At 43.3% G+C, this 115,343-nt stretch carries 98 protein-coding genes and 1 riboswitch (1 of these 99 cut by a window edge); of the genes, 17 read left to right on the forward strand and 81 right to left on the reverse strand.

The window, feature by feature from the left end; all coding sequences use genetic code 11:
* Window positions 1–214 precede the first annotated feature (214 nt).
* Entirely contained in the window at window positions 215–1,165 is a 951-nt protein-coding gene (locus tag P855_RS20860) for a nuclease-related domain-containing protein (protein WP_037986035.1), read from the forward strand.
* Between the two features lie 158 nt (window positions 1,166–1,323).
* On the opposite strand, the gene P855_RS20865 is transcribed toward P855_RS20860, so the two are convergent.
* From P855_RS20865 to P855_RS20885, 34 genes are all read right to left on the reverse strand, one after another.
* On the reverse strand, window positions 1,324–6,012 hold the full coding sequence (locus P855_RS20865; protein WP_051353193.1) for a 5'-nucleotidase C-terminal domain-containing protein: 4,689 nt from the start codon (window positions 6,010–6,012) through the stop codon (window positions 1,324–1,326).
* A 234-nt stretch (window positions 6,013–6,246) separates the two neighbouring features.
* Window positions 6,247–7,218, reverse strand: coding sequence for an ABC transporter ATP-binding protein (locus P855_RS0112105; RefSeq protein ID WP_028783823.1), 972 nt, complete (start codon window positions 7,216–7,218; stop codon window positions 6,247–6,249).
* On the reverse strand, window positions 7,211–8,194 hold the full coding sequence (locus P855_RS0112110) for an ABC transporter ATP-binding protein (protein WP_028783824.1): 984 nt from the start codon (window positions 8,192–8,194) through the stop codon (window positions 7,211–7,213). Before P855_RS0112110 ends, P855_RS0112105 begins: the two co-directional genes overlap by 8 nt.
* A gap of 16 nt (window positions 8,195–8,210) precedes the next feature.
* Entirely contained in the window at window positions 8,211–9,038 is an 828-nt protein-coding gene (locus P855_RS0112115) for an ABC transporter permease (protein WP_028783825.1), read from the reverse strand.
* A 20-nt stretch (window positions 9,039–9,058) separates the two neighbouring features.
* Complete coding sequence (locus P855_RS0112120; RefSeq protein ID WP_028783826.1) at window positions 9,059–10,003, reverse strand: ABC transporter permease; 945 nt, start codon at window positions 10,001–10,003, stop codon at window positions 9,059–9,061.
* Between the two features lie 64 nt (window positions 10,004–10,067).
* Window positions 10,068–11,627: an ABC transporter substrate-binding protein gene (locus tag P855_RS20870; protein ID WP_051353194.1), complete on the reverse strand. Its 1,560-nt coding sequence runs from the start codon at window positions 11,625–11,627 to the stop codon at window positions 10,068–10,070.
* Window positions 11,624–12,706 (reverse strand): serine hydrolase domain-containing protein, encoded by a 1,083-nt coding sequence (locus P855_RS0112130; RefSeq protein WP_028783827.1) that lies wholly within the window; start codon window positions 12,704–12,706, stop codon window positions 11,624–11,626. Before P855_RS0112130 ends, P855_RS20870 begins: the two co-directional genes overlap by 4 nt.
* 19 nt (window positions 12,707–12,725) lie before the next feature.
* A complete protein-coding gene (locus P855_RS0112135; protein ID WP_235062643.1) occupies window positions 12,726–13,877 on the reverse strand; it encodes an anhydro-N-acetylmuramic acid kinase in 1,152 nt (383 codons plus the stop codon).
* A 248-nt stretch (window positions 13,878–14,125) separates the two neighbouring features.
* Window positions 14,126–15,061 carry a malate dehydrogenase gene (gene mdh, locus P855_RS0112140; protein ID WP_028783829.1) on the reverse strand — a complete coding sequence of 312 codons (936 nt, stop codon included), beginning with the start codon at window positions 15,059–15,061 and terminating at the stop codon, window positions 14,126–14,128.
* Between the two features lie 32 nt (window positions 15,062–15,093).
* A complete protein-coding gene (locus P855_RS22710; RefSeq protein ID WP_028783830.1) occupies window positions 15,094–15,495 on the reverse strand; it encodes a BMC domain-containing protein in 402 nt (133 codons plus the stop codon).
* Complete coding sequence (locus P855_RS0112150) at window positions 15,488–15,772, reverse strand: EutN/CcmL family microcompartment protein (protein ID WP_028783831.1); 285 nt, start codon at window positions 15,770–15,772, stop codon at window positions 15,488–15,490. Before P855_RS0112150 ends, P855_RS22710 begins: the two co-directional genes overlap by 8 nt.
* The gene (locus P855_RS0112155; RefSeq protein ID WP_028783832.1) at window positions 15,769–16,422 is read right to left on the reverse strand and encodes a hypothetical protein; all 654 of its coding nucleotides are present in this window, start codon (window positions 16,420–16,422) and stop codon (window positions 15,769–15,771) included. Before P855_RS0112155 ends, P855_RS0112150 begins: the two co-directional genes overlap by 4 nt.
* Window positions 16,415–17,074: a phosphate propanoyltransferase gene (gene pduL, locus P855_RS0112160; protein ID WP_028783833.1), complete on the reverse strand. Its 660-nt coding sequence runs from the start codon at window positions 17,072–17,074 to the stop codon at window positions 16,415–16,417. The genes P855_RS0112155 and pduL overlap by 8 nt, the downstream gene beginning before the upstream one ends.
* A gap of 41 nt (window positions 17,075–17,115) precedes the next feature.
* Window positions 17,116–17,406: a BMC domain-containing protein gene (locus tag P855_RS0112165; protein ID WP_028783834.1), complete on the reverse strand. Its 291-nt coding sequence runs from the start codon at window positions 17,404–17,406 to the stop codon at window positions 17,116–17,118.
* A 19-nt stretch (window positions 17,407–17,425) separates the two neighbouring features.
* Window positions 17,426–18,946 (reverse strand): acetaldehyde dehydrogenase (acetylating), encoded by a 1,521-nt coding sequence (locus P855_RS0112170; RefSeq protein ID WP_028783835.1) that lies wholly within the window; start codon window positions 18,944–18,946, stop codon window positions 17,426–17,428.
* A 27-nt stretch (window positions 18,947–18,973) separates the two neighbouring features.
* Window positions 18,974–19,627, reverse strand: a complete 654-nt coding sequence (gene eutL, locus P855_RS0112175) for an ethanolamine utilization microcompartment protein EutL (protein ID WP_028783836.1) — start codon at window positions 19,625–19,627, stop codon at window positions 18,974–18,976.
* Window positions 19,628–19,638: 11 nt separating this feature from the next.
* A complete protein-coding gene (gene eutC / locus P855_RS0112180; protein WP_028783837.1) occupies window positions 19,639–20,607 on the reverse strand; it encodes an ethanolamine ammonia-lyase subunit EutC in 969 nt (322 codons plus the stop codon).
* A 12-nt stretch (window positions 20,608–20,619) separates the two neighbouring features.
* Complete coding sequence (locus tag P855_RS0112185) at window positions 20,620–21,984, reverse strand: ethanolamine ammonia-lyase subunit EutB (protein ID WP_028783838.1); 1,365 nt, start codon at window positions 21,982–21,984, stop codon at window positions 20,620–20,622.
* Between the two features lie 18 nt (window positions 21,985–22,002).
* Window positions 22,003–23,430, reverse strand: a complete 1,428-nt coding sequence (locus tag P855_RS0112190) for an ethanolamine ammonia-lyase reactivating factor EutA (protein ID WP_028783839.1) — start codon at window positions 23,428–23,430, stop codon at window positions 22,003–22,005.
* Between the two features lie 136 nt (window positions 23,431–23,566).
* A complete protein-coding gene (locus P855_RS0112195; RefSeq protein WP_028783840.1) occupies window positions 23,567–24,082 on the reverse strand; it encodes a EutP/PduV family microcompartment system protein in 516 nt (171 codons plus the stop codon).
* A gap of 20 nt (window positions 24,083–24,102) precedes the next feature.
* On the reverse strand, window positions 24,103–24,444 hold the full coding sequence (gene eutS, locus P855_RS0112200; RefSeq protein ID WP_028783841.1) for an ethanolamine utilization microcompartment protein EutS: 342 nt from the start codon (window positions 24,442–24,444) through the stop codon (window positions 24,103–24,105).
* A complete protein-coding gene (gene eutH, locus P855_RS0112205; RefSeq protein WP_028783842.1) occupies window positions 24,444–25,721 on the reverse strand; it encodes an ethanolamine utilization protein EutH in 1,278 nt (425 codons plus the stop codon). The genes eutS and eutH overlap by 1 nt, the downstream gene beginning before the upstream one ends.
* A gap of 155 nt (window positions 25,722–25,876) precedes the next feature.
* On the reverse strand, window positions 25,877–26,473 hold the full coding sequence (locus tag P855_RS0112210) for an ANTAR domain-containing response regulator (RefSeq protein WP_028783843.1): 597 nt from the start codon (window positions 26,471–26,473) through the stop codon (window positions 25,877–25,879).
* A 3-nt stretch (window positions 26,474–26,476) separates the two neighbouring features.
* Window positions 26,477–27,901 (reverse strand): sensor histidine kinase, encoded by a 1,425-nt coding sequence (locus P855_RS0112215; protein WP_028783844.1) that lies wholly within the window; start codon window positions 27,899–27,901, stop codon window positions 26,477–26,479.
* Between the two features lie 111 nt (window positions 27,902–28,012).
* Window positions 28,013–28,858, reverse strand: a complete 846-nt coding sequence (eutC, locus tag P855_RS0112220) for an ethanolamine ammonia-lyase subunit EutC (RefSeq protein WP_028783845.1) — start codon at window positions 28,856–28,858, stop codon at window positions 28,013–28,015.
* Between the two features lie 30 nt (window positions 28,859–28,888).
* On the reverse strand, window positions 28,889–30,250 hold the full coding sequence (locus P855_RS0112225; RefSeq protein WP_028783846.1) for an ethanolamine ammonia-lyase subunit EutB: 1,362 nt from the start codon (window positions 30,248–30,250) through the stop codon (window positions 28,889–28,891).
* Window positions 30,251–30,642: 392 nt separating this feature from the next.
* The gene (locus tag P855_RS0112230; RefSeq protein WP_028783847.1) at window positions 30,643–31,428 is read right to left on the reverse strand and encodes an SDR family oxidoreductase; all 786 of its coding nucleotides are present in this window, start codon (window positions 31,426–31,428) and stop codon (window positions 30,643–30,645) included.
* 30 nt (window positions 31,429–31,458) lie between these two features.
* Window positions 31,459–32,460 (reverse strand): 2-hydroxyacid dehydrogenase, encoded by a 1,002-nt coding sequence (locus tag P855_RS20875; RefSeq protein ID WP_051353195.1) that lies wholly within the window; start codon window positions 32,458–32,460, stop codon window positions 31,459–31,461.
* A gap of 17 nt (window positions 32,461–32,477) precedes the next feature.
* Complete coding sequence (locus P855_RS0112240) at window positions 32,478–34,010, reverse strand: tripartite tricarboxylate transporter permease (protein WP_028783848.1); 1,533 nt, start codon at window positions 34,008–34,010, stop codon at window positions 32,478–32,480.
* A gap of 12 nt (window positions 34,011–34,022) precedes the next feature.
* Window positions 34,023–34,496 carry a tripartite tricarboxylate transporter TctB family protein gene (locus tag P855_RS0112245; RefSeq protein ID WP_028783849.1) on the reverse strand — a complete coding sequence of 158 codons (474 nt, stop codon included), beginning with the start codon at window positions 34,494–34,496 and terminating at the stop codon, window positions 34,023–34,025.
* Between the two features lie 56 nt (window positions 34,497–34,552).
* Window positions 34,553–35,572, reverse strand: coding sequence for a tripartite tricarboxylate transporter substrate binding protein (locus tag P855_RS20880; RefSeq protein ID WP_161628820.1), 1,020 nt, complete (start codon window positions 35,570–35,572; stop codon window positions 34,553–34,555).
* Between the two features lie 132 nt (window positions 35,573–35,704).
* Window positions 35,705–36,874: a UxaA family hydrolase gene (locus P855_RS0112255; protein ID WP_028783850.1), complete on the reverse strand. Its 1,170-nt coding sequence runs from the start codon at window positions 36,872–36,874 to the stop codon at window positions 35,705–35,707.
* Window position 36,875: 1 nt separating this feature from the next.
* Window positions 36,876–37,175, reverse strand: coding sequence for a UxaA family hydrolase (locus P855_RS0112260; protein WP_028783851.1), 300 nt, complete (start codon window positions 37,173–37,175; stop codon window positions 36,876–36,878).
* Window positions 37,176–37,190: 15 nt separating this feature from the next.
* A complete protein-coding gene (locus P855_RS20885) occupies window positions 37,191–38,456 on the reverse strand; it encodes a lactate racemase domain-containing protein (protein ID WP_037986039.1) in 1,266 nt (421 codons plus the stop codon).
* 327 nt (window positions 38,457–38,783) lie between these two features.
* On the opposite strand from P855_RS20885, the gene P855_RS0112270 reads away from it, so the two are divergent.
* Window positions 38,784–40,499 carry an IlvD/Edd family dehydratase gene (locus P855_RS0112270; RefSeq protein ID WP_028783852.1) on the forward strand — a complete coding sequence of 572 codons (1,716 nt, stop codon included), beginning with the start codon at window positions 38,784–38,786 and terminating at the stop codon, window positions 40,497–40,499.
* A gap of 270 nt (window positions 40,500–40,769) precedes the next feature.
* Here the strand turns inward: P855_RS0112270 and P855_RS0112275 are convergent, their stop codons facing one another.
* Genes P855_RS0112275 through P855_RS0112290 form a run of 4 tightly spaced genes read right to left on the reverse strand, consistent with a single transcriptional unit; the run spans window position 40,770 to window position 44,241 of the window.
* Entirely contained in the window at window positions 40,770–41,678 is a 909-nt protein-coding gene (locus P855_RS0112275) for a fumarylacetoacetate hydrolase family protein (RefSeq protein ID WP_028783853.1), read from the reverse strand.
* A 34-nt stretch (window positions 41,679–41,712) separates the two neighbouring features.
* Window positions 41,713–42,786: an Ldh family oxidoreductase gene (locus tag P855_RS0112280; protein WP_051353197.1), complete on the reverse strand. Its 1,074-nt coding sequence runs from the start codon at window positions 42,784–42,786 to the stop codon at window positions 41,713–41,715.
* The gene (locus tag P855_RS0112285) at window positions 42,779–43,462 is read right to left on the reverse strand and encodes an RraA family protein (protein WP_028783855.1); all 684 of its coding nucleotides are present in this window, start codon (window positions 43,460–43,462) and stop codon (window positions 42,779–42,781) included. Before P855_RS0112285 ends, P855_RS0112280 begins: the two co-directional genes overlap by 8 nt.
* Window positions 43,463–43,518: 56 nt before the next feature.
* Entirely contained in the window at window positions 43,519–44,241 is a 723-nt protein-coding gene (locus P855_RS0112290) for a FadR/GntR family transcriptional regulator (RefSeq protein WP_028783856.1), read from the reverse strand.
* Between the two features lie 191 nt (window positions 44,242–44,432).
* Here P855_RS0112290 and P855_RS21535 point away from each other — a divergent pair, with 191 nt between their 5' ends.
* Window positions 44,433–45,104 carry a FadR/GntR family transcriptional regulator gene (locus P855_RS21535; RefSeq protein WP_051353198.1) on the forward strand — a complete coding sequence of 224 codons (672 nt, stop codon included), beginning with the start codon at window positions 44,433–44,435 and terminating at the stop codon, window positions 45,102–45,104.
* Here the strand turns inward: P855_RS21535 and P855_RS0112300 are convergent.
* From P855_RS0112300 to P855_RS0112425, 26 genes are all read right to left on the reverse strand, one after another.
* The gene (locus P855_RS0112300) at window positions 45,057–46,463 is read right to left on the reverse strand and encodes a hypothetical protein (RefSeq protein ID WP_028783857.1); all 1,407 of its coding nucleotides are present in this window, start codon (window positions 46,461–46,463) and stop codon (window positions 45,057–45,059) included. The two genes, P855_RS21535 and P855_RS0112300, sit on opposite strands and share 48 nt — an antisense overlap.
* A gap of 61 nt (window positions 46,464–46,524) precedes the next feature.
* Window positions 46,525–47,487 (reverse strand): 2-hydroxyacid dehydrogenase, encoded by a 963-nt coding sequence (locus tag P855_RS0112305; protein ID WP_028783858.1) that lies wholly within the window; start codon window positions 47,485–47,487, stop codon window positions 46,525–46,527.
* 187 nt (window positions 47,488–47,674) lie between these two features.
* On the reverse strand, window positions 47,675–48,925 hold the full coding sequence (gene larC / locus P855_RS0112310) for a nickel pincer cofactor biosynthesis protein LarC (RefSeq protein ID WP_028783859.1): 1,251 nt from the start codon (window positions 48,923–48,925) through the stop codon (window positions 47,675–47,677).
* The gene (larB, locus tag P855_RS22090; RefSeq protein ID WP_037986041.1) at window positions 48,906–49,601 is read right to left on the reverse strand and encodes a nickel pincer cofactor biosynthesis protein LarB; all 696 of its coding nucleotides are present in this window, start codon (window positions 49,599–49,601) and stop codon (window positions 48,906–48,908) included. Before larB ends, larC begins: the two co-directional genes overlap by 20 nt.
* 24 nt (window positions 49,602–49,625) lie before the next feature.
* Window positions 49,626–50,261, reverse strand: coding sequence for a hypothetical protein (locus tag P855_RS22095; protein WP_028783860.1), 636 nt, complete (start codon window positions 50,259–50,261; stop codon window positions 49,626–49,628).
* A gap of 2 nt (window positions 50,262–50,263) precedes the next feature.
* The gene (larE, locus tag P855_RS0112325) at window positions 50,264–51,079 is read right to left on the reverse strand and encodes an ATP-dependent sacrificial sulfur transferase LarE (protein ID WP_028783861.1); all 816 of its coding nucleotides are present in this window, start codon (window positions 51,077–51,079) and stop codon (window positions 50,264–50,266) included.
* 92 nt (window positions 51,080–51,171) lie between these two features.
* A complete protein-coding gene (gene larA / locus P855_RS0112330) occupies window positions 51,172–52,434 on the reverse strand; it encodes a nickel-dependent lactate racemase (protein WP_028783862.1) in 1,263 nt (420 codons plus the stop codon).
* A 149-nt stretch (window positions 52,435–52,583) separates the two neighbouring features.
* Window positions 52,584–53,384, reverse strand: a complete 801-nt coding sequence (locus P855_RS0112335; protein WP_028783863.1) for an enoyl-CoA hydratase/isomerase family protein — start codon at window positions 53,382–53,384, stop codon at window positions 52,584–52,586.
* On the reverse strand, window positions 53,362–54,579 hold the full coding sequence (locus tag P855_RS0112340; protein ID WP_028783864.1) for a CaiB/BaiF CoA transferase family protein: 1,218 nt from the start codon (window positions 54,577–54,579) through the stop codon (window positions 53,362–53,364). The genes P855_RS0112335 and P855_RS0112340 overlap by 23 nt, the downstream gene beginning before the upstream one ends.
* Before the next feature lie 83 nt (window positions 54,580–54,662).
* A complete protein-coding gene (locus P855_RS20900; RefSeq protein ID WP_051353199.1) occupies window positions 54,663–55,637 on the reverse strand; it encodes a tripartite tricarboxylate transporter substrate binding protein in 975 nt (324 codons plus the stop codon).
* Window positions 55,638–55,747: 110 nt separating this feature from the next.
* Entirely contained in the window at window positions 55,748–56,425 is a 678-nt protein-coding gene (locus tag P855_RS0112350; RefSeq protein WP_028783865.1) for a Crp/Fnr family transcriptional regulator, read from the reverse strand.
* 450 nt (window positions 56,426–56,875) lie between these two features.
* A complete protein-coding gene (locus P855_RS22760) occupies window positions 56,876–57,097 on the reverse strand; it encodes a flagellin (protein ID WP_419177268.1) in 222 nt (73 codons plus the stop codon).
* A gap of 228 nt (window positions 57,098–57,325) precedes the next feature.
* Complete coding sequence (locus tag P855_RS22715) at window positions 57,326–58,474, reverse strand: flagellin (protein ID WP_028783867.1); 1,149 nt, start codon at window positions 58,472–58,474, stop codon at window positions 57,326–57,328.
* A gap of 84 nt (window positions 58,475–58,558) precedes the next feature.
* On the reverse strand, window positions 58,559–58,720 hold the full coding sequence (locus P855_RS21850) for a hypothetical protein (RefSeq protein WP_235062644.1): 162 nt from the start codon (window positions 58,718–58,720) through the stop codon (window positions 58,559–58,561).
* Window positions 58,721–58,870: 150 nt separating this feature from the next.
* Window positions 58,871–60,331, reverse strand: coding sequence for a CoA-acylating methylmalonate-semialdehyde dehydrogenase (locus P855_RS0112370; RefSeq protein ID WP_028783868.1), 1,461 nt, complete (start codon window positions 60,329–60,331; stop codon window positions 58,871–58,873).
* 24 nt (window positions 60,332–60,355) lie between these two features.
* Window positions 60,356–61,717 (reverse strand): GntP family permease, encoded by a 1,362-nt coding sequence (locus tag P855_RS0112375; protein ID WP_200865955.1) that lies wholly within the window; start codon window positions 61,715–61,717, stop codon window positions 60,356–60,358.
* A 28-nt stretch (window positions 61,718–61,745) separates the two neighbouring features.
* On the reverse strand, window positions 61,746–62,939 hold the full coding sequence (locus tag P855_RS0112380; protein WP_028783870.1) for an iron-containing alcohol dehydrogenase: 1,194 nt from the start codon (window positions 62,937–62,939) through the stop codon (window positions 61,746–61,748).
* 134 nt (window positions 62,940–63,073) lie between these two features.
* Entirely contained in the window at window positions 63,074–64,858 is a 1,785-nt protein-coding gene (locus P855_RS0112385) for a sigma-54-dependent Fis family transcriptional regulator (protein WP_051353200.1), read from the reverse strand.
* A gap of 145 nt (window positions 64,859–65,003) precedes the next feature.
* Window positions 65,004–66,773, reverse strand: a complete 1,770-nt coding sequence (locus tag P855_RS0112390; RefSeq protein ID WP_327084782.1) for a glycoside hydrolase family 3 protein — start codon at window positions 66,771–66,773, stop codon at window positions 65,004–65,006.
* A 2-nt stretch (window positions 66,774–66,775) separates the two neighbouring features.
* The gene (locus tag P855_RS20905) at window positions 66,776–67,678 is read right to left on the reverse strand and encodes an endonuclease/exonuclease/phosphatase family protein (protein ID WP_235062645.1); all 903 of its coding nucleotides are present in this window, start codon (window positions 67,676–67,678) and stop codon (window positions 66,776–66,778) included.
* Window positions 67,679–67,946: 268 nt separating this feature from the next.
* Window positions 67,947–68,801, reverse strand: a complete 855-nt coding sequence (locus P855_RS20910) for an esterase/lipase family protein (RefSeq protein ID WP_051353201.1) — start codon at window positions 68,799–68,801, stop codon at window positions 67,947–67,949.
* Between the two features lie 307 nt (window positions 68,802–69,108).
* Window positions 69,109–70,590 (reverse strand): argininosuccinate lyase, encoded by a 1,482-nt coding sequence (gene argH, locus P855_RS0112405; RefSeq protein WP_028783873.1) that lies wholly within the window; start codon window positions 70,588–70,590, stop codon window positions 69,109–69,111.
* Window positions 70,591–70,605: 15 nt separating this feature from the next.
* On the reverse strand, window positions 70,606–72,288 hold the full coding sequence (locus tag P855_RS0112410; protein WP_028783874.1) for an ABC transporter permease: 1,683 nt from the start codon (window positions 72,286–72,288) through the stop codon (window positions 70,606–70,608).
* Between the two features lie 7 nt (window positions 72,289–72,295).
* On the reverse strand, window positions 72,296–73,393 hold the full coding sequence (locus P855_RS0112415; RefSeq protein WP_028783875.1) for an ABC transporter ATP-binding protein: 1,098 nt from the start codon (window positions 73,391–73,393) through the stop codon (window positions 72,296–72,298).
* 19 nt (window positions 73,394–73,412) lie between these two features.
* Window positions 73,413–74,528 carry an extracellular solute-binding protein gene (locus tag P855_RS0112420; RefSeq protein ID WP_028783876.1) on the reverse strand — a complete coding sequence of 372 codons (1,116 nt, stop codon included), beginning with the start codon at window positions 74,526–74,528 and terminating at the stop codon, window positions 73,413–73,415.
* Between the two features lie 15 nt (window positions 74,529–74,543).
* The gene (locus P855_RS0112425; RefSeq protein ID WP_028783877.1) at window positions 74,544–75,707 is read right to left on the reverse strand and encodes an ROK family transcriptional regulator; all 1,164 of its coding nucleotides are present in this window, start codon (window positions 75,705–75,707) and stop codon (window positions 74,544–74,546) included.
* A 382-nt stretch (window positions 75,708–76,089) separates the two neighbouring features.
* Between P855_RS0112425 and P855_RS0112430 the strand changes: the two genes are divergently transcribed.
* A complete protein-coding gene (locus P855_RS0112430; RefSeq protein WP_028783878.1) occupies window positions 76,090–78,615 on the forward strand; it encodes a PIG-L family deacetylase in 2,526 nt (841 codons plus the stop codon).
* A gap of 343 nt (window positions 78,616–78,958) precedes the next feature.
* Here the strand turns inward: P855_RS0112430 and P855_RS0112435 are convergent, their stop codons facing one another.
* The 6 genes from P855_RS0112435 to P855_RS0112460 all read right to left on the reverse strand — a co-directional run bounded on the left by P855_RS0112435 (window position 78,959) and on the right by P855_RS0112460 (window position 88,710).
* Window positions 78,959–80,254, reverse strand: a complete 1,296-nt coding sequence (locus P855_RS0112435) for a M20 family metallo-hydrolase (protein ID WP_028783879.1) — start codon at window positions 80,252–80,254, stop codon at window positions 78,959–78,961.
* A gap of 4 nt (window positions 80,255–80,258) precedes the next feature.
* Window positions 80,259–81,503: a metal-dependent hydrolase family protein gene (locus tag P855_RS0112440; protein WP_028783880.1), complete on the reverse strand. Its 1,245-nt coding sequence runs from the start codon at window positions 81,501–81,503 to the stop codon at window positions 80,259–80,261.
* 17 nt (window positions 81,504–81,520) lie between these two features.
* Complete coding sequence (locus P855_RS0112445) at window positions 81,521–82,690, reverse strand: hypothetical protein (protein WP_028783881.1); 1,170 nt, start codon at window positions 82,688–82,690, stop codon at window positions 81,521–81,523.
* A gap of 118 nt (window positions 82,691–82,808) precedes the next feature.
* Window positions 82,809–84,584: a helix-turn-helix domain-containing protein gene (locus P855_RS0112450; RefSeq protein WP_028783882.1), complete on the reverse strand. Its 1,776-nt coding sequence runs from the start codon at window positions 84,582–84,584 to the stop codon at window positions 82,809–82,811.
* A 152-nt stretch (window positions 84,585–84,736) separates the two neighbouring features.
* A complete protein-coding gene (locus P855_RS0112455) occupies window positions 84,737–86,695 on the reverse strand; it encodes a PTS fructose transporter subunit IIABC (protein ID WP_028783883.1) in 1,959 nt (652 codons plus the stop codon).
* Window positions 86,696–86,793: 98 nt separating this feature from the next.
* Window positions 86,794–88,710 (reverse strand): BglG family transcription antiterminator, encoded by a 1,917-nt coding sequence (locus P855_RS0112460; protein WP_028783884.1) that lies wholly within the window; start codon window positions 88,708–88,710, stop codon window positions 86,794–86,796.
* Window positions 88,711–88,894: 184 nt separating this feature from the next.
* Here P855_RS0112460 and ppsA point away from each other — a divergent pair, with 184 nt between their 5' ends.
* Window positions 88,895–91,258 carry a phosphoenolpyruvate synthase gene (ppsA, locus tag P855_RS0112465; RefSeq protein WP_028783885.1) on the forward strand — a complete coding sequence of 788 codons (2,364 nt, stop codon included), beginning with the start codon at window positions 88,895–88,897 and terminating at the stop codon, window positions 91,256–91,258.
* Between the two features lie 304 nt (window positions 91,259–91,562).
* Here the strand turns inward: ppsA and P855_RS0112475 are convergent, their stop codons facing one another.
* The 5 genes from P855_RS0112475 to P855_RS0112500 form a co-directional block, all read right to left on the reverse strand.
* Complete coding sequence (locus P855_RS0112475) at window positions 91,563–92,861, reverse strand: (Fe-S)-binding protein (protein WP_028783886.1); 1,299 nt, start codon at window positions 92,859–92,861, stop codon at window positions 91,563–91,565.
* The gene (locus P855_RS0112480) at window positions 92,854–94,257 is read right to left on the reverse strand and encodes an FAD-binding oxidoreductase (RefSeq protein ID WP_028783887.1); all 1,404 of its coding nucleotides are present in this window, start codon (window positions 94,255–94,257) and stop codon (window positions 92,854–92,856) included. Before P855_RS0112480 ends, P855_RS0112475 begins: the two co-directional genes overlap by 8 nt.
* A complete protein-coding gene (locus tag P855_RS0112485) occupies window positions 94,250–94,453 on the reverse strand; it encodes a hypothetical protein (protein ID WP_028783888.1) in 204 nt (67 codons plus the stop codon). The genes P855_RS0112480 and P855_RS0112485 overlap by 8 nt, the downstream gene beginning before the upstream one ends.
* 192 nt (window positions 94,454–94,645) lie before the next feature.
* Complete coding sequence (gene purU / locus P855_RS0112490) at window positions 94,646–95,515, reverse strand: formyltetrahydrofolate deformylase (RefSeq protein ID WP_028783889.1); 870 nt, start codon at window positions 95,513–95,515, stop codon at window positions 94,646–94,648.
* Window positions 95,516–95,601: 86 nt separating this feature from the next.
* A riboswitch (glycine riboswitch) is annotated at window positions 95,602–95,707 on the reverse strand.
* 281 nt (window positions 95,708–95,988) lie between these two features.
* On the reverse strand, window positions 95,989–97,809 hold the full coding sequence (locus tag P855_RS0112500) for a helix-turn-helix domain-containing protein (protein WP_028783891.1): 1,821 nt from the start codon (window positions 97,807–97,809) through the stop codon (window positions 95,989–95,991).
* A 210-nt stretch (window positions 97,810–98,019) separates the two neighbouring features.
* Between P855_RS0112500 and P855_RS0112505 the strand changes: the two genes are divergently transcribed.
* The 11 genes from P855_RS0112505 (at window position 98,020) to P855_RS20920 (ending at window position 108,783) form a co-directional block, all read left to right on the forward strand.
* On the forward strand, window positions 98,020–98,727 hold the full coding sequence (locus P855_RS0112505) for a DUF5058 family protein (protein ID WP_028783892.1): 708 nt from the start codon (window positions 98,020–98,022) through the stop codon (window positions 98,725–98,727).
* Window positions 98,728–98,748: 21 nt separating this feature from the next.
* Window positions 98,749–99,480, forward strand: a complete 732-nt coding sequence (locus P855_RS0112510; RefSeq protein WP_028783893.1) for a hypothetical protein — start codon at window positions 98,749–98,751, stop codon at window positions 99,478–99,480.
* A 42-nt stretch (window positions 99,481–99,522) separates the two neighbouring features.
* Entirely contained in the window at window positions 99,523–100,908 is a 1,386-nt protein-coding gene (locus P855_RS0112515; RefSeq protein ID WP_028783894.1) for an amidohydrolase, read from the forward strand.
* A 379-nt stretch (window positions 100,909–101,287) separates the two neighbouring features.
* Window positions 101,288–102,952 carry a propanediol/glycerol family dehydratase large subunit gene (locus P855_RS0112520; protein WP_028783895.1) on the forward strand — a complete coding sequence of 555 codons (1,665 nt, stop codon included), beginning with the start codon at window positions 101,288–101,290 and terminating at the stop codon, window positions 102,950–102,952.
* 15 nt (window positions 102,953–102,967) lie between these two features.
* A complete protein-coding gene (locus P855_RS20915; RefSeq protein ID WP_037986044.1) occupies window positions 102,968–103,546 on the forward strand; it encodes a propanediol/glycerol family dehydratase medium subunit in 579 nt (192 codons plus the stop codon).
* 14 nt (window positions 103,547–103,560) lie between these two features.
* A complete protein-coding gene (locus P855_RS0112530; protein WP_028783896.1) occupies window positions 103,561–103,983 on the forward strand; it encodes a diol dehydratase small subunit in 423 nt (140 codons plus the stop codon).
* A gap of 5 nt (window positions 103,984–103,988) precedes the next feature.
* A complete protein-coding gene (locus P855_RS0112535) occupies window positions 103,989–105,824 on the forward strand; it encodes a diol dehydratase reactivase subunit alpha (RefSeq protein ID WP_028783897.1) in 1,836 nt (611 codons plus the stop codon).
* Entirely contained in the window at window positions 105,824–106,156 is a 333-nt protein-coding gene (locus P855_RS0112540) for a glycerol dehydratase reactivase beta/small subunit family protein (RefSeq protein ID WP_051353202.1), read from the forward strand. Before P855_RS0112535 ends, P855_RS0112540 begins: the two co-directional genes overlap by 1 nt.
* A gap of 16 nt (window positions 106,157–106,172) precedes the next feature.
* Window positions 106,173–106,601 carry a GlcG/HbpS family heme-binding protein gene (locus P855_RS0112545; RefSeq protein ID WP_028783899.1) on the forward strand — a complete coding sequence of 143 codons (429 nt, stop codon included), beginning with the start codon at window positions 106,173–106,175 and terminating at the stop codon, window positions 106,599–106,601.
* Between the two features lie 98 nt (window positions 106,602–106,699).
* Window positions 106,700–108,007 carry a PocR ligand-binding domain-containing protein gene (locus tag P855_RS0112550; RefSeq protein ID WP_084315694.1) on the forward strand — a complete coding sequence of 436 codons (1,308 nt, stop codon included), beginning with the start codon at window positions 106,700–106,702 and terminating at the stop codon, window positions 108,005–108,007.
* 14 nt (window positions 108,008–108,021) lie between these two features.
* On the forward strand, window positions 108,022–108,783 hold the full coding sequence (locus P855_RS20920; RefSeq protein WP_051353203.1) for a response regulator transcription factor: 762 nt from the start codon (window positions 108,022–108,024) through the stop codon (window positions 108,781–108,783).
* A 96-nt stretch (window positions 108,784–108,879) separates the two neighbouring features.
* Here P855_RS20920 and dhaM read toward each other — a convergent pair whose 3' ends face one another.
* From dhaM to P855_RS0112580, 5 genes are all read right to left on the reverse strand, one after another.
* Window positions 108,880–109,251 (reverse strand): dihydroxyacetone kinase phosphoryl donor subunit DhaM, encoded by a 372-nt coding sequence (gene dhaM, locus P855_RS0112560; RefSeq protein WP_028783901.1) that lies wholly within the window; start codon window positions 109,249–109,251, stop codon window positions 108,880–108,882.
* Window positions 109,252–109,254: 3 nt separating this feature from the next.
* A complete protein-coding gene (dhaL, locus tag P855_RS0112565) occupies window positions 109,255–109,875 on the reverse strand; it encodes a dihydroxyacetone kinase subunit DhaL (protein ID WP_028783902.1) in 621 nt (206 codons plus the stop codon).
* 24 nt (window positions 109,876–109,899) lie between these two features.
* Window positions 109,900–110,880, reverse strand: a complete 981-nt coding sequence (gene dhaK, locus P855_RS0112570; RefSeq protein ID WP_028783903.1) for a dihydroxyacetone kinase subunit DhaK — start codon at window positions 110,878–110,880, stop codon at window positions 109,900–109,902.
* 63 nt (window positions 110,881–110,943) lie between these two features.
* The gene (gene glpK, locus P855_RS0112575; protein ID WP_028783904.1) at window positions 110,944–112,437 is read right to left on the reverse strand and encodes a glycerol kinase GlpK; all 1,494 of its coding nucleotides are present in this window, start codon (window positions 112,435–112,437) and stop codon (window positions 110,944–110,946) included.
* A gap of 20 nt (window positions 112,438–112,457) precedes the next feature.
* Window positions 112,458–113,297 carry an MIP/aquaporin family protein gene (locus P855_RS0112580; protein WP_028783905.1) on the reverse strand — a complete coding sequence of 280 codons (840 nt, stop codon included), beginning with the start codon at window positions 113,295–113,297 and terminating at the stop codon, window positions 112,458–112,460.
* A gap of 422 nt (window positions 113,298–113,719) precedes the next feature.
* On the opposite strand from P855_RS0112580, the gene P855_RS0112585 reads away from it, so the two are divergent.
* Entirely contained in the window at window positions 113,720–114,583 is an 864-nt protein-coding gene (locus P855_RS0112585; RefSeq protein WP_028783906.1) for an SDR family oxidoreductase, read from the forward strand.
* A 56-nt stretch (window positions 114,584–114,639) separates the two neighbouring features.
* Here the strand turns inward: P855_RS0112585 and P855_RS0112590 are convergent, their stop codons facing one another.
* Window positions 114,640–115,343, reverse strand: partial view of an NADH:flavin oxidoreductase gene (locus P855_RS0112590; protein ID WP_028783907.1) — the 3' portion only. Its footprint extends 400 nt past the window's final position; 704 of the gene's 1,104 nt are visible here — the last part of the coding sequence; its start codon lies off the right edge, out of view; it ends in the stop codon at window positions 114,640–114,642.

The following is a 115,343-nucleotide window of genomic DNA, read 5'->3' on the forward strand; positions in this document are numbered from 1 at the left end:
GCTTCTGCGGTGGTTTTTATGTGTATTGATCGAGGTTGCACAATTATGCGTTGCAGTCGCACGTTTATAGGTTGCTGGCGCACGATTAGTAGCACAGCTCGCACGTTTATCTCTCCAACTTGCACGATTACATTAAAAAGTAGCACACATAAATCTACCCTGCGATCTTTAAAACAGGTATAATAAAACAAAACAGCATTTAGGAAGTGATATATTGATCATTAAACCCCGAAAGCTCCCTGAAGAAATCAAGAAGCTCCGCGCGCTTACTCGAAGACTTCCGTTTCATCATCCAAAAATGACTTTAATTACGGAGCAGCTTAAACGCTATGAAGCAGGCTACAATGGTGAAAAATCCCTCGACTTCCCCTTATCATTTCTTCAATCTGATATGATGGTCTTCCACAATCTGCGCCTACACGATGGTAAACACTATTTCCAAATTGACATCCTCCTGCTAACCCCCAATCTTGCTATCATTTTAGAAGTTAAAAATTATACTGGTACTGTAACGTTTGATGGTTTATTCCATCAGGTAATTAGAAAAAAAGAAAATATGGAAGAAGCATTTTCCGATCCGCTATTGCAAGTAAGACGACAACAATATCAATTAAGTAACTGGCTTTATCATCACCTCCATATCTCCATCGATATAGAATCCTTAGTAGTAATGGCGAATGATCGCTCTGTAATTAAATCCACCAGCGATCACCCCTCCAATATCAACAAAATTGTTAAACGTGACTATCTTCCTTACCGAATACATGAGTTATTAGAAAAGCATAAGGATAAGCCTCCGCTGCCTTTAGAAGTTATCTCACAAACTTTAATGACTGGGCATCAGGATCCTGTTCAAAACATCTTGCACCGCTATGATATAGCCCATTCGGAATTATTGAGCGGTGTCGCCTGCCCGAAATGTAATATCCTCGCAATGAAACGCCAATATGGCAAATGGTACTGCCCCCAATGCACCTTCACATCAGATACAGCACACAACCAGGCACTTTCTGAATATGCCTTATTAATCGCTTCTACGATATCTAATAGAGAAGCTTGCACCTTTTTAGAAGTCCCATCACGATTTGTCGTTCTTCGGATGCTGCAGAACTATGAATCTACCGGCCAAGGAAGAAATGTAAAGTATGTTTTAAAGGAGGAATAAAATAGGATGCACGTTTAGCAGCATAAGTTGCACACTTATTTAAGTAAGTTGCACACTTATACTTTCCACTCGCACAATTTCAGGTAAAGACCGCACGTTTAGTTGCATTGAAAAAAGCCGAGCGCCTATTTTGAGAGCGCTCAGCTTATTTTCATTAATTATTGGTTAACATCTACAATGCGTCCTTCTACTTCAGGGGCAACGGTCTCCAAAGAAGTAACATGATCAATGAACATTTCATAGTCGATAAATCCAGGTTCGCTGACACGGTTTTCTTCAAAAGCCTGGGCAAATACATCATACCCATCGCCGCCTTTAGCAGTAAAAGCGTTAGTAGCAACGTAGTAGTATTCTTCTTCGTTCAACGGTACATACGAACCGTCTTCCTGTTCGATTTCTACACTTACTACGCGTTCGCCTGCCGGCTTGCTGCTATCGTATTCAAATTTCATACCGGCAACCTGCAGGAATCCTCCGCTTGTGTTTGGCGCCTGGCTGACACTGTGCTCCAGTGCTTCAAGAATTTCAGAACCAGTCAGGTTCATAATCGACAGGGAGTTACCAAACGGCATAACGGTCAACACTTCACCTACAGTGATGTCACCTGTATCGATGGAGGTACGGATACCGCCACCGTTGGTTACAGCGATTGCAGTTTCCGGATTAACGGATTTAGCTTTAGCAAGCATGCCATCTGCAATCAAGTTGCCAAGGTTTGTTTCTTGTGTACGGACAAATTCACGTTCCCCGTTTAAGTAAACCTCAGCTGTAGCGCCAATAGATTCATTCTTCACAGCTTCCACTTGCTCAGCGTATGGCGCAAGCATTTCTTTTACTTCCGGGTCTTCTTTTAAATCACCAATGGCGACTAATTCACCTTCGTATTGGGTTACTTTACCTTTTTTATTAAAGGTCACATCTAAGGTACCAAGGTTATCATTATATTCCCCAGACTGGACAATCACTGTCGGCTCTTCGCCGGCTTCAACAAAGCGAGGTTCGAGCAGCTCACTATGTGTATGTCCACCGACAATGATATCAATTCCATCTACTGATTCAGCCAGCGTAAGGTCATTATCATAAGCTGCATTATCATCGAGACCCAGGTGTGTCAGTGCAATAATTTTGTTAACACCCTTATCTTCAAAAGCATCGACCATTTCTTCTGCTTCTTCGATGTAGTCTTTAAACGTTACATCTTCTGGGCTGGAGATGTCAGTAGTTTCTTCTGTTGTCATACCGAAGATACCAACCTTTTCTCCATCAATGTTCTTAATAATGCCACTATAAATATTTCCATCTTCCGGAGTTGAAGTTACAACACTTTCCTGGAACTTGCCATCGAACAACTCATCATTTGAGAAGTCTACGTTTGCAGCAACAAACGGGAATTCAGCATTTTCCACAAAGTCAGCCAACGCCTGGTGACCTTCTTCGTTGGAGCCGAGGTCGAATTCATGGTTACCGAAAGTCATGGCATCATACTCAAAGTAGTTCATAAATTCCAGGTCTGCCTGTCCAAGGAACTCATTAAAATATAGGGTACCGGAGAATACATCTCCTGCACTCAACAATAAGGATTCTGGATTTTCACTACGATAATTTTCGATAGCTGTTGCTGTTTTTGCTATTTCATCCAGATTTCCATGTGTATCATTGGTGTGCATCAAAGATAATTCATACTTATTATCTTTGCCTGGCTTTTTGTCTTTCCCTTTTCCAGGGGGATTGTTATTACCTTTACCTTTTTTCTCACCTACCGTTTTCTTCGGATGGATCTGTACCACAACTGGATCGTGGTCACTTGCGCGTCCATCTTCAACGGAGAAATCAGCGTTGATATTTACGATATCGACTTTTGTGCGGTGTGCCAGGTTGTTGCTGACTAGAATGTGATCAAGCACCTGAGAATTTCCTTGATAGATATACGTGTAACGTTCTTCGCGCGGAAGCTCTTGAATCATGTTGGTAAGGTCATCGCCTTTCAACGTTTGAACTGGTGCTGAGAATTCAAAGTCATTCAAGTCTCCTAGGACGACCACGTTAGCATTAGGATCTTCTACTTTAATTTCCTCTACAAAGTCATTTACGACTTTCGCCTGCTGCAGACGCTGCTCTTCACTTCCAAGTACAACTGGGTGCTCAGAACCGAATAGTGCTCCGTCACCGCCTTTGGAATTGAAGTGATTGGCGATAACTGTCACTTTTTCGCCATTGAACATAAATTCTCCGGCAAGAACTTTACGAGAATCATAGAATGCATCATTTGTCGGATCGATGCGCCCTGGATTCAAAGTCAAACCGTTATCATCTACATCAACTGCAGTTGTTGCATCGCCAGCCGGCTTGTCTGTCATCGATACACGGTCAGGGTTATAAAGGAAACCGACACGGATATTCCCTCCTGGCTGACCACCATCCTCTTTGTCTTCTGGAGCAATATCAGAAAACTCGTAGCTTGGTCCGCCAGCCGCTTCAATTGCTTCAATTAACGTTTGATAGCTTTCCGAAGCATCTACGGTACCGTCGTCTTCCGGCCCATTGTTGTCCTGTACTTCGACAAGTCCGATAATATCTGGGGAGTTCAAGTTTTCAACCATGGTTTCAGCAATACGTTCCACTTTTTCCTGGTCTGTACCAGCGTGGAAATTCTCTACGTTATAGCTTGCTACAGTCAACTTCGGCTTCAAACCTTTCAACTCAGTGCTATCAGGCTCGGTACCGCCGTCCTGGATTTCAGGGAAATCACCTGTCGGACGGATTTTGAAGTTACTGTAGTCATAACTTACAACACCTGTAATTGGTTCAACAAAATAGTCGCCAGTCTTAGCTGTCAAATCAATTCCATCCACATCAACCAGCACACGCTCCGGATTATAGTCATCTGGAGAAATCAATAATCCGCCAGCATCTGTACGAAGTTGATCTTCACTAGTTTCGACGAATACTGGAAGTTCATCATACTTAATCGGACCAGTAACAGAAGCATCATTTAGCTGGACTTGCATACCTTCCAGGCTTTCGTAGAAATCAAGGCCATCTGTTGCTGGTTCAAAGGAAGTCATTGCATCATCTTCGATTACTTCAGTTGGCTGGGTACGATCTTCACCAATTACAACCGGTTCAGGAAGTTCTACACCAGAGTCTACTACTGTCACCCCGGAGCCTGTGATTTGAGTAGTCAATAAGTCATTCGCATCGGAATAACCATCTTCACGCCATTCTTTCACAGTTCCATCAACCGCAACCAAGTCGCCTACTTCAACGTCATGACTGCGCTCATATACATAAATACCTTCGGATGTAGCAATGTCATCATCAGGATTCACACTTTGCATGTAAAAACCTTTATTACCCTCAAGCTTTGTCACTACACCTTCGACACCTGCTACAGCATTGCCTTCATATGGTGACGTGTGGCCGGCACCCTGGATGTCATGAATTTCGGCCTCATCGGCAGGCTTCAAAACACTGTATTCAAAAGTTGCCACTTCACTGGTTTCCCCGTTGTCACGGGCAGCTATTGCTTTGATTGTCGTATCTTCTGTAATTTCGATTGCTTCGTCATAAAGCATACTATCAGTAGTAGGCTCTGAACCGTCGATAGTATAATAGATTTCTGCGCCTTGTTCGTAAGTCTTCAATTCTACTTCTGTACCTTCAAAAACGGAGCCGGAAGCAGGGTTTGCTTTTACAGAGAAAACAACATCAATAACATCGTCCCCAGAACGAGAAAGAAGCTTATAGTTGCCATAGCTGTAATCAACGACACCTTGAACAACTTCGTAGGATTCTCCGACTTTTAAAAGGTCTTCATCTTGCGGCTGAATCAAGAAACTTCCATTCTCATCTGTCGCTGTAAATTCTCCGTGGTCATTTACGTCTGTGATTTCCACATTTTCAGCAGAAACAAATTCACCTTCGATCGCTTCTCCATTTTCCGCTGAAAAATCGGTAGACTGCACAGATTGTGCATCCGGTACACCTGCACCTTCAGTAACTACTTCAACTGTAGCTGAAGAAGCAAGAATCTGCTGCATGCCATAATAAGAAGAAAATTCACCTTGTGCTTCTACTTCATCTCCAGGCTGTATATTCAATCCTGGTGCGCGGACAATGATTCCTGCTGTATCATCTTGTATGTAAAGGTTCGTTTGTCCGCCTGCTTCAAAGGCTGCAGTTGCGATACCTTTCACTTTTACCTGTGCACCTTCTTCAGCCTGGCGAGCATCTTCGATGGTTTGTAGTTCGACAGGCTCAACCTCTGGCATTTCATAGGAACCAAGATAATTAAAAGTATCTTTGGCGTAACCAACCCATTCAGCACTAGCATCAAATGCATCGTTTGGATTAGTATCTCCGCTTGTCACATCGGTATTGCGGACAAGTGTGACGTCTTTCGCATAATCGGCATCGTTGCCAACCTGCCCAAATGAATCCACAATGTCTTCCTGTTTTTTCAAGACAAGCGCGTCATTGCCATTAAACCCAGTGACACTATGGGTCACATCTGCTTTAGCTTTTAGCTCTTCGCCAGCCTGGCTGTCAACAATAACTAATACTTCGCCACTGGCTAATGTTCCTTCAGGAGTAAGGGTGGATTGTGTATTTACATTTCCATTAGAATACAACTCCAATTTATACTCCGATAAATCTATGTCACTGCCTGTTCCATTGTAGAGTTCGAGTGCTTTATTATTACTGCTCCCCTCTACATATTCAGAAATAATCAAATCGTCCATGTGCTCATCCGCTTGGACCGGCTGAACCGGAGCCACAAACGTTCCGAGCAGCAATACAGCAATCAAACTCAAAGCTTGAATCCGATTACGCAAGACTTTTTGCATCTGCATACCCTCCATATAGATTAGTAGTCATACATCTAGCACTACCATTATAAAGAAATTCTGACAATAAGAGTATAATTGTGACATTTTTTATTGAAAACGATTACATTTCCCTATGACTTAAGACATAACTTTAATTAGGAGTTTTCACCTGCAGTACTTGGAATTTTATTGCAACATCGCTCATTTTCCCATTAAAAAAGTCCGTCACTAAGGACGGGCTTTTTTGTTATTTTATTCTTCTACTAAATGACAGGCCACCCAGTGTTCCGGTCTCACTTCAACAAATTCAGGCAGCACATTTCGGCATTGCTCCTCTGCTAGCGGGCACCGTTGATGGAATGGACATCCACTTGGCGGGTCAGTTGGACTTGGAACATCTCCCTTCAGTATGATCCGTTCTTTTTTTACAAGGGGATCGGATGTTGGCACGGCTGATAATAAAGCTTTCGTATAGGGGTGGAGCGGGTCCTGATATAAGGCCTCGGTATCAGCAAGTTCCATTATTTTTCCGAGATACATGACGCCGACTCGGTCGCTGATATGTTTGACTACGTTCAAATCATGGGAGATGAACAGATACGTTAAGTCAAATTCTTCCTGTAAATCGACTAGCAGCTTCAAAATCTGAGCCTGGATGGAAACATCCAAAGCTGAAACTGGTTCATCCGCGACAACGAGTTTCGGCTTCAATACAAGCGCCCTGGCAATACTGATTCGCTGCCGTTGTCCACCACTGAATTGATGGGGGTAGCGTTTTGAATGCTCTAAAGGCAGTCCTACTTTCTCCAAAATCTCATCCACCCGCTGATTAGCCTCCACCTTACTGATGGAAAAGTGGGTGTATAAAGGCTCGGACACTAACTCTCTTACTGTCATTCGAGGATTTAAAGAACTATATGGATCCTGGAAAACCAGTTGCATATCGCGCCGCATTTTTCTTAAATCCTGTTTGGAATAATCAAGGATATTTTTATCGTTGAATAACACTTTCCCACCTGTCGGTTCCAAAATACGTAAGATACTTCTGCCTAAGGTGGACTTCCCACAGCCACTTTCGCCAACTAAGGACAGGGTTTCTTTAGCTTTCACTTCGAAACTTACATCGTTGACTGCTTTTACATATCCTTTCGTCCGCTTAAAAACGCCAGCTTTGACGGGAAAAAATTTTTCTAACGATTCTACTTTGAGTAATGTCTCAGACATGGTTTGCCATCTCCTCCTGGTAAATCCAACATTTGCAGCGATGGTTTTCCGCTACTTCCAAGTCATCAGGCGACACTCTTGCACATATATCCATCGCTTCCGGGCAGCGTGTCACAAACCTGCATCCTGTCGGCATCTGTTCCACCGAGGGCACTTTTCCAGGAATGGAGTACAATGCATCTGAACGGTCCCCTACCATCGATTTCAACAAACCTTTTGTATAGGGGTGCTTCGGTCGGTGAAACAGGCTGACGACATCGGTCTCCTCTACGATTTCACCGGCGTACATAACGGCCACTCGCTGGCAGGTCTCGGCTATCACTCCTAAGTCATGTGTAATCATAAGGATGGACGTTTCGAAGTCATCCCGGAGCTCTTTCATCAATTCCAAAATTTGTGCTTGAATGGTTACATCGAGCGCCGTTGTCGGCTCATCAGCAATCAATAGTTTTGGATTGCATAACATGGCAATGGCAATCATAATGCGCTGCCGCATTCCCCCGGATAACTGATGCGGATACTCTTTCATGATCTGCTCAGGGCGTGGGATACCTACCCTTTCTATGATTTTCACACACGCCCGTTTCATTTCTTTTTTTGATAGCTTCGTATGGAACTTTAGTGATTCCATCAATTGATCTTCGATAGTAAACAGAGGATCGAGCGCGGACATTGGTTCCTGGAAAATCATCGAGATTTTATTGCCGCGGATTTTTCGTAACTCTTTCGGAGATAATTTCAATAAGTCCTTTTCCTCTTCAAATACAATCTCCCCTTTGGAGACTTGTAAGGGGGGACTTGCAAGCAACCCCATAATAGCTAACGAAGTTAGACTTTTCCCGCTGCCGGATTCCCCGACAATGCCATAAATCTCCCTTTTTCCTATTTCTAAGTTGATATTTTTAACGACATTCAGTACCTCTTCATCCATTTTCACATCGATTTGCAAGTCCTTGATTTGTAAAATAGGTTCCATCCTGACTGCCTCCTCTCTATTTCAATTTTGGATCCAATAAATCTCGTAAACTATCTCCAAGCAGATTGAAACAGAAAATCGTGACAATGATGAACAATGCCGGGAATATCGCGATCCACGGAGCAATCTCCATATACTGGCGGCTCTCATTCAACATCGCACCCCACGAAGGATTTGGAGGCTGGATGCCAAGACCCAGGAAACTTAAGGCGGCTTCTGTCAAAATCGCTCCAGACAGTGCTAATGTACTTTGAACGATAAATGGGGCCAGCACATTCGGTGACACGTGCCGGAATATGACCTTGTGCGTTTTGACCCCGATTGCTTTTGCGCTAATGATGAACTCCATTTCCTTGACTGCAATGACAGCTGCACGCACCGTACGCGTAAATACAGGCGTAAAAACAATCCCGATGGCAATCATGGTATTTTCTAAATTAGGTCCCAGTACTGCCACAATGGTCAGAGCAAGTAGAATATCCGGGAAAGCGAACAATATATCCATGATTCGCATGATCAGATTATCTACCCAGTTCTGAAAGAAGCCGGCAATCAATCCGAACACAAACCCTAACGAAGCACCAATTCCCACAGAAATCAGCCCTACATACAAAGAGACCCTCGCCCCTTCTACAACCCGGCTGAAAATATCCCTGCCGAATTCATCCGTACCGAACCAATAAGTTGCACTCGGACCTTCCAACATATGCTCTTTATACATTTCTGTCGAATCATGCGGGGAAAGCCACGGACCAAAAAGACCAAGCAATAGCACAAGCCCTACTCCAATGACCCCAACAATTCCAACCTTATCTTTCTTTAATCTAGCCATGATTTCTTTCATAGTTACCACTCCGAAATCAATTATTTATATGTAATTCTCGGATCCAAATACGAATAAAGAATATCAACCAAGAGATTGATAAGCACAAAAACGGTCGCTATGAACAGGACAGCTCCCTGAACAACGGGATAGTCACGCTGGTTGATCGCTGTCAAAACCATCTGACCTAATCCTGGTAAAGAAAAAATTTGTTCAATAATTACTGTACCACCAAGCAACGTACCGATTTGCATACCGATAATCGTCAAAATAGGAATCATCGCGTTTTTCAATGCATGATTAAAAATGACAATCCGCTCACTTGCACCCTTGGCACGAATCGTCCGGATGAAATCCTGACGCAGCACTTCTAAAATCGAAGACCGGGTCATCCGCATAACCGCTCCAGCCATCGCCGTACCTAACACAAATGCCGGCAAAATCATCATCTGCAGGTTCTTCATAGGGTCTTCGAATAACGAAACATAACCAGCTGGCGGATAATAGGAAAACGCCAGCGATAATACCAGTAACAGCAACGTAGCCAAAGCAAAGTTTGGTACTGAAACGCCAAGCAGAGAAATGATCCGGACCCCGAAGTCTGTGCTGGTATTCCTTTTCAAGGCGGCTACAATTCCGAGTGGAATAGCGATGATCCAGGAAATGAATGCAGATAACATCGTCAATTCTAAAGTCAATCCGAAGCGGCTGATGATATCACCCAATATCGGTTTCCCTGTTCGTAATGACACACCAAAATCCCCTGTAAGCACGCCTCCCATCCACTGCAGGTACTGCTGGTAGATTGGAAGGTTCAGACCGAATTGTTTTTCTAATTGCCTTCTGGCTTCATCCGTTGCTTCCGTTCCAAGGATCGTACTGACTACGTCACCAGGGATCATTTTCATAATCAAAAAGATGAATACAGAGATACCGAATAACACAGGTATCAACATGAGTAATCGTCGTAAGATATAAGCAAACATGAGGGCTTCACACCTTTATCAAAGTGATGAAAAAAGGGCAGAAATCGCTCTCTGCCCTGTGATTTTATTCCATGATGACGACATCGTTGAAATTCTCAGGCTCATTAGCCGTTGGTGAATAATTATCCACACTATCACGTACAATGAAAAACTTTTCCGGAGAGACTAAGAACAAGTTTGGCGACTGCTCAATGACACGCTTTTGCGCTTCATTATAAATCTCTACGCGTTTCTCAGGGTCGATCGTTGTGCGGCCTTCTTCGGCTAGCTGATCAATTTTTTCATCCGAGAATCCCCAGACGTTGGCTGATCCTTCTGTGGAGAAGAAGAAGCCGATTGAGCGATCCGGGTCCGATCCTGAACTGTTACGTCCGACCAGCATTTCGTGATCTCCGTTTGTCCAGGTATCAATGTATTGACCCCATTCCAGCTGTCTGATTTCTGCCTTGATGCCGATTGCTTCTAATTGCTGTTGCAACAGCTGAGCGGTGTCGACCATATCAGGGTAAGTAGAAGCCGTGGAAATGACGGTTTCAAAACCATCTTCATAGCCTGCCTCTGCTAACAATTCCTTCGCTTTTTCGATGTTTTGCTGGTAAAGTTCTTCCTGAGTGACGTCGATGGCCCATTGCCCCATGGATTCCGGGATAGGACCTGATAAAACGGCATCTCCCTTCCAGACGACATCAGCAACTTCCTTACGATCAACAGCAAGGCTGATTGCCTGTCGTACTTTCACATCATTGAACGGCTCTTTATTTACATTGAATCCGACATAGCTATATTCCGTAGATTGATAGCTTTTGATTTCCACCCCGTCACTTTTCTCCGCAAGTGGAATTGACTGAGAAGATAACGTAGTGACATGTACCTCTCCCGTACGGATAGCAGCAAGTCGTGCTGATTCATCCTTCATCGTCAAATAAGTGACACCATCCAATTTCGGCTGGCCTTCTTTATAGTAATCTTCGTTTTTCGATAGTTTGACATGGTTGTCAGGAAGCCATTCATCTAATTTAAATGGTCCTGTTCCGACAGCGACCTGATTCAAGTCACCATTTTCTTCTACCACTTCTTTCGCCACAATCGCTGCATTCGTACTTGCAACATAAGAAAGGAAAGGAGCGTATGGCTCAGAAAGCGTAAATTTGATTTCTGTAGGACTGACCACTTCAATAGATTCAACTTTGTCAAAATAGGATTTAGCGATAGAAGCTGTCTCTTCGTCCATGATCCGCTCAAAGCTGTATTTCACATCTTCGGCTGTCATTTCCCGGCCATTATGAAACTTGACGCCTTCTCGCAGTGTGAACACGTAGGTAGTTTCATCCGGCTGTTCCCACTTCTCTGCCAGTTCCGGCTGTACTTTCATGTCTTCATCAAACGTCAATAAGCTGTCATAAATTTTTTCATAAATACGAATCGACGAATGCGCAGGGACTTTATGCGGATCAAGCCCGGCAGGCTCCTGATCATTCCCTATTTTCAAAACCTGTTCAGCGGCAGCTTCACCACTTCCACCATCTGCATCTGCTTCATTGCTGGTACCTTCATTGGAACAGGCACTTAATAAAAGTGTCGCCAAGACAATCCCCATCAATAAAACCATCCAATTTTTCTTCATTTGTTTGCCTCCTTTTTATAAAACGCTTTCATAATTTTCTGATGCACATTTTGTCGTAACTCATTCAATGCTTTAGGATTTTCCATGTGCAAACGGTTCGTCAGCAGCACCGTAATCAACTGATGGCTATCAGAAACCCATAAGGATGTCCCGGTAAAACCTGTGTGTCCATAGCCTTCAGGGAACATTGGTGCAAATTGCCATCCTAATCCTCTGGCGCCTCCGTAATCCTGTTTGGCAGCCTGGATGACACTTTTATCTATCCACTGCTCGCCATGCCACACTCCTTCATTCAAATAAAGTTGTCCGAGTTTAGCGACATCTTCTGCATTGGCAAATAATCCCGCATGCCCAGCCACACCATCGAAATAGTAAAAACTGTTACCATCATTGACCTGGCGGTGAATGGGCTGGTAGAAAGGACGCCATTCATCAAAAGTCAGTTCTCGTTCCCGGCACATCCCCTGCTCGATTTGATTGCCGTACTCTGTCGCTGCTATTCTATCCTTCGGTGTATGTAGAGGGTTATAAAAAAGGGTACGTAATCCTAAAGGTTTGGATAGATAATGCTCGACAGCCTCATTCAGAGATAGAGAGGTTTCCGTTTCGATAATCTTACCAAGCAGCATGAAATTCAGATCACTGTAGACCGTGCTATTTTCCTTTGGATACTCGGTCAGGACATCGGCTAGAATCGTGAAAAAACCTTCTTCCCTACGCGTATAAAATGGGTACCAGGCCGGCAGTCCCGAACTATGGCTCAACAAGTCTTGAACAGACACACCAGACAGTCGTTCTCTTAACGTTTTCGATCCAGCCACTTCCGGCAGCAGCTCATCTACTTTGGCAGATAGTGTAAACGATTGTTCACTCACCAGTTTCAGGATAAGCGTGCTCGTGACGATTTTCGTCAGTGAAGCAATATCAAAAACAGTATCCTTCTCCATCGCAACTGGTACAGGCTCACGTACTGCCGAACCAAAAGCTTCATGAAAAACAACCTCACCCTGTCTCATGACCAGGCAAACCGACCCTGGCACTTCAGCCTGGAGCAGTTTTCTTGCTAGACCTTCATTCATTTATGCACCCCCTTCAGCGTCATGGCAGCACCAGTTTTCCCATCACAACTGGCTTTTCAGCCCCGGTAGCACTTGGTAGATTATTCGCTGAACCATGCAGAAACTCATTCCCAAGTATCGCAAATGTAATGGCTTCCTTCGCATCACTTGAGAACCCGACATCTTCCATGCGAATCACCTTCTGTGATAAAACCGCATCCAATCCTTCCAGAATTGCAGAATTATGGACACCTCCCCCAGCTACTATCACTTCCTCGGTTGCGTAAGCAGTATCAACAAACGTTTGAATATGGTAAGCGATGGCTTTGACAGTAAAAGCCGTAATCGTGGCAACCTTATCCTCAAAGGATAAATTCCGCTCACTGCCCGCTTCCCATAATCGTTTCGCTAATTCCCAGGTATACAGCTCTCGTCCAGTTGTTTTCGGGAGTCCCTGCTTCATATAACTGTCTGCTTTAAAAATCTCTTCCAGCCAATCTTCATCGACTTTGCCAGCTTGAGCCAGTTTCCCGGCATCATCATATTTCTGTTCGCCATTGGTACCAATCCGGACAAAAGCGTCAATCAATACATTTCCCGGGCCAGTATCCATCGCCATGACGTCCCAGGTGGCATCACCTGCAGCCAGTACGGTCAAGTTGCTGATACCCCCGATGTTCACGAGAATTCTGCCTGTTTTTTCATCCCGGAATAACAGGTCATCCACATAGGGAACCAGCGGGGCCCCCTGGCCGCCAGCTGCCATATCAGAAGGGCGATAATCACCGATGGTAATACAGCCGGTCTTCTCTGCAATCACAGCCAGCTCTCCAATTTGCAAAGTCGCAGATTGTTCTGGCATATGAAAGATGGTTTGTCCATGTGAGCTTACAAAATCAACCTCTTGCATGGTGAGGCCTGCGTTTTTCGTCACCACTTTTGCTGCCTCTGCAAATTTTTCACCAAGCGTTATATTGGCCTTACAGATTTTGTCCACGGTCGATGTGGAGGGGTGACACAGAGCCAAAATTTCTTCTGTTTCTTTTACAGAAAAAGCGATACTTTCAAAGGCCCGCAAACGAACGGAAGTCTTTTTTCCATGGTTATGTATCTCGACTAATGCAGCATCAATTCCGTCCAGTGATGTTCCTGACATCAGGCCTACAGCCAATTTTGGCGATTTACTTATCACTTCGATTACCTGTTTGATTCACCTACACCTCCCCATGAAATATCAAATTTTTCAGAATTTTACTTAGGTTGATTATACAAAATAAAGTTACATTAATCAATATAATTCATGTAGTATTATTACAAACCATCACGCTTAATCATTAGGGCAGTTTAACAGCTCATATATTTCCGCGAGAACGCGATCCTAGTCAGGGGAGTGATCCCCCATCAAAAAACGCACCCAGGACATCCCATAGGTGCGTTTCCTTATACAAGAGCTAACACTTCTTTTACTGCTCCGGCTGAACTGTCGAGAGCTTCTTTTTCCTTTTGCGTCAACGGAAGCTCGATGACGCTTTCGATGCCATGGCCCCCCAAAATAGTAGGTACACCAAGATAAATATTTTCATAGCCATATTCGCCTTCGAGGTAAGCGATGGAAGGGAGAATCCGCTTCTTATCCTTGACGATTGCTTCCGCCATTTGCACCAATGATGCCGCCGGGGCATAGTAGGCACTGCCCTGTCCGAGCAGGTTGACTATTTCACCGCCGCCTTTCCTGGTCCGCTCGACGATGGCTTCCAGCCTGTCTTCAGGAATGAGTTTTTCCAGCGGGATTCCGCCGGCGTAAGAGTAGCGGACTAACGGAACCATGCTGTCTCCGTGGCCGCCTAAGACAAAACCGGATACATCTTCGACGGAAACGCCTAGCTCCTGGGCTACAAAGGTATTGAAACGGGCTGTATCAAGGACGCCAGATTGTCCGATGACCCTGTTCTTTGGAAACCCTGTCGTCTTATAACAGACATATGTCATCGCATCGACGGGGTTACTTAACACCAGAATATAACTATCCGGGGCGTAACGGACGATGTTTTCCGAGACCTCTTTCATGATTTTCGCATTGGTCGCGACAAGGTCGTCCCTGCTCATTCCCGGTTTACGTGGGATGCCGGCAGTGATGATAACCATGTCGGCGTCCTCGATATCTTTATAATCAGCCGTTCCCGTAATAGTGGAATCAAATTTCTGTACAGGACTTGCCTCAAGCATATCCAATGCTTTTCCTTTTGTCGGGTATTTCATTGAGGGAATATCGACTAACACAACATCCCCAAGTTCTTTTTGAGCAATCATCAGAGCGGCTGTGGTACCAGTAAAACCCGCACCGATGACTGCGAATTTCCTTCGTTTAAACGCCATGATCCAACCTCCATCATAGGTGTTTTATACAATCAGGCTTCCTTATCTGTATCAGATTCCAGAGTTTCTTCAGCATTGTTTTTCTTGGTGGTTTTCCTGCGTCCTGCCGGTTTCTTTGCCGCTTGAGGCGGTACTACAGGCGGCTTTGCTTCTTTTTGTGGTTCCTTTTTCTTTAAAACTTCCCTGGTTGCATCATCAGGATGCGGGATGACATAGTAAGAAACAAGTTCACCGACACGCTGGGCTGCGTCTTTTCCCGCATCAACAGCAGCCTGGACAGCTCCCACATCGCCTTCTACAAATACCGTCACTAATGCTGCATCAATTTTTTCCTGGTTAACTAATGACACATTCGCTGACTTTACCATCACATCTGCAGCTTCAATGGACCCAATCAGCCCTCTTGTTTCAACCATTCCTAAAGCTTTAGCCATTTCCTTCACCTCTTTCTACCTCGACAGCATCAATGATGCCTATAATCAACGCATCAATCGGCAATGTTTTATTTTCATCCATATAGGAAGCGGCACTGCCTCTGGTTACCATGACTTTGTCACCGACCCCCGCTCCAATCCGATCGACGGCGATGAAATTGGATGGCCGGGAAGCCGACAGGGATGCCTCAGGCTGGACAACCAGGAACTTCAAGCCGGTGAGACCATCTTCTTTCCGTGTTGCCCAAATATTACCGACCACTTCTCCTACAATCATGTGCCGACCTCCTCTGCCTCATATTCAATAATTTTGATGTTACGTTCTCTTGCCGTGTCCCTTGCTAATGGGGTAACGATCGTATGTGTGGACACATGTATCACTCTATCTTGCCATTTTTCCAATATCGTCTGGGTCAGCAGTTTTTCTTTGAAAATCCAGTCGTCTCTATTCTCAATTTTACCTTGCCCCAGTTGGTCTACTTCTGTAAAAGAAACCCCATAATCCAGTAATTTTTCATAATAGCCAATAAGCATTTCTTTATAACGGGCGTTGATGTTCGGAGCTTTCTCGCTATTACTGGCTATCCACCTCAACTTATCGTGTAAAACAAAATGGATATCGGATCCTTGTAGCATCAATTCAGCAAACAAGCGGCTTTCATCTGTATCCGTTATCCCTGTGGCACTTTTCACCAGGAGATCCTGGTCAACCTGTAAAAAAACTGCCTGATCTGCATTCTCCTGAACATCGTTATCTGATGGATCCATGACAACCGGCTTCCAATGACGTTCTAAAACCTTGATTGTCTGTTCATCTACCGCTGCTGCGGATATTACTGAAAGCTTCGGCTTGCCGCCTTCTACTTCACCCATATGCCGTTTCAGCACTTCGACAACAATTTCTTCAACCATCTGTCTGTCAATCATAGGCATGACCAGCTTTTATCAATGTAGCCGTATCTCCTGTTCTTACCGAAGCTGCGTTGGCTTCGTCGGTATCGATATGCATTTCGAGTTTATATCTCGACGAGACACGGATCAGAATATTTTCAAACGTGAGCGGTCTTTTTTCACTATCCATTCGCATTTTTACATAGTCACCGTTATCTACTCCATATTTCTCCGCATCATCAGGAGCCATGTGGATATGAGCCTGGGCGATGATTAACCCTTCATTAATATAGATGCTTCCTCTTGGCCCGACGAGTGTAACAGGGGAGGAGCCTTGAATATTGCCAGATTCCCGGATTGGTGGTTTCAATCCAAGTTTGAAAGCGTCTGTCTGGCTCACTTCAACCTGTGTCAATTTACGTGCCGGTCCAAGGATCCTCACCTTTTCGATACTTCCTTTCGGCCCGACAATCGTGACCGTTTCATTGGCTGCAAACTGGCCCGGCTGGGATAGATCTGCTTTTTTTGTCAGTTCATATCCGGAACCGAACAACTGCTCCAGGTCTTCCTGTTTTAAATGACAATGTCTGGCGGAAACCCCAATTGGAATCTCCGCCTTGTTTTTGTTGTTTCCTTGAAGCTGTGTCATCACCTCATCAACGATTCGTTCTACATCATATCGCTCCATTCCTCAGACCTTCCTTTCCCTTCGAACCTGGTGATAAAGACTTATTTATCTAGTTCGACTTTTGGAAGAATGCTGTCCAATTCATTATGAGGGCGAGGGATGACATGGACGGACATCAATTCGCCAACACGCTGAGCAGCCGCACTTCCCGATTCCGTCGCTGCTTTTACTGCCCCGACATCACCGCTTACAAGAATAGTCACGATTCCGCCTCCAACATGGACTTTTCCTACCAGGTTGACATTCGCTGCCTTTACCATTGCGTCTGCTGCTTCCACCGATGCTACTAAACCTTTTGTCTCGATCATTCCTAATGCGCCATTAAGTGCCATTTTAAATTCCTCCTAATTTTTATTGGTATTGTTTGATGACTCTATCAACAATGGCAGATACGGTTTTCGTATCGACCTGCTTGCTATCTACTTTTTTCATAACCTTGGAGACAATCATTTCGATATCCGGCTTTTCCTCTGAGCTTTTCTCACGCCGGTCATAGGTCTTAGACGGCTTCGGAATCTCCACATCCTTGATGCCGTAAGCCAGACGCTTGATGTTCAGCAGATGTTTGGCAGTAATATTATCAGAAGTAATGTTTCCACCATAAGATCCGCAGCCTAACGTCATTGAGGCTTTCAGAGCGGTAGTTGCTCCCACAGCACCGATACTCGACATTGTATTGACGACCAACCGGGAAACCGGCATTTCCTGGCCGAACATCCTGGCGACCTGATCGTCATTCGTGTGAAGCGATAAGGTGTGCCCTCTTCCTCCCAAATCCAGCAGGTCGCGGCAGATTTCCTTCGCTTCACTGATGTCTTTGGAAGTATATAAGGCGAAAATCGCAGATAATTTTTCGATGGAAAAAGGAACCTTTTTTCCGATTTGATCTTCTTCTGCAATCAACAACCTCGTATCGCCCGGCACCTCTATCCCAGCCATCTCTGCAATTTTGACAGCAGGACGCCCGACGATTTTTGGATTCAGTTTCCCCCGGATCGGAGAAATGACATCCTCCATTTTCTTCTTTTCTTCCGGGTTTAGGAAATAAGCTCCGTTGTTTTTCAACTCCCGAATCGTCATTTCTTTGATATTCTGATCAACGACGATCGCCTGCTCGGTAGCACAGATTGTGCCGTTATCAAAGGTTTTACTATCGACAATCATTCTGGCTGCCTCTTTGACGTTACAGGATTTCTCCATATAAACCGGCACGTTTCCAGGCCCGACTCCATAAGCCGGTTTACCGGAACTATAGGCTGCTCTTACCAGCCCTCCGCCTCCTGTCGCTAAAATCAAATCAACGTCCCGGTGATGCATCAGCTCTGTCGTTGCCGGCATCGACGGCTGTGAGATCCATCCTATAATGCCTTCCGGAGCACCTGCAGCGATTGCCGCCTCCTTACAAACTTTCATAGCCTCCACGGTACACTTTTTCGCTGATGGATGGGGGCTGACGACGATGGCATTACGTGTCTTCAATGCGATCAGTGTTTTAAAAAATGCGGTTGAAGTCGGGTTGGTGGTAGGAATAATGGCAGCTACCACGCCGTAAGGATAGGCGAATTCCGTAAGCTGATTCTGTTTATCTTCATGAATGACTCCGACTGTTTTTTTATCTTTGATCGATTCATAGACATCCCGGGAACCGACCTGGTTCTTGATGAGTTTGTGTTCCACTACGCCCATCCCGGTCTCTTCAACTGCCATTTCCGCCAGCCGCTGTGATTCCCGGTAAGCGGCGTCAGCGACGCTTTTCACAATGCGGTCGACCTGTTCCTGGGTAAACGTTTCATATTTTTTCTGCGCTTCATCTGCCCGCCGGACAGCTTCGCGCATTTGCTGAATCGATTGTAAATCCTGATCAAACTCCATCACACTCAACTCCTTTCTTTTCAAAAATCAATACCCCTTCGGATTGGCTGCTACTTCCAGCACCGCATCCCGGAATGCATCGGCTGCTGCCTGGCAGGAAGACTGACTTCCCGTCAGCAGCCCGCCGCCAAAGTTCGTTTCCGTTGGCGGTCCATAAAAGGCTGCCAGTGTCACATCGGCCGCCTTCATGGCAGCATCAATCCCGTAGGATGCTTCTAAGGGCGGAGCAATCAGATAAGCAAGTGCTTCGCCAGGTTCAATTCCTGCTTCCTTGGATAAATAGGTTCCAGTCCTTGATATCACATGGGCATATAAAGCATGGGTTTTCGCTTCATCAATCGCTTCAAAGTACGCTTCACTTTCAGCCACCTGCTCGACAGCCTCGATGCCGCTTTTTACTTCATCCGGATTCGGCCCGGCCAAAATTCCGATAAACTCTCCCGATAACGGACCTGATGCATGGTCGGCTCCGGCATAAAAGGACTGGGCGTAAACGGCTTCGACGTCTGCCCGCTTGGTCGCTTCATCGAGAGCCGTGACTCCTACGTCATCCATCGATATCGTGAACATCGCAAGACTCCGGTGATTTTCGTTAAGATTCAACTGCCTGGCAAGCATAGGATCAACATTCGGGATGATGCGGATGGCAAGGATATCTGCATAAATCGGTTCCAATCTCAATGTCTTCCCTCCTATCCTTCCTTTTTGACAAGTTCTACGCCACTGGCTTCATAGTCTAAAATTTTCTCAATCACACTTCCGAGATAGGCTCCTGCTTCTACTGGCGGGATGCCGCCACGATGGATATTGGAGACGACCATCCGGTCCGATTCGATCGTATCGAGCCTCGGCTTATAGCAAAGGTAGGCACTCATCGATTCGGCACTGACCAGTCCCGGCCGTTCTCCTACCAGCAGCACGATCACTTCCGGCTTCAACATTTCGCCGACATCATCCATGATGGCCACTCGACCCTTTTCAATGAAAAACGGGGTGCCGACATCAAGTCCGAGGCTCTTCAACGATTGCTGCAAGGATAAGTAGACATCTTCCAGGTTTTCATCAATCGCTTTCGAGCTTAATCCATCAGAGACGATGATCTGTACCTGGGGCGCGTGCCGGCATCGTCCTTCGATTTCCTTTTTTGCTTCATCCGAAAGCCTTCGTCCATAATCAGGTCGCCGGATGTAGGACTCTTTATCGGTAACTTTTGTTTTGACGGTGAACAAATCAAGGTCCTCCAGCAGACTCTCATCAACTTTTCCGAAGACAGCATCCACTGCTGCCGCATGATCATAGCGGAATTGCAGCCATGTATTCGTTTTTGGACGGGGCCCTGCTCTCCCGACTCCGATTCTTGCCGGTGTCTTATTGGTCAGCTGCTTTAAATCATCCCAAACTTCCTTATCGGGTTGCTGCTTTGGCGCCTTGGTTTCCTTATTGTCTATCTGCTTTTCCGGAGTATGGAAGGTGGAGATTTTCGCCTTTCCTTCTGCTTCTTCTGCTTGGCGAGAACCATTAGAAACCTGGGTCACATTCGGTTTTTCCGAGTTATAGTCCCAGACCTTCACCCCTTCCTGTGAAGATGTTTTTTCTTCGGGTTGGTCGTTCAATTTCGAGACGACGATTTCAGTGATTTTTTCAATCATCGCTTGGTCCATCGTTCCCACCTCCTATCGGGTAAAAAGTGTCGGGTCGCCTGCGCGGCTGGTAAGCATACCGTTTTCTAGAATCCCCATCTGCTCGAGCCACTTATCAAATAGCGGCGAAGGCCGTTTATTGAATGTTTGTCGTAATGTTGCGACGTCATGGTAGCTCATCGACTGGTAATTCAGCATACAGTCATCCCCCATCGGGGTCGCGATGATGAAGTTGACACCAGCTGTCGTGAGAAGCACACCCAGATCTTCCATGTCGTTCTGGTCCGCTTTCGTATGGTTGGTATAGCAGATATCGACGCCCATCGGAATCAAGTGCATTTTTCCCATAAAATGATCTTCAAGACCTGCGCGCAGCACTTGTTTATTGTTATATAGGTACTCAGGTCCAATGAAGCCGACGACCGTGTTGACGATGAATGGATCATAGTAGCGGGCAAATCCATAGTTCCTGGATTCCAGTGTCATCTGATCGATGTCATGGTGAGCTTCCGCCGATAACTCCGAACCTTGCCCGGTTTCAAAATACAGCCGCTGCGGGCCTGTTCCAGTCCCTTGTGTTTTGGCCAGTTCATTCGCTTCCTCGAGAATTTTGGCATCGATGCCGAAGGAGCGGTTGGCTGTTTCTGTCCCGGCGATACTCTGGAAAATCATATCGGCAGGAGCTCCCTGTTCGATCGCCTTCATCTGAGCGGTCACGTGCGCCAGTACGCAGTTTTGGGTCGGTACTTTCCATTCCTCGATAAAATCGTGGGTGGCATGGAGCATCCGCTTCACACTTTCCACCGACTCCTCCACCGGATTGATGCCGATGACCGCATCGCCGATGCCATAGGAGAGGCCTTCTTTCAGGGAAGCGATCATCCCTTCCACGCTATCGGTGGGATGGTTAGGCTGTAGTCGTGATGACAACGTGCCTTTTTGGCCGATGGTGATGTTGCATTTCGTTAAAACTTCTATTTTATTTGCCGCAAAAATCAAATCGAGATCAGACATGATTTTTGCGACACCAGCAATCATCTCACTGTTCAGTCCCCGGCTGATCCGCTTCAGATCCTCTCCGGTTGTTTCGTTGGCGAGAATATATTCCCGTAACTCGGCCACGGACCAGTTTTTGATAGCATCATAGATTTTTTCATTCACTTGCGATTCGATGACCCAGGATACTTCGTCCTCTTCCGGTGGGAGAAGCGGATGATCACGGATATCTTTAAGCGTCAATTCAGAAAGGATCTCCTTAGCGGCGATCCGCTCCTGGACGCTTTCAGCTGCAATGCCTGCCAGCCTGTCCCCTGACTTTTCTTCATTCGCTTTCGCCAGAAGACTTTTGAGAGATTGGAATTGATAGGTATGTCCTAAATGGGTAGTAGATAACTTCACCAGACTGCCTCCTTTCTGTTAATGAAACGTCAGTGTTTTGATGACAACCGGTACAACGCCCGATTGCAGTACCTTTCCAATATCAAGATAGTCGCCGTGTTCGACATAGATTTGGTCGATACAGACCGCCTGCTGGTCAGGGTGTTGAATCCGGATGGCCTGTCCGAGCGACTTAGCTAAGTCCCGTTCCAACACGATGACGGCCGGCTGCTGTTTCGGTTTCTTCCGGACCGCTGTGACTAAAGTATCTGCGAGACTTTGCATTTGCTTGAATCCCAGCAGGGGAAGATCTGCTAAATAGAGCGCAAAGTTCTGCCCCTCTTTCGCAGGATCATAGATTTCAACCGCCTCTTCTATCAGCTGTGGCAGCCGCACCAGCTGTTCATCGAATCCCCCGTCAAAAGGAATCCGGTAGACTGGGAGGTTCCGGAGCGGAAGGGTATCCTCATCTACCTGAATCGTCGCTCCGCTTATTTCTGTCGTTTGCGTCCCTGCCCCTAACACAGTTGCCCGGACGGTTTCCGTAGGTTCGATCCATTCCCAGTTGGCTAAGTCAGGATGTTCGGTCAGGGATTTCGCTAACAAAACACCGATATCGTCATACATATCTGTCGCCTCGCAGTTGGCTTCGTGATAGATACATTCTGAAACACCACCGGAGAACATCATAACGTCGATCGGGTACTCCCAGCCCGGTTGGTGTCCTAACAGTAAAGGCTCCGACTCATTCAGCTGATTTTTCAACATGGCAGCTATCGTCCCTGCCATATAATCCGTCAGTGGTTTCACAGTCGCTTCTTCAAAACGGTCACCTTCCTGAACAGGTGCACCCAACTGTTTCGCCATCTTTTTAACGGAAGGAGCAATATAATCGATCATCCCTGCCTTCATTTCAATAAGCTTGCCGCCGATGTGAAGGGTACAGGTTCCAAGCAGCTCTCCGTATCGGTAAACAGCGATATTTGCAGTCCCGCCTCCAATGTCGATATTGGCGATCGTTTTGTTCGTCTTTTTGGAATAGTCATAAGCGCCTGATCCGCGGGCTGCGATGATACTTTCTAAATCAGGGCCTGCAGTCGCAACGAGAAAGTCACCGGCATGGGCGGATAAATGGTTGATCATTTCTTCCGCGTTCGATTTTGTCGCCGTTTCTCCGGTAATGATGACAGCCCCGGTTTTAATATCGGATGATTGCACGCCTGCTTCCTCATATTGAGAAAGCACGAGCTTTTCTACTTCAGGCATATCGATTTCATTACCTGATGCGAGCGGAGTACGGAATATCGGGCTTTTATGAATGACTTCTTTATCTATAATTTCAATGCGAGGCATATGGGTGCCGCCGGCAGTATTCATTAGCGAAAATTTACTGATTACCAGTTTTGTGGTACTTGTGCCGATATCGATGCCGGCACTCAATATTTCTTCTTTTTTATTGTGATCCATATGCACCCGCCTCCTTTCCAAAATAAAAAGGCACCTCATACGAACTATCCGGCTGGATAGCTGTATAAGGCGCCTTTGCCTGTTATTATTCTTTTTTTAAAAATTCTATCTATTCAAAATGGTAGCGGATAAATGATTATTTGTAAAGGCTTTCATTAAAAATGACATGATCATCCAGCTGCTTTTCGACATACATCCGCATCTCTTTCAGGCTGTTATATTGGACGAGTTGCCTTATGATCTCCAGGCCCCTTCCTTCTTCTGCAGAAGTAATCACAATCGGCCCTTTTGGGATTACCCGCTTCAGCTTCTCAATTGCTTTTGGGATGTCGGCTGATTCCACATCGGCTTTTGTCACAACCCCGATCGGCAATTTATTGATTCCTGTACTGAATCCGGGTGGGAAAATGGTCTTTTTCTTCGTCGCATCCTGGATAAATAGCACATGAGTTACTTCAAGCGACGTTGCCATGATATTTTTATAATACATAGGATTTTCGGTATATTCACCGGGGGTATCGACAATCCAGTCGTCATAAATCAGCGACTGAGTCTTTACTGCATCGTTCGTACGACCAAGCAATGCTTTCGTCAGCGTCGATTTACCAGCACCGATGGAACCTACCATCATCGCCCGGTTTTTCTTTGCCATAACCTGATCCTCCCTTCCTGTTATGATTTTGTAATTTCAGAAGGGGTGTATCCGAGCATTTCTGCTAAAAACCGGTTGACTTCCCGCATCGCCATATCCACTTCCGCTACACTCCCCATCAGTACAAGGCTCCCTGTGAAACGATCCAGGAAACCGATACTGACATGGGCAGCTTTCGTAGCATAGTCCCCTGCGATGATGACTGTTTCACTTGGGGTACAGGTGAGAATGCCGAGTGCCCCTGTTTCTTCAATACCGAGTTTTTCAAACATATCCACATCCGGGTTGGCAATCAGGTGGCTTAACGTAATCTGTTTACCTGGCACAAACTCCTGGATGAACCGTTTTTTTTCTTCACTCATTATTTAGCCTCCGATGCTGCCACAACGTCATCCTCGAATTTTTCCTCTTCTTTATATTCATCTTTCTCAATGACTCCAGTCTCTCGATCGATTCGTTCCAATTCACGCGCCTTCGGAACAGAAAGCCAATAAGCGAAACCGATCGCAGTCAAACCGGCGGTGAATTTTCCGACGATAATTGGAAGAATCAATGTCGGCTGGAAGTTCGCCGTAAAGGATAAGTGGTCGCCCAATAAGAATGCGGCACAGACACCGAAAGCGATATTGATAACTTTATCTTTCGGCGGCATCGAACGGACCAGCTTGAACATCGCAAGGATATTAGCGATCGTTGCAACCAGCCCGGCACTGCCGATCGCACTAAGTCCAAGTTTCCTCCCCATCGCTTCCAGTGGACGAGAGAAATATTTTTGCAGTAAATAGACCATCGGGAAAGCACCTGCCAGCATGATACCAATGTAACCCGCGGTTTCAAGCGCCCGGAACTGATCCTCACTGTCCGCCATAATCGGGTCGAATCCCCACCCGCCGAACACATTGGTGAAAAGTCCGGTGAAAATTTCGACGATGGAAAATACCAGAACGAGCTTAATGCCGGCGTCCATCACTCTTCCAAACCACATGAATCCTTTGATCATCATGTCTGGGAGGAAGTATAAACCTAAGGCCAGCAATACAACAAACACAATCAAAGGCGTCAGGTTAGAAAAAATCTTCAAGTAACTGATCGCAAATTCATACGTAGATTCTGTATTTGTAGAAATAATGTCCCTTACTTTCGTATTGGTGATCGTAATCAGTACACTGGCGATGAAAACACCAATTGGAATCGTTAAGATCCCGGACATGACACCAAGCGCCATATACTTGTGATCCCGCTTATCGAGCATCGCAAGCCCCATCGGAATCGAGAAAACGATGGTCGCCCCCGCCATGAACCCGACAATCAAAGCCATGATCCAACCTTCATAGGATTCCTGCAAAGCGCTGGCTAACTGGTATCCACCCATATCAGATGCGAGTATTGTCGTCGCAGCAATCGCCGGGTCGGCACCGATTTTTTCAAATAACGGGCCGAACACCTTGTCGATAAATGCTGATAAATACGGGATAGAAGCCATGACACCTGCAGCTGGAACAAAAATGTGACCGACGGTATGAATCCCTTCCATGAATTGACCGCCAAGTCCTTCTTCACTATTTTTAATGGATGCAATCGCACCGGCAACCGCACAGGCCATGATGATATAAATTACAATATTTCCAACCAAGACCATATAAGTTCCTCACTTTCATTTTTTGAATTTTATTATTTCCCTGACCAGTTAAATCTCCCAATTGGGATGTAAACCAGGTCTCTCAAATGACAAAAAGGTGCCAGAGAATGGGGAATTGCAAAAAATTCTCCAATCAGCCAGCACCTTCGCTAGAATTATTCACTTGTAGCTTGCAGTTGTTTCGTCGAATACTTCTTTACTATATGCTTAGCAACCCTTTCGAGGGGAACCTGTTTGTTCATGCTCGTCTTTCGCATCTTCTTATAAGAAACTTCTTCGCTGTATCCGAAACGCTCCATTAAAATTCCTTTAGCCTTTTCAATAACTTTCCGCTCTTCCAGACGATGATTCGCTTCATTTACTTTCTCCCGGTATTGCTCGGATACATCGCCCTGGTGTAAAGCGATTTCCACTGCCGGGATCAGCCGGTCATCAGACACCGGTTTTACAATATAACCGACAATGTTGGCTTCTTTTGCTTTATCGATAAAATCCTGTTGACTATATGCAGTCAGCAAAAGAATCGGGATATTAAATTTTTGCGAGATGATTTTACTAGCTTTCAAACCGTTAAGCTTCGGCATTTTGATGTCCATGATAATGAGGTCCGGCTGTTTTTCATGAACAACTTCAATCGCCCTTTCCCCATCACCTGCTTCCCCGACTACCTCATAGCCGGCATCTTTCAGAATCATCGATATGTCCATACGAACAATAGACTCATCTTCTACTAAAACAATTCTTTTATTCATAGATTACCCTCTTCCTTTTAAAGGAAATGTTATAGCAGCCTCAGATCCTTGATCGACTTTTTGAATCGTAAATGTGCCTGCCAGATCGTGCTCGACCATCATATTGACAATCTCCAGCCCTAACGATGACTTACTATGTGGTACATAGCCTACGCCATCATCTATCACCTTAATATGAATGAACGTTTCTTCCTGCTTGAAAGTGACCTGCACCTTGCCGGTATCTCTTCCTTTAAATGCATGATTAATGCAATTCTGAATGAGCTCATTAATAATCAATGCAATCGACACGGCCCGTTTCGACTCGATGGTCAATGGCTCTCCGTCAAATTGGATTTGAATGTTGGCACCAGCCTGTCCTTCTGTATACACCAGCATGTTGCCGATTTTTTCGATAAGCTCATAGATATCGACTTCATCGATGCTGCTGTTCGATAAAATGACTTCATAGACAGAAGCGATGCTTAAGATGCGGTTCAAACTTTCCAGGAAATAGACCTTGCTTTCTTCTGGAATCCCTCTTCGCATCTGAAGACGAAGCAAGCTTGCCACCGTTTGAAGGTTATTTTTGACGCGATGATGGATTTCCTGGATTGCAACTGATTTCATGACCAGCTCCTTTTCCTTTTCTCGCAGTTCTGTCAGATCCCTTAAAATGACGAACATGCCGTTATACTTTTCGTTTTGCGGTAAATGGATTTTTTTGACCTTAAAGATCTTATCGGAGATCGCCATCTCTCTTACCAGCAGCTCATCGGATTCCGTAATGACATCCGCTAAAAAAGGCAGATAATGAATGATATTTTCTCCACACCTGCATTCTTCCCCAGTCAGCCCATGCATCAAATTGATGGCCGTCGGGTTGGAATAAAGCAGATTGCCATCAGGTTCTACGAAAAATAATGCTTCCTCAATCAGCTCTGGAATAATCGGCTGATTATCGGATACACCCACCAGCACACCGCTTAAGGATTCGGTAGTTTTTGACAGCGCTTTCATTTCTTCCTGCTTTTTCAGTTGATCACTGATATCTTTCTCCATGATCAACGCAGCGATGATATTTCCTTCCGATCCATGGATCGGCACGACACTTTGCTCGACTTTTTTTCTTTCCTGTGTAATCGCCCGATTCGAAGTCATCGGGTTGCCGGTGCGAAGGCAATAAAGGACAGCCGGTTCAAATGCTTCATATGCTTTCATGCCCGCTACCTGATTCTCATATATCGGTTTAGCCGTAGTCGGTGAAGCCTCCGCAACTACGATTGCCTGTTTTCCATCTGCCATCAGACAATCGATGAAAATGTTGGCTTTAGACAAGTCTGCGGTGAGCTGAATCGTTTGACTGACTTCTATGACCTTTTCTATATCTTCATTGGATAAATTCGTATGCTGTTGACAAATAGACTCGATAGATGCAGTTGCTAACATCAGACCTTATCACCCCGCCTATCTTTTTTCCTATAGTCATGTTACGAAACTACTAGTCATTATAATCGGGGGTGATAGTTTTGTCAATATTCAGCATATTTTGTCAATTCGTCAATTATTCTTTAATTGAGCATACTTGACCCCACTTGCTTTATGGTGAAGCATACCTTCAATGACCTCAGATAGATAAGCACCTGCTTCAATCGGAGGGACACCCCCTTCATGGATATTGGAAAAGACGGTGCGGTCAGCTTCGACACTGTTTTCGTTTGGACAATAAATTAAATAAGCACTAATGCTTTTCGAGGTAGCAAGTCCTGGCCGTTCACCAATCAACGATACGACGACATCGCAATCAACCAACGAGGCGACTTCATCCTGAATCCAGACCCGGCTTTTACGGATGAACACCGGCTTTCCCATCGACAATCCTTTGGCTTCCAGCCCCTGTACTAGCGATGGCAGCAGATCAGGAATCGTATCTTCGACCCCAGTTGAGCTGAGTCCATCAGATACAATGATCTGCACCTGTTTTCCTTTCGGCGCATTTTCTTTCAGCCATTTGACAGATTCCTCATTAAGCTTCCTGCCGACATCTAGGTTCATCAAGTATTCCTGCATCGATGAAGCTTTCGAATGGAGAATCGGCAGATCCATTTTGTCCAGTATTGAATCGGCGACATCTTTGAAAACGGCATCCTGGGCTGCCGCATGGTCGACCCTGAAATCGAGATAGTTTTTTGTCTTCATCCTCGTGCCCGATCGGCCGATCCCAATTCGAGCGGGCGTGCCTTGCTGAGCATGGGCGATGGAATCTTTGTTTTTCGGTTCTTCTACGGTGACCATTTTTTCAAAATGATAAACAAATTCTCTTTCTGCTGTTCGATTAATTGTTTTTTCCTCCGTGGGCCCTTCCATCTCTTTCATGACTTCTTTTACAATACTCTCAATATCCATCAGATCACTCTCCTTTCCCGTGAAATTTATTTAATCAAAAATGGACAAGTCACCAGCATTTTCCGTAAGCCGGCCGTCTTCCATGATTCCCATTTTCTCCAGCCACTTCTCAAATTCCGCCAGCGGTCTCAGCCCAAGCATTTCCCGCAAGCTGGCATCATCATGATAACTGGTATCCTGGTAGCTCAACATGACGTCATCGCCGCCAGGCACTCCCATGTAAAAATTGGCCCCGGCAACAGTGGTCAGCATCCCGGCAATTTCCTGGTCATTCTGATCACATTGCATGTGATTCGTATAAGTTGGCGCAATTCCCATCGGCAGGTTGTGGAGTTTACCCATGAACAAATCTTCCAGATCGCAACGGATCATCTGCTTCCCGTCAAACAGCGTTTCAGGACCGATAAAGCCGGAAACATTATTGACCATGAACGGCTTCCAATGTTTCGCATATCCATAAGTCCTCGCTTCAAGTGTCTGCATATCTACACCGGAATGGGCATCGAGCGACACTTCTGACCCTTGGCCAGTTTCAAAATAAAAGAAGTTCAGTCCTGCCGATGTTCCTTTATGACGCATCAACTCGTAACCCTCATCTAATATTTTCTGAGATACCCCAAAGTCTTCATTAGCAGTCTGTGTCCCCGCCAGGCTTTGGAACATCAAAGCAACCGGCGCCCCTTGTTGAAGCGCTTTCATTTGTGTCGTGATGTGAGCAAGGACACAATTCTGGGTAGGTATCTTCCATTTTTCAATCAATTCATGACTCATGGTAAGTATCTTTGCGACCGAAGCCACGGACTCATTATTTGGATTGATACCGATGACTGCATCGCCCGAGCCATACGACAACCCCTCTTTGATCGAGGCAAGAATCCCGTCCGGGTTATCAACCGGATGATTCGGCTGACAGCGGAAGGCAAGCCTTCCAGGTTCACCAATTGTCGTATTACAGTGAGCCTGGTGCTTCATCTTTTGCGATGCGAGCACCAGATCAAGCGAGGACATCAGTTTCGCGACAGCAGATATCATCTCACTTGTCAGCCCTCTGCTCAACCGCTTCAAATCATTGCCGTTTGTCGAGTGCGACAAGATATATTCCCGTAGCTCGCCAACCGTCCAGTCAGCTATTTCCTTGTAAATAAAGGCGCTGACATCCTCATAAATGATTCGGCTCACTTCATCCTTTTCATAGGGAATCACCGGATTTTCGTAAATATCCTTCAGCTGCAGCTCGCTTAGCACATACTTAGAAGCCATCCGCTCCAGTGAGGAAGCAGCCCCGATTCCAGCCATCACATCCCCCGACTTCTCCTCGCTCGCTTTCGCGAGGACATCGGCGATAGAACGGAATTGATACGTTTCATTCCTAAGCCGACACGTTAACTTCATTCCACTCACCCTCTTTGTTTTGGTCGTTTATATGTGTCGTGAAAAACAAAAAGGTGCCCAACCATTAGAAATTACTCTAATGAGTTAGGCACCTTTACCTACGTAAATTCACTTTTTCCTAGTATATCAAATGTATTTCTGAAAATAAAGATTTTTCTGTTTATAATAATTTCCATATTCCATTAAAAGATGGTGCAAGCCAATCATTTTTCCGGCAATCTACTAATGTAGTAGTAAAGAAAGAGCTTTTCATCTGCAATATTAAACATACGAAAAAAGATGATCTCTTCTAATATAGAGATCATCTTTTTTAGATAGCCTGACTTCCAAAATGTCATCTGCAGGAGATACACTTTATTCAGGCTTCACTTTTGTAATACTATTTTAGGAATTTAAATCGACTTAACCATTCCTCCATCGACAACAAATGAACTCCCAGTCATATATGTACTGGCATCAGAAACAAGGAAAGTAACGACTTTTGCAAATTCTTCCGGCTTACCATAACGTCCTAAAGGAATATTCTTTTTAGAAGCTTCCTCTATATCTTCCTTAGCTACTCCTTGTTTCTCAGCTTTCATCTGATCCAGGTGAGCCACCCGGTCGGTAGCAATCCTACCCGGCGCAACAGTATTGACAAGGATGTTGTGTGGAGCCAGCTCCTCCGCCAAGCTTTTAGCAAGGCCTACAATTCCTAAACGGAAGGTATTGGATAATATTAACCCCGGTATTGGTTGTTTGATAGATGAGGAGGCGATATTAATAATTCTTCCACCGTTTTCTTTCATGTCAGGAAGGACTTCTCTGATGATCCGGATATAACTTAATAAATTTAACTCAAACGCATGTTGCCATTCTTCATCCGAGAATTTCTCGAAAGTTCCTCCGGGAGGCCCCCCAGCGTTATTAATCAGTATATCAATTTTACCGAATTCTTCCTTCGTTTTGGTTACCAGAGATGTTATATCTCCTGCGTTTTTGATATCTGCCGGGAAGTAAGAAACCTTTCCTTTCCCTATTCCTTGCAGTTCATCACGTACATTTTGCAACTTATCTTCGTTACGGCTTGTTAACATGACATTGGTTCCTTCTTTGGCTAGCTGGGCAGCGATTGCTTTACCCAACCCTTGACTTGACGCCACAACCAGTGCTACTTTTCCCTCCAGATTTAAATCCATTTACCTCTCTCCTTTAAAACAGTTTTCTTTTTACTCTGTGTAAACTTTATTACCATTAGTGTGTTTTACGTTATTAACAACAAATTCAGGTGACTTTCCTTGATCCAATCGCTGAATATTAAGAAATGCTGTTTTCAGAACTCTATTTAAGGTGTCCCTTGTCCCTGCTCCTATATGAGGAGTCGCAATTACATTATCAAGATTAAACAAAGGAATATTAGTTTTAGGCGGCTCTTGTTCCCATACATCAATGCCGGCTCCAGCGATGCTACCTTCTTTTAGCGCCTGATATAATGCATCTTCTTTTACAATTCCTCCACGTGCGACATTAATTAGAATAGCATTTTGCTTCATCACGGTGAGTTCTTTACTTCCTATAAGCCCTTTCGTCTCAGGCAAGAGAGGAATGTGTAAACTGATAATATCCGCTTGAGCTAACACTTCTTCTAGTGGCAAATACTTGGCTTCAAGTTCTTTCTCATGTTCTGGAGCAGCTCGAAATGCATCATAATAAATGATATTAGCGCCAAATGCATGGGATCTTTTGGCGGTTTGTCTGCCGATATTACCAAAACCTATCAATCCATGAGTTTTCCCTTCCAATTCAAAGGAAGTTGGACGATGTTCCCACATTTCCCATTGGCCTGATTTAGTAGACCTATTCATTAATGGCAGTTTCCTATACAAAGCTAATATCATTAAAATTGTCAGCTCAGCTACAGCAGTCGCATTGGCACCAGGAGTATTGGAAACTGGGAGTTGATAATTATCAGCAGAAGACAAATCAATATGGTCCACCCCTATCCCGGTTTTTTGAAGCAACTTGGCATTAACCGCTTTTGAAAAGATCTCGTCTCCTATTTTGTAAGTTGCTGCTAATAAATAGTCGGCTTCAGGAAGAATTTTTTCACGTTCCGCTTCCTCCATTTCATGCCAAAAAAGCAAGTCAAACCCAGACGGTTTATGTCCTAATAAGATATCTTTAAATTCATCCGTAGTTTTATCAAAATAAAGAATTATTCTATTGATCACTCTTTCTCCTCCTATAATTAAACAACTTTTGTTTCTTCTGTTTCCTCCATGTTACCCGCATTCCGTTTTTCCCACCATTTCATTACTAATGGAGAAAATAAGGAAATAACAGTAAGGGCAATTAAAACTACAGAGATAGGACGTGTAAAATAGTAAGTTAATAAATCTGTTTTAGCCATTAACATGGATTGTCTTAAACCATTTTCAGCTATTGGTCCTAAAATCATCCCAAGAATGATCGGTGCGGGATGGAAACCAGTTTTCCTGATCAAATATCCAATTAAACCGAAGGCTACCATTACCCAAACATCAAATATATTATTATTAATAGCGTAAGACCCCACTACACAAAGACCAATAATAATCGGGGCTAATATCTTTTCGGATACCCCTGATATTTTAATAAAAAATCTCGCTCCCAGTAACCCGATTACGCCTAGCAAGAGACTGGCTATAATAAATCCGAAAATGACTGAGTAGGTAATATTCGCGTGGGTAGTAAATAGCTCATGACCAGGAACAAGCCCCTGGATCATCAATCCTCCCAACAGGACAGCAGTAGTGGAACTACCTGGTATACCAAGAGTCAAGAGAGGAATTAACGCTCCGCCTGTAACTGCATTGTTAGCAGACTCCGGGGCTGCAACTCCCTCGATGCACCCAGTACCAAACTTTTCTTTATTTTTTGAGAACCGTTTTGCTTCATTGTATCCCACCCATGATCCGATATCGCCACCAGCACCAGGCAACATCCCTACAAAGGTACCAATCCCTGAGGATCGTAATATAGTTACCCAAACACTTTTAAACTCTTTCTTTGTCGGTAAGACCCTTCCTGACATGGCATCTGCGGAGATTTTTTTACTTTTCTTTCCACGGTTTTCTGCTTGAATCATCACTTGTGATAAAGAAAAAAGCCCAATCATTGCGGGTACAAGAGAGATACCTGATTCTAAGGACATGCTTCCAAATGTAAAACGTGGGTACCCCGTTAGAATATCAACTCCAATCACACCAATTAACAAACCAATGACCCCGGCAGCGAGCCCCTTGACCATTGACTTTGCCGCCAGGCTTCCAATTATGGTCAAACCGAACACAGCAATCAGAAAATATTCAGGTGCACTAAAAGCCAGGGATATTTTTGAAAGTGGAGGAGCAAGGAATAATAATGCAAGCGCACTGATGGTTCCTCCAATCATGGAAGAAACTGTAGCCATCCCTATCGCTTTTGCCCCCTGGCCTTTCAAGGTCATCTGATAGCCATCAAGCGCACTTGCAGCTGAGGCCGGTGTACCTGGGGTGTGAATCAAAATAGCTGATATCGACCCGCCGTATAAAGCTGAGGTGTAAATGGCGGTTAACATGGTCAGCCCTGCTACCGGCTCCATTCCGAAAGTAACAGGAACCAATAAAGCTACTGCCATAGTGGCACTCAAACCAGGAAGCGCCCCGATAATAATACCTCCAAAAACACCCAGGAATAACGCAACAATGGTTTGGAAAGACAATAAATTTTGAACAACTTGACCTAAAATCTCAGCGTTCAAATTCAACACCTCCTATTCAAAGAAAATTCCTGCGGGTAGTTGTACATTCAATTGCATCACAAAAACTAGATAAATAAATAAATTTAAACCCGCTATTGTAAACACATAAGCCTTCCAGCTTTTCACTTGCATAAAACCTAGATAGGCGGCCATAAAGAGAATAGTTGCAGGAAAAAAACCGATATAAGTAAGGAGAAGGACATAGACAATCACGATGCCAAGGGTAATCAGAGGAGATTTGAGCAGTTTTACATTCAAAAGAGCTTCATCCCCGTCATAATTCAGTTCTTCTCCATTCCTTATCTTCTTTGTTTTTTTAATTCCTCCTGCAGCTATAAGGATTCCGAAAAATGCAAAAATAACCAATAATGCTTGCGGGTATTTAGCAGCTTCCTCAATAAGACCAAATGTTTTAATAAATAGGAAAATCGAAACCCCAATGATGATTAATCCTACATATAAATCCTGATGTATATTTTTACTCACGTTTCCTCCCCCTTCTAAATATGTAGCCGGGTAGTTATACCCGGCTCAATTTCAAATTACCATCCCATAAGATCTGATAAATCTTTCACTGCTTGTTCATCTTCTTTTAGTAACTGATCATATTCTTCACCATCTAAATATTCTACTTCCAGTCCCATTTCAGCCATTTTCTCTTTTTGTTCTTCGTTTTTGATTCCTTTTTCTAAAGCCGCACGAAGAACTTCAAGTTTTTCTTCATCAATACCTGCTGGTGCAGCTAAGCCACGTGCAGACCAGGAGTATACTTCATAACCTTCTTCAGCTAAAGTTGGTACATCTTCTAGGAAAGGAGACTTTTCTTTACCCATCACACCAATAATTTTGACTTTTCCTTCATTATGAAGCGAGGTCAACTCCCCAACATTGGCAAACAGTACATCAACATGTCCTCCCAGTACTGCCGCACGACTATCTGCAGACCCACCGTTATGAACAGCTTTAAATTTAGTACCAAATTTGTCATTCAACTTAAGAGAAGCATAATGATCATCACTACCAACACCAGTAGAAGTTGCTGTCAATTCATTTTCTTTGGCGTATTCAATTAATTCCTTGATATTGGTAAATCTTTCTTCATCAGCACGTATAGCAATTGCCCCGGGATCTACTACATGGTTAGCAATTGGTTCAAAACTCTCAAGGCTCTCGTCACGTTTATACTTTGGATCCAAATACCCTGTCATTAGGTTTGGAGTGTTGATATATCCAATCGTATAACCATCCGGATCAGCATTTGCCAGTTCAGTCCAGCCAACCCAGCCACCACCACCAGGTTTGTTAATAATATTCACATCCACACCCAGCTCTTTCTCTACATATGGAAAAAGAATCCGGGCACCAGTATCCGTTCCTCCTCCAGCAGCATAAGAAACAATTACATTTATAGGCTTATCAGGGAAACCTTCCGCATTTCCACTACTAGATTCTTCACTTGATCCTCCGTTAGTTTCTGAAGAATTTCCATTCGCATCCCCACTACATGCTGCTAACACCAAAATGATTCCAAATAACATAAGTATTGAGAGTAACTTTTTCACATCTTTCATCTCCTTTTATAAATTTTAAAACTCTTTTCTCAGCATCCTGCCCATGCATTCTTTGTGTCTTACCCCCTCCCTCATTAAACTTAAAAGTTCTCCCCTCTTGTAAAAGCGCTTTCATTTTTGGAACTAAGGAAGGCGAGTAACACAAAATTGTTCATCATGCCCCAATATTTCAGCTTTTACATGTTTTCCTGAGGCGACTTCTAAAATCTCTTGGTAAATTTCTTCCCCTACTTGCTCGAGGGTTTTTTCTTGATTCAGAACCGCGCCAGCATTGATATCGATATTTTCTTTCATTTTTATATATGTTTTTGGGTTACCGGTAATTTTGATTACTGGTATTCCCGGGAAACCAGTCGGAGTACCACGCCCGGTCGGGAATAAGATGATTTGTGCACCCGCTGCAACTTCCCCTGTTGACACTTCGCCATCATGACCAGGTGAATCTAAGAGAAATAATCCTTTCTTATCTGGTTGATGGCCATACCGGATCACCCCGCAGAATTCGGCATTGCCCGATTTCTTCATGCTCCCTAAGGATTTTTCTACCACACTGGATAGACCCCCATCATAGTTTCCTTTCGAAATGAGATGGGTCCGTGCTTTGTTACTAGAATTCTGAGTTTGTCTTCTAAGCTTTTCTTCCGTAGCACTTATGGTTTCTTTAATCGACCTTGCAACCTCGTTATCCACCGCTCTTCTAGCTAATATGTCTTCTGTCCCTATTAATTCAGTAATTTCACTTAATAATGACGAACCACCCTGGCTCACAAGTTTATCGGATGCATATCCCAGTGCAGGATTGGCTATAAGCCCTGAGGTCATATCCGAACCCCCGCAGTTCAACCCAACCATTAGTTCGCTAACTGGAAATTCCTCTCTCGTTTGCCTGGAAGCGATTTGCTGCATTTCTCGTGCGATCTTGCTCCCTGTTTGAATAGCAGCTAAAGAATCACCCTCTTCTTGAATCACTACTGTTTCTAACATTTTCTCAGAAGGGGCAATGCCCTTTGCCAGTTCATAGGGTGAAAAACGTTCACAACCTAATCCAACTACCACGACACCCGCAAAATTCGGATTCTTGCCTATCGCAATTAATGTCTTGGCTGTTACCTCGAGATCTTCTCCTACCTGGCTGCAGCCAACCGGATGTCTGAAATAAACGCATCCAGGTACTTGATAAGCGATCCGTTCCGCTACCTTAGCGGCACAAAAAACGGATGGTATAACAGCAATCTGATTTCGTATCCCTACTCGTCCATCTTTTCTGGCATAACCCATAAAAGTGTCGGTCAATCTACTTCAACCCCCTCTCACAATACATGTTGTGGGTATGTATCCATCCTCCTGTATTGACAACTTCGCTCATCTTCCCTATTTCCTCTCCATACTTTAAGACGCTTTCGTCTTTTCCAATTGGGCAAAGCGCCAATTTATGACCAAAACTAATGTCATCTAAAGCAGTAACCCACTGCTCTGATTCTCCCAGCCTAACCGAGCATTTTTCCCCTTTTTTCAAGTCCGATAGAGCTACAGCAACATTGTCATCAGGGTGTATGACGAGCGCTCCTTTTTTGGTTTGTGTAGCTGTTTCCAAGAGCCCCCCTCCTTTCTAATAAGAATAAACCGTAAGTTTTTTGGTTAAATCGCCAGTTTCATCAAAGGAAAGCTCATGTTCACCTAGAATTTCGAAACACCTGTTATCGTCTCCCATCTGTTTTAACACTGCTTTTGAAATGAATATATTACTTAAGTGCAGGGTGTTCGGAATTTGGACAACTTTACTATCACTTATGTCTTTATCTGGGCCGAGACTCTGGATAGCGGTTTCAATCGTTTCTTTTTCAGTTTCATAGATTAGTGGAATCATAGCTCGTTGAAGGTATGTACTGGTTAGTGCATTCGTGTAGGTAGATTTTTTGTCTATCTTGTCAAACAAACGTTTAGTGGTGAAATCAGCAAGCCCAACACCTTGAGCGTTACCAAATGAGGCATGATTAAGGTCTAAGACAGCAATTTTACTTATCCTTGGCTTCGTTGGTTCAGGTACACCATTGATCCTCCATCTCCCAATGATATTCGGGTCCATACCTGTTCCACTGAAACTCTTTCCCATTTCTTCTACAATCAATAGATCAATATCTTCAATTGGAAGCCGTGGCATCATCTTTTTTGACCACTTTAACAGTTCGGCTTCTTTTTGATGCCACTCGGATTTGTTTATTGCAACTATGTCGGAAGTTTCATCGTAGCCATTCTCGATAATTGCTAAGCCCATCAGTATATTTGTGTTTTCGAGGGCATACTTGGATACGCTTTCAATATTTTCCGCCATTTGTAATGCTCCATCACTATGTACAAAAGATGCACCTTTTCTTTTCCCTAAGCCGATAGTGACCATTTTACTGAGCCCGCTTTCGACATTGCCGCGAAATGCTGTATGAGCTTTGACGCGATTGACAACTATTATCCCATCAGCTTGATACGCTATTTTATCCATATACACGGGTTTACCATTCGGGGTCGTACCAATGAATTCTGTTTCCATTGATGAGCGGATTGGAGCTCCTACAGATTTTTCTGTAATACCCAGGTGCTTTAATACTTCCAGCTGTCCTTCTTTCGTGGCACCTCCATGACTCCCCATGGCTGGTACTAAGAAAGGGTTAAAACCCATGGAATTAAGCGTGGCCACTGTCGCTTTTAAAATTGCCACAATGTTAGTGATTCCTCTGCTCCCCGCTGTGATAGCTATGTCTGCAGAGAGAGGCAACTGACTTACAGGTAAGTTTTGCATAATTTCTTCTTGAACTTTTTGCTCCACAAAGCTAAGTTTTTCATTTGAAAATTTCTGTTTAATCTCCACCATTTTCACCATTATTTCCTCCCTTCTATTTTGATCTAATTTATAATATTAATATGGTCAGACCAATTAAAGTGTGTGAATATAAAATTTCGCAAATTATATTGAGTTGTTGTTATCTTATAATATTTCAGAAAATTTTGTCAAGAGTATTTAAACAACTTTTAAAATGGTTATAGCGGTTCATATCCTAAATCATGTGCTAAAGATCCACAATTAACTACATAATATTCTGAATTTTATTTCTGTTATTCCGATATTATGATAGTATGGTTATAAAGATAGTCCATACATATTGGTCATACCATAATATAAAATGATATTTATTAAGGAGGAAATAACATGACTGGGAAACAAAAAGAAACAAAACTTACCTCTTATGGAGATTCTGGCTTCAGCAAATTCATTAGACAGGCATTCAATCGACATCTGGGGTTTGAAAAAGAAGATTTCGAGAAGCCTGTCATCGGTATTTGCAATACGAAAAGTGAAATCAACCGCTGTCACTCCCATATCCAACCGATAATCGATGCCATTAAAAAAGGTGTATTAATGGCTGGGGGCATACCTTTGGAGTTCCCTACTATATCCCTTGGGGAAATCAATACCAGTCCGACCACGATGCTGTATCGGAATATGGCGGCTATGGATACAGAAGAAATGATAAGAGCCCAACCTATTGACGGAGTTGTTCTAATTGGCGGATGTGACAAAGTGACTCCTTCCCAACTGATGGGTGCAGCGAGCGCCGACATTCCCTCCATCATGATTACAGGCGGACCGATGAACAATGGTGAATATGAAGGGAGAACGCTTGGAGCTTGCTCAGATTGCCGTTTCTTCTGGCAAGAATATCGTGGCGGAGAAGTTGATGAGGAAAGTATTGAAGAGATCAACGCAGCTTTGGCACCTACAGCTGGTCATTGTATGGTAATGGGAAGTGCAAGTACGATGGCTGTTTGTGCTGAAGCGATGGGAATGATGCTTCCTGGAGGAGCGGCTATCCCTGCCACAGAGAATAAACGAATGAAACATGCCATTGACACAGGCAAAAAGATTGTAGAATTAGTTGAAAAAGACTTAAGGCCTTCCCAAATCATCACGAGAAATTCTCTTGAAAATAGTATCCGGGCATTGATGGCGGTTGGCGGCTCAACGAATGCTGTCATTCACCTCACAGCAATCGCCGGACGCCTGGGTATCGAATTACCTCTTGATTTATTTGATCAATTAAGCAGGACGACGCCTTTTATTGCTAATTTACGGCCAGCCGGTCAATACCAAATGGAAGACTTTTATAAAGCAGGTGGAACCCCTGCTGTTCTAAAAGAATTAGAGTCCCTCCTCCATTTAGATGAAATGACGGTAACATGTTCTCCTTTAAGAGACAGTATTCATGATGTCAAAGTATCTGATGTTTATCGAAATATCATCACATCCTTTGATTCTCCTTTACATAAAGAGGGTGGGATAGCTGTTCTGAAAGGTAACCTTGCACCAGATGGTGCTGTCATCAAGCCAAAAGCTGCTTCATCAGAATTATTGAAACATACCGGGAGAGCAGTGGTGTTTACATCTTCTCAGGATCTTGAAAATCGTATTGACGACCCTGAACTGGATATCAGTCCTGAGGATATCATGATTTTACAAAACACCGGACCTGTAGGAGCACCAGGAATGCCGGAAGCCGGGATGCTCCCAATTCCTAATAAGCTGCTAAAACAAGGGGTACGCGATATGGTGAGGATTTCAGATGCCCGGATGAGTGGAACAGCATTTGGAACTGTAATCCTGCACGTTGCTCCCGAATCAGCAGTCGGTGGACCAATTGGATTGATAAAAACTGGAGATATAATTGAACTCGATGTGGAAAATCGCAAGTTGGAACTTCACGTATCGGAGGAGGAATTACAGCAAAGGAAAACCGAATGGACAGCTCCGATATTTGAAGACAGAGGGTATACACGCCTCTATCAAAATCATGTCTTACAAGCAGACAAGGGATGTGACTTCGACTTTCTCCTCGCGACAAACAAGGAAAAAGTAAAAACAGAATAAAAGTCTCAGGACAAAAAAGGAATACTGATTATAATTGCCACAGACCGTAGGGGAAATCCCAACGGTCTTTATTTTTCGTATACTTTTTTTAAACAACATTAATCTTATTCGATGTTGAACTGTTGGTAGGGGTTATCCAACTGCTCCCCCCCCACGGCGTATGAGGAATTTGCCCGAACAGGGCAAAAAAATAAGCTTGCAGAAAAACCATAGTGTTTCTCTGCAAGCTGAGTCTATTCTCTAATCAGAATAGCCTTTTTAACACGACATTTACTTGTTGGCTGCTTCTATTTCTTTCCGTACAGATGATACTTTTAGATCTTTGACCGGGTTTACCAGTTTATTAAACCCATCAATCTGACATTCTACAACATCTCCATCTCTTATTACAACAGCTCCCGGGGTCCCTGTAGAGATAATGTCACCCGGTAACAGTGTCATAACTTTGGAATGAAAAGAAACCAGATCCCAAGGTCTGAAAGTCATATTGGAAACGACATTTTTGCGATGTAATTCCCCATTGATAACAGTGGAAACATTTAAATCCAATACCTCATCGACTTCATCAGGAGTAACGAGTTCCGGACCAAAACTGAAAAAAGAATCAAAGCTTTTCGATCTCGTTAAATACCGTGGGTTATGCTGCAAAATATCTTCAGCAGTCATATCAATGATCGTAGTAAAACCTGCAATGACATTTGGTACATCTTCTTCGCTTACATTTTTACACTCTTTCCCGATAATAATGCCCAGCTCAGCTTCAGCAGTTGTCCGCTCTGATTGGTGTGGGACTTTAATATGGTCCCCAGGGCCAATGATTGTTGTATCTGGCTTCATAAAGCTTGCCGGTTCTTTATTGGGTGCTTGTTCACTTAAGTCAGAGGCATGTTCTACATAGTTCAGGCCTATCCCCCATATTTTTCGTGGGTGCCTATATAAAGGTCCATACTCAACATCCTCGTTAGATATCACTTCAAAAAAGTCATCTAATTTACTTTCACCTTCAGTCCGGTACCATTCCTGTAAATGATTGAGTTGTCCTGATTGTACCAAATCGAATAAGTTTGTACTCCAATTGAGATTAAGGTTACGGTTAATGGATTCAATCAATATTGCACCCTTCTTTGTAATGACAGCAGCCTTTTCTTCTCCATTTCTTTTTACAGTAGCTAATCTCATACTTACTCTCCCCTTTTAATTTAATTATTCAATGTTAGACATAGGTTTTAATGAGCGTAGGCTCTATTTTATAGCGTTGTCCCACCTGGGCTAGTTCATCGATGACCTCCAGTGATAATGGAATGCCATTTTCCTCTCGTTCCTTTGCTGTTTCCATTTCCATTTCCCCAGGAAGGTATATCTTTTTTGCACCATCCATTAATGGAACTTCCCTTACTTCCCGTATGATTTGATCCATTCTCTTCTTAAATGTCTCCAGCTCCTGGAATAAGTCAGCTCGCATTACTAAAAAGAACTGCCCTACGTTTTGAGCATGGTTTAATTCCTTATATAAATCGCCAATATAAGGGCCGAATGCAGCGCCGGTAAAGAGTGCAGACAAGGTTTCCACTAAAAATGCTATCCCATACCCTTTATGTTCCCCGACAGGTAACACCACGCCATCCACTGCTTTACTTGCATTAGTGGTAGGAGTCCCTTCAGGCGATAACGCCCAACCTAATGGTATCTCCTGTTTATTTTTTTCTGCCAATATTATCTTTCCTCTGGCCACCTTACTTGTAGCCATATCAAATAAAATATTAGTTTCTTCACCAGCAGGTACCCCATACGAAAATGGATTGGTACCAAAGAAACGCTCCTTTCCACCCCAAGGAGGCATATTGGATGGAGCGTTGGTGGTAGCAATGGCAATACAATCATTATCAACAGCTTTCTTAACGTAATCTGCCATCATCCCACAATGATTGGAATTGTTGATGCCTACAATTCCGACTCCAGACTTTCTGGCTTTTTCAACTGCCAGTTCCATTCCATAGGTGGCGACAGGGATTCCTGAGACATTTTGAGCATCAATTAAAGCACTCACAGGAGATTCACGCTTGATAACCGGTTCAAACTTTTTATTCAAAAGGTTCTTATCCAGACGTTTTGTATAAATTCCCACTCGACTGACACCGTGAGAATCTACTCCTCTCAAGTTTGCGAAAACAAGGTGCCTGGCAGTTAATTTAGATTGTTCCCCGTCCAGCCCAGCTTTAAGAAAGATTTCTTCAACAAAGGTTTCTAAATTTTCTTTAGGAATCCGTTCTCCTTGATAATTATTCAAATACTAAGCACCCTTTCTTTTGAAGGACTTCATCCACCCATGTTCTATCCCATGTACCATCATAAATAGACTTGATGATTTCCACTTCTTTTGCTGCTAACTCTTTTGCATCTTTAGCTACAGCAGTAACATCTTCCTTAGGAATAATAATGACTCCATCATCATCTGCTACGACAATATCGCCCGGTGAAACAGGCACGTTACCACAGCTGATTGTTGTATTAATTTCTCCCGGTCCTTCTTTATATGGACCACGCGGAGTACCTCCTCTAGCAAAAACCGGGAATCCCATATCGGCAATACCTTTCAAATCCCGAACAGGGCCATCAACAATATAGCCCGCAATTCCCTTAACTTTCGCATAATGACACATGAGTTCCCCTAAAATGGCATTTCCCATGTCACCGCAGGCATCGATGACAATGATGTCTCCAGGTTTAGCAAGATCCATGGCTTTATGTACAAGAAGGTTATCTGAAGGATGTGTTCTCACGGTGAATGCGCTTCCAACAATGTGCATGCCAGGATGATTAACCGGTTTAATAGAATGATGCATCGCCCACTGCCTTCCCATTACATCGCCAATATTGGGGGTGGGTATATCTTGAAACCCTCTTATAACCTCTTCCTCTAATCTCTCAAAATTTTCCTTGATTCGGAACCCTACGCTTCTCATTCACTTCCTCCTTTATAATTTTATTATGGTCTGACCATTTTATAGTGAGAAGAACCTTACATCGGTTCTTTACTCTGCTTAATATTTGCCCAAATTTTCTTCTCATTTTGTGTAAGGTGATGCCTCATTGCTTCGGAGGCAGCCTGAGGATCTTTTAGTCGGAGCGCATTCAGTATTTGTTCATGTTCTTTGTATGCCTCTATAAATCTTCCCGGGACCTTTGAAGATTGCATTTTACTTACTCTCATTACTTCCTCAAATTTATTAGAAACCCTGTCAAACACATCTTTATAAATAGAGTTGTGGGAAGCAAGGATGATGGAGTAGTGAAATATATAGTCCTCTTCTAAACCCAGCGAGCCGGCCTTATGGGCATCTACCAGGTTTTGGTGTGCCTGGCGAATCACTTCTATATCTTTATCTGTAGCCCTGATAGCAGCCAATGCGACAGCTTCTACTTCCATTCCCCTGCGAAACTCTAAAACTTCTTGCATTTCACTGCGATCAAGCAGGTTGTTCGTTACCCTCTCCGCAATACTCTCTCCGTATAATTCTTTTAGGAAGATTCCAGCTCCGGTCCTTTTTTCAATGACTCCATTGGCGTGCAATACACTCATTGCTTCTCTGACAGCTGTTTTACTTACCTGGAATATTGTAGAAAGTTCATTTTCGGAAGGCAGTCGCTCACCCGGCCGTATCCCTTCCTCATGAATGTATTCTTCTATTGCCAGAATAATTTCTTCAAATAATCGTTTTTTTCTAATCGGCTTTAATGCCATTGCTATCACCATCTCATTAATTAATGTATTACCTTTATCCTGTTATTTGTTATGATGGTCTGACCAATATTCAGAAAATTTTTACTCTTACTAGCTACTTTATATAAAATCTACCGTTGAGTCAATACCCTACTCACTATTTTTGTATAAAGCTTTTTGGTAAAATATATTACATAAAGGAAAAGACGGTGATGATAATGAGTAAAAAATATCAACTAGAGACAGTACCACGAATGTTTGAGGAAGTCATACGACAAATCATCTTTTATATGCAGGACGAAGAATTAAAAAAAGGTGATAAACTGCCACCAGAAAGAAAATTAAGTGAATTACTTGAAGTAAGCAGATCTTCGGTAAGAGAAGGTTTAAGAATATTAGAACTTCTGAGATACCTGGAATCAAGACAAGGTGGGGGGACATTTGTCTCTGAACCACCCCCTTTTTTGATACCTATGACTATTACACAGAACCAAACCGACTCGAAAGAATTGAATAAATACTTTGATATCGCTTTAATGAACGCAGAGAAAATTATTTTTACATCTTTAAAACAGGATACTTCCATCAGTCTTCAGTCAGGAAAAACTGAAGATTTTTGGAAAGAATTTTCCGGATGGATCAATGAACTTGGAAAACAACTATCGAATGAGTATTACATCTCCATATGGAATAATATTTATGCCCTGTTAACCAATCATCATTTCTTCCAGACTGTTACATCGCCGTTAAAACTTGATGACCTGAAGATTGCTTTTTATAAAAAAGATCAACAAACCTTACAGGAATTTTTCCAATCCTTTCAGGAACAGTCTAACTCAGTGGACGGCATAAACGAAGATGGTTCCTATGACGAACATAGATAAAAGGTAGATGCCATTCCACTTGAACCCTACGTCCACGCCTGAGTGTTTGACGGAACCACTAACGAGTAGATTCAGCGGATTAACCGGACTTAATACTGCAGCCATTGACCAGGAAATCATAATCAGAAGTGCAAGAACTTCAGGTGAAGTACCAATAAAAGATGCATCCATTTGAGTGACAAGAACGGTAACTACAACGATCTGATGAATACCGATGAAGCATAAGGACACGATGATCCCCATCACTGCCAGTATGAATAATAGAAAAGACATCGAGGCAATATGATTAAGAAATTTCCGGATAGATGCTGCAATAATTGTACCTTGCAGCGCTTTTCCAAATAAGCCAGCACTAATGAACAGAACAACTTCATTGTTCATGCGTGGTAGTGAACGGTCTTTAAATTCAATAAAGTGTTTCTCAACACTTTTCCATTGCCTGGTGACTAGTGACCATAGGAGTGGGTAGCCTACAGATACCACGCTTACTAACAGCATCATCGGCCATTTAGTAATGTACTCCAGTAAGAAAATGGATCCCATTAACAAGGTGATAATTCCAATTAATGACCATAATTTTTTCTTATGAATATTATTTTGTTGAATGTTCACCTCTTTGACTTCGGTTATGGCCGCCTCTTCCTGTTTGCCTTGTTCTGTGCCATTAGATCTGGAATAAAATCGGAACAGCAGGTTACCTATGAACATTTGTATAACGGCCATGGTTAAACCAAGTGGTACATAGTTCGCAAAAGGAACTTCAAGATAATACAAGACCAGGGCTACGGAAGCAAAATACGGCGACCATAAAATAACAGTTGAAAATCCAACCAGATAAGACTTAGCCAATAGCACTGAGGAGAGTTTGATATCCTTGATCGTTTCGTGTAAAACACGTATAGAGCCCAGATTTAAGACCGGTCCCATACAAAATATAAAAAAAGAGATACTCCCGAAAATTTTCTTTGTATCTACCGCCATATTCTCCAAAAAGAACCGTACAGTCTTGAAATATCCTCTGATTTTTAAAGGGATGGATAGTAAGGGTACTAACAGGACTAAAACTAATAAAGGGAGATTCATAGTAATCCCACTAGAAATCTCAGCGATGCCCTCCCCTTTTGACAGCGTAAAAAATATTCCCAGCACAAACATAATACAGGCAAGCACACGAGGTGTACTTTTTGCGTGACGTAAACTTAAAAAGAAAACACTCAAACTGAGGAGTGCCAGGGCTATCTCAAAGTTGATGGCCTGTATAAAAAAGTTCAAAAAATAAAAAAGGCACATTCCTATAATCAGGTTACTTTTTATTCCAAAACTTCTATTTAATATTTGTTCTGCATGCACCTGTGCCACTTTCACTCCACCTTTAACCCCTTTAATGATTTCCTTTATAGATGTGACATAATAATATTAGCTAGACGACTACATGCTTTGGCGTTTGCTTTGTTAATGCTCGTAATAGATTTTCGGCTGCAAGATCAGCCATTTTTAATCTTGTTTGAATGCTGGCGCTCCCAATGTGAGGAAGCGTAACGACATTAGGCAAAGCCAGAAGTGGATGATCCACAGGTACGGGCTCTTGCTCAAACACATCCAGTCCTGCTGCCCAGATTTTCCTATGCTTAAGTGCATGATAAAGGGCCTCTTCGTCCACAATACCTCCTCGCGCCGTATTAATAAGAACAGCCGTTTCCTTCATCAATGAAAACTCTCTTTCAGATATAAGGTGATGCGTTTCTGAAGTATAAGGGGTCAGGACGCAGACAAAATCCGAATCACGTAAGAGCTCCTCCAGCCCTGCATAAACAACTCCCAGCTCTTCTTCTATACCATGCTTTCGATTCCGATTATGATATAAGATGTTCATATCAAATCCTTTTGCCCGCTTTATAACCGCTTCCCCAATTCTTCCCATTCCGATTATCCCCAGTGTCGCCCTATGAACGTCTTGCCCTGTCAGTTGCATCGGAGACCATGTTTCCCATTTTCCTTCTCGTAAATAATCAGATGATTCTACAATTCTTCTTGCCGTTGCCATTAACAAGGTGAACGTTAAATCAGCCGTCGTTTCAGTCAATACACCAGGTGTGTTTGTTACAGTAACACCTCTATTTTTAGCTGCAGTGATATCAATGTTGTTATAACCCACTGCCATATTACTGACAACCTTTAAGTTTCTCGCACCTGAAAGCAGCTCCTCGTCGATTTTTTCTGTCAGCATACAAAGCAAGCCATCGACTTCTTGCACCTCTTTCATTAAAATGTCCCGAGGTACCTCGACATCTTCTTCTTCCCACATTTTCACATCACAAATTTCTTCTATCTTTTTCACTAAGCGGCCATTCAATCTCCTGGTAATATACACCTTTGGTTTCACTGACTTACCTCCGATTCTCATATTATAAATTTTTTATTCATTGGAAAGTTATGCATGCTGGTTCCCTCCACAAGATTCTCGAATGATCAGTCGGGGATTTAGTCGTTACATCACTTTGTGTACGGTCTGGATTCTTTATAAATTTGAGTATTTTATTGAACTGGAACGATTCGCCTTTTCATTACGGTCAATTCGTTATTTGTTCTGCGGCTATCTGCTCAACCAATCTATACACCTTATTAAAAGGAACTTGATGGTTGATGGAAGCCTTTTTAATATCCTCATATTCTGGAGTGATTTTATAAATATCTCCGTGTCTATATCCGATTTTCACACTTACTGTCCCATAAGGGGTATCCACCTTTTGAAAACGCCGATCCAGTATGTTCCTCTCCCAATTTGACTTACGTACCCCAAAGGTACTGGTTTCTTTTAATAATAAGTCCTCGAAAAAGAAAGCGTCGTCCGGTTTGCTTAACACGGTAATCAATATACCAGGCCGGCTTTTCTTCATGGTAATCGGTGTATAATATAAATCCAGAGCACCATTAGCCAGCGCTTTTTCCATTAAATATCCCATTGCCTCTCCTGCCATATCATCGATGTGACATTCGAGCACTGTAATTGATTCCACTTTAGCATGATCTTCCGCTTCAAAAAGTACCGCTCTTAAAACATTTGGATGATTAAAATCTTTCTTCCCTGCTCCGTATCCTATTTTTTCTATACGCATAGCTGGCAGGGGGCCAAAATCGCTAACTAAGGCTTTGATGAAACCCGCACCTGTAGGTGTCGTCAGTTCACCTTCCACCTGGAAGTCGGCTAAAGGCACCCCTTTAAGTATTTCTGCCGTAGCAGGAGCAGGAATTGGATAAAGTCCATGTGCCATCATTAATTTTCCATAACCTGTCGGAACGGGTGAAGCGATTATTTTATCGACTTCTAAATTCTCTAAGGCAAGACTTACGCCGATGACATCGATAATGGAGTCCATGGCTCCTACTTCATGGAAATGCACTTCAGAAGGATCCATTCCATGTATTTTCCCTTCCGCCCTGGCAATGACTTCAAAAACAGAAAGGCTTCTTTGTTTTACCCGCTCAGGCAAGTCACTTTCTTCAATCATCCGGAAGATCGTTGAAGCATGGCGATGAGAATGATCATGATGATGAGTAGAATGATGAGCATGGGAATGGCTATGAACAGAGGACGCTGCTGTATGGAAGTGCTCATGAGCAACTTCATCAAATTGAAGTACTAACTGTTTAGAAGAAATTCCTTGTTTATCTGCCTGTTTTACGTCCATGGTAAATGGATCAATGGGCAGCTTTTTTAACTGAGATGTGATGTACTCTATATCAGCACCTAAATCGATTAGCGCAGACAAGGTCATATCTCCAGAAATACCGGATTGACAATCAAGATAAAGGTTTTTCATGTTCGACCTCCTCTGAGGCAAGCTGTAAAATTAACGCAGCCTGATACGCAGCCCCAAAACCATTATCGATATTTACGACACTCATTCCAGAAGCGCAGGATGTAAGCATCGAGAGAAGTGGTGTCAACCCTTCCATATGTGCCCCATATCCTACGGAGGTCGGGACAGCAATTACCGGTCTTTTGACCATCCCGCCTACAACACTTGGCAGAGCCCCCTCCATACCGGCGACTACGATCAGTACACTTGCCTGGGTGATTTCTTCCCGATGAGCAAGTAAACGATCAATACCGGCGACCCCGACATCATAAACCCTCTTCACTTTACAGCCCATCCATTCGGCTGTAAGTGCAGCTTCTTCTGCAACAAATAGATCCGAAGTACCCGCACACAACACTAATATTTCTCCCGGATACCTTCGGGTCGGTTCGCCATATAATAAAATTCGTGACGTTTCATCATATTTCGCTTGTGGAAACGTTTCTTGCAATGATAACGCTTTCTCTTTAGATAAACGGGTGACCATCACTTTTTCATGGTGGTCGATCAACCGGCTCATTATTTGAGAAATATGGTCTGCTGACTTTCCTTCTCCATAAATCACTTCAGGGTAACCTGTCCGTTGTTCGCGATCAGTGTCTACTTTACAAAATCCTAAATCTTCGAATTTTTTCAATTGGTTCACCTTCAGTCTTTTTACTTATGTAAATAATCCATCTATGAAACCCACCATATAAATATAATAGAGTCCATAACCAATACTTAAAATAGCAGTCGCTTTTGTAAGAACAAAGCTGAGTCGGTTCTTATTTACAGCGAAAAGAAATGGAATACTAAGGGCAAATGTGAATAAAAGCATCCCTAAAATCGTTCCAGTCCCGAATGTGCCAATATAGAGAAGCGCATCCTGGAGTGAATCAACCATAGAAACAACCAGGAAAGTCATCGCCGCACTCCCTGCAAGTCCATGGACTTGTCCAATAAACATAGATTTGAGAAACAAATTGCCTGATGTGTTTCCACTTTCCTTTGGAGCATGGTTTTTTGCTGGAAAAAACGTAGAAATCCCTAAATAAACCAGCATGATACCAACGCCTAATTCAAACGTCTTTTCCCAGGTTCCTGAAATACTGGTTTGGGTGAAATGTAAAACTAAAAAGATGAACAGTAAAGTGAGAGTATGTCCAATTCCCCAAAACACACCTAAGAACCCTGAGCGCCATGGAGATTTATTTTTTCCAACGATAGTCGACACAGCTACAACGTGATCCGGCTCCAAAGCATGTTTGATACCAAGCAGAAAGCCAACTCCAAGAATCGCGAATAGACTTTCCATAGCTATTGCTTCACTGCCTGTTTTAGGGTTTTGTTCATGCTGCCACTTTTATAGCCGGACAAATCCAACGTAACGTACGTATAGCCAAACTCTTGCAGTTTAGCGGTAATCTCACTATGGTGCTGAAGTAAAACAGGCATGTCCTGTGGTTCAACTTCGATTCTGGCGATTTCTCCATGTGTACGAACCCGAACTTGACGAATCCCTTTAGACCTGACTACTTGTTCGGATTTATCTATTCTCCTCAGTTTCTCGATCGTTATCTCTTCACCATATGTAATCCGGGAAGAGAGACAAGCAAAGGAAGGTTTATCCCAAGTGCGTAACCCCATTTGCTGAGATAATTCCCGGATCTCATTTTTGTACAGATCAGCTTCCTGCAAAGGGCCCCGGACATTATATTCCCTTGCTGCTTTAGTGCCAGGTCTATGCTCTCCAAGGTCATCTGCAATCAAGCCAAAAGCAATGTTTTTATAACCCTGTTCTTTCATAATCGGGATAAGGTGTTCAAACAGGCTTTTCTTGCAGAAATAGCAGCGGTTGGCCGTATTCTCTGAATATCCTGGTATATTCAGTTCAGAAGTTTCGATTACTTCATGCCTGGCATTAAGCTGCGCTGCAAGTTGTTTTGCTTCCTGAAGTTCTTCAAGGGGATAAGTTTCACTATCCGCTGTCACTGCGAGTACATTTTCTCTTCCGAGGGTATCCAGAGCTACTTTCAACAAAAAGGTACTATCCACGCCACCAGAAAATGCAATCACAACCGTTTGCATTTCATTAAGAATTTCTTCCAACTTTTCTAACTTATGATTTAACAATGAAACCCTCCTCCTCTATTTCTTTTTATAAAACCAATGATTATTTACTCTATATTAACACTATTCCGACAATTTCTGCTATCGTTTTTCCATCATTCATCAACAAAAGGGATAGTTAATGGTCCTAATGGCAAGACGGCAACACTCATATTTTCTCCATAAGTATTTTTTAAGTCTTTTAATGTTTGAATAATATCCTGGGTTGGTTTCAGCATGGCCTTTTTCACCTGTTCATCTGCGAGCCTGGAATAAACATACACGTCAGCCCAGACTTGTGTTACTGCCTGCTTTTGCACCTGCCACTGGTCAAACATTTTAAAATCGGGATCATTGATCATTTCCAGTAATGCCTGAGGAGTTTTTGCCATTTCAAAAATTTTCGAGTAGTTTCCATGGTCAGGAAGTCCATCCGCACATTCAGCAGCTATGATGATGGCACCTCCTTTTTTTACGATTTTTTGAGCGGCACTCATCCCTTTGACAGCCTGATAGAGGTTTTGATCGAGAGGATAACCGGAGTTGGAAGCAACGACCACATCAAAACGTTCTTCGCACTGAACCATAGCATGCTCTTTAGCAAACCTGCAGCCTCTATCATGCGCTTCATAGAGCTCGCCAGCGAATACAGCTGAAATTTCTTTTTCCCTGTTCAGTGTCACGTTCAGCATAAAATGTGGTTTACACATTCGGTTGATTTCCCGCGTCATTTCCTGCACTGGGTTATCATCCATATTCCCCCATGTCGAACGTGGGTCCCCTATCATTCTGGCATTATGAAAAGTCATGATTGTTTCTATGCCGGCAATACCAGGCATGACTCCCTTCGGACCACCAGAGAATCCGGCAAAAAAATGAGGTTCAATAAAGCCTGTTACAATTCGAAAATCTGCTTCCACATAATCTTTATTTAAATATACATCGCATCCGAATTTACTTCTCCCAAGGTTGACCAGGGTATCTTTATCATGACAATGATTATTTACGATACGAATATTCTCAACTACCCACTCGCCAAGCATATGGACAAATTCTTCTCTTGTTTGATCCCGGTGCGTTCCTGTCCCATTGATGATAACAAAATTCTCTAAGGGAACATGGTTCAGTTCTTCTATCAATCCCGGAACTAACAGGTGGTTAGGGGTTGGCCTGGTGATATCACTGATGACAATCGCCACCGTATCACTGGATTTCACCATATTTTCTAAAGGTGGGGTGTTAATCGGATTTGCCAGAGCCTGGCGGATCGCTTTGTCTTCATCTTTAACTTTGGGCAGGTTTTTCGGTTCTACTAAAAAAGATTGTTCTGGTAATTCCAGTTTCAGTCCTTCTTTGCCATACAGTAATGTTGTTTGCACCTGAAAACCTCCGATATCTTTTTCTATCATTGTATACTGTTTCCTGCTCTTCGTCATGAAAGATTTCCAGATTTGAATATCATTTAGTTACTTGTAAAAAACTAAGCAGCCTTATTACCAGTAACTATAAGGCTGCGAAATTCAAACGATTATTTTCTTTTCATTTTTTCTATCGCTTTTTGGTGATCCTCATGAAATACACTGAGGGCCATCTGTGAAGAAACATAGTCCAGGGATTGACGAAGGGACATACTCATCCCTTCTTTAACTACCCTTTTCATCATTTGGATGACTTCTTGTGGTCCATCAATCAGCTTTTTGACATAATCAAGGGTAAAGGCTTCCAGTTCCTCATGCGGGACAACATGGGTCACCAGGTTCATCTCTTTAGCTTCCTTTGCCGTCTTTACTTCTCCACTCCATAACATTTCCAATGCTTTGTCCATCCCAATGATTCTTGGGAGGTAATAACCGCCACCATCTCCAGGAACGATGCCTGCATGGATATACGCTTCACCAAGTTTTGCCTTTTCCGAACAGATCCTTATATCACACATAAGCGCCATATCCAGTCCCGCTCCCATGGCGTGGCCGTTGATCATTGCAATCATAGGCTTATCAATTTCATCCATTAAAAGCGGAATTCGCTGGATGTTCTTCCAAAGGCTGTTTTTTACATGAAGGGGGGTGCTGATAAAATCATCGTCCTCTTCATTCGTTTTTCCGATAAATCCTTCCCCGGCGATCATAGACTTTACATCCCCGCCAGCACAGAAAGCACGCCCCGCCCCTGTCAGCACACCGACTAGAATATCAGGGTCGTCTTTGATCTCCGTCAATGCCGCAATCCATAAGTCTAACATTTCTTTACTGAAGGCATTTAACTTATCAGGACGGTTCAGAATGATATAGGCAATCGATCCTCTTTTATCCAGTAACAGTTCGCTCATAGGAAGAAACCACTCCATCCTCTACTAATTTATCAATTTCGTTGTCGCTGTAACCAATACCCTCTAAAATTTCCCTGGTATGTTCGCCTAATAGATTTGAAGAAGATTGAACTTTCACTTCCGATCTCGAGAAATGGATAGGTGTCTTAATGACCGGGACATCTCCAAGTTTCGTATGTTTACTATTGGCTATTACATCATGCCCTTTGATCAAATCACTGTTCACCAATTCATCGATCCCCCAAACCGGCCCATGGAGAACATTTCTTTCTTCGAATCTCTCACACCATTCTTCTGTTGTTTTCTTCTGGAACACTTCGTCTAAAATAGCTGCTAACTCAGAACGATGGTTGACGCGTTTGTGATTCGTATCATATTTCTCAATCAGTAAGTCTTCTCTCTCAATCGCCCGGCAAAAAGGCTCCCATGCATGGTCGGCTTGCGCCCCGGCCATGATCCAGCCATCTTTCGTCGGGAAAGCCTGGTAAGGGACTACCTGAGAATGCTGATTTCCCATTGGTTTTGGATTTTCGCCGGTGGCGATATACTGGCCAAACCGGGTAGACAGATTCAACACCATCATATCGATCAGATTAATATTTATTTTCTGTCCCATATTACTTTTTTCCCGCTCGTATAATGCTGCAGAAATCGCTCCAAATCCAATAAAGGCGGTCGTGTTATCTGCTATCGGCACACCAGGAAGGATAGGAGGAGAATTTTCATCCTCTGCCGTCATACTCATCACTGCCCCCATCCCTTGAATGATAGGGTCCATGCCAGGTCGCTTGACGTATTTAGGGTCATATCCAAATGCGGAAATACTGAGGTAGATCAGTCTTGGATTAATCGCTTTTACTTTCTCATATCCCAATCCCAGCTTATCCATGGTACCAGGACGGAAATTCTCTATAATGACATCTGCACCTTTGATCAGTTTTAAAATGGCTTCATAACCTTCCTCTTCCTTTAAATTGATTGAAAGTCCTTTTTTCCCATGATTATACGCTACGTAAAGGAAGCTTTCACCGTCTTTGAAATAAGACCCGGACTTCCTTACTTGATCTCCAGCCGGAGATTCTACTTTAATTATTTCTGCACCAAGGTCAGATAATATATTTCCGCAATAGGGGGCTGAAAGCCAGTGTGTAAATTCCAGCACTTTGACCCCTTTAAATACACCTTCGTTCACCATTGATTTCCTCCCTGCTTATTAACATTTTGCAAATCCATGCTAAACAAATACCCAGACAGATCTGCCCAGGTATTTGTTTACAACTAATATCCTAATAAACCACTTAAATCCTTTACGGAGCTTTCATCTTCCTCAAGCATGCTCTTATATTCCTCTGGTCCCAAATGCTTAACTTGTAAACCTTGGGCCTCCATCTCCTTTATTTGCTTCTCATTCTCGATCGCTTTCTTAAAGGCTTTACTCAAAATCTCAAGCTTCTCTTGCGATAACCCCGCCGGTGCCCCGATTCCTCTAGCTGATCTCGAAGTGACTTCAGGATAACCTGACTCCTCCATCGTAGGAACTTCTTCAATGAAAGGGGATCTTTCTTCGGTCATAACAGCTACAGCTTTTAACTCTCCGCTTTTATGCAGATTTGCTGCCTCCCCAACTTTTGCTACAAATACATCAACATGACCTCCTAAAACCTGAGCAGATCCCTCTGCCGCCCCTTTCGTATGTACAGGGGTGATATTTGTATCGTAAAACTTATTAAGCTTTAATATTGCCATGTGATCATTACTGCCAACCCCGGAGGTAGTAGCAGTTATCTTATTATTTTGTGCATATTCTACTAACTCTTTTATGTTGCTGAAACGGACATCATCCGGTCTGATGGCAATTACTCCCGGATCCAGCACGTGGTTAGCGATAGGCTGGAAACTTTCGAGACTCTGACTGCGATTAAACTTCGGATCCAGATAACCGGTTATAATGTTCGGAGAATTAAGGTATCCGATCGTGTAGCCGTCCGGTTCAGCATTTGCCAAGTCAGCCCAGCCGACCCAGCCAGCGCCCCCTGGCTTATTGATGATATTGACCGACACTCCCAGCTCTTCTTCCAAATAAGGTTGTAATATTCTTGCACCTGTATCTGTCCCTCCACCGGCAGCATACGATACAATCAAATCAATCGATTTTTTCGGATAAGCTTCCTCTTCCTGTGCAGTAGTATTACTGCAGGCTGCCAATACCAAAATCACTCCTAACACCAATACGTAAAGGTATTTCCTGAACATTAAATCCCCCCTGTTTTTTAAGTCATTACCAAATAACGACTTCTTAAGATTGGTTTTATTATAGGGGAAAATAATTTTAAAAAATGTAAAATATTTTATATTTTCTGAATTTATTTTTTATTTATCTCCGCTTTCAATTCATTCATGCGAATAATGAAGTTTCTTCCTTTAGTTTCAACCAGGTTTTTCTCGCGTAGTGTCTTAATGTGGTTGGCAATTGTTACTCTTGTTGTACCTATTAATTCGGCTAAGTCATTATGTGTCACTTTAAAATCTACGAAAGTAGTATCACCTTCAGCTTGTTTGCCATATTTAACACAGAGTTCTAACAAAGCTTTGCATAGTCTTATGTACGAATGTTTAAACGAAAGATCCAAGGATTGCCCGGTTAAACTTCTGATTCTGATGCTCATGATGTGGAAGACTTGCATCATCAGATCAGGGTTAGACATTACCTGATCAATGAATTCCTGTCTTTCATACTTAATGAGAGTCGAATTAGTGACAGCCGCCGCACTTAAAATATATTTCTTTGACTCTTCGAATAAGGAGGAGGTGCCTAGTATGCTATTTTCACCTACATACCCAACAATCTTTTCACTGCCATCCGGTCCTGTTAGGAAGAGTTTCGCTTTCCCCTTTTTCACCAGGTAAATCGTATCCATCTCTGTTCCTTCGAGAAAAATGATTTGATTCTTTTTATATTCATAGGAAGGGGCGTCCTTTAATTCTCCCCAATAATACGGCGGGTTCTTGATCCAGAAATTAGGCAATACGATATCTTCCACTATCCTCATCTCCTCTAAGGTAGTTAATATTCTCCAGCAGGTTTATATTAATAATTATCATCTTAGCATTTTTTAGCAATTGTTTTAATATTCAGGTGAATTTTATGATGAAATAAAGACAAATTTAAAAGATGTTCTGGTGATTCCATGACCTTGAAAAATAAAAGATAATTAACTAAAGTTGTAATCCTTCTCATGGTTGTTGCTTAGCTTGAGTAAACGTTACCTAGGCAGCTTTTCCCAAGAATAGAGTTCTTGGTTTAGTTATACATTTCTTTTCGCCGTCGCGCTGATAGTACTCTCATATATAAAAAGACTGTATCTTCAACACACTAACGTACCGAAGAACAGGCACCAAACTAAATAGTCTCGTAGAAAATCTAACAGACCATAGATTTATTTACATAGAAAAAGGACCCCCTAACTGAGGTCCTTTTTGCTTTATTAATATTAACGAAGAAGTTGTAGTACTCCTTGTGGCTGTTGGTTAGCTTTTGCAAGCATAGCTTGAGAAGCTTGAGCAAGGATTGATTGTTTTGTTTGGTTCATCATTTCTTTCGCCATCGTGCGAACATTTACTTTCATAAATGACCAGACTATATCTTCACCCTCTAGTATTCTAGTAGGGGTCGGGCACTTCGGATTCACAATACTGATGTTATATTGTTTCACCTATGGATTTCATCACCTCAAAAGGTGGTTTATCCTAGTCGTTGAACCTTCTCCACTCTTTCGAGCCAGAAGCTTGGCTGCTGATTGCCCAATCTTTTCTTTTTTTAAACCATCACGCTTGTCGTTTCCAACTACGTTGTGGTAAGAAAAGCTCTAAGGGGTTTCCAGCAATTCACCCGATTGTAATCTCTAGCCGTTACCAGCCAGGACGACTGTGCTTGTCACTGCTTATGCAGCAGCTAAAGCATAATCTACGTCACGGATACGAGATTCCGCAGCAGTTAGGTTTTCAGAAGATGTACCTAAATTATTAATTGTGTGATCTAGACGATTTTGGTATGCACCAAGTTTTGAACGCTCAGCTGATACAGTTTCGATAGCATCATTGATTTTAGTAATAGCTGAGTCTGCAGATGATTGAGAGGAAATATCTATACCACCTACAGATAAGTCCATATCTGCTGTTGCAGCAGTATCTAATGTTAATAAAGTAGTAGAATTACCATCTACACTTGTAAAAGTGGTATCATTTGACGATGTAGCAATTGTTTTACCATTAGCATCAGTGATAGTTGAAGCACCTGAACTAAAGTTAAGTGTATAATCTCCTGCTTGAAGTCCACCGTTATCAAACTCAGCTGTTCCTGTAGCTTCTTCATCCTTAATAACAATTTGACCAGAATCAACGTCATTCTGGAAGGTAATTGTTTCACTATTAGTGCTAGAAGTCCAAGTCGTACCACCATCATCTGTAGTAGCAACTACCGCACCATCAGCGTTTTTTAAATCTGTTCCACTAATGGTATATGTTCCATTTACAAAATCAGTAGTGCCTGAGGGTGTAGCTGTTTCAGTAAATGTCGTATTCCCTGCTACTCCTAAAGCATTACCCCGCATATCGTTAATATCTAAAAAGATATTTTGACCTTCATTAGCACCAATATGAAATTTGCCATCAAAACTACCATCTAACAAATTTTGTGTATTAAACTCAGTGTTATTACCAATTCTTGAAAGTTCTTCTGAAAGTTGGTCAACCTCTTTTTGAAGTTCTGCACGATCAGTAGCTGTGTTTGTATCGTTTGCTGATTGAGTAGCTAGCTCACGCATACGTTGTAAGATATCGTGAGTTTCATTCAATGCCCCTTCTGCTGTTTGAATCATGGAAATACCGTCTTGAGCGTTCTTTTGCGCCATATCCAAACCACGAATCTGCCCACGCATTTTTTCAGAGATTGCTAATCCTGCTGCATCATCTCCAGCACGGTTAATACGAAGACCGGAAGACAACTTTTCCATTGAATTACTTTGCGCATTATTGGCAGCTCCTAATTGACGATACGTATTAAGTGCTGCAATGTTGTGATTAATTCTCATTTCTTATTACCTCCATGTGATTTAAAATTACGAGACACGTCCATTTGTCTCGCTATATAATAACTCTATTTTAGAGTCACTACCTTAGTTCTCCCCGGATAATTTTGTACTCCTTTGGCGCGTTGACCCGCAGACGCAGGTAATTATCCAGTTTTGCGTCTGTACTACTTCAATTTCGATTTCTTTACCGTCTTCGTCGACGATATAAAGCTTTTCGCCTGGTTTTCTTCCTAATGTTTGCGCCATGGCTTATCATCCTCCCTGATGATTACAAACTTTATATCGGACTAACTTACTAGATTGTTTAATAGTCTTATAAACATTTTTAAAGCCCCTCGCGAGAACATAAAAATCCCCCACAAGTTGTGAGGGATCAGCTTTCCATCTATATTCGCTTTAAACCCAGCGCTGCGTCAGTACTTTTTTACGTGTATAGAACTCCAGCCCATCTTTTCCATTCGCATGCAAATCTCCGTAGAAAGAATCTTTCCAGCCGGAGAATGGGAAGAACGCCATTGGAGCCGGTACCCCGATGTTGACACCTAGCATACCTGCATCGATCGTTTCGCGGAATTGGCGAACACTTCCGCCATCTCTTGTGAAAATGCAGGCGCCGTTGGCGAAGCGTGATTGATTGGTCAGTACTACCGCTTCACTTAGGTCTTTCACTCGTGCAATCGACAATACAGGAGCGAAGATTTCATCCTGCCATATTTTCATTTCAGTCGTTACCCCGTCAAAAATGGTCGGTCCAACGAAATAGCCTTCTCTTTTGGCGTCTTCGTCGTTACGTCCATCGCGAACCAGCTTCGCTCCTTCTTTCTCGCCGGTTTCAATATAATTCAAGGTGCGTTCTTTATGATTTTCCCGGATGACTGGTCCCAGGAACACTCCTTCATCCAACCCGTTTCCGATGGTAATTTCGTTAGCTTTGTCGGTAAGCAGCTCGATGAATTCATCAGCAACGGAATCTTCCACAGCTACTACAGATGCTGCCATACAGCGTTCACCTGCTGAACCAAAAGCTGCGTTTAAAATCTGGGTAGTTGCATTGTCGATGTTCGCGTCTTTCAAAACAATCGAGTGGTTTTTCGCTCCTGCAAGCGCCTGTACACGTTTAAGGTGTTCGGTTCCGCGCTTGTACACATATTCCGCAACAGGCTGTGAGCCGACAAATGAAATAGCTGCTACATCTTTATGATCCAGCAATCCGTTCACGACATCATGAGCACCATGCACGATATTGAAAACCCCTTTCGGCAGTCCTGCTTCCTCCAACAGTTCTGCCAGACGATTCGCAAGCAGTGGAGTACGTTCTGAAGGCTTCAACACGAACGTATTGCCTGTAACGATCGCCATCGGGAACATCCAGGCAGGTACCATCATCGGGAAATTAAATGGTGTGATTCCTCCAACCACACCAATTGGATAGCGATAAACACCTGATTCAAGCCCTTGCGCGATGGAAGGAAGCTGTTCACCCATCATTAAAGAAGGTGCACCAGCAGCAAACTCAACGTTTTCAATTCCACGCTGCACTTCCCCGTACGCTTCTTTAAAACTTTTTCCGTTTTCGACGGTTACGATCTCAGCCAGCTCATCCCAGTGATCGACAAGCAGTTGTTGATACTTAAATAGAATGCGGGCGCGTTTAGGAACAGGGACTTCCTTCCATTCCTGAAACGCTTCATTAGCCACTTTCACCGCATCTTCTACGTCTTTGACGGAAGAAATAGGTACGTGGGCGATCACTTCTCCTGTTGCTGGATTGTATACTGGTTCAGTCAGATCAGTTTGAGCATCTACCCATTCCCCGCCAACATAATTTCGAAGTGTCTTTACTTGTGTTTGTGTCATAATAAAATTCCTCCTTGATAAAATTTAAAATATAGAATACAAGAATACAGCCAAGAACATGGCAATCAGTGGTACAACTACACTCAACATAAAGATAGGTTTATAGGCTCTTTTATGGGACTCTCCACAAATAGCACGGACAGTGGTAACAACGTACCCATTATGGGGCAACGAATCGATTCCGCCAGATGCAAGGGCAGAAATACGATGCATAGCACCGGGATCTAAACCCTGACTCATATAAATAGGAGCAAGAATAGGCAAAGCGATCCCCAGCCCGCCAGAAGCTGATCCGGTAATACCACAGACCACAGTAACTCCAATTGCCAGCCCTAATAACGGAGGTCCAGGCATATTTACGAGATTGTCTACTAAACTATCAAAAGCAGAAACCTGGGCAGCAACACTGCCAAAGCCTACAACAGCGCAAGTATTCGCAAGTGCGACGAGTGCGTTTTGCGTTCCGATTGCCAGCGATCCCCAAAACTCGGTAAGAAAACGATACATCGTAACACAGGCCAGGAAAATCCCTGCAGTCAATGCAATTAACAAAGCTGTAGTAGGATTCATAAATTGACCTAAAATATTCAATAACACAATAACTATTACCAACGGCAAGACAGAAACGATAATATTTGGTAAATCCTTTACTGTTTCTGGTTTCTTTGAATGAAAACTTTCTAACTCTCCAGCCTCCACAGCCGAAGCCGATTCATTAATCGCTGCAGTCGTCTCTGCTGGGTGCATAAATGTTTCCCCATTTGCTGAAGCCTGTCTTACCATTCTGCCAAGCCATAAACCACCAGCTATCATGATAAGCAGCGCAGTTAACACACCAATGAATCCACCTGCTGTAGGTGTAGTTCCGAAGAATTCAGTCGGAATGATATTTTGAATCTCCGGAGAGCCAGGTGCCGTCATCGTAAAAGAAATCGAACCAAATACTAGCGCAGCCGGGATGAAACGGTGTGGTAAATTTGCTGCCCGAAATAACGATACAGCGATAGGATAGACTGCAAAACCTACCACAAATAAGCTGACCCCGCCATAGGTCATAATCGCTGCTGCTGCTACGACAGCAAACACTGCCCGCTTTTTGCCAAAGGTATTTTTGATCCAGTGGGCAATACTCTCTGCAGATTTTGTTTCCTGCATGATTTTCCCAAAAATGGCTCCTAATAGAAATACCAGGAACCAGGAAGCAAAGTAACTGGTAAAGCCGTTCATATAATCTTCTTTAAGAGCGGTTTCTAAATTAAGTCCCCCGGTAATCGCAATTAAGACAGAACTTAACAGAGCAGCAATTATAATATTGATCCCTTTCATCGTGAGATAGATCAATAAAGCAAGCGACGCAATTAACCCAAGTACCCCAATGATGTCCATTTCTCTCTCTCCCTATATCCTTGTTATCTTAGGTTGCTTTTTCTGTAGAAAATTCATAGTCAAAACAAACCTTATAAAGCTCTTCGATTTCAAGTTGGTCCGGTACTCTTGGGTTATTGGCAGGGCTGCCACTTGCTAGCGCATCAGAAGCCATCTTGCTGACAACGCTTTCAAATTGTTCTTGATTAATTCCCCATCCACTTAAATTAGGAATGTTCAATTGCTGACATAATTCTTTTACGGAATTAACTGCGATATCAGCAGCCTGCTCATCTGAATAATTTTCTGCTTCTGGAGAGAATATCCTTCCTAAATGAGCTAACCGTTCAATTGCAAATTCTTTACTGAACTCCAGCACTGCGGGTAAAAGCATTGCATTCGAATATCCATGAGGAACGTGGAACAGTGCCCCAATTGGCCTCGACATTCCATGCACGAGACATACAGAAGAATTGGAAAAAGCTATTCCTGCTTGCAATGCACCTAAAGACATTGCCTCTCGGGCGTCTACATTCTCTCCATCTTGATATGCAGTCTTAATGTTTTTCACAATCAATTTCATGGCAGAGAGTGCCATCGAATCTGTCATCGGATGAGACTTGTTTGATATATACCCCTCTACCGCATGGCTTAGGGCATCAACTCCTGTTGCAGCAGTGACATGCTGCGGCGAAGAGATAGTCAGTAACGGATCTACAATCGCTGCATCAGGCAAATAAGCCGGCTGCTTGATCATCATTTTGACATCATTGCTCGTATTGGTAATAACTGTAACATCTGTTGCTTCTGATCCTGTCCCGGCTGTTGTCGGGATAGCAATGTGAGGGGCAGGCTTTTGATCAGCTATTTTCTTTCCTCCCATATAGTCACTGATATATCCACCATTGGATGACAGGACTGCCACTGCTTTAGCAGTATCAATACAGCTTCCACCCCCTATTGAAATCACTACATCACAATCTTCCTTTTCAAATAAATCAAGGGCCTCTTCAACATAGACATCTGTCGGTTCTGATTCGACACCTAAATAGACAGCGCTTTCAACATTAGCTTTGGTTAAATAATCACGTCCTTCACTGACATATCCCAGCTTTTCCATGATTTTATCACTGACAATAAGTGCTTTCTTTCCTCTTTGAGCGGCTTCTTTTCCTAGCGTTTCAAAAGATTGGCGGCCATAGTTGATGGTGCCAGGCATTTGAAAGACAGCATAACTTTCCATTTAACTCACACCCTTTTTTTAGTCTTCAATTACTTTAATGCAAAAAGCGTGCCAAGTTGAATAGACTGTTATATGGCTAATTGCCACAACTATTGTGTAGTTTTAACGCTACATTTTGATGAATTTAACCTACACTACAGTTCCTTCAGTTGATATTTTTTTATTTTCTGATATAAAGTCGTGCGATGAATCCCCAATTGTTTTGCTGCTTGTGACTTATTTCCTCCTGTTTTTCTCAATACACTGCGAATAAGCTCCATTTCTTTTTCATTTCCAATATTTCTGGCTTGATGCATAAGTGTGACTGGTTCATTTTGTTGCTCTTTAACCATACTTTTCTCAATCATATTGGCTGGGAGATGGTGAACATCAATGATAGCTTGATCTACTATAACGACTAACTTTTCAAGGGTATTGATCAGCTCTCTTATGTTGCCGGGCCAACTATATCGCATAAATAAAGCCATCGCTTCAGAAGTAAGCATTTTTTGAGGTAGTTCATACTTTTTACAAAGGTTATTTAAATAATAGGAAACTAGTTGAGGTATGTCTTCTGTTCTGTCACGAAGAGGCGGAATCGGAATTTCAATGATGTTCAGCCGGTAGTATAAATCTTCACGGAAATCTCCTGCTTCCACCATTTTCTGAAGATTACGATTGGTAGCAGCTATGATTCTGGAATTAATCTCATATTCATGCAGTCCTCCGACACGCCCAACTCGTTTTTCTTGCAGGACACGCAGAAGTTTCGCTTGCATTAAAACAGGCATTTCACCAATTTCATCTAAAAATAATGTTCCGTTTTCCGACAATTCAAATCTTCCGGGCTTACCTCCTTTTCTAGCCCCTGTAAATGCGCCTTCTTCATAACCGAATAATTCTGATTCAAATAAATGTTCCGGAATAGCACCACAGTTGACACTGACAAACGGACCTGATGAGAATGGACTTAAGTGATGAATTCCTCTTGCATACATCTCCTTTCCTGTCCCGCTCTCCCCTGTGATTAAAACAGTCGCACTCGTTTTAGCCACTTTTCGTGCCAGCCTCTTCCTATCAGAAGTGCTTTCACTATCACCGATAATCTGATCAAGGGTCATGATATTTTTATTTTTTGGTGGGACCGATTTCACTGGTTGAGGATCTTGAATTTGCCGATTGTTTTCCTGCAGCCTCTCATAAATACGATAAACTTCTGTTACCCCTTCGAAAATTAATATTCCAATTGCTCCAACTACTTTGTTATTCTTCCAAATTGGTATACGATGAACAATCATGGCCTGCCCCTGGATATATTGGATAACACCCCGTTCCGGCATCCCCGTTTTCAACGTTTCCGGCAATTTCGTATTATCGATCACCTCTTCCACATGGCGCCCAATGGCATTCTCTGGAGAAATACCTGTAAAACGACTATAAGCATCATTAAATTCCTGAATAATCCCCTGCTCATCTACAACCGCAACGCCTTCATAAGCACTTTCCAGTATCACATTCAGTATGTCAGCTGAATGTTCAATCTCATTTATATAGAAAGCAAGTCCTTTCAAAATTTCGTTTTTTGATAGCCTACCGACCAACTTCCCTTGTTCATCAACTACAAAGAAATGTTTTGCAGGGAGTGATATAAGATTCAATATTGATTCATTTAGATGAGTGGTAACTCTTTCATTTTCTTGCCATACCAATGCTTTATCATCGATAAAACCTTCAAGGACACCTCTAAAAGTGACCATTCCTACAGGCTTCAGTTCCTGGTCGACCACCGGCAAGCACTCTAGCTGTTGACTGACCATTGTCTTTGCAGCTTCTCGAAGCGAAGCATCATTTATTAAATAGGAAGGCTTTGGTTCCATCCAGTTTACGACTTTCAATCTTTCTTCTTTTTCCTGGTTCTCCTTAATAAAACCCTCTATCATTCCCTCTCCCTCCAAGCTGATGTTACGTTAGTTATTTATTAATTGTAACAGAAAAAAATCCATTTTATGGAGGACCTGGGGTGCTGGCCGCGAATTAACCAAAAAATGCTGCTCCTTTAAGAAGGAACAGCATTTCCCTATATTTTTAATAAGATAATCCGTGACCGTATGGGTAAAGCTCCGGAATCGTAACCGGCAGTTTACCTGTCGGATTGACTTCACCGGTCAGCACTTTCGCTAAAGCTTCTACGGAAACATCACGGAATCCGTATGTCAGCACGTTGGCATCAACCTCCGGGAAGGCCATAATATCGTATGGGTTCCGCATGGAAGAGACGACCACTTCTTTTCCTGCTGCTTTCAACTCACTCACCAGTCGCTGCTGTGCTGAATTTGTATTAGCGGTATAGGTGGTGACGATGACAGTTTCGAAATCTGCTGCCCGCTCGACGGCATTAGCTATTTGGGTAGAAGAAGGGCTTGTGCTGGTTGCATAAGCATCTGCTGTAATTCCCCGTTCACCTAATAAATCAGCAAGCATGCCAGGACTTCCAATCGATGGCCCAGTCACAAATACATTATTCTCAGAGGCTAGCGGCAAAACACCCTCATTTTTAACTAGAGTGATACTATCCTCTGTCATTTGGTCAGCGAGCGCAAGATTTTCCTCTAACCCGATATTTTCGATAGCGTCAGGCGATACACCCGCTTCGTGGAAAAGCCCGCGCTTAAACTTCGTCTCTAAGATACGGAAAACAGATTCATCTAACCGTTCTTCAGAAATCTCACCACTCTTCACCGCATCAAGCATCGCATTATAGGCAAGCGGAACGTTCGGCGGATTCAGTAAAATGTCAGCACCTGCTTTGAATGCTTCGACCGGAACACGATCGGCAGGTACGACATTCGCTCCTGACATGCCCAGGCTGTCTGTTATGATCACCCCGTCAAACCCCATTTCCTCACGAAGCAAGTCAGTCAGAATCGGTTTTGATAAAGTTGCTGGAAGTCCGGAATCATCTAGAGCTGGAACAACGATATGTGCTGGCATGATCGCGTCAATTCCTGCATCAATCGCAGCTTTGAACGGCTTCAAGTCGACTTCATGCAACGTCTCTAAATCATGGTTGATAATCGGTAAACCATAATGGGAGTCGACATTGGTATCTCCGTGCCCTGGGAAGTGCTTAGCTGTCGCCATCACGTTTTTATTTTGATAGCCTTGCACTTGTGCTGCCCCCATATCAGCAACCAAGTCAGGATTTTCAGAATAAGAACGGACACCGATGACCGGATTCTCAGGATTCACATTGACGTCGAGTACGGGAGCAAGGTCCATATTGATTCCAAGGTTCATCAATTCCATACCCATGATCTCCGAAGATTGACGGGCATATTCCGTCGATCTTGTTGCTCCAAGTGCCATGTTTCCTGGAAAAACAGTAGCCGGCTCGGTTACCCGCGCTACCACACCACCCTCCTGATCCGTAGCGATCATCAACGGAATCGGCATCCGCTGATCCATAGCAATATCCTGTAATCCATTCGATAAAGCATTAACCTGCTCAAAATCTATCGGTGTACCGATGTTCGCGGTCCAATTAAAATAAATCACTCCGCCGATATGGTATTTCTCAATCATTTCTTTAAAGTTCTTCGCACCACGGTTACGGCTTAGATTAGTATCTTCATAGTTTGGATCGGTCGGCGTTTTTCCATAAACATGGACCATGAACAGCTGACCGATTTTTTCTTCCAGGGTCATATGTTGAATTTTACTTTGGATCCATCCTTTTCGGGCTTCTTCATCATCCCATCCAGGTTTGGTCGCATCATCCCATGAGGCATGAGCAAAGCTTGGCAGCAACATGACGAACGCCATTAAGACTACAAATATTTGATAAAATTTTTTCATAATCATTCACTCCCCTCGATAATATGACCGTTTTCACCGCGGTTCAGGGTCAGATCCGCTACCACCGGCAAATGGTCAGATGCTAACGTGTCAATGACTTCGGCATTTTTCACCCCAATAGAATCAGAAGCAAAAATATAATCGATTCGCTTACCCGGAGACAAAGCAGAATAAGTATATCCCGGCTTGTCACTCACCATATCCCAAGTGTCAGTAAAGCGTTCAAATAACGGGGCAAGTTCAGGTGCACCTGGCGTAGCGTTCATATCGCCAAGCAATACCTTTTCACCTTCCTGCTCATCAAAAATATTCAGCATATCTTCTACTTGCATGATTCTTACGGTAGGGTCTCCTCGGTAATCCAGATGGGTGGAATAAAAAGGTACAAGCGCACCTTTTACATTGATGATGGCTTCTGCAAATCCTGGGGATGGGGCAGGTTCTGGTGTGGCATTTTGTGTGGAAAGTCTGGTGATATCATGGTTGGTGGCTTGTACAATCGGATACTTACTCAGAATGGCTACTCCAAATTGCCTTCTTGGATCGCCTTCGATATAAGGATCCATGTCATAGATCGGCGCAAAAAAGGAATGCATGTCCAAACGTTCGGCTAAATCAGCAAGGATGTCATCATAATTGCTCCTTGTTCCCCAATGAACATCCACTTCCTGCAAGGCAACAACTTCAGCTCCGGAATCCTCAATGACTTGAGCGATCCGCTCTGTGTCATAGACACCATCAGAGCCGATGCCAGCATGAATGTTGTAGCTCATGACCCGGACGTCTACTTTTTCAGCCATAGATCCATCGTCTGCAAAACTTATCTCCGGTCCACCAATCAAACCAAATACTACAATAACGAACAAAACAAGACGAAACTTCATTTTCACATACACGAATTTCACCTCTCCCTTCCTGTTAAATAGCTTACAATTTAAGTGTAGCAAGTAGTGTTCTAGTGGTCTATACAACTATATACCTTACTTCCTCCGTCTAAACTACTACACCCCGTTTTCATGTTGTATTTTTTTTTGAATAGTTGAGTGTCCTGTATATGAGCCTTCATCGACTTAAAATACGACTTTTTCCTCCACATAAAAAAAAGCAGGTTACACTATAAAAAAACGAACAGACTCTTCACCTGCCCGCTTCTCGTATATATTCTATAAAATTTTAATAAATACTTTGGACCGCCCGTTCAGGATCGGCCGGTCCCTCATGTGCAAGCGCATCAAACACAAACTTGAACGACAGCGGATCGTAAGCAATCGCCTGGTGATCTGCCATATTGAGAGGATAGTAGTCTTGTATCGTAATGTTTGAGACTTGCGTGGAAGGTCCTTCAATAAAGGCAGAACTATACGGGATTACTACCTCATCGGTTTTAGTCGTAATCACCGTGTAATCGACCTGACCCGGGGTTTCATCACCCTGGATCAAATTTTCCAGAAATTCTGATCCGACCAGTTGCTGCTGACAGGCAATACAGGAAGCCATGTCAGATACGTCATCAGTTAACCTATGAAAACCTAAAAAGCCTACAGTTCCATGATTAGAAGGAACCAGGGCAATGAGATTATCTACATGCTTCGCTCCCCCAAGGTTCTTGATATAATAACGAGGCATCATACCACCTTGGCTGTGTCCTATAATGTCCACCTGCTCTGCTTCGGTCAGCTGCAGTACGTTGTCAATAAAATCCTTCAGTTCTTGAGCCGATTCTTCAATTGGTCCGGTTGAAGCTCCCGCATGGGTAAAGCCATAATTTAATGCGTACACACAGTTTCCTTTACCTGCAAGCATTGGAGACAACTCTGCCCAATTTTGCGCACTCCGTTCAAAGGTGCCAGGAACAAGAATGATCGGCTTTGGTTTATCCTCAGAAGGTTCGCATGCAGGGTCATTGGCTCCAGGAGGCGGAGCACCTTGTTCCAGTAAGAAGTCTGTATCACTTTCGGCGCTAGCCAGATTCGGCAAGGTTAACAATATAAAGCAAAACAAAATCAGTGTACTATAATTTTTTTTCATACCTTCTCCCCTTTATTTCCTTAGCAAAACAGCCCCCTCAAAATAATGAACAGCGCGAGCCGAAGATCCACTTGGTCAAGTGATCTTCTTGACCAAGTTAGCTGAGGCCGTGCCCGCGTCAAGCATCCACCGATAAGCGACTCGTGAGAATCAACAACAAACGTTGACAACCCTTTTAGGTTATAAAGGACTTTTTCAGTGGCCTCAAAACTTCTATTTCCTTTTTTTAAGTATGGATTGCTGCTACAAAGTCATTTAAAAAGCAAGAAGGGCCAAAGGGTGACATTCCCCCTTGACCCTTCCATACTCATTTTGAATTAACTAACGAATTTTTACTACGCGAAACCTTTTCCTGATATTTTTTCACCTCTTCAGATAGATTTGTCCAATCTTCTCTTCTCTGCTCGATCATTGCCTCAACCACTTTACTATTCGGGCCTCCTGTGATCTTCCTTCGTTCCACAAACTGTACCGGATCGACTATCGCTTCCCAATCTTCTTGAGCCAGGTCAACCACTTGCAGCCATGCATTGACTTCTTCTACATTTACGTCATATAATTCCTTACCTAAACTATCCACTTTTTCACTTAATTGACTGGATAATTTATGGGCTTTACGGAAAGGAACCTCGTAATCACGCGCAAGAACATCAGCTAATTCCGTAATCGTAATCATGTTTTTACCAGCCTGCTTTCGAGCTCGTTCTTTATTGAAGCTCATTGTTGAAACAACCGCATTCATTAATTTGACTACTCTATTAGCTTTGCTGAACCCATTATATAGATGGGGCTGGAGGTCGTCCTCTGTATCTACGATATCACCATATGGCGTATTGTGCAGCATTTGGATGACAGTCAGCCCTTCACCTACTGCACTGCTTGCCAGTGCACGTGAGTGTTCGATAGAAACTGGATTTCTTTTTTGCGGCATGATACTGCTCACTTGTACATAGGCATCCGAGACTTTCAACAATCCCACTTCATTGGATGCCATACGCAGGAATTCCTGAATCCATCTGCCCATATTCGTCATCGTACTGACAATGGTGAATGCAGTTTCTAATAGATAATCTCCTGCACCGATCGCATCATAGGAATTCTCCATCACTGTTTCAAATCCTAATAACCCGGCAACACGTTCCCGGTTAATATTAAATCCGGAAGTTGTGATGGCAGCAGCTCCCATCGGTGATTGATTAACAGTATGATACGCATTCCATAAACGTTTGACATCTCTCGAGAGGTTATCTGAAATAGCCAGTAAATAGTGACCAAATGTAGTAGGCTGGGCAGGTTGTGTATGAGTATGAGCGGGCATGATGGTATTGACATGGTCAGCAGCCTGCTTGACAAGAGAATCCCCTAATTTCTGCACATTAGAAATCAAGTCAAGGAGGTGGTCTCTTATTACCAGGCGATACATAGCTTCTCCCATATCATTACGGCTTTTTGCAATATGCATTTTCCCTGCATTTTCTTCGCCAATCAAGTCAGCAATTTTTGCTTCGACATAAAAGAAGAGGTCTTCAAACTCAGGGGTGTAACACAAGGATTGATGTTCAATTTTTGACACCTCTTCTACACCCCGCAGTATTTGTTCCGCATCCTGTTCGCTTATAATTCCTTGTTCTTTCAACATCGTGGTATGTGCCCGGTGTATCATAAACATAGCATCGAACAGATAGTCCCTTTGGTCGTCAAAAACCGGCTTCAATAACTCATTGACATAGGTTTTCCCTGGAAAATGAAAGCCATCATCTTTTTCAAAGGTTTCCTTCATTTCACTCATAATGACACCTCTACTTTATAACGTATTTTCAGATTTAACCCCGAAAAACTTATAGGACACGAACATGACAATTGCAATCAAGCCTACCTGAATCATCCCGTACGCCGCAGCCTGTCCCAGATTGAACATCCTTAATTGGTTCATGATTTCAATTGAGATAGGCCGGTTGTCGATTGTATATAACAAAACAGATGTTGGAAACTCACCTACCGCCTGGACAAATGCAAGTAAAGTACCACTCAATACACCGGGCATGATAATAGGCAACACGACTCTCCGAAATGTATATAACCATTTGGCACCCAGATTTTGAGCAGCTTCTTCTATCGAATCGTCCATTTGTTCTAACACGGCATTCGTCGATCGTACTACTAAAGGGATGAATCTAACGAAATAGGCTAATGGGAGAATCCAATAGGTGCCTACCAGAACTTTTCCAAAAGAAAATGGTGAAGGCTGATTGAATGCCAGAATCAAATTCATCCCTACAACTGTCGCAGGTAAAGCCCAAGGAATCATTACTAGAATATCTAATAGATTTTTGCCGATAAACTTTCTTTTCACTAATGCATAAGAAGTAATCATTCCGAAAATAAAACATCCTAAGCAGGCGACAAACGCCATAAACAAACTGTTTCTGACCGGATCCCAAATATTTGGATCTTCAAATAATAACCGGAAGTTTTCAAGGTTGAATGCAGTCGGATATGTCTGCCATGTCCAGGATCCTTCAGGAACTAAAGACAATATCGCCAAAGTCGCATGGGGAAGCAGTAAAATGATCATCGCGATAATACCGATGGTAACCATCGTCCATTTTATTAACGGATGACTTACTTCACTTCGATGCGCACCCAATCCTTTTGTCCCCATGCGGTAATCTTTGCGGTTTTGAAACCATCTCATAAATAATAGGAAAGATATCGAAACGACTGACAAAATGACGGACTGAGTTGCAGCCATTTCTAAGTTTCCGTTGATTTTAGAAAAATAGATTTGCAGGCTCAACACTCGGTACCCGCCCGCTAACAGGAACGGCGCACTGAAGGAGGCCATCGATACCATGAAAACAAGCAGTGAAGCAGCTACCAATGCCGGTGTCAATAAAGGGAAAGTGACTTTCCAGAATACCCCCAAACGGTTCGATCCTAAATTCGCAGCTGCTTCCTCCAGGGAAGAGTCCACATTATTCAAGGCAGATGAGACAGTCATATAAAAATAGGGGTACATGGTATAAGCGTGAACTAATAATATCCCGGAAACCCCTCCAAGTGTAAATGGGACTTCCTCAAGTCCAAATAAATCTTTGATCATATTCGGGACTAATCCGGCTTCCCCATAAAGGAACATGAATGCCATGACACCTACTAAGGAAGGAAGGACAATCGGCATGATAGCAACTCCTGAGAAGAAAGAGCGCCCCGGAAAGTCGTAACGATTAAAAATGAAGGCCAGGGGAACGCCAATCAGTGCACTGAATAGTACCGATAACACAGAGATATAAACGGAGTTCCATAACGCCTCCAGGTTCGCATGTGCCTTAGGGCCAAAAAAGTCAATATAATTCTGAAAGGTAAAGATGCCTTCCTGTCTAAAACTTTCTAACATAGTCTCAAAGGATGGGTATAGAACGTATCCAGTCAAAACAATGACGATCGGAATGAGCAACAGAATGGTTTTTCTTTTTTCCGCATTCATCGATCAATCACCTCTTCACCTTTGGAACGATTCGAATTTGTTCAGAAGGCAATCTCACATAAACTTCTTCACCTTCATTCAAATATGTGCTCGGTCCCCGATTAAGGTCCGTTGCTTTCAATGTGATATTTTCATTCAACTCAATAAATGTGTGAACAGCTTCTCCTGTAAATTGGACCATTTTCACTTTACCTTGAATGGTATTCTCATTTTCAGAAACAGTTTTTTTAACATCAATTGCTTCAGGGCGGATCGACATTCTTAATTGATCATTCTCCTGGCAGGCTGCTATTTGTTTAGGTGTATTATCCACATAAATATTTGTATCCAAACTGGAATTAAAGAACCGTAACTTTTCGGGCTCATCACTTTCTAATTCCACATCGAAAAGATTGGTTTCTCCAATAAATTCAGCGACAAAATCATTGACAGGCTGGTTATAAATTTCAGTGGGGCTTCCAATTTGTTGACATTTCCCAGCATTGAACACCGCAATTCGATCACTCATGGATAAAGCCTCTACCTGATCGTGGGTGACATAAACGGTGGTAATGCCATACTCTCTTTGGAGCCTCAAAATTTCATTTCTCATCTCATCTCTTAACCTTGCATCCAGATTACTGAGCGGCTCATCCAATAAAAGAATGTCCGGCTCTATGACAAGGGCACGGGCCAATGCCACGCGTTGCTGCTGTCCGCCACTCAATTGACTGACTTGACGATCAATAAACTGTTTTAAATATACTTTTTCCAGAACATCTTCCACACGACGTTTAATTTCAGGCTTCTTTGTTTTTCTAACCTTAAGTCCAAAGGCTACATTTTCAAATACGGTCATATGAGGAAAAAGGGCATAGTTTTGAAACACCATGCCCGTATTCCTTTTTTCTGGGGAGACAGTTGTCATGTCCCTGTCATTGAATTTAACTTTTCCTTTTGATGGATAGTAAAACCCGGCAATGATTCTAAGCGTTGTAGTCTTCCCACAGCCGCTTGGTCCCAAAAAAGTGAAAAATTCACCTTCATTTATAATCAGATCTAATTCTTTTACTGCAGTAAAATCTCCAAATTTTTTCGTGATATTTGATAGATTCACAGATGACATGACGAACAACTCCTCTGTGTTATTCTCCAGTTTCTTTTTCGCTATTTTTAATGTTCTGATCCCAGTACTCCATCCAGTCATCAGACTTTTCCTGGAAAACGGACCAATCGATATCCATCGGTTTGATATCCGTATTTTTGATCCATTCCGGAAGTTCTTCCACATCGTTTCTGGTCGGGATACGATAAAATTTTTCAGCCAGCAGCTTAGCTGCTTCCTTAGTGTTAACGAACTCATAAAAAGCTTTTGCGGCTTCCGGATGAGGCGCCCCATCTACGATTGCGATGCCTTCAGTCAAAACAGGAGTACCGCTTTCCGGTATGACATAGCTAAAAGGATAGCCTTTCTCTTCAGCAAGCATGACGGTATCAGGCATATTCCAAACAGAAACCGTTCCTACACCCTTAGCAACCTGGTTATACATTATTTCCGGGTTGGCTGCATACTCTTTTGTGTTTTCATCCAGTTTTTGCAACCATTCATAACCTGCTTCTGGACTCTTTGTTTCTTTATAATCACGGTAAATCATAGCAGAATAAATTGTTCGCATCGTACCAGACGCAAGCGGGTAACGGATGATGATTTCATCTTTCCATTTTGGATCTACCAGATCGTCCCAGTCTTTTGGTGCTTCTTCTTTTGTAAGTTCTTTATTGTTATACAGGATTACCTCCGGTGTCTGGGAAGTACCAGTCCAGAACCAATCTTCATCATGATACATATCATCTAAAGCATCAGCGTAGGATGGTTTATATTTTTGCAAAAGCTCATCGTTCTTTGCTTCATCAAACATTACCTGTGGCGCTCCCCACCAAATATCAGCTTGTGTGTTATTTTTTTCAGAGCGGACACGGTCAAGAATTTCTTGAGAACCCATGTCAAGGAATTCCATGTCGACGTCATATTCTGCTTCGAATTGCTTTTCGAATTCCCCAAGAATATCTTTACCATGCGGAGAATAGACGACTACTTTATCTTCGAGTTCTTTCCCTTCAGAATTAGTAGATTCCCCTCCTCCTTCACTGTCGCTGCCTCCTGATGCCTGCTTGTCATCTCCCGCCATACAACCGGCCAATAGGAATGACAATGATAATGCCAAAGCCAGTATTATCATCCAACGTTTCTTGAATTTCATATAGGTACCCCCTCTTCAAATTTTAAAAATGGAATCATACTCTTTTAAAAACAATGCTACCGCTCCGATTACACCTGCTTCTTTTCCAAATGTGGAAGGAACTACTTTACATTTCTTAGGAGTAAACCGTTCTAGGATGTCATCTAACTGGTTCTTGAACTCACTGAATGCTCCGCTGACACCACCTCCTAAAATGACAATTTCAGGATCAAATAATGAAACATAATTAGCGATCCCTAATCCTAAGTTTTCAATAGCAGTTTCGACAACTTTCCTGGCATCTGGATCACCCGCCTTTACAAGTTCAAATGCTTCCTTTGCGGTGATTGTACGATTTTTGATTTTTGATAGTTTATTGCCAATCGATGATCCGCTTGCCACACTTTCCAGAAACCCATACCCTTCAAACACGGGATGATAGTGGTTTGCTAGTTCCCTGTCTGTTACCAGGTAGCCCATTTCGCCCGCACTGTAATTGCTGCCTCGATACAGCTGTCCATTAATGATAAGACCACTGCCGATCCCTGTTCCAATAGCAATATAAATAAGATTATCTTTTTGCTGACCGGCACCAAGCCAGTGTTCACCAAGCACACTTGTATTGACATCATTTTCGATATAGATAGGAAAATTAAAATATTTTTCAGCATTTTCTCTTGCAGAAAAATATTTCCATTGCAAGGCAGGAGCATCGATAACTAACCCTTGGGTCACATCAGTCACGCCTGGCACTCCAATGCCCATTCCTAAAATATCCTGATCTCTTATATTCAGTTCTTTCATCATTTCAGCAACATCATTATGTAAGCGCTTAAATAAGCTGCGATTTAAAAAGTCCTGTGTAGGAAATTCCCGGGAAGCATACACACGACCATCCAAATCTACTATTCCTGAAGCAACTTTCGTCCCCCCGATATCTACCCCTACAACATAGGCTGCTTTCGGGTTGAAGATGAGATTGACCGGCTTCCTTCCGCCGCTGAGGGAAGATTGACCAGGACCAGTTTCAGTAATCCAATTTTCTTTCAAAAGCTGATCTACAAGAAGTGATACCGTGGGCTTGCTAATATTGACTTTTTTAGATATTTCTGACCGGGATATCGGAGCATGGTCTTTAATGCATGTTAAGACCAGCTGTTTATTCATATTTTTTATGTAAGCTGCATCGCCCTTCTGCATCGTTTGAGCCCCTTTTCCAAATAATAAAAGGTTTTAGTTAGTTAAGATTACTTACCAACCGGTTACCTTTATTTATAAATGATGGTAAATATAATGTAAAATGGCAAAATCAGATAATTATTAGCTTAAAACATACTTTTTATATATTTTACTTCCATTTGCTTCCTTTATCTAAATTTTAGAAAATTTAAACAGTTATGCTCACACCTGTACTATAATAAATTTAAACCTGATATATAAGCACTTTCATTGAAAGCACATCTTTTTTACTATAAAAATAGCCCAATAGTAAGTTCCATTTTATGGGTTATAACTAGTATAATTGAATTAGTTAGGAACCTTAACTAACTAAAATTGAAAACGATTACAAAGGAGGATTCATTTGAAAAAAGTAGCACAGTTACTGTTAAGTTTCGTATTGTTGCTCGCTGCATTTATCCCCGGAGTCAGTCGGGCAGAAGAAACTCCTGACCCTGCTTTAGACCTTTGGGAAGCCGTCGTACCATTGACTACAACTGTCAGTTTTATGAACACAGGAGCCCACCCGGACGATGAGCGAAGTCAGTTTTTAGCTTACCTGTCCAGAGGACTTGGTGTACAAACTTCCTTCCTTCTTTCTACACGAGGGCAAGGAGGTCAAAATGAGATTGGTCCGGAACTCGGCGACCCGCTCGGTATGATTCGGACTAGAGAACTTCAAGCTTCCTCGAAAGTATTAGGAATCGATATCTTCTTCTTGAACCAAAGCTTCGACGATAGCGTAAAAGACTTTGGTTTTTCCAAATCACCTGAAGAAACCCTGCAAAAATGGGGAGAATCCCAAACCTACGAAAGACTTATCCGGTATATTCGTGAATTCAAACCGGATATCATCATGCCTTCCTTCCGTAACGTAGATACACAACACGGCCATCACCGCGCTATGAACTTATTGACGAAAAGAGCCTTTGAAGATGCAGCAGATCCTTCTGTGTTCCCAGAGCAGTTAGAAGAAGGACTGACGACATGGCAAATCAAAAAGCTATACTTGCCAGCAGAAACAGAAGAACAGACAACTACTACAATTGAAATTGGAATCAAAGATGAGAAATATGACATGACATACCCTCAACTGGGAGAAAAAGCAAGATACCTGCATGAATCTCAAGGAATGGGCCGAGATGTGGGTGAGGGATCGGTAACAGTCAATCTTGAGCTCGTTGCATCTACTGTAGGTGACATTCCTGAACAAGAAGACAGTATTTTCACCGACCTGCCATATGATTTCAGTGACTTTGCAAAAAAGATGTCCAAGGGCGGAAATGCATATAAAAACAAGCTTGTCCGCTTACAAGATCAGTTGGAAAATGTAAAAGAAGCATACCCTTCTCATGAACAGGTGTTAGATAACGCACAGCAAACACTGACAGACTTACGTAAACTCGAAGAAAAAATTTCTAAAGGAACACAACTTTCTGAAGAGTTGAAGACTACTTTGCTCCAGAAGTTGCAAGTCAAAGAGAAACAGCTGACAGAGACTATTTTCACTGCAGCTCAACTGGAAGTAGAAATTCAGGTAGAAGATTCTCAATTGACTGAGGCAGATCAAACAGGAGTAAATATTACTGTCTCAAACAACGGGATGGATTCCATCAAGGGATTAGATGGAGAATTGACTACCCCGGAAAATTGGGAGATTGAAGGAAATCCTGGCGCTATCAATCTTGAACCTGGTAAACAGCAGACTTTCAATTATAAAGTGACTGTACATGGAAATGACTTTTATGATGCCTATGACAAGCCAGCTATTTCAGCTGAACTAAGCTTTTCCACAGAAAAAACCGAAGTAGAAAAGGTTTTCTACCCGGATGAACGAGTAGCACTGCTTCCGAAAGTTTCTTTACAAGTCGATCCTGAAAACCTGGTGATCAATACAGCTGATGTGCGAGATAACATTCCAGTAGAAGTAACAATCGAAAAATTTGCTGAAGGGGAACTTGATACGGAAGTTGCACTGCAATTACCGGAGAATTGGAGTTCTGAACCAGCATCAAAATCGGTGAGCTTTTCTGCTGATGAAAGTGAGAAAACAGTGACTTTCACACTGACGCCGCCACCATCTGTGGTAGAAGGTTCATTTACCATCACTCCTGAGGCTGAAATCAATGGGTCAGTGGTTAGTACATCCGTACAAACCATCCAATATCCACATATCGGTACAGATTATTACTTGTATAATGCTAAAGTAGACGGGGTATCTTTCCCATTACACTACCCGGAAAACTTGAAAGTAGGCTATGTAGATAGTGGGTTTGATAAAGTTGCAGACCAGCTTTCTAATATCGGAATCGATATAACCAAACTTTCCGAGGAAGACTTAGCCAGCGGAAATCTCTCCCAATACGATACGATTGTCACTGGGATCAGAGCATATTTGTCCCGGGAAGATTTACTTGCAAACAATTCACGACTTTTGGAATACGTCAACCAGGGAGGTCATTTAGTAGTCCAGTACAATAAACCATGGGATAACTGGAATTCAGACACAACAGCACCATACAAATTGGTCATCGGCCAGCCCTCTATTGAATGGCGTGTTACACATGAAGATGCACCAATCACTGTCTTGAAACCTGAATCTCCTTTGTTCAACTACCCGAATACGATCAAACAATCTGATTGGGAGGGTTGGGTACAAGAACGCGGCCTATACTTTCCAATGGAATGGGCAGACGAATATGAAACATTCGTAAGTGTCGGTGATCCAGGAGAAGATGAATTCACAGGCGGCATTTTGAAAGCAGATTATGGCGAGGGAACCTATATCTATAGCAACCTGGTGTGGTACCGCCAGATTCAAAATCAGGTTCCTGGAGGATACCGTATCTTTACTAACCTGATCAGCCAGCCTTACTACCAGGCAGAATAATCATTACACCCCGGGTCCTCCAATATCTGGAGGACCCGGGGTGTAATTTATTTTTTATTTCTATTAGTTCTATCAGGATAAAAACAGTTGGTCCATGAGAACAAGAAAGCCGCCAAGATATCCCATGATAGCAACAACCGTTAAGAAGGCTATTCCTAATACTCTAAAGAGGCGTTCCATTATGCTTGGCTCCCTTCTATTAATACATTGTAATTCAAACGTTATATTAGTAATATTTCCGCAATATTGTCAAGTTAAACTCCATTCAGCATTGCTCAGAATAAAATAAGACCCCGGGACATCCAGAAAATGGATGTCCCGGGGTCTTATTATTAATTCATTATCAATCGATTGACTCAATGTATGTTTTTAGCACATGTACCCCTTGGACGATATCATTTAAAGAGGACCATTCTTCTGGGTTATGACTGACTCCATTTTTGCTGTTAACAAACAACATTGCAACTGGAAGGTGATGACCGATGATAAGAGCGTCATGCCCCGCCCCACTTGGAATTTCCACTGGCTTAATATCGTGTTTTTCCAATGCCAGGCTTAGAAGCTGTTTCCTTTCATCGTCAATTGGAACCGGGGTTACTTCAAGGTTTTGCTGGTGGTTTGCTTTTACCCCGCAATTGTCAGCAATCCGTTCTGCTTCTTCGATTATTCTAAGCGTAAGTTCATTCCTTGTATCTGCATAGATATCGCGGATATCAACAATCAGGGATACTTTTCCTGGAATCACATTCGCTCCATTAGGGTGGACATGAAGCTTTCCGACTGTAGCAACCGCGGAGTCGCTCACTTTTCCCGGCAACTGATGTATCGTACGGACAAAGTCACCTGCTGCCACCAAAGCATCCTGCCTTTCTGTCATCGGCGTGTTCCCTGCATGACCGGCAACTCCAATAAAATCGACTTCCAGCCACGCCGGGCCAGCAATTCCCGAGACAATACCTACGGGCAGGTTTTGTGCTTCTAATTTAGCCCCCTGTTCAATATGTATCTCTACATAAGTCTTGATGCCGCTTAAATCCCGGGCTGCTTCAGCGAAGCTTTCCTCAGACAGACCGATATCTTCCATGACTTTTGCAAAAGAATTGCCATCCTGATCGACAAGTGTTCTTTGCAATTCCATATCGACTTCTCCTGCCATGGCCCGGCTTCCGGTCAGCCCGCTATTGAAGCGTGCCCCCTCTTCATCTGAAAAAATAGCTATTTCATAGGAATGGTTCGGCTGGTATCCTGTTTCCTTCCATGCTTCGACCACCTCCAGAGCAGAAAGTACCCCGAGCGGGCTATCGAAATGACCACCATTCGGGACACTATCTACATGGCCACCACTCATAATCGCAGGTAAAGAATGATCTTTCCCCTCTAAACGTCCAAACACATTTCCTGCTCCATCTTCCGACACGTTCAAACCGGCTTCTTTCATCCAAATTTTCATTAGATCTTTCGCTTGTTTTTCTTCCTTTGAAAAACCGATACGCCTGCTCCCGCCATCATCTGTCAGTCCGATTTCCGATATGGCATGGAACCGCTTGGCAAGCCTGTCTCCATTGATGCCTTCATACGTATAGTTTCCATCATAATCCTTGATTAATCTACCATATAAATCCCATTCTTCTGCTGCCATGTTATCACCTTTCTGTCAGATCTTTATAAATCTTGCCGTCTTTCATGACCATCACGATCCGGTCACTGTCTTCCAATGCGCGTATATCTGATAGAGGATCGACATCGGTCAAAATGATATCTGAAATTTTTCCTTCTTCCACTGTTCCGACTTTATCTTCCCATCCCAGGCACTCAGCAGCTGTTTTGGTAGTAGCGACCAGTGCTTCCATCGGAGACATGCCGATATCACACATCAGTCCAAGTTCTCTGAGATTGGTACCATGAGCCATCACACCTGCATCTGTTCCCATAGCAATTTTCACTCCTGCCTGGTATGCTTTCGCGATACTCTCTTTGTGAGCTTCAATGACTTCTTTTGATTTTGCAACAGCATAAGGCGCCATGCGGTCATTTTCTTTGCTGGACTCCAGCACGGACACAGGCGCAAGAAGAGTCGGTACTAAAAATGTACCGTTTTCCAGCATCAGTTCGATCGCTTCGTCATCGATATAGATGCCGTGTTCGATAGAATAGATACCTGCCCGGATTGCATTTTTGATCCCTTCCGCTCCCTGAGCATGAGCCATAACCTTTATCCCTTTTCGGAACTGCGCTTCTTCTACCATGACCTCCAGTTCCTCCAGGGAAAATTGCGTGAACTCAGGATGATCCGTCGGGCTTGAGACACCGCCCGTCGCATGGACTTTAATAACGTCCGCCCCTGCACGCAGCATTTGACGTACCGTCTTTCTTACTTCTTCTCTTCCGTCACAAATGGCATATGGCATCCCCGGATAAGTCTGCATCGTCGTATCGAACCCGGACCGATTCCAGTTGTCACCATGACCGCCAGTAGTCGTAATAGGATTGATGCTTACTTGCATGCGGGGGCCTTCGACCACTCCATCTTCCACTGCTTTTTTCATACCGAGATCGGAAAAACCGGCATCGCGAACCGATGTGATTCCAACATCGAGCGTCCTTTTCATATAGTGGACACTTTCATAAAAACGATAAGAAAACGGCGTCAGGATCGTGTCCTGGATGCTTTTTAATTCCATTGCCATATGGACATGGGTATCAATCAAACCAGGTAAAATATATTTTCCTTCCGCATCGATGACTTTGGCATCCTCCGGGACTTTTACATCAGTTACTGATCCAACCTGTTCAATTTTGTTTCCATTAATTAAAACAGCTGCTTCCTGAACTGGCTCGTTCCCTTTCCCATCTATCAACGTTCCATTTGTAATCAATGTGTAAGACATATTATCATTCTCCTTTTTTATAGCGTTCCTATTAAAATACTTGCGATAACAATGGAGCCTATCGTGACAGAAGTGAACCCGCCGATCAGCATGGGTGCTACGAGTTCATTCATAATCCGTCGCTGCTCCGCTTCATTGCGTCCAACACTTCTGCTCACTTCTTCTACTATCAGATAATCACCAGGAAAACCGTATAGTGCTGTTAACACGACAGGAATCGATTTCGTCGGTTTCCATTTAAAAATTTTTCCGCCAATAATGCCGCCGATGATAAGACCAGTTGTACCGATGACAATAATGAAGATAACAGGCAATAAAGCCGATACGACCTGATCCCAGGTGATGCCCACAAGGGAATTGATGACTACGATGATCAATGCCACCATGGCAAGACCGGTACTATTCGATTTATCAAGAGCACGGTCTGGATAAAAGCGAAACGCAGAGCCCGCTACCCCAATTGCCAGTGACCAGAGGCTGTAGTTGATGCCAGTGATACTGCCAAGCCAGGTAGCCAGAGCACCTCCAATGAATAACAGGAAGAGGATGAAAAAGTGACTTTGCATGAAGCGTGCTGGTATAATCAGCTTTTTATCTGGATCCGCTGCCAATGGACTGTCTGGCTGTTCTGTGGTTGCTACTGCTTCATCAGCCAGACTATCACGAATGCTTAGCGCATATTTACTCAATAAAATCGAAGTGAGCGGCATGCCGACAAGGTTTTGCAGAGCAAAAACAACTACCGGTATAGCTGCAATGGAGGTGTAGCCTGCTGCAGTCAAACCTTCTGAAGTCACGATGTAGGCGATGATCCCCCCTGTCAGTGGACCAGCACCAGCTACAGCAGTACTGTAATCGAAAAACAGCGTTATGAGAGAAAGCATAGTCACGACCGAAATAATTAATCCTATTACGGTAATGAGTACTGCCTGGTACTGTTTTTTTATCACTGGTAATGGAATTAATGTCCCCAGGTGTACAATTAAGACCGGAACAAGCACACTACCGGCAGCAACAAATGTAGATGCTTCAATGTATGATTCAGGCAAAATACCTGTCTGAAGCAATACGAATGTTGTGGCGATGACCACCAATAAGGTGGGAATCTTCGCTCTCGTAGATAACGAAAGTACTTCCCCTAATGCGATGATGGCAACAAGTAACAAAACAATATAAATGGGCTGCATAAATTCACGTCCTCTTTGATGTAATAGTCAAAATTATAAGATAATTCAGGACGATAAAACATATGGGTAACCGACAAATATAAACAATTATTTTTGTCGGTTACCCACAATCTTGATTCTATTCATCTAAATATTCTAAAATACTCAATCCAAGCTGAAGTTCAAAGGCTTTTTGCCCATTTAATTTTTCCAAACCCAATTGCTCGTATATAGTTTTTAAACGATATTTGATGGTATTGACGTGGACATACAGTTTCTTGGCACTTTGAGTCATGCTTTGATTCGTATCTAAATAAGTTTTCAAAGTTTTTAGCAGTTCTGTTTCATTTCTATTATCGTATCTTTTGATTACCCCTAAAACATCATTAGTATATTCGCGTAATTCTTTCCGATCCATTTTCAAGAAAAGACGATAAGGCCCAAGTTGTTGGTAATTCAGCATGTATTTCTCCTTATACGTCGATTGCAAAAACTCTATACAACGCCTGGCATCGTGATAGGAAATACGCACATCTTTCAACTTTTCTACCACCTGACCGAATCCTACGTTATTGGTGAGCTCCAACTGCTCTGCTCCCAGCTTGATTATGGTTTCAAATAGACTTTCCAACTGATGATAAACCTGGTTTTCATCTAATCTTGCGGAAACGGTGAACATCATCGTCACTTCCAGATTGCGGTCATATACCAGTGTTTTATATGGTAAACGGGAAACTTCCCGGTAAATAATCCGCATCATTTGCTGTTTCTTATCAGCGATTTTTTCAAAAGCGAGCAATGGATGTTTAATATAAAGCTGGGCCACTACATAATGATGGTGATCCAATTCCGGGAAATTAATTTTAGCAAGGTTAATTGATGATAAATCGTCATACGGGTCATGGATCAGTCGCTCTAATATGGTACCTGAATAACTGAAATCCTCTGCAACCAGACGCTCCTGCCGATCGATTTCCATAGCGAACACCGTAACCGCCTGCTCAATTGCGAAACGATCCAGAGGGTCAAGACTGGTACCCTTTTCAACCAGTATCGTAAGCAGTCCAAACGAACGCACCTCTGTGTGTATGGGGAAAAAATAGACCAGGTATTCCTTATCTTTGAGGAAGATCAGCTGAGAATTCAGTTTTGTTTGAAATACAGATTCATCCAGTAACGAAGTATAATTGTTCTTTAAATCTTTGGCTAAAGAGACAATAGGCTGCTCTGAAACAGCCAGCGTTTCCAATACTTCATTAAATACCATAACCGGCTTTTCAATCAGGTTGGAAAGGGAAACAGTAATGTCTTTTAGTCCACCTTTTGACAAGGATACCCTGGAGAGCTCTTCATGAATCCGTTTAGTCCGTTCATTTTGAGAAAATAATGTAGCATTTTCAATAGCAATGGTCGCCTGGCCTGCAAATGTTTCAAGTAATTGCAGATCGGAATCATCGAATTGTATATCTTCTTCGAAAATATCTACGGTCAGAACGCCGATACACTCCCCATTAGTGATTAATGGCACACAAATAGCACTGACCGGATATTCCATTCTTCCTAAGGAGCTCGCGTAAGTCTGCTCTGTTTTTGATGATATATTAGACATACCATAAGCTGTATCGGAGGGAGAAGAGAAAATTCTACCTTCCTTAGATAAGAATGTCCGTCCACTCATGCCTTCGCCTGGGCGTAATTTTATTTCTTGCATATAATCCATATCAAAGCCGATAGCACTTTTAGCATAGAGCATGTCCGATTGTTCGTCGTAAAGGAACAGCACGCTTGCATTCGCGCCACCAATCACATTAAGTACCTCTCTGATCAACTGCTCCAATACCTCGGAAAGGTCGCGCGTTGAATTTAACACTCGGACTGAATTTATTAAACTCATCAACCGTTTTTCACTTTCCATCAAATTGCCCCCTCCCTATTTCCACCAACTATTATCGACAAGCATACGTTATCCTCTCTTTATGGTAAAGGGGTTTTCCAAAACCCAGGTCGCGTTCCTGGTTACACTTCCTCAAAAAAAGCGAGCAGACATCTAATCTGCTCGCTTCCTTCTTACCGTATCGTTTCCAACAAACGATAAGCCTCTTCTCTCGTCTCCACATTCAGTAACTCATCTCTGAACTTCTCATCCATCAAGCGACGTGATAGCATTTGTAAGATCTTCAAATGGTCATCGCCCTGGCGCTCTTTTGGCACAGCAATCATGAAGATGAGTTTCGCATCGGTACCATCCATGCTGTTCCAGTCGACACCGTCACGCTTGATACCGAACACGACGGCTGGCTTTTTGACAGCAGTTGATTTTCCATGCGGGATGGCGATGTTCATGCCAAGTCCTGTGCTGCTTTCCTGTTCACGATCCAGGATCGCTTGTTTGAAATCTGCCTGTGAATCGAGTATGCCTTCTGCATTCAATGTGTCAATCAGTTCATCAATGACGTCATCACGACTCGTTCCTGCCAAATCGATATTAATTAATTCAGGTGTTGTGATGTCCGTCAGTTTCGTAATTTCTTTTGGCTGTTCTGGCTTCTCAGCTTCAATATCTGTAGCTTCTGCATCAGGTTTTTCAACAGATTCATCCTCCACAGCTGTTTCTCCAGCTGGCATACCAGTTACGGCCACATCTTTTTTCAAGAAGTTGACCATGAACGCGGTGACGACGACCCCGACAGCTAATGCAACAAAGAACATCAACACGTTGTCTACTGCTCCCAAGACCGCCACAATCGGGCCGCCGTGGGCGACACGGTCACCGACATTGCTCAGCATCGCGATTACGGACCCTGTCATCGAACCGACAACAATACTCGGAATGACGCGGAGCGGATCCTGAGCCGCGAATGGAATTGCGCCTTCGGTGATACCGAATAATCCCATCGTAAACGATGCTTTACCCGTTTCGCGCTCGGCCTGCTGGTATTTCTTTTTATTGATGAAAGTGGCCAATCCCATGCCGATTGGCGGGATAGCGATGGCAACTGCGATTGGTCCCATGATGCCATAGTTACCTTCTGCGATCATGGCAGCACCGAATAAGAACGCAACTTTGTTAAATGGTCCACCCATATCGACAGCGATCATGGCACCAAGAATCATCGCCAATACAATTGAACTTGTACCCTGCATGCCTTCAAGCCATCCGGTCAGTCCTTCAAATACACTGGCAACCGGTGCACCGATCACAAAGATGAACAGCAATCCGACAACCAGGGACGCCAGAATCGGAATGAAAATAATCGGCATGACTGGCTGTACAGCCTGCGGTACTTTGATTTTCTTGATAGCTAAAACAACATAACCTGCTAAGAACCCGGCGATGATACCACCAATGAAACCGGCTCCTGCTTCACTTCCATAAAAACTTCCATTGGCAGCGATATACCCGCCGATGACACCCGGCGCTAAACCAGGACGGTCAGCAATACTGACAGCAATGAAACCGGCCAAAATCGGTACCATGAATGTAAACGATGCTCCACCTAATGCTTCAATCTGCTTCCAGAATGAATCCTCTGGAATCTTAAGACCTCCAGGTGTCTGTTCACCGCCTAGTGCTAATGCGAGCGCTATCAAAAGTCCCCCGACAACGATAAACGGAATCATGTAGGATACCCCGTTCATCAAGTGACGATAAATTGGATTTTCTTTTTCCTTCTTTTGTTTTTTCACATCATTTACGGAAGCCGCACCCGCTTTGTAAACGGATACATTTCCTTCCTGAATACGCTGGATCAGCGCTTTAGGATCACGGATTCCTTCCTGTACGCCTACGACTACGAGTTTCTTCCCGATAAAACGTTCCTTGGAAACTTCTTTGTCACTGGCGATGATGATGCCGTCTGCTTCCTCGATATCTTTATCGGTCAGCGCGTTCTCAACACCTATCGAACCTTGTGTCTCCACTTTGATATCAACGCCCATTTCTTCGCCTGCTTTTTGCAAGTTTTCAGCAGCCATATACGTATGAGCGATTCCAACCGGACACGCGGTTACAGCTAGTATTTTCATGTGTTTCCACCTCACTCTTTTTTATTTGTAACCTTATGATACGACAATTTTCGCCATAAAAAATAATTCATTTTTACCGTAGCTCCGGTAAAAATGAATTATTGATCGAGCAGCCACATAATTTCCGTGGCATCTCCTGCTTCTGTTAACCTATGGACTAATTCATGGTTTTCACTAATGGTGGATATCGCCTGGATAAGTGGCTTCGTCATCACCTGGTCATCCTTTGCTATCGCCAAAAGAAACACAACGGAAACCTGTTCCCTTCCCCATTCCAATGGTTCACGCAGCACAGCCATCGCGACAGTGGAACGGTGCACCTCCTCCGAGTGGGCATGGGGAATAGCGATGCCGCCACCAATGGATGTCGCAGACGAACGTTCCCTGGCTAACGCGCTATGCGGGAAAACCGAGGTTACCCTTCCTTGTTCCATTAATCCATTGGCAAGCAGTTCGACAACTTCAAACCGGTGCTCTTGCTGGACACCTAAATAAATGAATTTTTCATCGATCAGCTCGATAAGTGTGTCCATCGCCTGATCGGCTTGGACCTCGTTTTCCATCGATTGCAAGAACTCATCGAGACGCTTTTTATCCTTACCTTCTAACAACGGGGAAACGACCAGGTTGGGTACATCGACCTCTGGAAGCGGTTTGGTCGAGACGATTAAATCAACCGGCTGTTCCCGCAGGGTTTCTTCCAGCTGCCATTCCCCTACAGCAGCTATCACATCAAATCCTGTATACGACTGTTCAAGTTTTGCCTGCAGTAAATGGGACATACCGACACCGAGATCGCAGACGATCAGCACTTTTTTTGCTTGATTCCGTTTCCTATGCAATCGTTCGACGGCTGCCTGGAAGTGAAGCACCAGGTAAGCTGCTTCTTCTTCCGGAAAAGTCAGATGATATTCTGTTTCTACCTCTTCCAATGCAAGCATGACCATACTGAACATGTAAGGATACTTTTTCTTAATCTCGCTGAGCAGTGGGTTCTGGATTGTGAACCCGAACCGGATCCGGCTGATCGTCGGTTCCATATGGGTGTGAAGTCCGGCCATCAGCGTCTGATCGGCAGAAAAATCAACCAGCGTAAGCTTCTGCAATTTTGAAGTTAATTCTTCAACGATTTCCGTTACCCCGGAGCCCTTTGCTTGGTTAAAGGGATGGTGGGTTCCTCTGCTGCTTAATAGATGTAACGCAAAGTAAACACGTTCTTCTTCCGGAAATGGCATGTTAAGCGTTCGCTCCAACCGCTTCAAAAACCAGGTCGCTATCCCGTATTCTTCTGTCTCTGCCACATTAGCTTCCCCGGCGCTTTCCAGCTGAATCGGTGCACGCTGGGCTGTGCGTTTGATCATGACTAAGGCATGAATCAGGAGACTTTCGAAGTCTCCTTCTCCCTTTAGCACAGAAAAATGGTGCTGCATTTCCTTGAGAAACTGCCGGACAATGTTCACCTCATAGGAAGGAAACAAGTTTACTATCTCTTTATTGTTCCCTGCACTGGAAGAAACGAGTTCCGGAAGACGGGCTAACGCATTCCGTTTCTGCAGCTCCCCGCCCTGGATGATATGACCGAGGCGCTGCCGGGAGGTCAATTCAAGATTAAATCGTTCCAGCCAGCGGGCAATCATGGCTAAATCATTTTTAATTACATTTTTGTTGACGAAATAGGTATCAGCCAATTGCGTCAAGGTAACAGGCCGGTCATTGACCAGCAAATGGTAAGTTATTTCAAGCAGGCGGTCGTCGGGAGACTTAATTTCCGAGTGATACAACTGGTCAAATAACCGGGACTTTTCTTCCTGTTTAATAGATAAACGAACGCCCAGTCCAGGCTTACGGATAAGCGAAGCGGCAGGATAAGCTTGCAAAAAAACCTCGACTGCTTTCAGATCGTTGCGCACCGTTTTTTCTGAACAATCCAGTTCACCCGCAAGCTCCTTCACCTGTTTGTAGCCGTCGGAATGCAACGCTAATATTCGTATCAATTCTTTTTGTCTGTCGTTCATATCAACCACCTGCTGCCTTCGTTTGAAATCATTTTCATTCTAACCCATAGCAAGTCAATCAACAAATCAGCGTCTCTTCCTCTATTAAAAGTGCTCATTTTATTAATATATACGAATAAAAGTATGACACAATAAAATTAATGTGTTATACTAAATTGCAAATCTGATATGGAGGAGATAGAAATTGATTAAGCAGCCGTATATTCGTTGGTTTGAAGAAATTCACAAGGAAGACATCCCCCTCGTTGGCGGGAAAGGTGCTAACCTGGGTGAACTGATAAACGGAGGTGTCAAGGTCCCTCCTGGTTTTTGCGTCACTGCCAAAGCATACAGTGACTTTATTGCCGAGCGTAACCTGGATAAGTACATACTCGAGTTGATCAATGGGCTGGATATTGAGAATCATGAACAGCTTCAAATTACGAGTGCTGAAATCAGAAACCTGATCCTTAAAACCGATATTTTAGAACCGATCGACAAGGAAATCCGTGAAGCATACGCACAATTCCAACGCAACCTTCAAGTGGATGACCTGTTTGTAGCAGTTCGCAGTTCTGCCACAGCAGAGGATTTACCGGAAGCCTCCTTCGCTGGCCAGCAGGATACGTACCTTGAGATTGAAGGAATTACAGAAGTCATTCACCACATAAAAAAATGCTGGGCCTCTCTTTGGACAGCACGTGCGATCTACTATCGTGAAAAACAGCATTTTGATCACTTTGATGTTTCGTTATCCGCTGTCGTGCAGAAAATGGTGAACAGTAAAAAAGCAGGAGTTTTATTCACCTCGAATCCAATAACGGAAGACCATAATCAAATGATGATCAATGCCAGCTGGGGATTAGGTGAATCCGTGGTGTCGGGGATGGTCTCCCCGGATGAATACATCGTTGATAAACGAGACAACCAGGTAATAGAAAAACATATTGCTACGAAAAATTTTTTGATCGTGAAAAATGAAAAATCCGTTGGAACTACCAAAGTCGCTGTTAAAGAATTTTTAGGAGAGGATCTCGTGACCCAACAGTGCCTGACGGAAACAGAAATCGATCAGCTATCTACCGACGCCCTTCGGATTGAAAGGTTATACAATTCCCCGCAGGATATTGAGTGGGCGATCGATAGCGACACGGATGAACTATATATTCTACAAGCACGACCGATCACCACATTAAAAGAGGAGGAAACAACTGTGATAGAACAAGCTCAAGCAGAATCGAACCGAGTGTCACTGTTACGCGGACTGGCTGCTTCTCCAGGAACAGGAAGTGGAAAGGTACGAAAAATCAAAGATATCACGGAAATATCCAAGGTGGAAGATGGTGATATTCTGGTTACCATCATGACGAACCCGGATATGATGCCTGCCATGAAAAAAGCAGCGGCCGTGGTTACAAATGAAGGTGGACGGACGTGCCACGCAGCTATCGTTTCACGGGAATTCGGCATACCTTGTATCGTCGGTTCAAACAACGCGACTGACGTCCTGGCAGAAGGTATGGAAGTGACCGTTGATGCGACCCGGGGTGTAGTCTATCAGGGAATTTTGGAAGACAAACAGGAAGAAACTAAGAATGATAGAAACATAGAGTCATCTGGGACAGAACAAATTAACCTGCACCAGCTGGCCCCGATTACAGGGACGAAAGTTTATATGAACCTTGGTGAACCTGATTTAATCGGCAAGTACAAGAACCTTCCTTTTGATGGCATCGGTTTGATGCGTACCGAGTTCATTTTCACTCACCTGGTCGGCGCCCATCCGATGTACCTGTTAAAGAACGGCGAAGAAAAACAATTTATCGATAAAATGGCAGAGGGAATAACAAAGGTAGCCCAGGACATCTATCCAAAGCCGATCGTCGTTCGTCTAAGCGACTTCCGGTCCAATGAATTCCGGGGTCTAAAAGGCGGCGAGGAAGTAGAACCGATTGAAGCAAATCCAATGATTGGCTGGCGTGGGGTTTCCCGCTACATCTCTCCTGAATACGAGGAAGGTTTCCGTCTGGAATGCCGGGCCATTAAAAAAGTCCGTGACGAATACGGCTTAGTCAACGTCTGGACGATGCTTCCTTTCGTCCGCACGACCTGGGAAGTAGAACGCGTCAAAGAAATTATGGCTGAAGAAGGTCTGAAGCAGGACCAGCAGTTCAAAATATGGATCATGGCAGAAGTACCATCTGTCATCTTCCAGGCCGAGGATTTCGCCCAATTAGTCGACGGATTCAGCATCGGAAGCAATGACCTGACCCAGTTGATTCTTGGCTCAGACCGCGATTCCGGCATTTTGAACACGATGGGATATTTCGATGAGCGTAACCCTGCTGTCAAACAAGCGATCAAAATGTTGATCCATGCTGCGCATAAACATGATAAAACCGTTTCGATTTGTGGTCAGGGACCATCTTTATACCCTGAATTCACAGAATTCCTGATCCAGGAAGGGATTGATAGTGTAAGTATCAACCCGGATACGGTGGCTGACACAAGAAGGCTGGTAGCATCTGTTGAGCAGCGGTTAATCCTCAACAAATTGAGATCTATATAATAGAAGAAACTAGTAAAGAGACTGAGACAAAAGTATATCGGTTAACAGAAAAGACAATTTGAGAAGGGTAAGAGTGAGCGTAGTCAAAATACGTAGACTCCTGGGGGAACAGCACGAGTCTGAAGACCCCGGAAGAAAGCGGTCTGTGTTTTCTGAGGAGGCTGAGGCCGTGCCCGCGGAAAGCGAAGTATTTTGACGAAGCGGTCCTTCATATATTGTTGAATAAATAAATCCCGAACAATTCAGTGGAATTTGTTCGGGATTTATTTAAATTATATTCTTTTTGCCCCAGCCTCTTTTTTCATTATTTCACGCACGGCCCCGCCTCTAGCAAAAGATCGACCAGATGGACAGCATCCATTGTGTCTGTTGCACCTTCCCGCTCGATTCCAAGCTTCATCTGCAACAGACACCCTGGATTAGTAGTAATGATAGATTCCGGATCCGTCCCACACACATCTTTCATTTTCACATCCAATATTTCCATGGAATCCTCATAATTGATAATATTATAGATACCTGCTGAGCCACAGCAAAAGTCCGGCCTGTCCAATTCTTTCAACGTAATTCCGGGTATTTTTTTGATCAGCTCCAGTGGCGGCGTTTTAACACCTTGTACATTGGTCATATGACAGGAAGGCTGATAGGTTACCGTACGGTTAATCGGTTTAGTGAATTCCAGTTCTTCCACTTCTATAAGAATCTGCGAAATATCTTTTACTTTAGAAACAAACCGCTTCGCCCGTTCATACCAGTCGGACCCTTCCTCAAATAAATGGTGGTACTCGATCAAACGGGCGCCGCAGCCTCCCGCATTGTTAATAATATAAGCTGCCTCCGATTCCTCGAACGCTTCGATATTACGTTTTGCCAAATTTCTGGAGTCGTCGATTTTACCTGCATGCGCATGAAGAGCCCCGCAGCATGTCTGCTCCTCTGGCAGAATGACTTCCAGCCCGCATCGAACTAAAAGTTCAATGGTATGCTGATTGGTTTCAAAGAACATCCCATCCATGACACAGCCGGTAAAAAAAGCAACTGTAGCTGTCGCTGGAATCTCTGGTTGATAGTGGTTCGCACGCTTTGCCCGCATTTTTGGGGAAGGCTGTGCCGGTATTACCCGCTCAAACTTTTCTAAATGAAGTGGGGCAGCCTGTGTGAGCGATAATCGGTTGGCAACAGCCTGCAAGCCTGACCTTTGATAAAACCAGGTCAGATTCCCGAGTGTATGCATCCATTTTCCAGAAGGAAAGAACGACTCAAATAAAAAATCCTCTATTCTACTTCGCTCTCCTGCTTCAGAACGTTGATCCTCAATGACTTCTTTTGCTCCTTCTAAAATCTGACCATACTGTACGTTAGTCGGACAAACCGTGGTACATGCCATACAGCCCAGGCATTTTTCAATCGGTTCCCGTAAATCTTCAATCGAAGCCTTATTTTCTGCCACCAGCTTCACCAAATTGATACGCCCCCTTGGCGAATGGGTTTCCCGTTCCATCGTTTCGTAAGTAGGGCAGGCCGGCAGACAATAGCCGCATTGCACACAGTCAAACGTTTTATCGTAATTGATTTTTTCCTGGAGACTCAATATATCAGTCATCCGTCAACACCAGCTTTTGCCCTTTTTCTGCGAAAATTTTCCCGGGATTCATGATATGGTTCGGATCCCAGCTGTCTTTGATCCGCTTCATCATTTCAACTCCCACGGCTCCTAATTCATTTTCCATAAAAGGAGCTTTCATTGTGCCGATTCCATGCTCCCCAGATAAAGTTCCACCGAGATCGATGGCTGCTTCGAAAATCGCTTCCACCGCCTGCTCCACCCGGCGCATTTCTTCCTTATCCCGTTGGTCACATAAAATATTCGGATGAAGATTGCCATCACCGGCATGCCCAAAAACGACAAGCTCTACATTGTACTTTTCCCTAATTTCATTTAAGCGGTCCATCATATCAGGAATTTTACTGCGGGGAACGGTAGCATCTTCTGACACTTTCGTTGGTTTGATTTTAGCAATGGCAGGTGATACTTGTTTTCTGGATTGCCAGATTTGATTGGCCTCTTCCTTCGTTTTTGGGATCAAAATATCCTTAGCACCGATTTCATTCATAATCTCCCGGACCAGATCTGTTTCTATTTCGAGCGTCTGCGAGTGGCCATCGAGTTCAATGATGACGATAGCCTCTGCATCAACCGGCAGACCTGCTGGTTGAAAACTTTCCACTGCACGGATGCAGGCCTGGTCCATGATTTCCATTTTTGATGGCAGAATTCCTGATGTTAACACTTGGGATATTGCAAGTCCGGCCGTACGGACCTCATCAAATGAAATCGTCACCGTTTGCTCAGCCCGGGGTTTTGGCATCAGTTTCAGGGTTGCTTCTGTAATGACGCCAAGGGTGCCCTCGGATCCCACAATCAACTTCGTTAAATCATACCCTGTGACATTTTTGATGGTCTGCCCTCCTGTCCGGATAATTTCTCCTTCCGGTGTCACCAGCTCAAGGCCCAACACATGGTCTTTCGTTACACCATACTTGAGACCACGCGGCCCTCCGGAATTTTCTCCGAGGTTCCCTCCGATGGTGGCTACATGGGCACTGCTTGGATCAGGCGCATACATCAGGCCGTGTTTTTCCGCTTCTTTGTTGATATTCGCCGTCAATACGCTGGGCGATACGTTGACGGTAAGGTCTTCTACATTAAGGTCAATTTTTTCCGGCCATTGAGAAAGGTCGAGCACGATTCCTCCATGCACCGGCAACGGGCCGCCACTCAGACATGTCCCCTGCCCCCGGGGATAAACCGGCACCTTATATCGGTTGGCGATACGCACAATTTGGACGACTTCTTCTTTACTTTTTGCTTGTACCACCACCTCAGGCAAATGCTCCCCGAAAGAAGCATCAAAGCTGTAACTATATCGGTCTGCTAACTCCGTCAATATCCGCTGTTCAGGGATATTACTTTTCAACTCCATCATCCAATCACTCATTTCTCCACGCTCCTACTGTCGAAATATTCTGTACCCTTATTGTATAATGAGCTGGTGACAGGTTTCCAATTTGCACACCCAAAACCGGACAGGTTTTGTCGAAGGTGCCTCTTTTCACTCGCCATATGTCGTTTTCATCCATTAATTTAGCTCCTGGATCAATCGTTTGATCAATAAATTTTTTTTGCAAAATCACGGACTTACCTTCTTATCTTTATAGTAATTTCGCCTCTAATCTCTAAAGTTGTTGAAATAGCGCAAACCATGACTAATAGAAAAGCAAGCAGAGCACCTGTATGTTGCAGGGCTTTGCTTGCTTTTACAAAATTATTTTTACACTTTGAGTGGGCTTACCACCACTTCTTCCCGAGCCGGTGACTGCCAGCGATCAGGTAAATACAATCGTCTTATTACCATGCACGATGATTCTATCTTCAAGCTGCCAGGATACCGCTTGAGCAAGCACGCTTCTTTCCACGTGACGCCCGGATGTTTTCAGATCCTCCGTGGTATAGCGGTGATCGACTTGCTGTACATCCTGATGGATAATCGGACCTTCATCGAGGTCATTTGTGACATAATGAGCAGTTGCCCCGATTAACTTGACACCACGGTTGAATGCCCGCGCATAAGGGTTAGCGCCCACAAATGCCGGTAAAAATGAATGATGGATATTAATAATCTGATTAGGAAAGTGGGAAATGAAATTCGGAGAAAGAATTTGCATATACCTTGCCAGGACAACAAAATCCACTTTCCCTTTCAGCAATTCCAAAGCTTGTTGTTCAGCCTGGGCCTTCGTTTCCTTCGTCACTGGAATGTAGTAATAAGGGATACCATAAGACTCGACTTCCTCTTTCAAATCCGGATGATTGCTAATAACCATCGGGATATCTACCGGGAGTTCGTTTGAGCGCCATCGCCAGATCAGCTCCATCAGGCAATGATCCATCTTTGAAACAAAGATGGCCATTCGCTTTCGTTCTTTACTACTGCTTAACTCCCATTCCATCGGATATTCTTCGGCTAACCCATGCATATCTTCCTTTATTTTCCCAAAAGAATCTTCATAATCCTTTAATTCAAACTCAGCCCTCATGAAAAAAATGCCATCTTGAGGGTCTGTGGTATGCTGATCGAATGTAACGATATTTGCATGGTGATCAGCCAATATACTCGTCACATCTGATATAATGCCCGGTTTCTCTGGACAGGTAATTAATAACCTCGCTCGATATCTATTCCCATTCGTATTCACTGTCGTTCCTCCTTTGATAAATTGATTTAAACTTGCAAGTCTCTCCAAGTTTGCCCATACAAAAAAGGACAAAAAAAGGTAGTGTTCTACCCTTCTCTGTCCTTTCACCTGAGAGTTTAAGCTTCATTGTCCATGTGAAGTCTTCCCCTTTGGTGGCGTAATCATTCTTACGCTCTCTCCAGAGATGCGTCACGCTGCAGTTCTGTATACCTGAGAGATTGGCTCCAAGGGTCATTTTTGGAATTTGCTCCTTCGGCGGCAGCTTCATCCTGCCTCTCCTACAACGGTCATCCGCTTTGAAATTGTAATTATTTTCAGATTAATCGGTTGACAGGAGGATGTCAAGCATAATGTAAGCGTTAGCATTATTCTTGTAAACTTTTATTCTTATATCTTTTGTTTGAATAAGGAACGCGAACGGTCTTTCTATTTGGTTCAATCTAAAAACTCTTTTAAGATGGACTGCCTTCCCTTTATTCATGAAAGGTTTGGTACAGATAGACAGAGAGCTGAACTTTCAAATAGTCTTTATACTCATTCAAAGTTATATTAAGGAGTTCCTCAATTTTTTTGATCCGGTGGTAGAGGGTATTCGTATGGATATGAAGGTCTTTAGCAGTTACTGCCATGGAGCGGTTATTCTGGACATAGGTGCATAGGGTGTGGAAGAGATCAGAATGCTTGTCGCCTTCTGTCCATAACGGTGCAAGCGTCTCATGCAGGAACATATCGATATCCTCTGGCGGATGGTTGATAAACAAGCGGCTGATTCCAATATCACGGTAATGGAGGACCCCTTTCTTATTCTGTTTTTTTAAGTATAAAAGAGCCTGCTCTGCTTTCTCCTGGTTTTTCTTAGCCTGACCTGGAATATAGTCACCCGAGCTGATGCCTGCCCTCGCTGATACGGTATAACGCTCATTCCACCATTCTATGCTTTCTTGAATAGCCTTTCTCATGTATGCTCCACTGCTTGCATTGTCAGTTGAATAAAAAAAGGTGATTTTGTTGTTATAGCTGAATAGCAGGCTGTTTTTGGCGCCGACCTTGCTTTTCAGATGTGCGAGTAAAAGCAGTGTTTCGTTTTCCAAAGCGTGGAGATCAACATTGCCGTCCAGTTCAATGATGGTCGTCTGAATATATGAGTGCAGGGATATACCCAGATCATTTGCTGCCATTTCTGCTTGTTGAGGATTGTTGATGCTTAAAAATTGATGGTAACGTTCATACGTTTTTTTATACTTGATCTCTGTCTGTGATCGCTGCTTCATGACTTCCAGCGCAAGAATAGGTACGCCTTGTTCAATAATGAGTCGGTCAAGCTGAGATAAGGCGGTGCCTTTTATTGTCATAATACATCCAAGAAAGACAGTGCCCGATCGAATGGGATGTACATAATACGTAGTCTCCCATTGGCCATCGACCGTGACATAAGCAGGTTCTGTCCGGCCGGCAAATAGAAGGAAAATATCATCCAGGCATTCTGTCATGGGTCGCTTATGTTGAGGATGGTGTTTTCCTTCGAGATAATCTGCATAAATGACGCTGTTTTCCATCATTTGATTCATCTCTGTTAAGACCACATTCAATCCTTTGTTCTGAATAGATAATCGTGTAAGGAGATTATGGATTTCTGTTCTTCTTGCCAGCAGATCATTGGCTTCCTGGAGTTTTTCAGACAGGCTGGTGATTTCGTTCAAGCTTTCCTGTACATCCGAATGAAGCTGCGCATTATGAATCGCGATAGCCGCCTGGGAAGTGAAACTTTGCAGGAGCAGGAGGTCGGTTTCGCTCAGCCCTTCCTCTGTGTCGTAACAATGAAGTGTCATTACGCCGATTCGCTTTGAACGGTAGGAGATAGGTACGGACATAAGCGATTTTATATCTTGTCTATATAGTTGGGCTTTTTGAAGGTGGTCGAAGTTTTCTTTGCTTAAATTATCCATGCTGCCATAAATCTCTTTTTCCGTATAAATGAGTTTGACAAACCCGTCTTTGAAGACTTTTCCGGTAATGGATTCACCTACTCTTACTTTGAACGATTGAATGTTCTCGTTAAAACCGGTATACGCCTTGACAACCAATTTTTCGGAAACTGAATCGTACAGCTGAATATAGCCTGCATTGGCTGACTTAAATATATCGGTAGTAAAGCACATGATTTTTTTCAGTACTTCTTCCAGATTAAGCGTCGAGCTGATTGCCTGAAAACTTTCCATGAGGTTCATCATATCACGGTGAGCCTTTTGGTATTCTTCTTTTAATTGCTGAAGGGATCCTTCCATGTTTTTCATCGTCTCCTCCTAAATATGTGGATATCAACAATAATTTTACAGAATATTGTTGATATCCATATTGATACTTTATCTGAAATTATATACTATTCAGATAATATTGAAAATTAATATTCAAAAATCTCTAAAGTCGGGTGGTGAGTATTTTTACATACAACGTGGTCTTTGTTGGAGAACGTGTGCTTTTTGCAGGACAAGGAGGAAAAATTCATGGAAAACGTGATGGAATTAGCCAATAGCACCGGGCTTTGGATTTTCGCTTTACTCGTTGCTGGAATTGTTGTGTTTCAGGCAATCACATTTATCCGGCTTGCGACGAAAACAAGTGCTTCTGTCGGAATGACTCCAGATGAGGTGAGAGCAGCGATAAGGACTGGAGCAATCAGCTCGTTAGGCCCTTCGTTAGCGATTGTATTTGTTGTCATTTCCTTCATGACATTGATAGGAGATCCTATATCCCTTATGCGCATTGGAATTATTGGTTCAGCTGCAATAGAAACCGTAGGCGCAAGCCTGGGTTCAGAAGCAGCTGGAGCAGGCTTAGGCTCTGAGAATTTTACCGGGCAGGCGTTTACGAATGCTGTATGGGTGATGTGCCTCGGTGGCATAGGATGGATGTTATTTGTCGCGTTATTCACGAAGTCACTAGGAAAAATTCAGCATAAAGCCGCAGCCAAAAACAAAAATGTAAACGCTTTAAAGGCTGTCTCAACTGCCGCAATGATAGGCGCCTTCAGCTATCTTGGAGGCAGGGAAATGGTAAAAGGATTCAGTGAATCTATCGTCCTGGTAGCAGCGTTCATTGTAATGCCGATCATTATGTGGATATCCCATAAATTGAACTGGGCCTGGTTAAGAGAGTGGTCACTGGGTCTAGTCATCATAGTCGGAATAGCTGTCGGCTATTTTATATCTTAACTAGAAAGGAAGGCGATGAATATGTCTATTCCTGCAGGACGAAATCAGGTTAGCGAAAGCACGATCGATACCCGGGAAACCTCTGAAGAAACGATACTTGATTTTGAAACTTTTCATACGAAATCTCATTTTTGGGGACGTTTGACGATTTGGTCCGTGATCACTTTAACATTAATGGTCCCACTTTATCTTTCATTTGTGCTTGGTTTTCATCCTGGATGGTCTGCGATTCTTTCCGGTTTTGCTGCCTATGCCTCGATCATTGCAATCGTATGGGTGGTCGAACCTATCAGTTATTATCCGGTATTAGGTGTATCTGGGACATATCTCGCCTTTTTAACCGGTAATATCGGAAACATGTGCCTTCCCTGTGCCTCTGTTGCTCAAAGCGTTGTTGGCGCTGAACCTGGTACAAAAAAAGGAGAAATCACTTCCACTTTAGCGATGGCCGCCGCATCTTTCGTCAATATTATGATCATTTTATTCGTTATCCTGGGCGGCTCTTACTTATTATCACTTCTTCCTGCGTCTATCACAGATTCGTTTCGGTTTGTTCTTCCAGCCATTTTTGGAGGGGTGATCGCGCAATTCGCTATTCAAAAACCTTCGTGGGGAGCGATTGGAATAGCGTTTGGGTTATTCGTGAATATCGGTCCAATACCCAGGGCTTTCCAAACCTTTTTGTGTGTCCTCGGCACCATTGTCGTTTGCATGCTTTTGCAGAAAATGAAGGAACAAAAAGATAAAGCATGATGATTGATCCACTAAATTTATTTATATTGGAGTGACAAAGCGATGAGTAAACAACAGTTGATTGATGTGATGGAAAGCTTTCAATCGGAGTTTAGTGACATGGCCAAAGATATATGGGAACACCCGCAATTGGCTTACGAAGAAACATATGCTTCCAATTTACAGCGATCTAAACTAAAAGAAGAAGGATTCCAGATAAGAAACATAGATGGAATGGAAACAGCATTTATTGCTGAATATGGTAACGGAAAACCGGTAATTGGCGTTCTCGGTGAATATGATGCCTTAGAAGGATTATCGCAAAAAGTTAGTACCGCTAAGGAAGAACAGTCTCCAAACGGGTCCGGACACGGATGCGGTCATAATCTGCTTGGCACAGCAGGAGTCGAAGCCGTTTCAGCATTAAAAAAAGTGATGGAAGACAATCGTCTTGAAGGTACGATCCGCTACTACGGCTGTCCCGCAGAAGAAGTGCTGTCAGGAAAAACATTCATGGCCAGGGCAGGCGTTTTTGACGATCTGGATTGTGCATTGACCTGGCATCCGGGCTCTGCCAATCAAACTATGAATAAAAGTTTACAAGCTTTAGTATCTATTAAGTTCCATTTCAAAGGAACCCCGGCCCATGCTGCTGCTTCTCCTCATGCAGGAAGAAGTGCTTTGGATGCCGTAGAGCTGATGAATACCGGTGCAAACTACCTGCGCGAGCATATATTGGACGGCTCACGTATTCATTACGTCATATCAAATGGAGGAGCAGCTCCTAATATTGTTCCGGAAGATGCCAGTGTATGGTATTATTTGCGGGCGAAAAATAGCAAAGAAGTGCATCATATGCTGGAACGATTGAAGAAAATTGCTCAGGGAGCTGCTTTAATGACAGAAACAGAATTCCATTCTGAAATCTCTGCTTCTGCTTATGAAACGCTGCCAAACTATAACTTGAATGATCTGATGTATGAAAATATGACAGCCTTCAACAACATGACCTTTACCGATGAAGAACAGCATTTTGCGAAGGAGCTGGTAACATCCCTCGATCCCAACCTTCATTCCGAAACAGAAGAAGTCCAACTGCTGCCAGTTGAATGTCAAAATAATGAATGGGAAAAAGGCCAAACATTTACAGCTTCTACAGATGTTGGGGATGTCTCGTGGATTACGCCGACAGGGTCCGTTTTTACGACTTGTTCACCAGCAGGCGTCCAACTCCATTCCTGGCAGGCTACCGCTTCTTTTGGTTCTACGATCGGATTAAAAGGGATGCACCTCGCAGCAAGAACGTTGGCCCTGACCGCTTATGATCTACTCACAAATCCTAATAATATTTTAGAGAAAGCAAAAGAAGAATTCCATAAAAGCACGGAAGGAAGGTCTTATGAACCTGGAATCCCGGATGAAGTAAAACCTCCTTCCATCGGTGAATAACCATTTAAAAACCTTTGCTTTCAAACACCTGGAAGGATGAAGTTAATTAATCAGCTTCAAAGAAAAGCCCCCACGAAAGCCCCGTCAATATATTTTTGTTCCATAAAATTAATGAAAACCCTGGGATCTAAAATAATAGATTCCCAGGTTTTTTTAATTTCTTTGCATCTTTCCAGCACTGGAAAAGTTAAAAAAATACTAAGATACCTATATTTTTTCTAGAGACTTTAACTAGTCAGAAAATTATAATAAATATAAATAATATAGGAGTGAGGACATGATTTAACTACTAATCCTAAGAAGTATTTGATGGTGAAAAAACAACGTTATTCTCCTATTATTACCAAATATATATTGAAAGAGGGTTATTTCTATTATGTTGCAGTCTAAACGATTTGAAATTTTGAAAGAAAGACCTGTCAATAAAGATGGATTTGTAACAGAATGGCCTGAAATGGGCTTCGTAGCCATGTCAAGCCCTAATGATCCAAAGCCTTCTATAAAGGTTAAAGATGGAAAGATTATAGAATTGGATGAAAAAAAGCGGGAAGATTTTGATATGTTAGACCAGTTTATAGCGGATTATACAATCGACCCTTCTTCAGCTGAAGAAGTCATGAAACTTGACAGCATGGATATCTCTCGAAAACTTGTCGATATAAATGTATCTCGTGCAGAAATACTGGAAATCTCCAAAGGGATGACTCCGGCTAAGGTACTAGAGGTGCTCAATCATATGAATGTGGTAGAAATGATGATGGCCTTGCAAAAAATGAGGGCAAGAAAAACCCCATCTAACCAGTGCCATGTTACAAACACTCGTGATAACCCAATATTGATGGCAGCAGATGCTGCAGAAGCCGGCCTCTATGGTTTTGATGAACAGGAAACGACTGTAGGAGTTGTCAGATATGCTCCTTTCAACGCATTAGCACTCCTCGTCGGCTCTCAAACGGCCCGAGGTGGAATCTTAACCCAGGACTCACTAGAAGAAGCGACAGAACTACGCTTGGCAATGCTTGGTTTAACCTCTTACGCTGAAACAATTTCCATTTACGGCACAGAGCCTGTGTTCATTGATGGGGATGACACGCCATGGTCAAAATCATTTTTAGCCTCCGCATATGCTTCCCGTGGAGCAAAGATGCGTTTCACATCAGGAACAGGCTCAGAAGTCCAAATGGCTGGCGCAGAAGGTAAATCGATGCTCTATTTAGAAATACGCTGCGTGATGATGGCCAAGGGTGTAGGCGTACAAGGTTTACAAAATGGTTCGATTAGCTGTATTGGTATACCTGCTTCTGTACCAAGTGGGATCAGGGCTGTACTGGCTGAAAACTTAGCAACTACTTTGTTCGATATGGAAGTTGCCTCTGGTAATGATCAGACATTTTCGCATTCCGAAATAAGACGAAGTGCCAAAATGCTTTGTCAAATGCTGCCAGGAACTGATTTTATTTTCTCAGGTTTCAGCGCTGTCCCAAATAACGAAGATATGTTTGCAGGGTCGAACATGGATTCAAGTGATCTTGACGACTACTTGATTATTCAGCGAGACATGATGGTAGACGGGGGACTCAAGCCAGTAAATGAGGAGGATGTGATTGAAGTCCGCTACCAGGCTGCAAAATCATTACAAGCCATCTTTGAAGAATTCGGCTTTCCTGCTATTACGGACGAAGAAGTCGATGCCGCAACTTATGCTAACAGCAGTGAAGATATGCCTCAAAGAAATGTTGTAGAAGATCTTAAAGCTGCTGAGCGTATCTTACAAGATGGAATTTCAGGATTTGATGTAGCACTCGCCCTTGCACACCGCGGATATGAAACAACTGCTGAACGAATTTTTAGTTTGTTGAAACAAAGAGTTGCAGGAGATTATTTACACACTTCGGCCATTATCAATAAAGATAATGTCGTTGTAAGTGCGGTAAATGATGAAAACGATTACAAAGGTCCGGGTACAGGGTACAGGCTTAGTCCCGAGAGATGGGATGAAATAAAAAATATTCGTCAAGCGATCAGTCCGAGAGACTTTGACTAAACAGGAGGAACAAAGATGCCAACAGAAACTTTTTCTATTGAAATGAACATGACGGAAATTGGACCAGCTGCCAAAGGAACCAACCCTAAAGAAGTAATTGTTGCCATCGCCCCTGCTTTTGGTAAAGACATGAACAAAACGATTGTGGGTGTTGACCATATTTCCGTTCTTCGGGAAATACTTTCAGGAATTGAAGAGCAAGGCGCTGTTCCAAGGGTCATCCGCAGCATGAGCACAGCAGATCTAGCGTTCATGGGACATGGTGCTGCTAAACTAAGCGGTTCTGGTATAGCTATAGGATTGCAGTCGAGGGGGACAACGGTAATCCATCAACGCGACCTCGATCCCCTTAGTAACTTTGAATTATTCCCTCAATCGCCATTAATTACATTAGAAACATATCGAATGATTGGCAGAAATGCCGCTTCTTATGCATTAGGAGAAAGTCCAAATCCAGTACCTGTAGTAAATGACCAAATGGCTCGTCCTAAATACCAGGCTGCCGCGGCTCTGCTTTATTTAAAAGAATGCAAATCACTGGTGAAAAATAAGAAACCAATGGAATTAAAGGTAGAATTTTCAATTAAAGCATAATAGGAGGAAAGCAAATGAAAAATTTAACAAGAGAAGACTACCCACTCGGTCAAAATAGACCTGATTTATTATACACACCTAAGGAAAAAGCTTATAACGATCTAACTTTAGATGCTGCCCTTCATGGAGAAATAACATCTGCTGATTTACGTATCAGTCCCAAGACCCTTGAAATGCATGCTGAAATCAGTGAAAGCTTAGGAAGGACACAACTTGCTAAAAATTTTCGCCGGGCTGCAGAAATGATTAATATATCTGACTCCTGTATTTTAGAAATTTATAATTCCCTTAGACCTAACCGGTCAACCAAGGAAGAACTTTTAATGATTGCCGATGAGTTAGAAGAGGAATATGCTGCAAAAGAAAATGCAGAGCTGATTCGAGAAGCAGCAGATGTATACGAAAGACGAGGAACTTTAAGGAAAAGTGAGGATTAGTTACATTGGATAAATTTTTGGCTGGCGTAGACATCGGCAATTCATCTACAGAAGTAGCGATTGCAAAAGTACAGGGGACACAGCTTCATTTTGTTTCCCAATACTTAGTTAAAACGACAGGTATAAAAGGAACGATAGACAATGTCAAGGGTATCCGCTTTGCTTTAACGGAAGCCGCGAAGAAGGCCGAGATCCATTTTCATGATATTGAGCTGATTCGTCTGAATGATGCTGTTCCGGTCATTGGAGACTTAGCTATGGATCTTATAAGTGAAACGATCATAACCGAATCCTCAATGATCGGTCATAACCCGGATACACCTGGTGGAGCAGGGTTGGGAATAGGTACCACCATCTTAATTGACCAGCTGGAAAAAGTTGAAAAATCAGATAAGGAGTTTATCGTTGTAGTACCTAATCCATTCGATTATGAAATCGTCGCCCATCTGATTAACAGAGCTATGGATCAAGGAACTGCTATTACCGGAGCGGTTGTACAAAAAGACGATGGCGTGCTGATCCACAACCGCTTGAACAAAAAAATTCCTATTGTGGATGAAGTTGCTCTCATTGAAAAAGTTCCACTATCTAAATTGGCTGCCGTCGAAGTTGCTTTGCCAGGACATGTCATACGTACATTGAGCAATCCCTATGGGCTTGCTACCGTCTTCGACCTGGATTCAGACCAGACGAAACAAATCTCTTTAGTGGCTAAAGCATTAGTCGGCAACCGATCCGCTGTAGTGATTCGAACTCCCCAGGGTGAAGTAGTCGAACGGAAAATCGAAGCAGGAAAAGTTTTTTTAAAAGGCTCGAATAATCAGCAGCTTAGTGTTTCCATTAATGATGGAGCTGAAACCTTGATGCAAACGTATGAAAAGCTCGAAAGTTTGATCGATGTCCAGGGAGAAACAGGGACAAATGTCGGCGGAATGTTCAATGGACTGCGGCAAGACCTTTCCTTGCTTACTGATCAATCCCCTGAAGAAATCAAAATCTCTGACTTCCTGGCTGTTGATGCAGTTATTCCTACTTCCATCAGTGGATCGATGGCCGGTGAGCTTTCCATGGAGAGCGGCGTCGCTTTAGCATCCATGGTAAAAACAGATCGTATTCCTGTCGAAAGAGTAGCTGCTCAATTAAAAAAAGATACAGGCATACCAGTAGAAGTCGGCGGGATAGAAGCAGAAATGGCAATACGTGGAGCTCTGACCACCCCTGGCACAGGAAAGCCTATTGTGATACTTGATATGGGCGGTGGTTCAACGGATGCGGCTATGATGACAGAAACAGGAAAACTCACATCGACCCACCTGGCAGGTGCTGGTGACATGGTTACGATGCTTATTAATTCTGAACTGGCACTGGAAAATCTGGAACTAGCTGAAAAAATCAAAAAGAATCCTCTAGGAAAAGTGGTCAGTCTGTTTCATATGCAACTGGAAGACGGGACCACGTTGTTTTCTGACACTCCTTTCCCCCCCTACACATTCGGAAGAGTTGTGATTCGGGAAGAAAAGGAACTGACTCCTATATCATCAAAAGCATCCATGGAAAAAATCAGAGATATTCGCCGTAGTGCGAAGCGAAGGGTTTTCGTTACCAATGCCTTACGCTCTCTTAAAAAAATCCTGCCGACAGGTAATTTAAAACATATTTCTTCTGTAGTAATGCTTGGAGGATCTGCATTAGACTTTGAAATACCACAAATGATTACGGAAGAACTGGGTAAGTATGGAATCGTTGCCGGCTTCGCCAATATTCGTGGATCAGAAGGCCCCCGAAATGCAGTTGCTACCGGCCTGGTACTTTCTTCTATCCATAAAGAGGTATTAAGATAATGAATAATCAGAAAGTTTATATTACAATTTTTTATGCACGTACCCTCCCTTCTGTACAAATTAAAGAAGTGGTTGCAGGATTGGAGGAAGAAGGAGTCCCTTTTTTACTACAAAAAAGCGATCCATCCATTAACTTTATTGAACTTGGATGGAATGCTGCAATGAGTTCACCTTTGCAAGTAGGCATAGGTATTGATCAGCATCATCACATTTGTGTGCACCATCAGAAGTTGAATCAGACACACCCATATTTGAAAAATACGCTTCAAAATGGACGAAAGTTTGGCCAATATGCTGCTCGTATAGTAAAAGGGCTGCCATTATATTATTGATAAAGGAGAATCCCATATGGATCAAATTAATTTAGAAATAGCAAAAAAGCTGATTGATAAATCAGAGAAAGAAGCTGAACAAATCGGAGTCCCTATGGTAATCAGTATCGTTGATGCTGGGGGCAATTTAATAGCCTGTCATCGCATGGATGACGCACTCCTGGTAAGTGTGGATATTGCACAAAATAAAGCATGGACTTCAGTAGCAATGAAAATGCCAACGGCAGAATTAGCTGAATCAGCAGGAGCGGGAAAAGACCTTTACGGTATTAATACTACCAATAATGGCCGGGTTGTCGTATTCGGAGGCGGCATTCCGTTAAAAAAGGATGATAGAATCATTGGAGCAGTAGGTGTAAGCGGCGGAGCGGTTGATCAGGATATACGAGTGGCCCAGGCAGCGGTAGATATATTAGAAGAATCCATAGCATTTTCCAGTCAATGACGAAGAATCTTAAAATCTAAAAAATTATTTTAACCCCTCAAGGATCCGTTAATCTTTTTTCCGATCCTAAGGGGTTTTATTATGGTCACCACCATTTTATGTTAGCGCTTGCAAAAAGAATCATATATAATAAGATTCAAGAAAAAATCCCACAAAATGGAGAAGAAAAAGGAGGCAGGCTGTTGAGTGTATTGACTTTACGTAACGTTGTGGATGTAGAAATCCTTCAGGAAATACAGGAACGGTTCTCAGAGGCAACAGGCTTTGCTGTTATCATTGCAGATGATGATGGCGTCCCTGTTACAGAACCTACTAATTTCACAAGTTTTTGTACGCAGATACGCTCTTCTGCTGAAGGCTCACACCGTTGTATCCTTTCTGATAAAAAAGTAGGTTTGATGGCAGCAGAACAAGGTAAAGCAGTCAGACATTACTGTCACTCCGGATTAGTAGATATGGCAGCGCCTATTGTCCTAAATGGAAAATATCTTGGATCTGTTCTATGCGGCCAGGTTTTAATTGAAGGTCAGGATGAAAATGTAATAACTGATATACGAGAGAAAATGAAATCTTTACCAATTGACCAAAATCTCCTAAAGCTATTCCTTGAAAAAATTGAATTTACCAGTGAGCAACGGATCCAATCTGCTACTGGCATGCTGCAGCTTGTTGCTAATTACATTATTAAATTTGGTGCTGATCAAATTGCCCAAGAAGAAGTAAACAGAAAAAATCAAATGTTGATGAAAGAAATGAAGCTTCGTTCCAAGTTGGAAAATCTTCTTCAAGAGGCACAACTGAAAATATTACAATCACAGATCAACCCGCACTTCTTATTCAATACACTCAACACCCTGTCTCGCCTTGCTTATTTAGAAAACGCGGAGCAAACCCAGCACCTGACCTACTCTTTAGCCAAAATAATGAGATACAGTCTCAGAAATATAGATCAACTTGTTACTTTGAAAGAGGAGTTAGAATACACCGGAAATTATTTGAATATTCAGCAATACCGTTTTCAAAACCGAATCCAATTTGAGCAAACAATAGCGATTGATACAGAAACCATTAAATTGCCCATACTTACCATTCAACCTATTATAGAAAATGCTATCATACATGGTTTTGAGCCACAGGATGGAAGTGTAGTCATAAAAATTCATGGGTATTTAGATAATAACCATTTTATATTGGAAATTGCTGATACAGGAGCAGGGATGACTGAGGAAAAATTGTCTACTATTTTTTCTGAAACAAACAGCAGCAAAAAGAGTCATACTACAGGAATCGGTTTGAATAATGTCCATAAAAGAATACAGTATTACTTTGGGGAAGATCATGGCATTACAGCAATTAACAGCAGGCTCGGAGACGGCACAACAGTCCGTATTGTAATACCAGTTTAGGAGGCATTTTCACTTTGAAGGTATTGGTTGCAGATGATGAACAATTAGAACGTAAAGTGCTTAAATTGATAATAAAAAAGGAAAACCTGGATATAAGTCAAGTGTACACCGCAGAAAATGGAGCTGAAGCTATTAAGCAAGTAAGGAAGGAGAGCATCGACCTTCTCCTGATGGATATTAAAATGCCTGTAATGGACGGCTTAATGGCAGCAAAAATAATAAAAAGAGACTTTCCAGACTGCCGCATCATCTTTCTAACTGCGTACGATGAGTTCGACTTTGCCTATCAGTCTATAAAATTAGGAGTGGAGGACTACCTGTTAAAACCAGCACAGCCAAGTGAGGTCAAAAAAGCATTAATGAAATATATCCCCGAAGCTAATCACCCGCTTCCAATTACGTTAGAAGATTCTTGTTCTCATGTACAAAGTGTAATCAATTATATTGAAGAAAACCTCCACCTGAATATAAGCATTGAAACGTTAGCTGAATTTGTCCACCTTAGTAGTCAATATTTAAGCCGGCTGTTTAAACAAGAAACTGGTTTTACAATCACGCAGTATATAACAATAAAAAGATTGGATAAAGCAAAAGAATATTTAAGAAGCAATCAGAACACCGTGATGGAAATAAGCGAGAAATGCGGATTCACCGATTCGAATTATTTTGCTCGAGTATTTAAAAAATACGAAGGAATCACCCCTACACAATATCAGCATCAGTCTCTTATGACTAGAAAGAAAAAAATGAATTCCTTTAATAATTTTGTAATGTAAATTTTGGCAATAAATATTATAAAGCAAAAAACAGGCATAGCAGGAATTTCATTCCCCTTATGCCTGTTACACTTATATTCTCAAGGCAAATTAAAATCAAAACTCTTTTTCTAATGCCTTCACAATTTCCTTAAGCGATTTTCCCATGCTCGCTTCCACAGCCGCCAGATAAGCACCTTCCAATACAGGAGCTTCCGCCAGATGAACGTTTTCCAACTCCAGCATTTCGATTGCCATCTCGGCATTCATTTTAGCACTTCCCAGATCATAAAACATAACTACACCCTGATCGTTATGGACATGCTGGATAGCTGCCTGGATTTTCTCAAGGCTGGTGCCGATTTCGCCATCTTCCAGCCCGCCTGCCGCTTCGACTGCAACCTTTCCAACTGCCTGATCCACGATTTCTTTAATGCCTTCGGCTGCTTTTTCACTGTGTGATATCACGACGATTCCTACGTTAGCCATGTCTTATCCTTCCCCTTCGAGCGTTTCTGCCAATGCAGCAAATAGATAATAAGAAGAGACGGAGCCAGGATCCAGGTGTCCTTTGGAACGCTCTTTCAAATAAGCAGCTCTTCCTTTTGTCGCCACAATATCTTTCGTAGCTTCCATCGCTGACTCTGCAGTGTCACGGAGTACCCCGGCTTCCACAGTCTGGGCCTCGTTCATCTTTTCAACAACAGGAGCCCAGACGTCGATCATCGTCTTTTCTCCTTCTTCTGCTTTCCCACGCTGCTTGATGCCGGCAAGCGCATCTTCCAATGCTTCTACAAACGTCTTATCATCTACCTCCGCTTCGCCTTTTACGGCCATCGACATTTTCAAAAGAGCAGTACCGAACAATGGACCGGATGCTCCTCCTACTTTTGACATCAATGTCATGGCGCTTTCTTTCCATACGTCGGCAACCTGCTCGTAGTCATTATTGCCAAGTTTATTCATTACCGCATCAAATCCTCGGGCCATGTTGATGCCATGGTCACCATCACCGATCGCCTGATCCAGTGAGCTGAGGTAATCCTTGTTATCTTGTATTTTTTGGTTGGCTTTTGTCATCCAGTCTATCGCCAGATCGGCTGTAAATTTCACAATAAACTCCTCCTTCTATCCCCTTTAAAATGCCGGTGCGGTCGTCGGACTATCCAGTAATTCCTTCATATCGGCGTCCAATTTCAGCAGTGTCACAGAGCATCCCGCCATTTCCAATGATGTCATGTATTCACCAACGAAAGTCTTATGTGTATTTATTCCTTTTTCCTGTAAAATCGCCTGGACTTTTCGATTAACCAGCTGAAGCTCCATTTCAGGAGTAGCACCCATGCCATTTACCATCACGGCAACGTCATCCGACTCGGCCAATTCCATGTCAGCAAGAATATGATCCATTAATTCAGCAGCAATATCATCGGCAGAACCGAGCGGTTTACGTTCGGTTCCAGGCTCGCCATGGATGCCGATACCAATCTCCATTTCATCGTCATCGAGCTCAAATCCAGGCTTGCCGGACGCCGGCATGATACAAGGTGTCAAAGCAACGCCCATCGACCTGACATTCGCGATCACTTTTTCGGCTGCTGCTTTAACTTCCTCCAGGGACGCTCCTGCCTCTGCTTTTGCCCCTGCGATTTTATGAACAAAGATAGTACCGGCGACCCCTCTGCGACCATCTCTCTCTTCGATGGCCACATCATCCTTGACAATCACCTGCGCCACATCGATACCTTCTGCTTCCGCCATTTCAGCAGCCATCTCAAAGTTCATGACATCCCCACTGTAATTTTTAATGACAAGCAACACCCCGGAGCCCCCATCGACCGCCTTGATCGCTTCAAATACCTGGTCCGGAGTTGGAGAAGTGAAAACTTCGCCAGCTACAGCAGCATCAAGCATCCCCTTACCTATGTAGCCGGCATGGGCTGGTTCATGGCCACTGCCCCCACCGCTGACAATACCTACCTTATTTTGAACAGGAGCATCTTTTTTTGTTACAACGGTAGTATCAGGTATCCGCTTGATTTGGTCCGGGTATGCGGCAACTACTCCATCCAGCATTTCGGTTACAACTTGATTCGGATCGTTGATGATTTTCTTCATATGAATACTCCTCCTATTAAATCAGGCACCTCTTATTAACAAAAGGTGCCTGTCATTATTGGTTTACTTGAATTCGCGGGTGGCCGCGACAGCTTTTTTCCATCCATTATAGAGTTCTTCCTGCTTGCTTTCTTCCATTTCCCCTTCAAATGTCCGGTCATTTTTCCACTGCTGCTTGATTTCATTTTTATCTTTCCAGTAGCCGACAGCAAGACCGGCAAGGTAAGCGGCACCTAGCGCTGTGGTTTCCTGTACAACTGGCCGCTCGACTGGAACGCCTAGGATATCACTCTGGAACTGCATCAGGAAGTTATTTTTAACTGCCCCGCCATCGACGCGTAATGTTTTCAAATCGATGTTTGAATCGGCGATCATCGCATCGAGTACGTCTTTGGTCTGGTAAGCCAGCGATTCCAAAGTTGCGCGGACAAAATGTTCTTTTGAAGTACCACGTGTCAAACCGAATACCGCTCCACGGGCATCAGAATCCCAGTAAGGAGTACCGAGCCCGACAAACGCAGGCACAAGATAGACACCATCTGTGGAATCAATCGAAGCAGCCAGGCTTTCGGTTTCCGGTGCATTATCAATCAGCTTCAGACCGTCACGCAGCCACTGAATGGCAGATCCGGCAACAAAGATACTTCCTTCTAACGCATATTCCACTTTTCCATCCAGTCCCCAGGCTAATGTGGTCAACAGGCCATGCTCGGATTTTACCCCTTTATCTCCTGTATTCATCAGCATGAAACAACCCGTACCATAAGTGTTTTTCGCCATGCCTTCGTCAAAACATGCCTGGCCGAATAAGGCAGCCTGCTGGTCACCGGCGATACCGGCAATCGGTACTTCATGACCGAAGAAATGATAATCGACAGTTTTCCCATAAACTTCAGAGGACTGTTTTACTTCCGGCAGCATGCTCTTTGGCACAGCCAGAATATCTAGCAGCTCATCGTCCCATTTCAAATCATAGATATTGAACATCAGCGTACGGGAGGCGTTGGAATAATCGGTGATATGGGCCTTACCGCCAGTCAGCTTATAGACGATCCACGTATCCATCGTTCCGAACAACAGGTCACCATTATCTGCTTTTTCACGTGCACCTTCCACGTTATCTAAGATCCATTTTACCTTGGTCCCGGAAAAATAAGGATCGAGCAGCAGTCCGGTTTTGTCGCGGAACAGGTCATTATGCCCTTGTTCACGTAGGTCCTTACAGATCCCTTCCGTTTGACGGGATTGCCAGACGATGGCTTTAGAAATTGGTTTGCCCGTGTTTTTATCCCACACCACTGTCGTTTCGCGCTGGTTGGTGATTCCGATACCAGCAACCTGGCTCGGATCAATATCCGTTTTTCGTAACACATCAGCGATACAAGCGAGAACAGACGTCCAGATTTCATTGGCATCATGCTCCACCCAGCCTGGTTTCGGGAAAAACTGTTCGAACTCTTTTTGCCCGGTACCCACAATAGTCCCGGTTTCGTCGAATAAAATCGCTCTGGAGCTTGTCGTACCCTGGTCGATTGACAAAATGTATTTCTTTTCCATGATAACACTCTCCCCTTCTATTAATTTACCTGTCCTATTTTCTTTTCGACACGATCGGCCGCAGTCCTCTCTTTTTTCACTTCAGACATCGCCGCCGCGACGAGAATAACTGCCATGATGGCACTTAAAACCCAGAATAATGCAGAAAATTCTCCTAAAAACATGGCCCGATAGAATACCGCTCCATAAATACCGCCGATAGCCGGACCGACTACAGGAATCCAGGCATAGCCCCAATCGGATGCTCCTTTACCCGGTATCGGCAGGAACGCGTGTGCAAGCCTCGGCCCAAGGTCACGTGCCGGGTTGATCGCATATCCAGTCGTTCCACCGAGTGACATACCAATCGCTACAATCAAAGCACCGACGATCATTGGATTTAGTCCTTCCGTAAATTCGTTGGCTCCAATGAACATCAGTCCCATAACCAGCACAAACGTACCGATAATTTCACTTACCAGGTTGGAAAAAGGGCTGCGTACTGCCGGATCTGTAGAAAATACAGCAAGCTTCGCTCCCTGGTCTTCCGTCTTCCTCCAATGCGGCAAATAGTTTAAGAATACAATAACCCCGCCGATAAATGCCCCAATCATTTGAGCTGTAATATACATGGGAACTTTCGCCCACGGAAATTCACCGACAGCTGCAAACCCCAGCGTAACTGCCGGGTTGATGTGAGCACCCGAGAATTGCCCGACCGCATACACCGCCATCGCAACAGCAAGTCCCCAGCCAATCGTAATGACTACCCATCCTGACCCTTCAGCCTTGGAATCTTTTAAAACGACGCCCCCCACAACACCTCCGCCAAAAATGATCAGAATCATCGTACCTATGATTTCTGCTAAAAACTCAGACATGCCAGCACACTCCTTTTTAAGTTGGATTTAACAGGAACAAAAAAGACCCACACTTCCAGCCCGCACTTCCCCCCAGGGAAAGTACTTGCTCAGTGTGAGTCTCCATGTCTCCGTCACTTAGTTAACTTGTTATCTATTAACCTAACCTATCATGAAAGCGTTGTCAATGATTTTCACAAAATAGTTTTGAGTTTGTAATCTGTTTTTAACAAAACATCCCTTAAACTTCTATGTATTTCCTTTTAATGATTCTTTGGGTAGCTGAATCAAAACCGTCTAGTCTGCAATAATACCCGTCCAGTACCAGTTGCACATTGTTTGGAATAACCTCTATTTTCACAAAACGCTAAATGGACCAGGTGGTTAAATATGGATAATCAGGGCACCCTAACCCATAACTCACTACATAGGAGGTCATAGCCATGCCGAATAAAAAGAAGGAAATACAACCTAAGCAGCACCAGGACCGACAGCCCGGCTTTGAATATGAAATGAAGCCACAGCCGGAATATGTAAATAACGCTTATATAGGCAGCGGAAAGTTAAGTGGAAAAGTCGCCGTCATTACCGGTGGTGACAGCGGGATTGGAAGAGCGGTCAGTCTGTATTTTGCCAAAGAAGGTGCTGATGTTGCGATTCTTTATTTGAATGAACAGGAAGATGCTGACAAGACAAAACAACTTGTGGAAGCGGAGGGTAGAAAATGCGAATTGATTACTGGGGATATTGGAGACCCGGCCCATTGCGAATCTTCCGTTACACAAGTCGTCCATACAATGGGAAAAATCGATATCCTTGTGAATAACGCAGCCATCCAGTATCCGAAAGCGAATTTTCTCGACATTACCAATGAGCAGATGGCAGAAACGTTTCGTGTGAATTTCTTTTCTTATTTTTATATGACGAAAGCCGTCCTGCCTCATATGAAAAAAGGCAGCACGATCATCAACACCTCTTCTGTAACAGCTTACGAAGGAAACGAACAGCTGATAGATTACGCGTCAACCAAGGGGGCCATTACTGCTTTCACCCGCTCTCTGGCAAAGTCATTAGTCGGGAAAGGCATCCGTGTCAACGGCGTTGCGCCTGGTCCGATTTGGACACCTCTTATTCCGGCCAGTTTCGATAAACAGAAAGTGGCAGAATTCGGTTCCGATAATCCGATGGGACGACCAGGACAGCCACGGGAGCTCGCTCCCGCTTATGTCTATTTAGCCAGTGATGACTCAAGCTACGTAACCGGTCAGATGATCCATATAAACGGCGGCATTCCCGTGAATGGATAGACAGTTGAACACCCCGGGACATCCATTATCTGGATGTCCCGGGGTGCAGCCTAACATTAATATAATTTTTTAAGTGATTCCTTATCAAATGGCAATAAATCGTCTACTCTGCCATCACGTACTTTTTTCACCCATTCAGGATCCATTAATAGAGAACGGCCGATCGCTACAAGGTCAAACTCTTCCTTATCAAGCTTTTCCAACAGACCGTCAAGGCTGGTGGTTTTGGCGCCCTGAAAGCTGGTGAATTCCCCATCAAGTCCGACAGAGCCCACAGAAATTACCGGCTTCCCAGTCAATTTCTTTGTCCAGCCAGCCAAATTAAGGTTCGATCCTTCAAATTCGGGCTCCCAGAAACGGCGGGTGGAACAATGAAAAATATCTACGCCTGCATCAACCAGGGGCTGCAGAAAATCTTGAAGCTCCTGCGGGTTATTAGCAAGTTTCGCTTGGTAATCATTCATTTTCCATTGGGAAAAGCGGAAAATGATCGGAAAGTCTGGTCCAACTTCACGCCTGCACGCTTCTATTATTTCAACTGCAAAACGTGTGCGTGCAATGAGATCGCCGCCATATTGATCGGTACGCTGATTTGTTTGTTCCCAGAAGAATTGATCAATCAAATAACCATGTGCGCCGTGGAGTTCAATCCCGTCAAAACCAATACGTTTTGCGTCAGCTGCCGACTGTGCATATGCTTCAACCAGATCAGTAATCTCCTCTTCAGTTAGCGGCTCCGTTACTTTATCACCGTCTAAAT

It is taken from the genome of Thalassobacillus devorans MSP14 (genome assembly GCF_000496835.1).
Classification (GTDB): Bacteria; Bacillota; Bacilli; order Bacillales; family Halobacillaceae; genus Thalassobacillus; species Thalassobacillus devorans_B.

What these genes read in the sequence shown, in the direction of transcription:
- P855_RS20865 (WP_051353193.1), bottom strand. Translation starts at nt 6,012, where the DNA reads ATGCAAAAAGTCTTGCGTAATCGGATTCAAGCTTTGAGTTTGATTGCT.
- P855_RS0112105 (WP_028783823.1), bottom strand. Translation starts at nt 7,218, where the DNA reads ATGTCTGAGACATTACTCAAAGTAGAATCGTTAGAAAAATTTTTTCCC.
- P855_RS0112110 (WP_028783824.1), bottom strand. Translation starts at nt 8,194, where the DNA reads ATGGAACCTATTTTACAAATCAAGGACTTGCAAATCGATGTGAAAATG.
- P855_RS0112115 (WP_028783825.1), bottom strand. Translation starts at nt 9,038, where the DNA reads ATGAAAGAAATCATGGCTAGATTAAAGAAAGATAAGGTTGGAATTGTT.
- P855_RS0112120 (WP_028783826.1), bottom strand. Translation starts at nt 10,003, where the DNA reads ATGTTTGCTTATATCTTACGACGATTACTCATGTTGATACCTGTGTTA.
- P855_RS20870 (WP_051353194.1), bottom strand. Translation starts at nt 11,627, where the DNA reads ATGAAGAAAAATTGGATGGTTTTATTGATGGGGATTGTCTTGGCGACA.
- P855_RS0112130 (WP_028783827.1), bottom strand. Translation starts at nt 12,706, where the DNA reads ATGAATGAAGGTCTAGCAAGAAAACTGCTCCAGGCTGAAGTGCCAGGG.
- mdh (WP_028783829.1), bottom strand. Translation starts at nt 15,061, where the DNA reads ATGGCGTTTAAACGAAGGAAATTCGCAGTCATCGGTGCGGGTTTTACT.
- P855_RS22710 (WP_028783830.1), bottom strand. Translation starts at nt 15,495, where the DNA reads ATGGCTAAAGCTTTAGGAATGGTTGAAACAAGAGGGCTGATTGGGTCC.
- P855_RS0112150 (WP_028783831.1), bottom strand. Translation starts at nt 15,772, where the DNA reads ATGATTGTAGGAGAAGTGGTCGGTAATATTTGGGCAACACGGAAAGAA.
- P855_RS0112155 (WP_028783832.1), bottom strand. Translation starts at nt 16,422, where the DNA reads ATGATTGACAGACAGATGGTTGAAGAAATTGTTGTCGAAGTGCTGAAA.
- pduL (WP_028783833.1), bottom strand. Translation starts at nt 17,074, where the DNA reads ATGGAGCGATATGATGTAGAACGAATCGTTGATGAGGTGATGACACAG.
- P855_RS0112165 (WP_028783834.1), bottom strand. Translation starts at nt 17,406, where the DNA reads ATGGCACTTAATGGCGCATTAGGAATGATCGAGACAAAAGGTTTAGTA.
- P855_RS0112170 (WP_028783835.1), bottom strand. Translation starts at nt 18,946, where the DNA reads ATGGAGTTTGATCAGGATTTACAATCGATTCAGCAAATGCGCGAAGCT.
- eutC (WP_028783837.1), bottom strand. Translation starts at nt 20,607, where the DNA reads ATGGACCAAGCGATGATTGAAAAAATCACTGAAATCGTCGTCTCGAAA.
- P855_RS0112190 (WP_028783839.1), bottom strand. Translation starts at nt 23,430, where the DNA reads ATGGATCACAATAAAAAAGAAGAAATATTGAGTGCCGGCATCGATATC.
- P855_RS0112195 (WP_028783840.1), bottom strand. Translation starts at nt 24,082, where the DNA reads ATGGCAAAGAAAAACCGGGCGATGATGGTAGGTTCCATCGGTGCTGGT.
- eutS (WP_028783841.1), bottom strand. Translation starts at nt 24,444, where the DNA reads ATGAGTGAAGAAAAAAAACGGTTCATCCAGGAGTTTGTGCCAGGTAAA.
- eutH (WP_028783842.1), bottom strand. Translation starts at nt 25,721, where the DNA reads ATGGTCTTGGTTGGAAATATTGTAATTTATATCATCATGGCCTGTGCG.
- P855_RS0112210 (WP_028783843.1), bottom strand. Translation starts at nt 26,473, where the DNA reads ATGAATAAAAGAATTGTTTTAGTAGAAGATGAGTCTATTGTTCGTATG.
- P855_RS0112215 (WP_028783844.1), bottom strand. Translation starts at nt 27,901, where the DNA reads ATGTTAGCAACTGCATCTATCGAGTCTATTTGTCAACAGCATACGAAT.
- eutC (WP_028783845.1), bottom strand. Translation starts at nt 28,858, where the DNA reads ATGGATATTGAGAGTATTGTAAAAGAAGTCATGAAAGAGATGGAAGGG.
- P855_RS0112225 (WP_028783846.1), bottom strand. Translation starts at nt 30,250, where the DNA reads ATGAAGTTAACGTGTCGGCTTAGGAATGAAACGTATCAATTCCGTTCT.
- P855_RS0112230 (WP_028783847.1), bottom strand. Translation starts at nt 31,428, where the DNA reads ATGGATTTAAATCTGGAGGGAAAAGTAGCACTGGTTGTGGCGTCAAGT.
- P855_RS20885 (WP_037986039.1), bottom strand. Translation starts at nt 38,456, where the DNA reads ATGGTGAAAATGGTGGAGATTAAACAGAAATTTTCAAATGAAAAACTT.
- P855_RS0112270 (WP_028783852.1), top strand. Translation starts at nt 38,784, where the DNA reads ATGACTGGGAAACAAAAAGAAACAAAACTTACCTCTTATGGAGATTCT.
- P855_RS0112275 (WP_028783853.1), bottom strand. Translation starts at nt 41,678, where the DNA reads ATGAGATTAGCTACTGTAAAAAGAAATGGAGAAGAAAAGGCTGCTGTC.
- P855_RS0112285 (WP_028783855.1), bottom strand. Translation starts at nt 43,462, where the DNA reads ATGAGAAGCGTAGGGTTCCGAATCAAGGAAAATTTTGAGAGATTAGAG.
- P855_RS0112290 (WP_028783856.1), bottom strand. Translation starts at nt 44,241, where the DNA reads ATGGCATTAAAGCCGATTAGAAAAAAACGATTATTTGAAGAAATTATT.
- P855_RS21535 (WP_051353198.1), top strand. Translation starts at nt 44,433, where the DNA reads ATGATAATGAGTAAAAAATATCAACTAGAGACAGTACCACGAATGTTT.
- larC (WP_028783859.1), bottom strand. Translation starts at nt 48,925, where the DNA reads ATGAAAAACCTTTATCTTGATTGTCAATCCGGTATTTCTGGAGATATG.
- P855_RS22095 (WP_028783860.1), bottom strand. Translation starts at nt 50,261, where the DNA reads ATGGAAAGTCTATTCGCGATTCTTGGAGTTGGCTTTCTGCTTGGTATC.
- P855_RS0112335 (WP_028783863.1), bottom strand. Translation starts at nt 53,384, where the DNA reads ATGAGCGAACTGTTACTGGATAAAAGAGGATCGATTGCCTATATCATT.
- P855_RS0112340 (WP_028783864.1), bottom strand. Translation starts at nt 54,579, where the DNA reads ATGGTGAACGAAGGTGTATTTAAAGGGGTCAAAGTGCTGGAATTTACA.
- P855_RS20900 (WP_051353199.1), bottom strand. Translation starts at nt 55,637, where the DNA reads ATGTTCAGGAAATACCTTTACGTATTGGTGTTAGGAGTGATTTTGGTA.
- P855_RS22715 (WP_028783867.1), bottom strand. Translation starts at nt 58,474, where the DNA reads ATGAGAATTAATCACAACATTGCAGCACTTAATACGTATCGTCAATTA.
- P855_RS21850 (WP_235062644.1), bottom strand. Translation starts at nt 58,720, where the DNA reads ATGGCGCAAACATTAGGAAGAAAACCAGGCGAAAAGCTTTATATCGTC.
- P855_RS0112370 (WP_028783868.1), bottom strand. Translation starts at nt 60,331, where the DNA reads ATGACACAAACACAAGTAAAGACACTTCGAAATTATGTTGGCGGGGAA.
- P855_RS0112375 (WP_200865955.1), bottom strand. Translation starts at nt 61,717, where the DNA reads ATGGACATCATTGGGGTACTTGGGTTAATTGCGTCGCTTGCTTTATTG.
- P855_RS0112380 (WP_028783870.1), bottom strand. Translation starts at nt 62,939, where the DNA reads ATGGAAAGTTATGCTGTCTTTCAAATGCCTGGCACCATCAACTATGGC.
- P855_RS0112385 (WP_051353200.1), bottom strand. Translation starts at nt 64,858, where the DNA reads ATGATAGAGGGTTTTATTAAGGAGAACCAGGAAAAAGAAGAAAGATTG.
- P855_RS0112390 (WP_327084782.1), bottom strand. Translation starts at nt 66,773, where the DNA reads ATGAAAAAATTTTATCAAATATTTGTAGTCTTAATGGCGTTCGTCATG.
- P855_RS20910 (WP_051353201.1), bottom strand. Translation starts at nt 68,801, where the DNA reads ATGAAAAAAAATTATAGTACACTGATTTTGTTTTGCTTTATATTGTTA.
- argH (WP_028783873.1), bottom strand. Translation starts at nt 70,590, where the DNA reads ATGAGTGAAATGAAGGAAACCTTTGAAAAAGATGATGGCTTTCATTTT.
- P855_RS0112410 (WP_028783874.1), bottom strand. Translation starts at nt 72,288, where the DNA reads ATGAATGCGGAAAAAAGAAAAACCATTCTGTTGCTCATTCCGATCGTC.
- P855_RS0112415 (WP_028783875.1), bottom strand. Translation starts at nt 73,393, where the DNA reads ATGTCATCTGTGAATCTATCAAATATCACGAAAAAATTTGGAGATTTT.
- P855_RS0112420 (WP_028783876.1), bottom strand. Translation starts at nt 74,528, where the DNA reads ATGAAATTCAAGAAACGTTGGATGATAATACTGGCTTTGGCATTATCA.
- P855_RS0112425 (WP_028783877.1), bottom strand. Translation starts at nt 75,707, where the DNA reads ATGCAGAAGGGCGATGCAGCTTACATAAAAAATATGAATAAACAGCTG.
- P855_RS0112435 (WP_028783879.1), bottom strand. Translation starts at nt 80,254, where the DNA reads ATGGCAGCAGAAGAATGGGATTTATATGGTAGATTAATCAAGGATTAT.
- P855_RS0112440 (WP_028783880.1), bottom strand. Translation starts at nt 81,503, where the DNA reads ATGTCTTACACATTGATTACAAATGGAACGTTGATAGATGGGAAAGGG.
- P855_RS0112445 (WP_028783881.1), bottom strand. Translation starts at nt 82,690, where the DNA reads ATGCAGCCCATTTATATTGTTTTGTTACTTGTTGCCATCATCGCATTA.
- P855_RS0112450 (WP_028783882.1), bottom strand. Translation starts at nt 84,584, where the DNA reads ATGGAAAGTGAAAAACGGTTGATGAGTTTAATAAATTCAGTCCGAGTG.
- P855_RS0112455 (WP_028783883.1), bottom strand. Translation starts at nt 86,695, where the DNA reads ATGAAAATACTAGCTGTAACCGCGTGTCCGGTTGGAATCGCTCATACG.
- P855_RS0112460 (WP_028783884.1), bottom strand. Translation starts at nt 88,710, where the DNA reads ATGAACGACAGACAAAAAGAATTGATACGAATATTAGCGTTGCATTCC.
- P855_RS0112475 (WP_028783886.1), bottom strand. Translation starts at nt 92,861, where the DNA reads ATGACTGATATATTGAGTCTCCAGGAAAAAATCAATTACGATAAAACG.
- P855_RS0112480 (WP_028783887.1), bottom strand. Translation starts at nt 94,257, where the DNA reads ATGAGTGATTGGATGATGGAGTTGAAAAGTAATATCCCTGAACAGCGG.
- P855_RS0112500 (WP_028783891.1), bottom strand. Translation starts at nt 97,809, where the DNA reads ATGAAAAACATGGAAGGATCCCTTCAGCAATTAAAAGAAGAATACCAA.
- P855_RS0112505 (WP_028783892.1), top strand. Translation starts at nt 98,020, where the DNA reads ATGGAAAACGTGATGGAATTAGCCAATAGCACCGGGCTTTGGATTTTC.
- P855_RS0112510 (WP_028783893.1), top strand. Translation starts at nt 98,749, where the DNA reads ATGTCTATTCCTGCAGGACGAAATCAGGTTAGCGAAAGCACGATCGAT.
- P855_RS0112515 (WP_028783894.1), top strand. Translation starts at nt 99,523, where the DNA reads ATGAGTAAACAACAGTTGATTGATGTGATGGAAAGCTTTCAATCGGAG.
- P855_RS20915 (WP_037986044.1), top strand. Translation starts at nt 102,968, where the DNA reads ATGCCAACAGAAACTTTTTCTATTGAAATGAACATGACGGAAATTGGA.
- P855_RS0112530 (WP_028783896.1), top strand. Translation starts at nt 103,561, where the DNA reads ATGAAAAATTTAACAAGAGAAGACTACCCACTCGGTCAAAATAGACCT.
- P855_RS0112540 (WP_051353202.1), top strand. Translation starts at nt 105,824, where the DNA reads ATGAATAATCAGAAAGTTTATATTACAATTTTTTATGCACGTACCCTC.
- P855_RS0112545 (WP_028783899.1), top strand. Translation starts at nt 106,173, where the DNA reads ATGGATCAAATTAATTTAGAAATAGCAAAAAAGCTGATTGATAAATCA.
- P855_RS0112550 (WP_084315694.1), top strand. Translation starts at nt 106,700, where the DNA reads ATGTTAGCGCTTGCAAAAAGAATCATATATAATAAGATTCAAGAAAAA.
- dhaM (WP_028783901.1), bottom strand. Translation starts at nt 109,251, where the DNA reads ATGGCTAACGTAGGAATCGTCGTGATATCACACAGTGAAAAAGCAGCC.
- dhaK (WP_028783903.1), bottom strand. Translation starts at nt 110,880, where the DNA reads ATGAAGAAAATCATCAACGATCCGAATCAAGTTGTAACCGAAATGCTG.
- glpK (WP_028783904.1), bottom strand. Translation starts at nt 112,437, where the DNA reads ATGGAAAAGAAATACATTTTGTCAATCGACCAGGGTACGACAAGCTCC.
- P855_RS0112580 (WP_028783905.1), bottom strand. Translation starts at nt 113,297, where the DNA reads ATGTCTGAGTTTTTAGCAGAAATCATAGGTACGATGATTCTGATCATT.
- P855_RS0112585 (WP_028783906.1), top strand. Translation starts at nt 113,720, where the DNA reads ATGCCGAATAAAAAGAAGGAAATACAACCTAAGCAGCACCAGGACCGA.